This window comes from Polaromonas sp. YR568 (assembly GCF_943371715.1).
GTDB lineage: Bacteria > Pseudomonadota > Gammaproteobacteria > Burkholderiales > Burkholderiaceae_C > Polaromonas.
In genome coordinates this window covers 1-86,701 of record NZ_CALRVW010000018.1, presented here as the reverse complement: position 1 = coordinate 86,701, position 86,701 = coordinate 1, and the positions used below count along the sequence as shown (strand labels likewise).

76 protein-coding genes, 1 tRNA gene, 1 pseudogene and 1 riboswitch are annotated in these 86,701 nt (G+C 64.1%); of the genes and pseudogenes, 31 read left to right on the top strand and 47 right to left on the bottom strand.

All coding sequences use genetic code 11. From position 1 onward, the window contains the following. The 4 genes and pseudogenes from eno to AAG813_RS13885 all read right to left on the bottom strand — a co-directional run. A pseudogene (gene eno / locus AAG813_RS13900) lies at positions 1–328 on the bottom strand (phosphopyruvate hydratase); the annotation flags it as partial. A gap of 42 nt (positions 329–370) precedes the next feature. After that, the gene (locus AAG813_RS13895; protein WP_341916135.1) at positions 371–661 is read right to left on the bottom strand and encodes a DUF1330 domain-containing protein; all 291 of its coding nucleotides are present in this window, start codon (positions 659–661) and stop codon (positions 371–373) included. Positions 662–663: 2 nt separating this feature from the next. Further along, on the bottom strand, positions 664–1,521 hold the full coding sequence (gene kdsA / locus AAG813_RS13890) for a 3-deoxy-8-phosphooctulonate synthase (RefSeq protein WP_341916134.1): 858 nt from the start codon (positions 1,519–1,521) through the stop codon (positions 664–666). Then, positions 1,518–3,185 carry a CTP synthase gene (locus AAG813_RS13885; protein WP_341916133.1) on the bottom strand — a complete coding sequence of 556 codons (1,668 nt, stop codon included), beginning with the start codon at positions 3,183–3,185 and terminating at the stop codon, positions 1,518–1,520. Before AAG813_RS13885 ends, kdsA begins: the two co-directional genes overlap by 4 nt. A gap of 116 nt (positions 3,186–3,301) precedes the next feature. Between AAG813_RS13885 and coaBC the strand changes: the two genes are divergently transcribed. From coaBC to AAG813_RS13865, 4 genes are all read left to right on the top strand, one after another. Continuing rightward, positions 3,302–4,558 (top strand): bifunctional phosphopantothenoylcysteine decarboxylase/phosphopantothenate--cysteine ligase CoaBC, encoded by a 1,257-nt coding sequence (gene coaBC, locus AAG813_RS13880; protein ID WP_341916132.1) that lies wholly within the window; start codon positions 3,302–3,304, stop codon positions 4,556–4,558. 6 nt (positions 4,559–4,564) lie between these two features. Further along, a complete protein-coding gene (locus AAG813_RS13875) occupies positions 4,565–4,984 on the top strand; it encodes a hypothetical protein (protein ID WP_341916131.1) in 420 nt (139 codons plus the stop codon). 1 nt (position 4,985) lies between these two features. Beyond that, positions 4,986–5,435, top strand: a complete 450-nt coding sequence (gene dut, locus AAG813_RS13870; RefSeq protein ID WP_341916130.1) for a dUTP diphosphatase — start codon at positions 4,986–4,988, stop codon at positions 5,433–5,435. A 187-nt stretch (positions 5,436–5,622) separates the two neighbouring features. Beyond that, on the top strand, positions 5,623–6,135 hold the full coding sequence (locus tag AAG813_RS13865) for a glycine zipper 2TM domain-containing protein (RefSeq protein WP_341916129.1): 513 nt from the start codon (positions 5,623–5,625) through the stop codon (positions 6,133–6,135). A gap of 67 nt (positions 6,136–6,202) precedes the next feature. On the opposite strand, the gene AAG813_RS13860 is transcribed toward AAG813_RS13865, so the two are convergent. Next, the gene (locus tag AAG813_RS13860; protein WP_341916128.1) at positions 6,203–6,727 is read right to left on the bottom strand and encodes a peptidylprolyl isomerase; all 525 of its coding nucleotides are present in this window, start codon (positions 6,725–6,727) and stop codon (positions 6,203–6,205) included. 14 nt (positions 6,728–6,741) lie between these two features. Here AAG813_RS13860 and AAG813_RS13855 point away from each other — a divergent pair, with 14 nt between their 5' ends. The 3 genes from AAG813_RS13855 to AAG813_RS13845 all read left to right on the top strand — a co-directional run bounded on the left by AAG813_RS13855 (position 6,742) and on the right by AAG813_RS13845 (position 8,945). Further along, positions 6,742–7,920 (top strand): cupin domain-containing protein, encoded by a 1,179-nt coding sequence (locus tag AAG813_RS13855; protein ID WP_341916127.1) that lies wholly within the window; start codon positions 6,742–6,744, stop codon positions 7,918–7,920. A 44-nt stretch (positions 7,921–7,964) separates the two neighbouring features. Continuing rightward, positions 7,965–8,483: a hypothetical protein gene (locus AAG813_RS13850; RefSeq protein WP_341916126.1), complete on the top strand. Its 519-nt coding sequence runs from the start codon at positions 7,965–7,967 to the stop codon at positions 8,481–8,483. Positions 8,484–8,714: 231 nt separating this feature from the next. Beyond that, positions 8,715–8,945, top strand: coding sequence for a hypothetical protein (locus AAG813_RS13845; RefSeq protein ID WP_341916125.1), 231 nt, complete (start codon positions 8,715–8,717; stop codon positions 8,943–8,945). 81 nt (positions 8,946–9,026) lie between these two features. Here AAG813_RS13845 and AAG813_RS13840 read toward each other — a convergent pair whose 3' ends face one another. The 5 genes from AAG813_RS13840 to AAG813_RS13820 all read right to left on the bottom strand — a co-directional run bounded on the left by AAG813_RS13840 (position 9,027) and on the right by AAG813_RS13820 (position 13,330). Beyond that, positions 9,027–9,797 carry an MBL fold metallo-hydrolase gene (locus AAG813_RS13840; RefSeq protein WP_341916124.1) on the bottom strand — a complete coding sequence of 257 codons (771 nt, stop codon included), beginning with the start codon at positions 9,795–9,797 and terminating at the stop codon, positions 9,027–9,029. Between the two features lie 22 nt (positions 9,798–9,819). Beyond that, on the bottom strand, positions 9,820–10,851 hold the full coding sequence (gene bamC, locus AAG813_RS13835; protein WP_341916141.1) for an outer membrane protein assembly factor BamC: 1,032 nt from the start codon (positions 10,849–10,851) through the stop codon (positions 9,820–9,822). Positions 10,852–10,991: 140 nt separating this feature from the next. Next, complete coding sequence (gene dapA / locus AAG813_RS13830; RefSeq protein WP_341916123.1) at positions 10,992–11,873, bottom strand: 4-hydroxy-tetrahydrodipicolinate synthase; 882 nt, start codon at positions 11,871–11,873, stop codon at positions 10,992–10,994. Between the two features lie 75 nt (positions 11,874–11,948). Beyond that, a complete protein-coding gene (locus tag AAG813_RS13825; RefSeq protein WP_341916122.1) occupies positions 11,949–12,521 on the bottom strand; it encodes a class I SAM-dependent methyltransferase in 573 nt (190 codons plus the stop codon). Continuing rightward, complete coding sequence (locus tag AAG813_RS13820; RefSeq protein ID WP_341916121.1) at positions 12,518–13,330, bottom strand: SDR family oxidoreductase; 813 nt, start codon at positions 13,328–13,330, stop codon at positions 12,518–12,520. The genes AAG813_RS13825 and AAG813_RS13820 overlap by 4 nt, the downstream gene beginning before the upstream one ends. Positions 13,331–13,493: 163 nt before the next feature. Between AAG813_RS13820 and fusA the strand changes: the two genes are divergently transcribed. Further along, complete coding sequence (gene fusA / locus AAG813_RS13815; protein WP_341916120.1) at positions 13,494–15,554, top strand: elongation factor G; 2,061 nt, start codon at positions 13,494–13,496, stop codon at positions 15,552–15,554. Between the two features lie 126 nt (positions 15,555–15,680). On the opposite strand, the gene AAG813_RS13810 is transcribed toward fusA, so the two are convergent. Continuing rightward, on the bottom strand, positions 15,681–16,910 hold the full coding sequence (locus AAG813_RS13810; RefSeq protein ID WP_341916119.1) for an MFS transporter: 1,230 nt from the start codon (positions 16,908–16,910) through the stop codon (positions 15,681–15,683). Positions 16,911–17,060: 150 nt separating this feature from the next. On the opposite strand from AAG813_RS13810, the gene AAG813_RS13805 reads away from it, so the two are divergent. The 3 genes from AAG813_RS13805 to parC all read left to right on the top strand — a co-directional run bounded on the left by AAG813_RS13805 (position 17,061) and on the right by parC (position 22,451). Continuing rightward, positions 17,061–19,031, top strand: a complete 1,971-nt coding sequence (locus AAG813_RS13805) for a DNA topoisomerase IV subunit B (protein WP_341916118.1) — start codon at positions 17,061–17,063, stop codon at positions 19,029–19,031. Positions 19,032–19,065: 34 nt separating this feature from the next. Next, entirely contained in the window at positions 19,066–19,965 is a 900-nt protein-coding gene (locus AAG813_RS13800; RefSeq protein ID WP_341916117.1) for a lytic transglycosylase domain-containing protein, read from the top strand. Positions 19,966–20,093: 128 nt separating this feature from the next. Continuing rightward, positions 20,094–22,451: a DNA topoisomerase IV subunit A gene (gene parC, locus AAG813_RS13795; protein ID WP_341916116.1), complete on the top strand. Its 2,358-nt coding sequence runs from the start codon at positions 20,094–20,096 to the stop codon at positions 22,449–22,451. Between the two features lie 657 nt (positions 22,452–23,108). Here parC and egtD read toward each other — a convergent pair. Next, entirely contained in the window at positions 23,109–24,125 is a 1,017-nt protein-coding gene (egtD, locus tag AAG813_RS13790) for an L-histidine N(alpha)-methyltransferase (RefSeq protein WP_341916115.1), read from the bottom strand. A 177-nt stretch (positions 24,126–24,302) separates the two neighbouring features. Here egtD and AAG813_RS13785 point away from each other — a divergent pair, with 177 nt between their 5' ends. Beyond that, a complete protein-coding gene (locus tag AAG813_RS13785; RefSeq protein ID WP_341916114.1) occupies positions 24,303–24,854 on the top strand; it encodes a TlpA disulfide reductase family protein in 552 nt (183 codons plus the stop codon). 6 nt (positions 24,855–24,860) lie between these two features. Here the strand turns inward: AAG813_RS13785 and AAG813_RS13780 are convergent, their stop codons facing one another. Then, positions 24,861–26,006 carry a hypothetical protein gene (locus tag AAG813_RS13780; protein WP_341916113.1) on the bottom strand — a complete coding sequence of 382 codons (1,146 nt, stop codon included), beginning with the start codon at positions 26,004–26,006 and terminating at the stop codon, positions 24,861–24,863. A gap of 240 nt (positions 26,007–26,246) precedes the next feature. Between AAG813_RS13780 and AAG813_RS13775 the strand changes: the two genes are divergently transcribed. Further along, positions 26,247–27,350 (top strand): transglutaminase domain-containing protein, encoded by a 1,104-nt coding sequence (locus tag AAG813_RS13775; protein WP_341916112.1) that lies wholly within the window; start codon positions 26,247–26,249, stop codon positions 27,348–27,350. Positions 27,351–27,482: 132 nt separating this feature from the next. Here the strand turns inward: AAG813_RS13775 and AAG813_RS13770 are convergent, their stop codons facing one another. From AAG813_RS13770 to AAG813_RS13750, 5 genes are all read right to left on the bottom strand, one after another. Continuing rightward, positions 27,483–28,358, bottom strand: a complete 876-nt coding sequence (locus AAG813_RS13770; protein WP_341916140.1) for an RluA family pseudouridine synthase — start codon at positions 28,356–28,358, stop codon at positions 27,483–27,485. 29 nt (positions 28,359–28,387) lie between these two features. After that, complete coding sequence (gene trmB, locus AAG813_RS13765) at positions 28,388–29,140, bottom strand: tRNA (guanosine(46)-N7)-methyltransferase TrmB (RefSeq protein WP_341916111.1); 753 nt, start codon at positions 29,138–29,140, stop codon at positions 28,388–28,390. Next, positions 29,137–30,093, bottom strand: coding sequence for a tRNA glutamyl-Q(34) synthetase GluQRS (gene gluQRS / locus AAG813_RS13760; protein ID WP_341916110.1), 957 nt, complete (start codon positions 30,091–30,093; stop codon positions 29,137–29,139). The genes trmB and gluQRS overlap by 4 nt, the downstream gene beginning before the upstream one ends. Before the next feature lie 11 nt (positions 30,094–30,104). After that, the gene (locus AAG813_RS13755; RefSeq protein ID WP_341916109.1) at positions 30,105–31,181 is read right to left on the bottom strand and encodes an FAD-dependent oxidoreductase; all 1,077 of its coding nucleotides are present in this window, start codon (positions 31,179–31,181) and stop codon (positions 30,105–30,107) included. 166 nt (positions 31,182–31,347) lie between these two features. Beyond that, positions 31,348–32,292, bottom strand: coding sequence for a LysR family transcriptional regulator (locus AAG813_RS13750; RefSeq protein WP_341916108.1), 945 nt, complete (start codon positions 32,290–32,292; stop codon positions 31,348–31,350). Positions 32,293–32,418: 126 nt separating this feature from the next. On the opposite strand from AAG813_RS13750, the gene AAG813_RS13745 reads away from it, so the two are divergent. From AAG813_RS13745 to AAG813_RS13730, 4 genes are all read left to right on the top strand, one after another. Beyond that, positions 32,419–33,120 (top strand): pirin family protein, encoded by a 702-nt coding sequence (locus AAG813_RS13745; RefSeq protein WP_341916107.1) that lies wholly within the window; start codon positions 32,419–32,421, stop codon positions 33,118–33,120. A gap of 85 nt (positions 33,121–33,205) precedes the next feature. Continuing rightward, a complete protein-coding gene (locus tag AAG813_RS13740; RefSeq protein WP_341916106.1) occupies positions 33,206–33,616 on the top strand; it encodes a DoxX family protein in 411 nt (136 codons plus the stop codon). Between the two features lie 108 nt (positions 33,617–33,724). Further along, on the top strand, positions 33,725–34,279 hold the full coding sequence (locus AAG813_RS13735; RefSeq protein WP_293595742.1) for a flavodoxin family protein: 555 nt from the start codon (positions 33,725–33,727) through the stop codon (positions 34,277–34,279). Positions 34,280–34,326: 47 nt separating this feature from the next. Further along, on the top strand, positions 34,327–35,211 hold the full coding sequence (locus AAG813_RS13730; RefSeq protein ID WP_341916105.1) for a pirin family protein: 885 nt from the start codon (positions 34,327–34,329) through the stop codon (positions 35,209–35,211). A 3-nt stretch (positions 35,212–35,214) separates the two neighbouring features. Here the strand turns inward: AAG813_RS13730 and egtB are convergent, their stop codons facing one another. Next, positions 35,215–36,549 (bottom strand): ergothioneine biosynthesis protein EgtB, encoded by a 1,335-nt coding sequence (gene egtB, locus AAG813_RS13725; protein ID WP_341916104.1) that lies wholly within the window; start codon positions 36,547–36,549, stop codon positions 35,215–35,217. A gap of 72 nt (positions 36,550–36,621) precedes the next feature. Beyond that, on the bottom strand, positions 36,622–37,404 hold the full coding sequence (locus AAG813_RS13720; protein ID WP_341916139.1) for a sulfurtransferase: 783 nt from the start codon (positions 37,402–37,404) through the stop codon (positions 36,622–36,624). Positions 37,405–37,465: 61 nt separating this feature from the next. Here AAG813_RS13720 and dnaE point away from each other — a divergent pair, with 61 nt between their 5' ends. Then, positions 37,466–40,972, top strand: a complete 3,507-nt coding sequence (gene dnaE / locus AAG813_RS13715; RefSeq protein WP_341916103.1) for a DNA polymerase III subunit alpha — start codon at positions 37,466–37,468, stop codon at positions 40,970–40,972. A 71-nt stretch (positions 40,973–41,043) separates the two neighbouring features. Here the strand turns inward: dnaE and tolA are convergent, their stop codons facing one another. The 19 genes from tolA to AAG813_RS13620 form a co-directional block, all read right to left on the bottom strand. Beyond that, on the bottom strand, positions 41,044–41,964 hold the full coding sequence (gene tolA / locus AAG813_RS13710) for a cell envelope integrity protein TolA (RefSeq protein WP_341916102.1): 921 nt from the start codon (positions 41,962–41,964) through the stop codon (positions 41,044–41,046). Positions 41,965–41,985: 21 nt separating this feature from the next. Beyond that, positions 41,986–42,417 carry a biopolymer transporter ExbD gene (locus AAG813_RS13705; protein WP_341916101.1) on the bottom strand — a complete coding sequence of 144 codons (432 nt, stop codon included), beginning with the start codon at positions 42,415–42,417 and terminating at the stop codon, positions 41,986–41,988. Positions 42,418–42,556: 139 nt separating this feature from the next. Beyond that, on the bottom strand, positions 42,557–43,249 hold the full coding sequence (gene tolQ, locus AAG813_RS13700) for a protein TolQ (protein ID WP_341916100.1): 693 nt from the start codon (positions 43,247–43,249) through the stop codon (positions 42,557–42,559). Then, positions 43,246–43,671, bottom strand: a complete 426-nt coding sequence (gene ybgC, locus AAG813_RS13695; protein ID WP_341916099.1) for a tol-pal system-associated acyl-CoA thioesterase — start codon at positions 43,669–43,671, stop codon at positions 43,246–43,248. The genes tolQ and ybgC overlap by 4 nt, the downstream gene beginning before the upstream one ends. Beyond that, on the bottom strand, positions 43,664–44,860 hold the full coding sequence (locus AAG813_RS13690) for a pyridoxal phosphate-dependent aminotransferase (protein WP_341916138.1): 1,197 nt from the start codon (positions 44,858–44,860) through the stop codon (positions 43,664–43,666). The genes ybgC and AAG813_RS13690 overlap by 8 nt, the downstream gene beginning before the upstream one ends. A gap of 17 nt (positions 44,861–44,877) precedes the next feature. Next, positions 44,878–45,396: a transcription antitermination factor NusB gene (gene nusB, locus AAG813_RS13685; protein ID WP_341916098.1), complete on the bottom strand. Its 519-nt coding sequence runs from the start codon at positions 45,394–45,396 to the stop codon at positions 44,878–44,880. A gap of 34 nt (positions 45,397–45,430) precedes the next feature. Beyond that, on the bottom strand, positions 45,431–45,895 hold the full coding sequence (gene ribH, locus AAG813_RS13680) for a 6,7-dimethyl-8-ribityllumazine synthase (RefSeq protein WP_341916097.1): 465 nt from the start codon (positions 45,893–45,895) through the stop codon (positions 45,431–45,433). 2 nt (positions 45,896–45,897) lie between these two features. After that, entirely contained in the window at positions 45,898–47,010 is a 1,113-nt protein-coding gene (gene ribBA / locus AAG813_RS13675) for a bifunctional 3,4-dihydroxy-2-butanone-4-phosphate synthase/GTP cyclohydrolase II (RefSeq protein WP_341916096.1), read from the bottom strand. Positions 47,011–47,013: 3 nt separating this feature from the next. After that, the gene (locus AAG813_RS13670; protein ID WP_341916095.1) at positions 47,014–47,649 is read right to left on the bottom strand and encodes a riboflavin synthase; all 636 of its coding nucleotides are present in this window, start codon (positions 47,647–47,649) and stop codon (positions 47,014–47,016) included. A 55-nt stretch (positions 47,650–47,704) separates the two neighbouring features. Beyond that, on the bottom strand, positions 47,705–48,796 hold the full coding sequence (gene ribD, locus AAG813_RS13665) for a bifunctional diaminohydroxyphosphoribosylaminopyrimidine deaminase/5-amino-6-(5-phosphoribosylamino)uracil reductase RibD (RefSeq protein ID WP_341916137.1): 1,092 nt from the start codon (positions 48,794–48,796) through the stop codon (positions 47,705–47,707). Positions 48,797–48,833: 37 nt separating this feature from the next. After that, complete coding sequence (locus AAG813_RS13660) at positions 48,834–49,403, bottom strand: GspH/FimT family pseudopilin (protein ID WP_341916094.1); 570 nt, start codon at positions 49,401–49,403, stop codon at positions 48,834–48,836. 9 nt (positions 49,404–49,412) lie between these two features. Then, positions 49,413–49,892 (bottom strand): type IV pilin protein, encoded by a 480-nt coding sequence (locus tag AAG813_RS13655; protein WP_341916093.1) that lies wholly within the window; start codon positions 49,890–49,892, stop codon positions 49,413–49,415. A gap of 14 nt (positions 49,893–49,906) precedes the next feature. Continuing rightward, on the bottom strand, positions 49,907–53,995 hold the full coding sequence (locus tag AAG813_RS13650) for a PilC/PilY family type IV pilus protein (protein WP_341916092.1): 4,089 nt from the start codon (positions 53,993–53,995) through the stop codon (positions 49,907–49,909). A gap of 5 nt (positions 53,996–54,000) precedes the next feature. Then, the gene (locus tag AAG813_RS13645) at positions 54,001–54,642 is read right to left on the bottom strand and encodes a PilX N-terminal domain-containing pilus assembly protein (RefSeq protein WP_341916091.1); all 642 of its coding nucleotides are present in this window, start codon (positions 54,640–54,642) and stop codon (positions 54,001–54,003) included. Then, positions 54,639–55,667: a PilW family protein gene (locus AAG813_RS13640; RefSeq protein WP_341916090.1), complete on the bottom strand. Its 1,029-nt coding sequence runs from the start codon at positions 55,665–55,667 to the stop codon at positions 54,639–54,641. The genes AAG813_RS13645 and AAG813_RS13640 overlap by 4 nt, the downstream gene beginning before the upstream one ends. After that, on the bottom strand, positions 55,664–56,284 hold the full coding sequence (gene pilV, locus AAG813_RS13635) for a type IV pilus modification protein PilV (RefSeq protein WP_341916089.1): 621 nt from the start codon (positions 56,282–56,284) through the stop codon (positions 55,664–55,666). The genes AAG813_RS13640 and pilV overlap by 4 nt, the downstream gene beginning before the upstream one ends. 133 nt (positions 56,285–56,417) lie before the next feature. Beyond that, positions 56,418–56,867, bottom strand: a complete 450-nt coding sequence (gene nrdR, locus AAG813_RS13630; protein WP_096697796.1) for a transcriptional regulator NrdR — start codon at positions 56,865–56,867, stop codon at positions 56,418–56,420. A gap of 100 nt (positions 56,868–56,967) precedes the next feature. Beyond that, positions 56,968–58,212, bottom strand: coding sequence for a serine hydroxymethyltransferase (glyA, locus tag AAG813_RS13625; protein WP_341916088.1), 1,245 nt, complete (start codon positions 58,210–58,212; stop codon positions 56,968–56,970). A 44-nt stretch (positions 58,213–58,256) separates the two neighbouring features. Next, positions 58,257–58,388, bottom strand: a riboswitch (ZMP/ZTP riboswitch). A 63-nt stretch (positions 58,389–58,451) separates the two neighbouring features. After that, a complete protein-coding gene (locus AAG813_RS13620) occupies positions 58,452–59,294 on the bottom strand; it encodes a transglycosylase SLT domain-containing protein (RefSeq protein WP_341916136.1) in 843 nt (280 codons plus the stop codon). Between the two features lie 915 nt (positions 59,295–60,209). Between AAG813_RS13620 and AAG813_RS13615 the strand changes: the two genes are divergently transcribed. Further along, entirely contained in the window at positions 60,210–64,094 is a 3,885-nt protein-coding gene (locus tag AAG813_RS13615) for a DUF748 domain-containing protein (protein WP_341916087.1), read from the top strand. 209 nt (positions 64,095–64,303) lie between these two features. Beyond that, positions 64,304–67,120, top strand: coding sequence for a DUF349 domain-containing protein (locus AAG813_RS13610; protein ID WP_341916086.1), 2,817 nt, complete (start codon positions 64,304–64,306; stop codon positions 67,118–67,120). Between the two features lie 94 nt (positions 67,121–67,214). Here the strand turns inward: AAG813_RS13610 and AAG813_RS13605 are convergent, their stop codons facing one another. The 6 genes from AAG813_RS13605 to AAG813_RS13580 all read right to left on the bottom strand — a co-directional run bounded on the left by AAG813_RS13605 (position 67,215) and on the right by AAG813_RS13580 (position 72,397). After that, positions 67,215–67,997 carry a M90 family metallopeptidase gene (locus AAG813_RS13605; protein ID WP_341916085.1) on the bottom strand — a complete coding sequence of 261 codons (783 nt, stop codon included), beginning with the start codon at positions 67,995–67,997 and terminating at the stop codon, positions 67,215–67,217. A gap of 4 nt (positions 67,998–68,001) precedes the next feature. Then, positions 68,002–68,793, bottom strand: coding sequence for a UDP-2,3-diacylglucosamine diphosphatase (locus AAG813_RS13600; protein WP_341916084.1), 792 nt, complete (start codon positions 68,791–68,793; stop codon positions 68,002–68,004). Positions 68,794–68,828: 35 nt separating this feature from the next. After that, positions 68,829–69,338 (bottom strand): peptidylprolyl isomerase, encoded by a 510-nt coding sequence (locus tag AAG813_RS13595; RefSeq protein ID WP_341916083.1) that lies wholly within the window; start codon positions 69,336–69,338, stop codon positions 68,829–68,831. Between the two features lie 6 nt (positions 69,339–69,344). Continuing rightward, positions 69,345–69,953: a peptidylprolyl isomerase gene (locus AAG813_RS13590; RefSeq protein ID WP_341916082.1), complete on the bottom strand. Its 609-nt coding sequence runs from the start codon at positions 69,951–69,953 to the stop codon at positions 69,345–69,347. Further along, the gene (locus AAG813_RS13585) at positions 69,950–71,236 is read right to left on the bottom strand and encodes a L,D-transpeptidase family protein (protein WP_341916081.1); all 1,287 of its coding nucleotides are present in this window, start codon (positions 71,234–71,236) and stop codon (positions 69,950–69,952) included. Before AAG813_RS13585 ends, AAG813_RS13590 begins: the two co-directional genes overlap by 4 nt. Before the next feature lie 69 nt (positions 71,237–71,305). Continuing rightward, positions 71,306–72,397, bottom strand: coding sequence for a tetratricopeptide repeat protein (locus AAG813_RS13580; RefSeq protein ID WP_341916080.1), 1,092 nt, complete (start codon positions 72,395–72,397; stop codon positions 71,306–71,308). Between the two features lie 244 nt (positions 72,398–72,641). On the opposite strand from AAG813_RS13580, the gene cysS reads away from it, so the two are divergent. The 11 genes from cysS to AAG813_RS13525 all read left to right on the top strand — a co-directional run bounded on the left by cysS (position 72,642) and on the right by AAG813_RS13525 (position 84,845). After that, positions 72,642–74,018 (top strand): cysteine--tRNA ligase, encoded by a 1,377-nt coding sequence (gene cysS, locus AAG813_RS13575; protein ID WP_341916079.1) that lies wholly within the window; start codon positions 72,642–72,644, stop codon positions 74,016–74,018. Positions 74,019–74,073: 55 nt separating this feature from the next. Further along, complete coding sequence (locus AAG813_RS13570; protein WP_341916078.1) at positions 74,074–74,772, top strand: DNA-3-methyladenine glycosylase 2 family protein; 699 nt, start codon at positions 74,074–74,076, stop codon at positions 74,770–74,772. A 23-nt stretch (positions 74,773–74,795) separates the two neighbouring features. Next, on the top strand, positions 74,796–75,773 hold the full coding sequence (locus AAG813_RS13565) for an acetyl-CoA carboxylase carboxyltransferase subunit alpha (protein WP_096669818.1): 978 nt from the start codon (positions 74,796–74,798) through the stop codon (positions 75,771–75,773). A gap of 32 nt (positions 75,774–75,805) precedes the next feature. Beyond that, complete coding sequence (gene tilS / locus AAG813_RS13560; protein ID WP_341916077.1) at positions 75,806–76,765, top strand: tRNA lysidine(34) synthetase TilS; 960 nt, start codon at positions 75,806–75,808, stop codon at positions 76,763–76,765. A gap of 115 nt (positions 76,766–76,880) precedes the next feature. Continuing rightward, positions 76,881–78,155: an aspartate kinase gene (locus AAG813_RS13555; RefSeq protein ID WP_341916076.1), complete on the top strand. Its 1,275-nt coding sequence runs from the start codon at positions 76,881–76,883 to the stop codon at positions 78,153–78,155. A gap of 52 nt (positions 78,156–78,207) precedes the next feature. Next, positions 78,208–78,300 (top strand) — tRNA-Ser (locus AAG813_RS13550). Positions 78,301–78,437: 137 nt separating this feature from the next. Further along, the gene (locus AAG813_RS13545; protein ID WP_341916075.1) at positions 78,438–78,761 is read left to right on the top strand and encodes an I78 family peptidase inhibitor; all 324 of its coding nucleotides are present in this window, start codon (positions 78,438–78,440) and stop codon (positions 78,759–78,761) included. A gap of 82 nt (positions 78,762–78,843) precedes the next feature. Then, positions 78,844–79,752, top strand: coding sequence for a MurR/RpiR family transcriptional regulator (locus tag AAG813_RS13540; RefSeq protein ID WP_341916074.1), 909 nt, complete (start codon positions 78,844–78,846; stop codon positions 79,750–79,752). Between the two features lie 5 nt (positions 79,753–79,757). Beyond that, a complete protein-coding gene (locus tag AAG813_RS13535; protein ID WP_341916073.1) occupies positions 79,758–81,098 on the top strand; it encodes an aspartate aminotransferase family protein in 1,341 nt (446 codons plus the stop codon). Between the two features lie 31 nt (positions 81,099–81,129). Further along, positions 81,130–82,116 carry a TAXI family TRAP transporter solute-binding subunit gene (locus AAG813_RS13530; protein WP_341916072.1) on the top strand — a complete coding sequence of 329 codons (987 nt, stop codon included), beginning with the start codon at positions 81,130–81,132 and terminating at the stop codon, positions 82,114–82,116. A gap of 125 nt (positions 82,117–82,241) precedes the next feature. Next, the gene (locus AAG813_RS13525) at positions 82,242–84,845 is read left to right on the top strand and encodes a TRAP transporter permease (protein ID WP_341916071.1); all 2,604 of its coding nucleotides are present in this window, start codon (positions 82,242–82,244) and stop codon (positions 84,843–84,845) included. Between the two features lie 59 nt (positions 84,846–84,904). Here AAG813_RS13525 and AAG813_RS13520 read toward each other — a convergent pair whose 3' ends face one another. Both AAG813_RS13520 and AAG813_RS13515 read right to left on the bottom strand, forming a co-directional pair. Next, positions 84,905–85,312: a S4 domain-containing protein gene (locus tag AAG813_RS13520; RefSeq protein WP_341916070.1), complete on the bottom strand. Its 408-nt coding sequence runs from the start codon at positions 85,310–85,312 to the stop codon at positions 84,905–84,907. A gap of 48 nt (positions 85,313–85,360) precedes the next feature. Further along, positions 85,361–86,701, bottom strand: a 1,341-nt coding sequence (locus AAG813_RS13515) for a sensor histidine kinase N-terminal domain-containing protein (RefSeq protein WP_341916069.1), incomplete at its 5' end; no start/stop codon positions are given.

Sequence of the window (86,701 nt, the reverse complement as noted above, 5' to 3'; positions counted from 1 at the left end):
CGTTGGCGCCCAGGCGCGCCTTGTTGTCGGTGCCGTCCAGGTCGATCAGCGTGCGGTCCAGGAAGGCCTGCTCGCTGGCGTCCAGGCCCAGCACGGCTTCGGAGATTTCGGTGTTGATGTACTCGACCGCCTTGAGCACCCCCTTGCCGAGGTAACGCGAGGCATCGCCGTCGCGCAGCTCGATGGCTTCGCGCGAACCGGTGGACGCACCCGAAGGCACGGCGGCGCGGCCCATGACGCCGGATTCGAGCAGCACGTCGCATTCAACGGTGGGGTTGCCCCGGCTGTCCAGGATTTCGCGGCCGACGATATCAACAATTGCACTCATGGAGGTCTTTCAAATCAAGATTAAAAACTGGCAGGCGAAGGGTCAGACACCTTCGACGATGATCATCCGCATGATGGCCGCGCCTTGCCGCGCGGCCCTGGCTTTGCCGTATTCGGGGGAGGCATCAAAGGCCTGTGCCGCTTCAAACGTCGGAAATTTCAGGATGACGAGGCGTTCGGGCGCCCAGTCGCCTTCGAGCACCTCCACCTTGCCGCCGCGCACGCAGACCTCGGCTCCATGCGCCTGCATGGCGGCGCTGGACCACTTCTTGTATTCCTCGTACTGCACCGGGTTGGTGACCGTCACGTTGGCAATGATGTAGGCACTGGTCATGATCAGACTTGGAAGTTGTTTTCGAGAAAACCGTTTTTCTTGGTCACGCGATCGAGCTCGAGCAGCGTTTCCAGCAGGGCCTTCATGTGTTTGAGGGGCACGGCGTTCGGGCCGTCACTCATGGCCTTGGACGGGTCCGGGTGGGTTTCCATGAAGATGCCCGCAATACCCACAGCGATGGCGGCGCGCGCCAGCACCGGCACCATCTCGCGCTGGCCGCCGCTGCTGGTGCCCATGCCGCCTGGCAGCTGCACCGAATGGGTGGCGTCAAACACCACGGGGGCGCCGGTCTCGCGCATGATGGCCAGGCTGCGCATGTCGCTGACCAGGTTGTTGTAGCCGAAGCTGGCGCCGCGTTCGCAGGCCATGAAGTTGTCTGCGTTCAGGCCTTTTTCGCGCGCTGCCGCACGGGCCTTGTCGATGACGTTTTTCATGTCGCCGGGCGCGAGAAACTGGCCCTTCTTGATGTTGACCGGTTTGCCCGATTGCGCCACCGCGTGGATGAAGTCGGTCTGCCGGCACAGGAAGGCCGGCGTCTGCAACACGTCCACCACGGCCGCCACGGCGGCAATCTCGGACTCCGAGTGCACGTCGGTCAGGATGGGCAGGTTCAGTTCGCGTTTGACCTTGGCCAGGATCTCCAGGCCTTTTTCCATGCCGGGGCCGCGAAAGCTGGTGCCGCTGGAGCGGTTGGCCTTGTCGTAGCTGGACTTGAAGATGAAGGGAATGCCCAGTGACGCGGTGATTTCCTTGAGGGTTCCTGCCGTGTCCATCTGAAGTTGCTCGGACTCGACGACACAGGGGCCGGCGATCAGGAAAAACGGCTGATCGAGGCCGATCTCGAAACCACAGAGTTTCATGCCACGACTTTCAGTGTTTTTCCGGCCGCCTGGTGGTCCAGTGCGGCTTTCACATAGGCGTTGAACAGCGGGTGGCCGCCCCAGGGGGTGGACTTGAATTCAGGGTGGAACTGCACGCCGATGAACCAGGGATGCACGTTTTGCGGCAGCTCGACAATTTCGGTCAGGTGTTCGCGCTGGGTCAGCGCCGAGATCACCAGGCCGGCTTCACGCAGCCTGTCGAGGTAGTGCACGTTGGCTTCGTAGCGGTGGCGGTGGCGCTCGGTGACCACGTCGCCGTAGATCTTGTGGGCCAGCGTGTCTTTGGCAACGTCCGAGCTTTGCGCGCCCAGGCGCATGGTGCCGCCGAGGTCGGACTGCTCGTTGCGCGTCTTGATGGTGCCGTCTTCGTCTTTCCACTCGGTGATCAGCGCGATGACCGGGTGCGGTGTGCCTGGCGCGAACTCGGTGCTGTTGGCGTCCTTCAGGCCCGCCACATGGCGTGCAAACTCGATGGTGGCGACCTGCATGCCCAGGCAGATGCCGAGGTAGGGCACCTTGTTTTCGCGCGCAAAACGCGCCGCGCAGATCTTGCCCTCCACGCCGCGTACGCCGAAGCCGCCGGGCACCAGGATGCCGTCGAACTTGGCCAGGCGCGAGACATTGTCCGGCGTCAGGGTTTCCGAATCGACATACTCGATGACCACCTTGGCATGGTTCTTCATGCCGGCGTGACGAATCGCTTCGTTGAGTGACTTGTAGCTGTCCGACAGGTCCACGTACTTGCCGACCATGGCAATGTGCACTTCATTGGCCGGATGCGCCGTTTCGTAAACCAGTTCGTCCCAGCGCTTGAGGTTGGCCGGTGGCGTGTTCAGGCGCAGCTTGTCGCAGATCAGCCCGTCCAGGCCCTGCTCGTGCAGCATGCGCGGCACCTTGTAAATCGTGTCCACGTCCCACATGGAAATCACGCCCCACTCGGGCACGTTGGAAAACAGCGAGATCTTTTCACGCTCTTCGCTGGGGATGGGGCGGTCGGCGCGGCACAGCAGCACATCGGCCTGGATACCGATTTCGCGCAGCTGTTTGGCGGTGTGCTGGGTCGGCTTGGTCTTGAGCTCGCCCGCGGCAGCGATCCAGGGCACATAGCTGAGGTGCACAAAGGCCGTGTTGTTGGCGCCCAGGCGCAGGCTCATCTGGCGCACCGCCTCGAGGAAGGGCAGCGACTCGATGTCGCCCACCGTGCCGCCGATTTCGACAATCGCAACATCGACCGCCTGCGGCGTGTCGTAACCGGCGCCGCGCTTGATGAATTCCTGGATTTCGTTGGTGACGTGCGGGATGACCTGCACGGTCTTGCCGAGGTAGTCGCCGCGGCGTTCCTTTTCCAGCACGCTTTTGTAGATCTGGCCGGTCGTGAAATTGTTGGCCTTGCGCATGCGCGTTTCGACAAAACGCTCGTAGTGGCCTAGGTCCAGGTCGGTTTCCGCGCCGTCGTCGGTGACAAACACCTCACCGTGCTGGAACGGCGACATCGTGCCGGGATCGACGTTGAGGTAGGGGTCCAGCTTGATCAAAGTGACTTTGAGGCCTCGCGATTCAAGGATCGCTGCTAAGGAGGCTGAGGCGATTCCCTTGCCCAGGGAAGACACCACACCGCCGGTGACGAAGACAAATTTGGTCATGTCAGGTACGAACCGCAAGTTCGCTTAGGTGGTAAACGGGGATTATACGGGTGAGTCCGCGTCCGCTCCGGTTCGCGCCGTCAAGGGCTCGGACAAACTGGGATACATTGCGGGGCATGACGAAGCAAGCAAATGAAGAAGTCCCCGGCGCAGGCGGCGATCTGGCCGGCCGGCACATCGTACTGGGCCTGTCGGGAGGCATTGCCTGCTACAAGGCGGCGGAGTTGTGCCGCGCGCTGATCAAGCAGGGCGCCACCGTGCAGGTGGTCATGACCGAAGCCGCCGAGCAGTTCATCACGGCGGTGACGCTGCAGGCGCTCAGCGGCCGGCCGGTCTACACCAGCCAGTGGGACAGCCGTGAGGCCAACAACATGGCGCACATCAACCTGAGCCGCGAGGCCGACGCCATCCTGATCACGCCCTGCAGCGCCGACTTCATGGCCAAGCTGCTGCATGGCCGGGCCGACGACCTGCTCAGCCTGATGTGCCTGGCCCGGCCCATTGCCACGGTGCCGCTGCTGATCGCGCCGGCCATGAACCGTGAAATGTGGGCCCACCCCGCGACCCAGCGCAACATGGCGCAGCTCTCGGCCGACGGCGCGACCATCCTCGGCGTGGGCAGCGGTTTCCAGGCCTGCGGCGAAACCGGCGACGGGCGCATGCTGGAGCCGCCCGAGTTGCTCGAAGACATCATTGCCTTTTTCACGCCCAAGGTGCTGGCCGGCCAGCATGTGCTGGTGACGGCAGGCCCGACCTACGAGGCCATCGATCCGGTGCGCGGCATCACCAACCTGTCGAGCGGCAAGATGGGTTTTGCCGTGGCGCGCGCCGCGCGCGAGGCCGGCGCGCAGGTCACGCTGGTGGCCGGGCCGGTCAGCTTGAGCACGCCGCGCGGCGTCACGCGCATCGACGTCAGGTCAGCACAAAACATGCTTGAAGCCGTTATGCAGCAAGCACCAGCAGCTACTGTTTTCATAGCGACTGCGGCGGTGGCCGACTGGCGGCCGGAGAGCAGCGCGGAGCGCAAGATCAAGAAGGACGGCTCGGGCCAGGCGCCGCAGCTGGCCTTCACCGAGAACGCCGACATCCTGGCGACGCTGGCGCAATCGCCGCGAGCGCAGTCAGGGGCGCTGTTCTGCGTCGGTTTTGCCGCTGAGAGCCACGACCTCGCGGACAACGCGCAGGCCAAGCGCCAGCGCAAGGGCGTGCCGCTGCTGGTCGGCAACATCGGTCCGGCCACCTTCGGCCGGGACGACAACGCCCTGCTGCTGGTCGACGCCCAGGGCAGCCGCGAGCTGGCGCGTGCCTCCAAGCTGTCGCTGGCGCGGCAACTGGTGGCGGAGATCGCCAGCCGGATCAAGCAGGCAAGGTGAGTGCAAGTGCAACAGCCTTCCGACACCCCGCCCGACGGTGACTTTGCCCGGTATGTGGAAAAACTGAGTGCCGCCGCGGCGGCGGCTGTCCTTGCCCGGCAGGCGAAGGCTGACGCGCAGCCCGGCACGGGCCTGATGCCAGGGGCCGCCACGCCGGCGCGCCAGGAAGCCGCCGGGGACGCTGCATCGGGTCGGCCCGCCGGACCGTCCTTGTGGACAGTGGGCAAGTGGGTGCTGTTCGCCTGGATTGCGCTGCAACTGTTTTCGATCCTGGTTCCGCGCGCTGGCATGTTCGCGGTGGCCATGCCGCTCGCTTTTGCGGCTTGGGCCATTTACCGCTTTAAAAAATACTCGCCGGAACTGCTCAAGGCGCGCCTGCGTGCGCTGGCTGAACAGGCCGCCAAAGAATTCAAACAAGGCAAGTGACATGAAAATTGACGTGAAGATCATCGACGGGCGCCTGCGCGGCAACCTGCCCGCCTATGCCACGCCCGGTAGCGCGGGGCTGGACCTGCGCGCCTGCCTGGACGCGCCGCTGACCCTGCAGCCCAATGCCTGGCAATTGGTGCCCACCGGGCTGGCGATCCATCTGCACAACCCCGGTTACGCGGCCATGATCCTGCCGCGTTCGGGGCTGGGGCACAAACACGGCATCGTGCTGGGCAACCTGGTCGGGCTGATCGACAGCGACTACCAGGGCCAGCTCATGGTCAGCGCCTGGAACCGCAGCGAGGTGGCCTTCACGATAGAACCCATGGAGCGCATCGCCCAGCTGGTGATCGTGCCCGTGGTGCAGGCCGAGTTCAACGTGGTCGATGATTTCGCGGCAGCCAGCGAGCGCGGCGAAGGCGGCTACGGTTCAACCGGCAAGGCCTGAGCAGAGGCGCAGCGTCAGGCTTTTCCTACACCTGCCGGCAGTGGGCTCCCACGCCTGGACAGCCTGGGACCCCACCCCCTCATCGACGCGGCGTGGGTGTAATCAATGCAGCAGAGTCCTCGGGCAACTTCTTCTTCAACGGCGTTGAGGCGGTGGACTCTCTGAATTTCACACACAGGAGATTTCCATGCGTCAAGCTTCCCGTTTTCTTTCCGTCGTTTCCTCCGTGGTTGTGGTTGCCGGGCTTGCCGCCTGCGCTGCGCCCATGAGCCAGCCAGCACCGACTTCCAACTACCCGACTTCCACCTATCCTGCATCGACTTACCCTGCGCAGAACCCGCAGGGCAATTACATCGAATACGGTCGTGTCAGCAACGTGGAAGTCCTGCGTACGCAACAACCGGCCACGACTTCGGGTCTGGGTGCCGTGATTGGCGGCGTCGCCGGTGCAGCTGTGGGCAGCCAGATCGGTGGCGGTAGCGGACGTACGGCAGCCACCGTGCTGGGCGCTGTGGGTGGTGCTGTCGCCGGCAATGCCGTCGAGAAAAACCGCAATACCCAACCGGTCAATGAAACCTACCGCGTTTCTGTCCAGCTGGACAACGGTGGTACACGTGCTTATGACGTGCCTTCTTACGGCGAGTTGCGCATCGGCGACCGCGTGAAGATCGAGAACAACCAGCTGTACCGCATGCGTTAAGTTACTGCGGCACCAGCTGAAACCGGCCTGCTCGTAAGAGCAGGCCGGCTTTTTTTTGTTGGCGGTTTCAGTGAAGTGTGTTGTTGCCGGGCGCCTGCGATTCGAGCTTGAAAAAGCCGGTGCCCATGGAGCCCTGGCCGATTTCCGCCTCGGTGGCCTCGCGCACCGACTCGACCTTCAGGCTCAGGCGGATCGCGATGCCGGCCAGCGGGTGGTTGCCATCAAGCACCACATGCTCGGGATAAATTTCGGTCACCGTGTAGATGTGGTCGGTCGGCGTGTCGGGGTTGACGCCGACGGGCAGGGCGGCGCCGTCAAAGGTCAGCCCTTCCTCGAGTTCGGCGGGAAACAGCTTGCGGGCTTCCAGGAAAACCAGGTTTTCGTCGTAGTCGCCGAAGGCGTTTTCCGGCTCCAGATGCAGCTCGATCGTCGCGCCCGCCTCATGGCCCTGCAGGCTTTCCTCGATCTTGGCGAGCAGGTCATCGCCGCCCAGCAGAAACTCCACCGGCTCGTCGAGTTCGTCCAGTGTTTCGCCCAGGGTGTCTTTCAGCGTCCATGTCAGGGCAACAACGCATTGCGGGGTGATTTTCATCGGACAATTGTCCCATGGATGTCAATCAACCCCTTGCCCTTCTCGCTGGTCTGACCCCGGCCCAATTCATGCGCCGCCATTGGCAGAAAAAGCCCTTGCTGGTGCGCCAGGCCATACCCGGTTTCCAGCCCTTGCTGAGTCGGCGCGAGCTGTTCGAGCTCGCGGCGCAGAAACAGGTGGAGTCGCGCCTGGTGGTGCAGCAGCCCACCGGCTGGCGCATGAAACCCGGCCCGTTCGGGCCGCGCAGCCTGCCAGCCCTGAGCCGGCCGCAGTGGACCCTGCTGTTGCAGGGGGTGGACCTGCATGACCGCCGGGCCCATGAGCTGCTGCAACAGTTCCGTTTTGTGCCCGATGCCCGGCTCGATGACCTGATGATTTCATTTGCCACGCCGGGTGGCGGCGTGGGCCCGCACTTTGACAGTTACGACGTTTTCCTGCTCCAGGCCAGCGGCCGCCGGCGCTGGAAGATAGGCCGGCAGAAAGACCTGACGCTGCAGGAAGGTGTGCCACTGAAGATCCTGCAGAACTTCGAGCCCGAGCAGGAGTTTGTGCTGGAGGCCGGTGACATGCTGTACCTGCCGCCGCGTTATGCCCACGACGGGCTGGCCGAAGCCTGTTCGGGCGACGAAGGCAAGGTGCAGGACTGCATGACGTATTCGATCGGCTTTCGCGCACCCAGGCGCGCCGAACTGGCGAGTGAACTGCTGCAGCGTCTGGCGGATTTTGCGGGTGAGGAGGAGGACGATGGTGCCCTCAGCCAGGGCCTGTACCGCGATCCATCGCAGGCTGCAACACCAACGCCCGCGGCCCTGCCTGAAGGCCTGCTCGCGTTTGCGCAAAAGGCGGTGCATGAGGCCTTGAAAGACCCGCTGGCGCTGGCCTGTGCGCTCGGTGAATGCCTGACGGAACCCAAAGCCTCGGTCTGGTTTGACGACCCGTCGACACGCTGGGACCCGCGCTGTGCCGAGGGCCTCTGCCTGGACCCGCGCACGCGCATGATGTACGACGAGCAGCATGTGTTCATCAATGGAGAAAGCTACCGCGCCAGAGGGGCGGACGCGACCCTGATGCGGCGCCTGGCCGACCAGCGCCGGCTCGTTGCGGCCGACCTTCGCCGCGCGGGGCCTGCGGCGCTGGACTTGCTGGCAGACTGGCATGCGGCCGGCTGGCTGGCCCATCCGGAAGGTTGCTGAACCACGCGCCGCGCCTGTTGTTTCATGCCTTCAAGGAGCCGATGATGAACGATCCCCATCCGTCCGCCGCGCCTTCTTCGGCCGTATTGCTGCAGGGGCGCTTCGAGGGGCGCGCGGCGTTTACCGATCTGGTCCGGCAGGCCTTCGCAGCAGCCGCCGCGCAGGGCTGGCGTGAAATCATTCTTTGCGACGCCACGTTCGAAGACTGGCCGCTGGGCGAGCGCAGTGTGGCGCAATCCCTCAACGACTGGTCAAAATCGGGCCGCACGCTGACCATGCTGGCCCGGAGCTATGACGAGGTGACGCGCCGGCATGCGCGGTTTGTGACCTGGCGCCGCACCTGGGCTCACATTGTTGAATGTCGCGGCAGTGGTGCCGTGGCGGCGAGCGACCTGCCCAGCGCCTTCTGGAGCCCGGGCTGGGTGTTCGAGCGATTGGATCTGGTGCGCAGCACCGGTGTGGCGGGCTCTGAAGCCGCACGGCGCGTGGCGCTGAGGGAAAGGCTGACGGAAAAGCTGTTGCGCAGCACGCCGGCCTTCCCGGCGACCACACTGGGGATTTGACGCCGTGGGGCGATGCCGGAGGAGCTTGGCTGGCGCAGGGGGTGGTTTTGCCCTGGGCTCTCGTCTTTTTTGTAAATCGAGGGTTTTTACGGCGGTGAAAACCCGCATATACTTCGTCCCAGGGCAGTTGGAGCTCGTGTGACTCGCCCCCGTTGAAGAACTCGAATCGTCAGGTTTGGGTTTTTTTTTGACGGATTTATAAGTTGTTTCTCATTCATCAAGGATCTCAATATGAACAAGTCCCTCGTTTTGGCCGCCATCGTCGCTGCGGTTGCTCTGGCTGCCTGCGGTAAAAAAGAAGAAGCGGCTGCACCTGCGCCCGTCGTTGTGACGCCAGCACCTGCACCTGCTGCTGCACCCGCACCCGCTGACGCAGCTTCTGCGCCAGCAACCGGCGCACCTGCACAGTCGTCCGCGCCCGTGCCTGCTGAAGCCCAGACGCCTGCCAGCGCCGCGAAGTAATTCCTTCCGCTTGCCTGAAAGCCGCCTCCGGGCGGCTTTTTTTCGTTGGGAACCAGACACGGCGCGGTCTGGGGGTTTGCCCTACAGCCTCAGCCAGGGGGTGCCGGAACCGGCGTCGGCAATCACCAGCTCGGCGCTGCTGCCGAGGGCCTCGGTCATCGCTTGATGCGCCAGCTCAGGCCGGTTGTTCTGCTGGCTCAAGTGTGCCGCCACCAGCTGCCTGAGACCACCATGCGCGACCGAGCGGGCAATCTCGCCCGCGGCAGCATTGGACAGGTGGCCATACATGCCGCCTACACGCCGCTTGAGAAAAGGTGGGTAAGTGGACTGGGCCAGCAGCTCGATGTCATGGTTGCACTCGAGCAGCAGGGCATCGCAATGTGCGAGGTGGGCCAGCAGGTGGGCGGTCGCGTGACCGAGGTCGGTCAGCAGCCCCAGTTTGGACGCCCCGTCCGTGCAGGTGAGTTGCAGGGGCTCACGCGCGTCGTGCGGAACCGTGAATGGCATGAGCTGCAGTTCGCCGAGGTCAATCGCCTCCCCATCGCGTGCGGTGCGGAGCAGCCCGTCGAAGTCGGGCAGGCCGATGCCTTCCTGGGTGCCGCGGCTCATCCAGACCGGGACCCGGTGGCGCCGCGCGAACTGGCGCGCGCAACCAATGTGGTCGCTGTGTTCGTGGGTGATGAAGATGGCGTCGATGTCGCCGTCGGCGAGGCCGGCCTGAGCCAGCCGAACCGACAGTTGCCGGATCCCCAGGCCGCAATCGACCAGCAGGCGCCTGGGCCGCAGCCCGGTCGCCTCCACCAGCGTGGCATTGCCGGTGCTGCCGCTGCCCAGGCTTTTGAACCTCAGCACCGGCCAGACTCCACGCGGCGCCTTATTTCAGGTCGTCGGCAATGACCTGCACGATGCGCTGGGCATTGGCCGACGCTTCGGGGTTGCCCTGGGCGTTGAGAACGGACACGGTGGTCGCTTCGCCCTGGCTGCGTACGGCGATTCGGTATTTGAGGGGGGCCGGGCCTGCCGACGAGCTGCTGAAGAGCTTGCTGAAGAAGCCGGCTTCCTTCTTGTCGCCGGTAGGCTCGACATAGCGCACGAAATAAGTGCCTTGGGCTCGGTCACGGTCTTCAACGGTGAAACCGGTGCGGTCCAGGGCCAGGCCGACCCGGCGCCAGGCGCGCTCAAATCCCTCGTCCATCTGAACCACGGGCATGTTGTTGACATTGGCGACACGCGCGCTCTGCCGCGCCGGGCCGGTGGCGACCAGCGCCTTGGCCTGCTCCTGGCTCACACCGAGCTTGACCATCAGGCGGCGCAGGAATTCTGCTTCCAGTTCCGGATCAGCCGGGCGTGGCTGCCACACCGTGCCATCGCTTTTCTGCGGTGTCTTGACCGTGCCCGTCAGCACCTCCACCATCCCCCGATGGCTGATGTAGATTTCGGTGCCGCCGGTCGGTGTGCGCTCCAGGCGGGTGCGGAACTTGTCGCGTTCGCCGGTGGAATACAGGCTGTCGAGCAGCTTGCCCAGGGTGGCGCGGATGAAGTCCTGGGGCAGCTTGGCGCGGTTTTCCGCGTAGTCGGTTTCCATGATGCCCAGGTTTTCCTGCTCGGTGGCGATCAGGAAGCCGTTTTCCTGCCAGAACTCGCGCACCGGACCCCACAGCTTGTCGGCCGGGCGGTTCACCACCAGCCAGCGCTGTGTGCCCGCGCGCTCGATGCGCACGTCGCCGACCGTCAAGGCCGCCGTCGGCACGGACTGGGTGGTCTGGCCGACCTGGAAGCCGCTGGCCGTCACGGAACTGCCGGGCACAACGTAACGGGTATCGCGCGACAGCTGCGTCAGGTCGGGAGGAACCTCGAGCGAAGGCGCTTTGCCTGCGCTTTTGTAATCGACCTTGTCGCCCTGCATCGACTCGCTCAATGAAGAGCAACCCGAGAGAAGCAGCGCGGCGACGAGCGCCAGCAGCGGGGCCGCGGCAAGCCGTGGTGCAGATACAGATCCGGAAGCGCTGGGCGTGTGCAATGTCATCACTGGGGGTTCCTTAAAAATCAGAGCAGGCCGCAAACGCGCAGGGCGTTTTCGACCGTGGCCTCGTTGGCCGTTTCAAGCGGGGTCATGGGCAGGCGCAGGGTGCCGCCGCACAGGCCCATGCGGGCCATGGCCCATTTGACAGGGATCGGGTTGGCTTCCACGAACAGATGTTTGTGCAGCGGCAGCAGCTGGAGCTGGATCTTCATCGCGCTGCGCGCATCGCCGGCGATGGCTGCCATGCAGAGTTCATGCATCAGGCGCGGCGCCACATTGGCCGTCACACTGATGTTGCCCTGGCCGCCGCACAGCATCAGCGCCACGGCGGTCGGATCGTCGCCGGAATAGACGGCAAAGCCGGCCGGCACTTCCTTGATGAGCCACTGCGCGCGTTCGATGTTGCCGGTCGCTTCCTTGATGCCCACGATGCCGGGTACCTGCGCCAGGCGCAGCACGGTGGCGTGCAGCATGTCGGCCACGGTGCGGCCGGGGACGTTGTACAGCACCATCGGCAGATCCACCGCTTCGGCTATCGCGGTGAAGTGCCGGTACTGGCCTTCCTGCGTCGGCTTGTTGTAGTAGGGCACGACCTGCAACTGGCAGTCGGCACCGACGGTTTTGGCAAAACGTGCCAGCTCGATGGCTTCGGCGGTGGAGTTGGCGCCGCAGCCGGCCATGACCGGCACCCGGCCCTTGGCTTGCTCCACCGAGACGCGGATGATCTCGCAGTGTTCTTCAACGCTGACGGTGGGCGACTCGCCGGTGGTGCCGACCACGCCGATGCAGTCGGTGCCTTCGGCGATATGCCAGTCCACCAGCTTGCGCAGGGTCGGGTAGTCAACGCTGCCGTCTTCATGCAGGGGGGTCGCCAGTGCAACGATGCTGCCGGTAATGGTTTTCATGTCTTTGTGTCAGGGGTGGAGCGCTGGCCGGGGCCAATGCTGCGGTAAAGCCAATTCAGCATTCTACCCAGTGCGCTAGGCTAGCAGATAGCGTGGGACCGTCCCCGGCGACGCCAGTTCCCGCACGGCTGCAATCCGCTGTGTAAAGCGGTCGGGGGCTTGCTGGAAGCCGTCTTCAAACGCGACCACCCGCAGGCCACGGCAGACCTCCAGCAGCTCGCCGGTGCGCAGCAGGAAATCGGGCCGCCAGGGTTTGCCCACGGTTTCGTTGCCCTGGGCAAAGGTTTCATAAATCAGCACGCCGCCCGGTGCCAGGCTGGCCAGCAGCGTGGGCAGCAGGGGCCGCCACAGGTAATTGGTGACGACGACGGCGTCGAACTGGCGGCCCGCAAAAGGCCAGGGACCGTTTTCAATGTCGGCCACCACGGCTTCGCAGGTTTCTGCGGGGATTGCTATCGATTCGATAGCTTCCTGCGACCGATCCACAAGCGTCAGGGGGTGATTTTGCTGGTGAAACCAGTAAGCATGCCGGCCATGGCCGCAGGCGACATCGAGCACGCGGCCCTGGGCCGGCACCAGGTGGGACCAGCGCCGGACCCAGGCTGACTGGACGAGGCTGGCATGGGCAGGTGTCGTATCGGTTTTCAATGCGGCTTGACCTCATCCTTGAGGGCGGCCAGTGCCATGGATTCGACGGCTCCAGGCGCCAGCAGCTTGAGCCAGCGCCCGAGTTTGCCTTTGGGCGTCATCACGACCTCGCGCGCGCGTTGGTCCATGCCGTCGAGAATCAGCCGGGCACAGGTCTCGACGCTCATGGCATCGTCTTCCTTGAGGCCGCTGGCGCCGGCGGGTGCGCCCGCGGCGTTGAAGCCCCGGTAGCGGATCTGTGTGGCCACCACGCCGGGGTAAGCGGTGGTGACGCTGACACCGGCCGTTTTCAGCTCGGCGCGCAGGGCTTCAAAAAAGCCGGTCATGGCAAATTTGCTGGCGCTGTAGGCGGTGCGCCCCGGCACACCCACCAGCCCGGCCAGGCTGGACACTGCCACCAGGCTGCCGCGACTTTGTTTCAGGTGGGGCAGGGCGGCGTGCGTACACCAGACGCTGCCCCAGAGGTTGATGCGCATCAGGTCTTCGTACCAGCCCAGGTCGTCGGTTTTCACATCTTCAAACAGGGCCTGCGCCGACATGCCGGCGTTGTTGATCAGGGCGTCGATCTGCCCGAAGGCCTCGACGGCGGTGCTGATCAGCGCTCGGCACTGGGCCGGCTCGGAGACATCGGTGCGGACCACCAGCGCCGCGGCCCCGCCGGCCCGGCACTGGGTGGCGACGGCATGGAGCGCTTCTTCATTGCGCGCGGCCAGCACCAGCGCCACCGCCGCGCCATGGCGCTGCGCCAGCTGGCGCGCCATTTCCGCGCCTATGCCGTCGGACGCCCCGGTGATGACGATGGTTTTCATGGCCTGCTGTCCCCTGCGTGTGTGGAGGCGAAAGACTACCACCGTTTGACGTTTGCACCGGCCTCTTGCCCCGGTGCGGTCTATCCCTTACGCTGTCATCTGCTTCAGGCGTCAGGCCAACCCATCGGGCGCAGGCGCCACGCCCGGCACTCAGGAGCGCGCCATGTCCTCTTCCACGCATCCGGTTCCTTCGGCCGTTCCCGCCCTGCGCACGCTGGCGCTGGTGGGCGCAGCGGCCAGCGGCAAAACCACTCTGGTCGAGGCCCTGCTGCACCAGGCGGGCGCCATCGGCGCCCCGGGCAGCCTGGAGCGCGGCACGACGGTCAGCGACTTCGATCCGCTGGAGCGCCGCGCCCAGCATTCGCTGCATTCGGCGCTGGTCCATCTGCAGCACCTGGACACACGCATTCACATCATCGACACGCCCGGCGCGCCGGATTTTCTCGGGCAATCGCTGCCGGCGCTGGAGGCGGTGGAAACCGCCGCCCTGGTCGTCAGTGCCGCCAGCGGGCTGGAGCTCATGAGCGGCCGCATGATGGACTGGGCCGCCGGCCGCGGCTTGTGCCGCATGGTGATCATCAACAAGGTCGACGCGCTGGGCACTGACCTTCCCGGGCTGCTGGCCGCCATCCAGGACGCCTTCGGCAAGGAATGCCTGCCCCTGAACCTGCCCGCTGGCGGCGGCACCCGGGTGGTGGACTGTTTTTTCAATCCGGCCGGGGAGTCCGATTTTTCCAGCGTGGCGCTGGCCCACCGCGCGCTGGTCGAGCAGGTGGTCGAGGTCGATCCGGCCTTGGTCGAGCGTTACCTGGACGAAGGCGACGTTGATCCCCGGGAGCTGCACGCGCCGCTGGAGCAGGCCCTGCGCGAGGGGCATTTGATTCCCGTGTGTTTTGTGTCGGCACGCAACGGTGCCGGTGTGGCCGAACTGCTGGACGTGATGGTCAAACTGTTGCCGAATCCGGCCGAGGGCAACCCGCCGAAGTTCCTGCGCGGCGAGGGTGCCAGCGCCGTCCCGGTGCGGGCCGTGCCCGATCCGGCCAGACATGTGCTGGCGCATGTTTTCAAGGTCAGTGTGGACCCCTATGTCGGCAAGATGGGTATCTTCCGGGTGCACCAGGGCACGGTGACCCCGGGCAGCCAGCTCTACATCGGCGACGGCAGGCGCCCCTTCAAGGTCGGCCACCTGTTCCGGCTGCAGGGCAAGGACCACATGGAAATTACCAGCGCCGGGCCGGGTGAGCTGTGCGCCGTGGCCAAGGTCGACGAGATCCATTTTGACGCCGTGCTGCACGATGCGGCGGAGGATGAACACATTCACCTGCAGCCGCTGGACTTTCCGGTGCCGGTGCACGGGCTGGCCATCGAGCCCCGACGCCGCGGCGACGAGCAGCGCATGTGGGACCTGGTGCAGCGGCTGGTGGATGAAGATCCCTGCCTGCGGCTGGAACATGTGGCGCAGACCAATGAAACCGTGGTGTACGGCCTCGGCGAGCTGCACCTGCGCACGCTGATCGAACGGCTGACCGAGGTCTACAAATGTGAGGTGAACACGCGGCCGCCGCGTATTGCCTACCGCGAAACGGTCACCGCGCCGGCCGCCGGCCACCACCGCCACAAAAAGCAAAGCGGCGGCGCCGGCCAGTTCGGCGAGGTGTTCCTGCGCATCGAGCCGCTGGCGCGCGGCGCCGGCATCGAGTTTGTCGACCAGGTCAAGGGCGGCACGATTCCCGGCCAGTACATGCCGGCGGTGGAAAAAGGCGTGCGTCAGGCGCTCGACGGCGGGGTGGTCGCGGGCTTTCCGGTCAGCGATGTGCGGGTGGTGGTGTACGACGGCAAGCACCACAGCGTGGACAGCAAGGACATTGCCTTTGCGACGGCCGGCCGCAAGGCGGTGATCGAGGCGGTGCGCGCCGCGACGCCGGTGGTGCTCGAACCCGTTGTGAATGTCGAGATCACGGCGCCCGAGGCCGTCATGGGCGACATCACAGGCGACCTGTCGGCGCGCCGAGGGCAGGTCAGCGGCACGCGCGGACTGCAAGCCGGTACGCTGGCCGTGCTGGGCCAGGTGCCGCTGTCCGAACTGGCTGCCTACCAGTCGCGGCTCAACGCGCTGACCGGCGGGCAGGGGGCTTACACGCTGGCCTTCAGCCATTACGAGGTGGTGCCGCCGGCGGTACAGCAGCAACTGGCCGGGCAGTACCGGGTACGCGACGAGGAGTAAGGCTCCTAGAAGCAGGCCCAGAGCTGGTCGGCCAGCGTCAGCAAAAAGTCGGGCCGCAAATACAGCGCAAACACGCCCAGCGTGGCCGCGATGGCCAGTACATACAAGGCGAGCTTGCGTGCCATGTCAGGCACCTTGGGGCACGCGGCCCGCCGCAGGACGGTGGATGGCCGCTTCGCGCACCGGCAGGTTGATCAGTGCCGCAAACACGCCCAGCGCAATCGTGATGTACCAGACGATGTCGTAACTGCCGGTGCGGTCGTAGAGCACGCCGCCCAGCCAGACCCCCATGAAGGAGCCGATCTGGTGACTGAAAAACACAAAGCCGCTGAGCATGGACAGATGCTGGATGCCGAAAATCTGCGCCACGACGGCGTTGGTGGGCGGCACGGTGGACAGCCACAGCAGGCCCATCAGGCTGGCAAAGATGTAGACGCTCGCCGGGCTCAGCGGCGCGGCGAGGAACACGGCAATCACGACGGCCCGCGCGAGATAGATAAAGGCCAGGATGTTCTTTTTGGCCAGCCGCTGGCCGAGGGCGCCCGCCGCATAGGTGCCGAACACATTGAACAGGCCGATCAGTGCCAGCGCATAACTGGCCACCTGCGGCGACAGCCCTTTGTCCTTGAGGTAGCTGGGCATGTGCACGCCGATGAACACCACCTGGAAGCCGCAGACGAAGTAGCCGGCCATCAGCAGCTGGAAGCTCGGGTACTTGAAGGCTTCCCTGAGCGCCTGCAGGATGGTCTGTTCACGCGGCGGCGCCTGGCCGGGGCCGAAGCGGGTTTCGCGCAGGCCAAAGGCCAGCGGGGCGATCAGCAGCACCGCGGCGCCCAGCACCAGCAGCGCCTCTTTCCAGCCCAGGCCGCTGATCAGGAAACCTTCGACCGGCACCATCAGGAACTGCCCGAAAGAGCCTGCCGCCGCCGCCACACCCATGGCCCAAGAGCGTTTGTCGGCCGAAATGTTGCGGCCGATCACGCCATAAATCACGGCATAGGTGGTGCCTGCCTGCGCCGCGCCTATGAGCACGCCGGCCGTCAGCGTGAACAGCAGGCCGGTTGGCGATAGCGCCATGCCGACCAGTCCCAGCGCATACAGCACGGCGCCGCCCGCAATGACGCGAAACGCGCCAAAACGGTCGGCCAGCATGCCGGCAAAAATGCCGAACACGCCCCAGGACAGGTTTTGCACCGCCAGGGCAAAGGCAAAGGTTTCACGGGTCCAGCCCTGGGCCTGGGTGATCGGCTGCAGCCACAGGCCGAAGCCGTGACGTATGCCCATGGACAGGGTGACGATGGCGGCGCCGCAGATGAGCACCTGGGCCATGGAGAGATTTCGGCTTGGGGATTGCATCCGGAGAATGTACCCAATGGCGCTGCATTCTGCTTTTGAAAGTTTTGGGGGTCATTGATGAGCGCCATGGCATGGGTTTCGGAGTGCGCTGGATGAAAGGCTGTATATTCATCCAGTCTTAAAATCATCCGGGACTACAATCCACCCCCCATGGCGACCAAACTACCCAACGACTACTCCGAAGGCTCGATCCGCGTGCTCAAGGGCCTGGAGCCCGTCAAGCAGCGGCCCGGCATGTACACGCGCACCGACAATCCGCTGCACATCATCCAGGAAGTGCTGGACAACTCGGCCGACGAGGCGCTGGCTGGCCATGGCAAGAAGATCAAGGTCACGCTGCACACCGACGGCTCCATCAGCGTCGAGGATGACGGCCGCGGCATTCCCTACGGCCTGCATCCGGAGGAAAAGGCGCCGGTGATCGAGTTGGTCTTCACCCGCCTGCATGCCGGCGGCAAGTTCGACAAGGGCAAGGGCGGGGCCTACAGTTTTTCCGGCGGCCTGCACGGCGTCGGCGTCAGCGTGACCAACGCGCTGTCCAAACGGCTGGAGGCGACCTCCTACCGTGACGGCATGGTGGCCAGGCTGGTGTTCGAGGCGGGCGATGTCACCGAGCCGCTGGAGCTGCGCAAGGCGGCCGAGGGCGACCGCAAGTCCGGCACCACCGTGCGTGCCTGGCCGGACGCCAAATATTTCGAGGCCTCGGCCCTGCCCATGGCCGAGCTGACCCATCTGCTGCGCAGCAAGGCCGTGCTGATGCCTGGCGTCACCGTGACGCTGGTGGTGGAGAAGACCAAAGAGGTGCAGACATGGGTCTATAAGGGCGGCCTGCGCGACTACCTGATGCAGACCCTGAACGCCGATCCGGTGATTCCGCTGTTCGAGGGCGAGGGTTTTGCCGATGCGGCGCACGACAGTTTTGCCGAGGGCGAGGGCGCCCAGTGGTGCCTGGCCTTCACCGAGGACGGCCAGCCGGTGCGCGAGAGTTATGTCAACCTGATCCCGACCAGCGCCGGCGGAACGCATGAAAGCGGCCTGCGCGATGGCGTGTTCCAGGCCGTCAAGAGTTTCATCGAGCTGCATTCGCTGCTGCCCAAAGGCGTCAAGCTGTTGCCCGAAGACGTGTTTGCCCGCGCCAGCTATGTGCTTTCGGCCAAGGTGCTGGACCCGCAGTTCCAGGGCCAGATCAAGGAGCGGCTCAATTCGCGCGATGCGGTGCGCCTGGTCTCGAGTTTTGTGCGGCCGACGCTGGAACTCTGGCTGAACCAGCATGTGGACTACGGCAAAAAACTGGCCGAACTGGCGATCAAGGCCGCGCAAACCCGCCAGAAGGCCGGCCAAAAGGTGGAAAAACGCAAGGGCTCGGGCGTGGCCGTGCTGCCGGGCAAGCTGACCGACTGTGAAAGCAAGGACCTGGCGCACAACGAAGTGTTTCTGGTTGAGGGCGACTCCGCCGGTGGCAGCGCCAAGATGGGGCGCGACAAGGAAAGCCAGGCCATCCTGCCGCTGCGCGGCAAGGTGCTCAACACCTGGGAGGTCGAGCGCGACCGGCTGTTTGCCAACACCGAGATCCACGACATCGCGGTAGCCATTGGTGTGGACCCGCACGGCCCCAACGATTCCCCTGACCTCAGCGGCCTGCGTTACGGCAAGATCTGCATCCTCAGTGATGCGGATGTGGACGGCTCGCACATCCAGGTGCTGCTGCTGACCTTGTTTTTCCGGCATTTCCCCCAACTTATTGCAACTGGGCATATCTTTGTCGCGCGACCACCGCTCTTCAGGGTGGACGCCCCGGCCCGCGGAAAGAAGCCTGCATCGAAGGCGTACGCGCTTGATGAAGGCGAGTTGACGGCCATTCTCGACAAATTGCGCAAGGAAGGCGTGCGTGAAGGGGCTTGGGCGATCAGCCGCTTCAAGGGCCTGGGCGAAATGAATGCGGAACAATTGTGGGAAACCACACTCAATCCTGATACGCGCCGGCTGTTGCCGGTGCAACTCGGCAATATCGACTTTGCCCAGACCGAGAGTCTGGTGACGAAATTGATGGGCAAGGGCGAAGCCGCCGCGCGGCGCGAACTGATGGAACTGCACGGCGATGCCGTGGAGATCGACATTTAAAGGACACCATGCGCCAACTGCAGATTTGCAAGGCATGAGTTATTTCATGCATCAAAAATGGCTCCAGCCCTTGTGGGCAGTGCGCAGGCAGCTATCATTTTTGATAGCCGCTGCAGCCCTGCTGCTGGCCAGCGCGCCGGCCCGTGCCGACGTCTGGGGCTATGTGGACGACCAGGGGGTGGCGCATTTTTCGTCCGAGCGGCTCGACGAGCGTTACCAGCTGTTTTTCCGCGGCGGCGAGAGTTTTGACACCAGCCGTGGCGGGCGCGCTTCGGCGGGCGCCTACGGCGGCGGCATGCCCGGTGCCCCGCCCAAGCTGCTGGCCTTTTTCGACGTTTCACCCAACTACAAGGCGGTCAAACATCTGCTGCGCGAGGCCTCGGTGGCCCAGGACATCGACTACGAGCTGCTGCAGGCGCTGATTGCCACCGAGTCGGGCTTCAACACCCACGCGGTGTCGCCCAAGGGCGCGGTGGGCCTGATGCAGCTGATGCCACCCACGGCCCAGCGATACGGCGTGCGTGGCGACAAAAATTCCCCGATCGAGAAAAAACTGACCGACCCGAGAACCAACATCGGGGCCGGCTCGCGTTACCTGCGTTACCTGATCGACCTGTTCCCCGGCCAGCTCGAGCTGGCAGTAGCCGCCTACAACGCCGGCGAAGGCGCGGTCCAGCGTTACGGCAACAAGATCCCCAACTATCCCGAGACCAAAAATTACGTCAAGACCGTGATGCAGCTCTACCGCCACCTCAAGCCGCCGAGCAGCATCAGTGAATCACGGCGCTCGGGCCGCGTCAGGATGGAAATGATGGGCGGCAGCAAGATTTCTTCCAGCCCGTCCGCTGGCGGCGCCACCGGGCGCGGCAACCAATTGCCGACCCTGGTCGTGCAAAGCCCGGTCGCACCGGAATTCCGGGTCGAGCGCGACTAGTGTCCTGATCTGGCGTCCTGACGTGGAACTGCAGTTCCGCGTGAGGCCATAATCGCCTGCGATGGCCAGCCGGCCCTCTGGTACGGCCACCTCTTTTGACCTCTATCCCTTTTTCAGTTTGAAACCCGATGGACGATCTTTTTACGCCTGCCCCGCCTTCCCCGCCCGACGTCCCTGACCAGGAATCGCTGGCCGCCTATGCCCAGCGCGCCTACCTCGAATACGCGCTCAGCGTGGTCAAGGGCCGGGCCTTGCCCGATGTCTGCGATGGCCAGAAGCCGGTGCAGCGGCGCATCATGTACGCCATGGCGCGCATGGGGCTGGGCTTTTCCGGCGCCGGCGGCGCCAAGCCGGTCAAAAGTGCGCGTGTGGTCGGTGACGTGCTGGGCAAATACCATCCGCACGGCGACCAGGCGGCCTACGACGCGATGGTGCGCATGGCGCAGGACTTCAGCCAGCGTTACCCGCTGATCGACGGCCAGGGCAATTTCGGCAGCCGTGACGGCGACGGCGCCGCGGCGATGCGCTACACCGAGGCGCGGCTGGCAAAAATCACCACCCTGCTGCTCGACGAGCTCGACGAAGGCACGGTCGACTTCGTGCCGAATTACGATGGTTCTTTTGAGGAGCCGAAGCAGCTGCCGGCGCGTTTGCCCTTCACGCTGCTCAACGGCGCCAGCGGCATCGCCGTCGGCCTGGCCACCGAGATCCCCAGCCACAACCTGCGCGAAGTGGCTGACGCCTGCATCGCGCTGATCAAGACCCCCAAGCTCGGCGACGACGAACTGTACACGCTGATCGCCGGGCCCGACTACCCGGGCGGCGGCCAGATCATCTCGACGGCGGCCGACATTGCGGCGGCCTACAGCACCGGCCGCGGCTCGCTCAAGGTGCGCGCGCGCTGGAAGATCGAAGACCTGGCGCGCGGCCAGTGGCAGCTGGTGGTGCAGGAGCTGCCGCCCGGCGTCAGCACGCAGCGTGTGCTGGAAGAAATCGAAGAGATCACCAACCCGAAAATCAAGGCCGGCAAGAAGGCGTTGAGCCTGGACCAGGTCCAGCTCAAGCAGACCGTGCTGGCTGTACTCGATGTGGTGCGCGACGAGTCGAGCAAGGACGCGGCGGTGCGCCTGGTGTTCGAACCCAAGACCAGTCGCATCGAGCAGTCCGAACTGATCACCACCTTGCTGGCGCACACCAGCCTGGAAAGCTCGGCCAGCATCAACCTGACCATGATCGGGCTGGACGGACGGCCAACGCAGAAGACGCTGCGGCAGATGCTGCAGGAGTGGATCGCCTTTCGCCAGACCACGATAGAGCGGCGTTCGCAGCACCGCCTGAACAAGGTGCTGGACCGCATCCACATCCTCGAGGGCCGGCAGCTGGTGCTGCTCAACATCGATGAAGTCATCGCCATCATCCGCCAGTCCGATGAGCCCAAGGCGGCGCTGATTGCGCGTTTCAAGCTCAGCGACCGGCAAGCCGAAGACATTCTTGAAATCCGCCTGCGCCAGCTGGCCAGGCTGGAGGCCATCAAGATCGAACAGGAGCTCAAGGGCCTGCGCGAAGAGCAGGGCAAACTCGAGGAAATCCTCGGCAGCCCGGCCGCCTTGCGGCGCCTGATGATCAAGGAAATCGAGGCGGACGCCAAGCAGTTTGCCGACCCGCGCCGCACCCTGATCCAGGCCGAGAAAAAAGCCGTGCTCGAAGTCAAGGTCCTCGACGAGCCGGTGACCGTGGTGGTCAGCGCCAAGGGCTGGGTGCGTGCGCGCAGCGGCCACGGCCACGATGCCGCCAGCTTCGCCTTCAAGTCGGGTGACGGCCTGTACGGCACCTTTGAATGCCGCACCGTCGATACCCTGCTGGTGTTCGGCACGGCCACCAAGGGCACGGGTCGGGTGTATTCGATTCCGGTGGCCATGTTGCCCGGCGCACGCGGCGACGGGCAGCCGGTGACCACGCTGATCGAGCTCGAAACCGGCACGCAGCCGGCGCATTATTTCGCCGGGCCGGCCAGTGCCAGCTTGCTGCTCAGCAGCAGTGGCGGCTACGGCTTCCTGGCCACGGTCGAGAACATGACCTCGCGCCTCAAGGCCGGCAAGGCCTTCATCAGCTGCGCTGAAGGCGAGACCATCTGCAAGCCCTCGCCGGTGGCAGGCTGCGGCGGCGGTGCACCTCTGAGCCCGGCGACGCACGTGGCCTGCGCCTCCACCGGTGGGCGCATCCTGACTTTCGAGATCAGCGAGCTCAAGACCCAGGCCGCCGGCGGCCGCGGCCTGATGCTGATTGACCTGGATGCCAAGGACACGCTGGCCGGCGCGGCGGCGTACACCCGCAGCGTGAAGATCGAGGGCATAGGTCGTGGCGGCAAGGAGCGCGAGGAAACGCTGGAGATCCGCAGCCTGAACAATGCGCGGGCCGCACGCGGCCGCAAGGGCAAGGCGGCGGACCTGGGCTTCAAGCCGACGGGGATCACCCGGGTTGAATGACGGGGCTGAAAAGCTATTGTTTTGATAGCTACTTGCGCCCGGGGATATTGGGCTGATGGGCTATTTTCTATGGACTCACGCGGGCCAGGACAAGGCGGCTGAGGCTCTTTGATCTCGCTTGGTGGTTTGCCAACAAGCCGGGGGTTGCCCGGCGGCAAGTAACTTTCTTTTGCTTCGCCAAAAGAAAGTCACCAAAGAAAAGGCGACCCGATGGTCTGGGTCCCTTCGCTTCGCTACGGGCAGCCTGCGGTGCTCGGTAAAAGCGGGGTCTGGCTAAACTCGCTTCGCTCAAACAACGCCAGCCCTGATCCGCTTTTGCCTGCGCTCCTCGGCCCAGCCCGACGGGTGGGGGAAACGAATGCGGGTTCGGGTACGGGGAGACATGACGCGCACAGCGCGTCATGTCGGAGAACGTGGCCCTCATGTTTGCACGCGATCGCAGCTCACGGGGCCAAATGAAGTCCCCCTCCATCGCCCAGCGGGGCGAGGGAGGGGCTAGGGGTGGGAGTGGGGAGTCAGTCCTACTGTCCAAAGCGAACCACCGGCGCAGCGTGATGCCTGCGATATGGACCAGAAAAGTACCTTGCCCACCACAGAGAAACCCGGATTGCAGGCAACCAAGGGAGGCCGAATCAAACAGCAGCGGGTTTTAGCGTCTTACACCGACGCCCAGAACACCGCAAACCAGTCCTTCGGATCCGTCCACGGTTGGATCCGCGAAAACCCCGCCTGCCGCAGCAGCGCCGACATGCTGTCCAGCGTGTATTTGTAAGAACTTTCGGTGTGGATGCGTTCACCCATCCCGAAACGTCGCTCACCTTCCGGCCAGTGCACGGTCAGTTCGCAGCGTGCCTCCAGGTGCATCTCGATGCGCGACTGCGCTTCGTTGAACAGGGCGATGTGGCGCCATTGATGCGGGTCGAAGTCGGCGCCCAGCAGCGTGTTGACGTGGCGCAGCAGGTTTTTGTTGAAGGCGGCGGTAACGCCCAGCGCGTCGTCGTAGGCCGCTTCCAGCGTGGCCTTGTCCTTGACCAGGTCGATGCCGAGCAGCAGGCCGCGTGCAGCGCCCTGTGCCGGGTCGGCGATGCGCTGCAAAAACGCCAGCGCCTGCTCCGGCGAAAAATTTCCGATGCTGGAGCCGGGGTAGAAAAACACGCGGTCCTGGCGCTGCACTTGCGGCGGCAGGACCAGCGCGGTCGAAAAATCCATGCCCACGCCCACAATGGCCAGCTCCGGATAGGTGTTCTGCACCTGTTCTGCCGCATCGCGCAGAAAGTCCACCGAAATGTCGACCGGCACATACTGCACCGGCTGCAGGTGCGGGATCAGCCGCATGGCTTTGGCGCAGCTGCCGGCTCCCAGGTCGATCAGGCAGGGGCGGCTGATGCCGGCGCCGGCCAGCGCCGTTGCCATGTGTCCGTGGGCTGCCTCGAAAATGCCGGCCTCGGTGCGCGTCGGGTAATACTCGTCGAGTTGGGTGATGGCTTCAAAAAGTTGCGAGCCCAGGGCATCGTAGAAGTATTTGGGCGACACACTCGCGGCAGCCGCGTTCAGTCCGTCGGCCAGTTCACGCGCAGCACCGGGCTGGTCAGAGCCGGACGCGTTGTAGCGGTCGATGAACTGCGGGGACGCAGGCGCAAGGGCGAGCCCGGGGTGGGGAAGAGGGAAGTTCAAAATCGGTTTTCAGCGTGTGCTGGTGGGGGTTCAGGCAATTTACTGCAGGGCACGGCCTGCCTTTGTAGGACTGTTTCGCTTTGCTGGCAAGGGGGTGCCTGCCGGTGGATTGTCTGCCCATGCCAGATGCCCTGCGTGTCGCTGCGTTAATCCCGCCCTGCTAAGCTGGGTGTGACCATGTCCTCATTCTTTTATCCGATGGCGTCCAGGCGTCTTTTTTTGCAGGGCGCCGCCTGCGCAGCCGGTGCTTCGCTGCTGGGCCGTGATGCTCTTGCCGCGGGCGAAGCCACTTACGCTGTGTCGCCCTGGCAGGGCCCTGTTCCGTCCCTGCAGGCGGTCGACACCCAGGGCAAGACCTGGCGCCTGTCGGACCTCCGGGGCCGTGCGGTGCTGCTCAATTTCTGGGCCAGCTGGTGCGAGCCCTGCCGCGCGGAAATGCCGACCCTGCAGCAGATCGCCGACCTCTACGGCCCCGACAAGCTGCTGGTGCTGGCCATCAATTTCAAGGAACACCCGACACGTGCCATGCAATTTGCGGCCAGCACCGGGCTGAGCCTGCCCGTGCTGCTCGATCCGCAGGGACAGACGGCACGCGCCTGGGGCGTCAAGGTTTTCCCGACCACGGTGCTGGTGGACCGACAGGGCCGGCCGCATCAGCGTGTGCAGGGCGAGGTTGACTGGACCGGCACCGCCGCGACCGGGTGGGTCGAGGCCCTGCTCAAAAACTGAGCAGCCTCATTCCAGGGGCAGGACGATGTCCGTGGTGCCCGGGCAGACCCAGCGCGCAAATTCCCGTGTGGTGTCCAGGCAGCCGCCGTCGCGGTACACGCCGCGCGGTTCGCGGTAACGCTGCATGAGGGTCAGGATGCGTTCAAGCTCGGATTCGTCCTGCTGTGCCGCGGCCACCAGCGTTTCGACCTTGCTTTCATCGATGCGTTCGTCACCTGCTGCGTCCTGGTACAGCGCGTTGCGCCACTGGTAGATTTCCAGGCATTTGTCGGCCAGCGTGTAAGGCTTGTCGCGTTTCCAGAAGTTGCTGAACAGGCCACCGCCGAGGTAGATCACCCAGGAGCCTTCATAACCCGAAGCCTCGGCCGAGGCTTCGTCGGGATTGCGGAACCAGGTTCGGTCGCCCGGCACAAAATAATGCGGGGGCAGGGGCGCCTCCATCGATCCCTGTTCGCGCAGAAAAACATCGTGAAACGGGCCCGACATGATGGGTCGGGCGGCCCAGAGTGTCTGCAATTGCGCATACAGGGCGGGGTTGCAATGCGCCAGTTCCTCGGCAATGCCCAGCAGCATCACGTATTCGGTGGCGCGATAGCAGGAGAAGGAATACAGCGTGCCGGACACCTCGGGCTGGGTCGCCTTGGCCAGGGCGGCGATCAGCGACGCGCCGGGCCGGATGACAAAGCCGATGTCTTTCCTGTAGGTCCAGCAGTCCTCCGGCCGTTCCGCCTGACTGGTGTGAAAGGACAGGCTGGTCTTGCGGGCCGCCCGCGCGATGTTGTGGCGAATGCGGACGGCGGACACCAGTTCATCCACACTGGGGAATTCAAAGGCCACCGGCCCCATCAGCATGGCGGCCACGATCTCGCGCGTCAGGTCGGCCGGTTCGTCGTCGGTTTCCAGTTGCAGCCTGTGCGCCAGCGCGAGTGTGTCGTAGCCGGGGGCCCAGGCCTGGCCCTGTTCCGCACTCAGGCTGATCCGGATGAAGTGGCCGGTGTCATCGTTGCCCTCCGTGCTGCACACGCAGTGCGCCAGGTCCTGCGCGTCCAGCCGCGTCAGCACCGCCTGCAGTGTCGCCGCCAGCGCCTGGCCCGCGGTCCCGCGCAGCAGGATGCCTTGCGGCCCCGCTGCTTGTTTGCCCGATTTGCCCATGCCATCGTCTCCGGCTTTTATGTGTCGTTATCGTGTGAGCCTGCAACCGCGGTGGCGCGCGGGACGCCAGGAGGTCGCCTGAGAAATATAACCGAGCCGTTCCCAGCTTCGTGACCGGCAGCACGAAAGCCGCGATAATTGCACCTCGGCGCAGGCTTTCTGCTTTCCGCCGCATGGACATCCCGGTGCACCTTCTCATGCCCGGTCACGTCTGCCCACCCACCTTCCGGAGTTCTTTTGATGACCACCGTACGCCGTACCTTCCTGAAAAATTCCGCTGCAGCCGCCATGGCGGCCGCGTTGCCTGCGCTCAGTTTCGCCCAGGCAGCGCCGCGCCGCCTCTTCGCGCCCCAGAGCGGCGCCTGGCGCACCTTTGATGTGACCACCCGCGTCGATCTCGTCAAGCCCCAGGGCGTCGCCAAGGTCTGGCTGCCGATTCCTTCGGTCAACAGCGACTACCAGCGGTCGCAGGGCAACAGCTTTTCGAGCAATGGCAAAACCGACCTGACCGACGACGGCGTGGACGGCGCCAAAATGTTGTACGCCGAATTTGATGCAGGCCAGGCGCAGCCTTTTGTCGAGCTGACGAGCCGCGTGCAGACCCAGGGCCGCGCGGTCGACTGGGCGCACAAGACCGCGGTGCGCGAGGATGCCGACACGCTGCGCTACTTCACGCGCCCGACGAAGTTCCTGCCCACGGACGGGATCGTGCGTGCGACCGCGCAAAAAGCCATCGCCGGTGCCAAGACCGACGTCGAAAAAACGAAGAAGCTCTACGACTGGATCGTGGCCAACACCTACCGTGACCCCAAGGTGCGCGGCTGCGGCGAAGGCGACATCAAGACCATGCTGGAAACCGGCAACCTGGGCGGCAAGTGCGCCGACCTGAACGCGCTGTTTGTCGGCCTGTGCCGCTCGGTCGGCATTCCGGCGCGCGACGTGTACGGTATCCGCCTCGTGCCCTCCAGCTTTGGCTACAAGGAGCTCAGCGGCAACCCCGCCAGCCTCAAGGGCGCGCAGCACTGCCGTTCTGAAGTGTTCCTCAAGGGTTATGGCTGGGTGGCGATGGACCCGGCCGACGTGGCCAAGGTCATGCGCCTGGAAACGGCCGACTGGATCAAGAACACCACCGACCCGGTGGTGGCGCCGGTCAACAAGGCGCTGTTCGGCGGCTGGGAAGGCAACTGGATGGCCTACAACACTGCCCACGACATTGCTTTGCCGAATTCGAAACTCGAGAAGCTGGGCTTTTTCATGTACCCGGTGGCAGAAGACGCGGGTGGTCGTCTCGACTCCTACGCGCCGGATGACTTCAAGTACCAGATCACGGCAAAAGAGATTTAAGCCCCCACGCTTGCTCACTGCGTGTAGCCGCTGCCCCCCGAGGGGGCGCTGCGCCTGCGGCCCTGCAGAGCCGGTTCCGCGGCCCCGGCTTGACTGGAAGGGGCCTGGCAGCGGGTGCTCAACGCGCCGTGCTCAGGGGAGATCCAGTCGCCGCTTGCTGCTGAACTGCCGGCGCTCGCCCGTGAACGGATCATCAAAGGCGATGTTTTTGGCCAGCAGCTGCAGCGGGTAGCGGTAGTCGTCTTCCGGGGTGGGATCCAGCGGCGGGTACACGCGATCGTTGACGATGGGCAGGCCCAGCGCATACATGTGCACGCGCAGTTGGTGTTTCTTGCCGGTGACCGGGCTCAGGCCGTAACGTGCCAGCGGCCCGCTGACTTCGAGCAACTCGATGCGGGTTTCGCTGTTGGCGACGCCGGCCACTTCGGCCTGGCGGAAAAAGGGCTGGCCTTCCACGATGCGGCTGGCACAGACGCGCGGAAATGTCAGCTCCGGGCGCCATGGTGCGATCGCCTCATACCCTTTGCTGACCTCGCGTTGGCGGAACAGGTCCTGGTAAGCCGCGCGCTCCTGCGCTTGCACTGAAAACAGCACCAGCCCGGCGGTTTCGCGGTCAATCCGGTGGATGGGGCTGAGTTCCTCGATGCCCAGCCGGTTTTTCAGGCGCACCAGGAGGGTCTCCTGCAGGTAGTGACCCGAGGGGGTGACCGGCAAGAAATGCGGCTTGTCGACCACGACCAGGTGCTCGTCCTGAAACAGCAGTTCTTCGTCGAAGGGAATGCGGGTCTCCGCCGGCAGAGTGCGGTAGTAGTACAGCCGCATGTGCCCGCGGTAGGCTCGCGCCGGCGTGACGGCCTCGCCAAACTCATCGAAAATTTCACCGGCGGTCATGCGTTCCAGCCACATCGCACGCGGAACGTCAGGAAAACGCTGGACCAGAAAGTCGGTGAGGGTCGGCCAGTGGCCGGCAGGCAGGCTGACACAGCTCGGGCCGACACCGTTTCGCATCGGCAGGCCGCCGAGCGCGGGCTTGTCTTTCACGCGCGCTCGAAGACCACGTCCCAGACACCATGCCCGAGCTTGATGCCGCGGTTTTCGAACTTGGTGAGCGGCCGGTAGTCGGGTTTGGTGGCATAACCGTCGGCACTGTCCGCCGTGTTTTTCAGCAAGGGCTCTGCCTGGAGCACCTCCAGAATCTGCTCGGCATAGGGCTGCCAATCGGTGGCGCAGTGCAGGTAGCCGCCGGGCTTGAGGCGGGCCGCCAGTTTGGCCACCAGTGGCGCCTGGATCAAGCGGCGCTTGTTGTGTTTTTTCTTGTGCCAGGGATCGGGGAAAAAGATGTGCACGCCGTCCAGGCTGCCAGGGGGCAACATGTGGTCCAGCACCTGCACCGCGTCGTGTTGCAGGATGCGGATGTTTTCCAGGCCCTGCTCGCCAATGCGTTTGAGCAAGGCGCCGACACCGGGCGTGTGCACTTCACAGCAGAGGAAGTTTTTCTCCGGCAGCAAGGCTGCAATCTGTGCCGTGGCTTCGCCCATGCCGAAACCGATTTCCAGGATGGTGGGCGCGACGCGTCCGAACGCGGCTTCGACGTCCAGCGGCGCTGCCGAATAGGGTAAAAGAAACTTCGGCCCCGCGTCTGCAAAAGCCCTGGCCTGGCCGGCCGTGGTGCGGCCGGTGCGCAGGACAAAACTGCGGATGGTGCGCAGACGCGCGGGGTCGGGTGACGCGCCTTCCGGCGGGTTGGACGGAGGGTTTGATGGCGGGTTGGTGGGGGGGGATTCAATCACCGCCCAATTTTAGTCGCCCGGCTCCAGAAGGCCACGGCTTGCTGTAGCCAGTCAGCGGGCGTGCGGGCAGACAAGCCTGCGGGAAGACCCAGTACCTGCCCGGCTTCATCCAGCGCCTGCAGTGGCTGGGTGGTGTCCAGTGCGCTGGCGCCGTTCTGTTTGGAGAGCTTTTCGCCGTTGGCCCCGAGCACCAGCGGCGTGTGCAGATAACGCGGCAAGGGCAGGCCCAGCGCGCGTTGCAGCAGGATTTGGCGCGCCGTGTTGTCGGCCAGGTCTTCCCCGCGGACGATGTCGGTGATGCCCTGCGCGCCATCGTCCACCACCACGGCGAGCTGGTAGGCCCACAGGCCGTCGGCGCGCTTGAGCACAAAGTCGCCGACCTCCTGCGCGACGTTCTGTTGCTGTGCGCCGAGCCGGCGGTCCTGCCAGTGGACAATCTGGTCTGCTACGGAATCAGGAGCTGCTTGCGCCCGTGCAATAAGGGCTGTAGTCCGATTTGGCTTCATGTTTTCGGTGAGGAAGCGCCACGCCCGCGCGGGACGACCCTGCAGGCCGTGACGGCAGGTGCCGGGGTACACCAGTTCGCCGTGGCGTGGCCGCGGCTTGCCGCGGGCCTCGAGGGCCCGTGCAATGTCCTGCCGGGTGCAGGCGCAGGGGTAGGCGAGGTGGGCGGCGATCAACTGGTCCAGTGCGGCCTGGTAGTGGCTGCCGCGCTGCGACTGGTACAGCGGCGGCGCATCCGGTTGCAGCCCGCAGGCGGCCAGTTGTTGCAGGATCAGCGTGTCGGCGCCGGGCACGCAGCGCGGCGTGTCGATGTCTTCGATACGCACCAGCCACTGGCCGTCATGCGCCCGCGCATCCAGCCAGCTCGCCAGCGCGGCGACGAGGGACCCGGCGTGTAGCGGACCCGTGGGCGAGGGCGCAAAGCGGCCTCTGTAGGCCCGCGGCTCCACGCCCGTGCCCGTCAGGCGATGGCTAACGCCATTTCCAGGCCGGAGACAAACGCGTCTTCCGCCCGGTGGCCGACGCACCAGTCGCCGCAGCTGCCGATACGCGATTTCGCATCCCACAGGTGGGTCTGGCCCAGCGGTTCGGTGGTTTGCGCATAACGCCAGCGGTGCACCTCGGCATGTGGCGGCTCTGCGCGTATGCCGGTGACCTCGGTGAAGGCCCTGAGCAGCTTGGCCTTGATGCGCTCGTCGTCGTCTTCCAGGTGCCGCGTGGACCACTCCGGGCTGGCCTGCACGGTCCAGCGTTCGATCGCGCTGCGCCCCGGCTTGGATGATTCGCGCGCCAGCCAGGCAATGCGGTGGTGGGTGCTGCGCGCCGCATTCCACTGCGGCCCCAGGTGCGGCAACGTCGGCTGCTGCCCTTGCGGAAAAGCCAGCATCAGGGTCCAGCAGGGGGCGATGGCGACGCCGGCGAGGGCCGGCATCAGGGCCTTGCCTTGCTGGGAACTGAGCAGCAGGGCATGCGCTTGCGGCGCGGGCACGGCCAGCACCACGGCGTCGAAGCCGGAATACACCTGGCTGCTGGCGCCCGGTCCTTCGGTCTGCAGCTGCCAGCGCTCGGGGTGCAGCTTGTCGCGTTCCACGCGGATGACCTGGGTTTCCAGCGTCAGCGAGCCGTCCGCAGCCAGGGGCTGGGCCCACTGCTTGAGCAGCGCGTTCATGCCCGGTGTCGCCACCCAGTGGGCTTCCCGGGGCGGCGGTGCAGACGCCACGACGCGGCCGGCCTCGTCGAGGATGCGCACGGTGTTGGCGCTCCAGGGCCGCACCACGCCGGGACTGGTGGCCAGCGCCTTTTCGAAGCGCGCATCACGCACGGTGAAGTACTGCGTGCCGTGGTCAAAACCGCCAAATTCCGTGTTGCGCGTGGCCATGCGCCCGCCCGGGCCACGGCTTTTTTCGAACACCGTCACGCGGTGGCCGGCCTGCACCAGTGTGCGGGCGCAGGCGATGCCGGCCATGCCCGCGCCGACCACGGCGATATGGCGTGGCAAGGGCGCGGCAGAGGGAGCTGAACGGGAGGTTTTGGTCATGTCTTTGTACTTTTTATGGCGGGGTGAAAGGGGCGGTTGGCCTGCAGGACCCGGTGGCAGGCTTTCCCGGATTCTGGCAGCACAGCGCAAACATCAAAGGAAATCATGGTCACACTCTACACGCTGGCGCGGCCAGCCGACCGGACATTTGCCGCGGGTCAGGGTTTTACACAGCATGGTCGCGCTCCAGCAGGGCCTTTCGCGTCGCAGGGCTGTCCAGCTGCTTGAGCCACCACTGCAGCGCGCGGCCCTCACTCCCGCTGGTCACGCGGCGCCAGGCATAACTGACGGGGATGTGGCGTTCTGCCCGCTGTACGCGTTTTTCCACCAGCCTGCCGGTGGTGATGTGGGGCCGCGCGAGGTATTCGGGCAGAAAACCGCCGCCCAGGCCGCGCAGCTGCGCATCGAGTTTTTCCTGCATGCCCGGCACGGTGAAGATGTCCTGGCCGCCGAGCAGCCCGACCGAGACGCCGCTTCCGCGCTGCACCGAGTCGGCGACTGCCACCGCCCGGTGCGGCATCAGCATGGCATCGGTGATGGGCTCGGGGGCCTGCGCCAGCGGATGGTGCGGCGCGACGGCGTAGATGAAATGGATGCTGCCCAGCGGCTTGCTCTGCACCGACTTGTGGATGCCGGGCTCAATGGCCACACCGATGGCCAGATCGGCCTGGCCGGAGGTGAGGGCTTCCAGCGTGCCGGACAGGGCTTCTTCGCGCAGCCGCAGTCGGGTGGGCGGGTTCAGTGCAAAAAAGGCTTCGCACAACTCCATCACGGTGGTGCGCGAGATCACGCTGTCCACCGCCAGGGTCAGCTGGGGTTCCCAGCCGGTGGCTACCCGTTTGACACGGTTGGCTACCGCGTCGAGTTCGGCCAGCAGACGCGTGCCTTCGCGCAGCAGCTCCTTGCCGGCCTCGGTCAGTCTGGCCTGCCGGGAGGAGCGGTCGAACAGCAGCACGTCCAGCGCATCTTCCACCTGGCGGATGCGGTAGGTCAGCGCGCTGGGCACCACGCCGAGCTCGCGTGCCGCCGCCGCCATGCTGCCGGTGCGGTGCACGGTGCCGATCAGGCCGATGGTTTCGGGGGTCAGCGCATCGCGCACGCGGTTGTTCATTGAAGGGCTATGGGTTCAAATAATTTGAATGATGCCATCAAATAACTGCAATGGCCAGTGCAGCGCCGGCCCCTACATTGGAGGCATTGCAAACTCGTTGCACACGCACCCTGAAAGGAGCTCCCCATGATGACCCCCCGACTTTCCAGCGAACGCGGCTACGCCGACCACGGCTGGCTCAAGTCTTTTCATTCGTTTTCGTTTGCCGGTTATTACGACCCGGCCCACATGGGTTTTGGCAACCTGCGCGTCATCAATGAAGACCGCATTGCCGCCGGGCGCGGTTTCGGCACACACGGCCACCGGGACATGGAAATCATCAGTTATGTCCTCAGCGGCGAACTGGCGCACAAGGACAGCATGGGCAACGTCAAGGGCATTCCGCCTGGCGACGTGCAGCGCATGAGTGCGGGCACCGGTGTGCAGCACAGCGAATTCAACCATGCCGAAGGCCAGACAACGCATTTCCTGCAGATCTGGATCGAGCCCAATGTCACCGGCATCCCGCCCAGCTACGAGCAGAAAAGTTTTCCCGACAGCGACAAGCGCGGCGCGCTGCGGCTGGTGGCATCGCCCGACGGTGCGCTGGGCTCCGTGACGATTCATGCAGACGCCCGCGTCTATGCGGGCCTGTTCGATGGCGACGAGACGGTCGACATGGCGCTGAACCCGCAACGCAAGACCTATGTGCACCTGGTGCGCGGGGAACTCCGGGCCAATGGCCAGCCTCTGAAGGCGGGCGACGCGCTCATGCTGGAGGCAGAAAGCCGGCTGCTGCTTGCCGATGGCAAAAACGCCGAGGTGCTGGTTTTCGATCTGGCAGCCTGAACGCCGAAGTGGCCCGGGACTTGCACTGCCGGGCGCTTCGATTCCCATTTTTTTCTTTCATCACTCTTAACAAAAAGGACTCACCATGCTCAACTCACTGCAAAACCCGCTTTCCCTCCTTGGCCGCGTACTGATCGCCCTGCTGTTTGTTCCGGCTGGCTTCAGCAAGATTGGCGGTTTTGCCGGCACCGCCGGCTACATCGCCTCCAAGGGTGTTCCCCTTCCGGAAGTGGCTGCAGCGATCGCCATCGCGGTTGAGCTGGGTCTGGGCTTGCTGCTGCTGATCGGCTTCCAGACCCGCTGGGCGGCACTCGGCATTGCCGTGTTCACCGCGGTCATCACCTTCATCTTCCACGCCTTCTGGTCCATGCCTGCCGAGCAGGTCATGATGCAGCAACAGGCCTTCTTCAAGAACATCGCCGTGGTTGGTGGCCTGCTGACCATCGCCGCCTGGGGAGCCGGTGCCTGGAGCGTGGACGGCAAGCTCAAGGACTGATCGCGGCACACCACGACCTGCCCGCAGGCCGGCTCGAGGGCCGGCCTGCCTGTTTCCTCTTTCTTCTTCTTCTTCTTCTTTCGTCACTGAATTCAAGGACAACAAACCATGACCAACGTCGTCGTTGTTTACCACTCTGGTTACGGGCACACCCAGCGCATGGCGCAGGCGGTGGCTGAAGGCGCCGGCGCCGATCTGCTCGCCATCGATGCCGATGGCAACCTTCCCGAAGGTGGCTGGGAGCAGCTCAAGGCGGCCGATGCCATCATTTTCGGTTCGCCCACCTACATGGGCAACGTGAGTTGGCAGTTCAAGAAGTTTGCCGACGCGTCCTCCAAACCCTGGTTCAGCCAGGAGTGGAAGGACAAGCTGGCCGCCGGCTTCACCAACAGCGCGGGCATGAACGGCGACAAGCAGGGCACGCTCACCACGCTGTTCACGCTCGCGATGCAGCACGGCATGGTCTGGGTCAGCCAGGGCCTGATGCCGTCGAACAGCAAGGCAGCCCAGCGCGACGACATCAACTACCTGGTGTCCTACAGCGGCGCGATCGCACAGTCGCCTTCCGACGCCGGCGCCAGCGAGATGGCCGCGGGGGATCTGGCGACGGCCCGGCTGTTCGGCCAACGCGTGGCCGATGTGGCCGCAAAATTTCACGCCTGACCTCTACCCGACCCCATTTCAAGAAACCGCCCTCTGGAGTCACCGCCATGCCTGTTGACCTGACATTGACCGGACACGACAAGGACCTGGGGGGCGGCTTTCGCGTGCGCCGTCTGCTGCCGGCCGGGCAGCGGCAGGCGGTCGGACCTTTCCTGTTTTTTGACCATTTCGGCCCGGTCACGGTGGCCCCGGGAGACTCGCACGACGTGCGGCCGCATCCGCACATCGGCCTGGCGACGGTGACCTACCTTTTCGACGGGGCCATCATGCACCGCGACAGCCTGGGCTTCAGCCAGCGCATCGAGCCCGGGGCCATCAACTGGATGACGGCTGGCCGCGGCATCGTGCATTCCGAGCGTGCGCCGCAGGAGCTCAAGGCCAGCACCTACGTCAACCACGGCATCCAGCTGTGGGCGGCCCTGCCGCGTGAGCACGAAGAGGCAGCGCCGGATTTCGTGCATACGCCTGCGTCGTCCATTCCGTCGCTGGTGCTGGGCGGCGCGCAGGTGCGCGTGTTGATCGGTGAGGCGTTTGGGCAGCGTTCACCGGTCAGGACGTTCTCGACAACGGTCTATCTGGATGTGCAGCTCGCGGCCGGTGCGGTGTTCGAACTGCCGCCGCTGGCCGAGGAGCTGGCGCTGTACGCCGTGGATGGTCCGGTGGTGGTGGACGGCGAACCGGTGGCAGCGCACACGCTGGTCGTGCTGGCGCCGGGGGCTGCGGCATCGATCACGGCCGGCGACCCCGTGCGGCTGATGGTGATAGGCGGCGACGCGCTCGGTGGCCACCGCTTCATGTGGTGGAACTTCGTGTCCAGCCGCAAGGAGCGGATTGTGCAGGCCTCGCGTGACTGGGAGGCTCAGACCATGGGCCAGGTGCCTGGCGACGCGGAACTGATTGCGCTGCCCGAGCGCCGCTTTACCTCAGAGTGAGTTTCATGCGGCGGCGCCGTCGCGTGCCAGACGCAACCCGCTGAACTGCCACTGCGCGTCCGGTGGAAAAAAGTTGCGGTAGCTCGCGCGTACGTGGCTTTGCGGTGTCGCGCAGGAGCCGCCGCGCAGCACAAACTGGTTGCACATGAATTTGCCGTTGTATTCGCCAACCAGGCCCTCCCACGGCTTGTAGCCGGGATAGGGGTTGTAGTTGGACTGTGTCCACTCCCAGACATCGCCAAACATCTGCGCCGGATGGCCTGTACGGCGCTGCTGCAGCGGGATCGGGTGGTAGGCGCCGCCTTCGACAAAGTTGCCTTCGGCCCGCTGGCCGGCCGGGGCCGACACACTGCGCGCTGCCAGCTCCCACTCAAATTCCGTTGGCAGGCGCGCACCGGCCCAGCGTGCATAGGCGTCGGCCTCGAAATAACTGAGGTGGCAGACGGGCGTGTGCGGGTCCACCTGCACCAGACCCTGCAAGGTGAAGTTGCAATACGGGCCGTTTGGCGTGTCTGGCATCTCCCAGTACATCGGCATCGTCGCCCCGCGGCCCTGCACCCAGTCCCAGCCCATGGCCAGCCACAACTCGGGCCGCCGGTAGCCGCCGTCCGCCATGAAAGCCATCATCTCGCCGTTGGTGACCAGCCGGTGGCCGATGTCAAACGGCGCCACATAGACCTTGTGCCGCGGCGTCTCGTTGTCAAAGGCAAAGTCGCCGTCCATGGCAGGGTCGAAGCCATGCTCCAGCAGTCCACCCCCAAAGCCCATCCAGCGCAGCGGCTGCGGGCTGATGCCCGCCAGCGGCCAGTGCCCGGCATAGGCTGGCCGCGCCGGGTTGAAGGACAGCGCGTGTTTGATGTCGGTCAGCAGCAGTTCCTGGTGCTGCTGTTCATGGTGCAGGCCCAGGGTCAGCAGTTGCACCAGTTCGTCTGCGGCAGGACCGGCCGGGGTTTGCCGCAGGATGGTCTGCACGCGCTCGTCCACCTCGGCCCGGTAGGCCAGCACCTGCTGCAGGGTCGGGCGGCTGATCAGGCCGCGTTGCGGCCGCGGGTACTTGTCGCCCACGCCGTTGTAATAGCTGTTGAACAGCACCCTGAAGCTGGCATCGAAAGGCCGGAAGTCCTTTTCAAAACGCTCGAGGACAAAGGTTTCGAAAAACCAGGTCAAGTGGGCCAGGTGCCACTTGGCGGGGCTGGCGTCGGGCATGGACTGCAACTGGCAGTCCTCGGCGCTCAGGGGCTTGACGAGCCGTTCGGTCTGGCTGCGGACCTGTTCAAAGCGCAGCAACAGCCCGGAGATCCCTGCGGCGGTGCGTCGGGCAGCGGTGGGTGTGGGCATGGCGGTTTCAGTGCGAGGTGGATGGGCGCTTCACGGGCCTGGAAAAGTGGAACAGTCTCCAGGAAAGCCGGTTCAGCTTCCCACACCTTCGGCAAGCGGCTTGTCAGACGATGCCCCGACATTGACGCGGGGCTGGAGGGCCGGGTCCAGCGCGCGCCGCTCATCAAAGACAAAACAGGCGCCGTCAAAATGCGCGTGGCCGTTTTCCTCGAAATATTTCAGGATGCCGCCGTCGAGCTGGAAGACATGGCTGACGCCCGCCTCGCGCATGAAGATGGCGGCTTTTTCGCAGCGTATCCCGCCGGTACAGAAGCTGACCACGGTTTTGCCTTCGAGCTCGGCGCGGTGCGCCAGCAGGACTTGCGGAAATTCGGTGAACTTGTCGATGCGCCAGTCGATGGCACCCCGGAATGTGCCGACATCCACCTCGAAGGCATTGCGGGTATCCAGGGTCACGACGGGGCGCCCCTCATCATCATGGCCGGCATCCAGCCAGCGTTTTAGCGTCGCCGCATCCACCGCCGGGGCGCGGCCGGCCGCAGGCTGGATGGCCGGGTGGTTCATGCGGATGATTTCGGGCTTGACCCGGACCAGCAGTTTGCGAAAAGGCTGGGCATGGGACCAGCTTTCCTTGACCTCCAGGTCATGGAAACGGGCATCGCGCCGCAACCATGCCAAAAAATCATGAATGTCGGCGCGCGGGCTGGCCAGGAACAGGTTGATGCCTTCTTCCGCCAGCAGCACCGTGCCTTTGATGGCGCGGCTCTGCAGGGCTTCCAACACGTTGCCCTGCAGCCCGGACAGGTCTTCCAGGGTCACAAACTTGTAGGCGGCAATGTTCAGGATGCGCATGATCGGGTCATTGTAGGCAGCGGGGACGGCGGCCGTGCGCGGACCCGACCCCTAAAATGAAGCCATGTTTGTCCATTTACGTATTCACACCGAGTTTTCAGTCGTCGATGGCACCAACCGCATCGACGAAATCGTGGCCGCCGCAGCGGCCGACCGCCAGCCTGCGCTGGCCATCACCGACCTGGGCAACCTGTTCGGCACGGTCAAGTTCTACAAGCAAACACGCGGCGCCGGGGTCAAGCCGCTGATCGGTGCGGACGTGTGGGTGCAGGTGCCGGGCAAGGAAGCGGGTGCGGCGCCGGCGCGGCTGCTGCTGCTGGTGCAGAACCGCCAGGGCTACCTGAATCTTTCCGAGCTCATCACCCGCGCCTGGACCCGCGGCGTGGTGCGCGACCAGGCCATCATCAGCCTGGAGTGGTTGCAGGAACTCGGCGAAGGCTTGATTGCCCTGTCCGGTGCGCAGGGCGGCGCGGTCGGGCAGGCGCTGGTGCAGGGAGACGGACCGCGCGCGCTCGAATGTGCGCTGCATTTTGCGGGCCTGTTCCCGCACCGTTTTTACCTCGAGCTGCAGCGCGCGCAACGCGCCGACGACGAGCAGCATGTGGCTGCGGCGGTGCAACTGGCCGCCCGGCTCAAGCTGCCGGTAGTGGCGACCCATCCGGTGCAGTTTCTGGGTTATGAGGATTACGAAGCTCACGAAGCGCGTGTCTGTATTGCCGAAGGCGAGATCCTCGGCAATGCGCGGCGCGTGCGCAAGTTCACGCGCGAGCAGTATTTCAAGTCCTCGGCGCAGATGGCCGAGCTGTTTGCCGACCTGCCATCGGCGCTGGCCAACACGCTGGAAATCGCCAAACGCTGCAACCTCAAGCTCGACCTCGGCAAGCCCATGCTGCCCGAGTACCCGACGCCCGAAGTCGACGGCGTGCGCATGTCGCCCGACGAGTACTTCCGCTACGCGTCGTTTCAGGGGCTGGAAGAGCGGCTCGCGCATCTGTACCCGAATGAAGCGGTGCGCAACGAGAAGCGGCCGCAATACGTGGAGCGGCTGGAGTTCGAGATCAACACCATCCTGAAGATGGGGTTCCCGGGTTACTTCCTGATCGTGGGCGATTTCATCAACTGGGCCAAGAACAACGGCTGCCCAGTCGGGCCGGGACGCGGCTCCGGTGCCGGCTCCCTTGTCGCGTATTCGCTGAAGATCACCGACCTGGACCCGCTGCAGTACAACCTGCTGTTCGAGCGTTTCCTGAACCCCGAGCGGGTGTCCATGCCCGACTTCGACATCGACTTCTGCCAGACCAACCGCGACCGCGTGATCGACTATGTGAAGGACAAGTACGGCCACGCGGCGGTCAGCCAGATCGTGACCTTTGGCACCATGGCCGCGCGCGCGGCGATTCGCGACGTCGGCCGCGTGCTCGATTTTTCCTACGGTTTTTGCGACGGCATTTCAAAACTGATTCCGAACAAGCCCGGCCAGGCGGTCACCCTGCAGCTCGTGCCTGCTGATCGCAAGAAAAACGACAAGATGGTGTACGCCCTGGAGGCTGAACCGGTGCTGGCCGAACGCGAAGCCAAGGAAGAAGACGTGCGCACCCTGCTCGAACTCGCGCGCAAGCTCGAGGGCCTGACGCGCAACGTCGGCATGCATGCCGGCGGCGTGCTGATCGCACCGGGCAAACTCACCGACTTTTGCCCGCTCTACCTGCAGCCCGGCAGCACCTCCGCCGTGAGCCAGTTCGACAAGAACGACGTCGAGGCGATCGGCCTGGTCAAGTTCGACTTTCTGGGCCTGGCCACCTTGACCATCCTGGAGCTGGCGCGCGAGTTCATCGTGCAGCGGCATCCGGCGCAGAAGGACTTCAAGTTCGAGAACCTGCCGCTCGACGACCAGCGTGTCTACGCGCTGTTTGCCGAGGGCAAGACCGAGGCGGTGTTCCAGTTTGAAAGTATCGGCATGCAGCGCATGCTCAAGGACGCGCGCCCGAACCGGCTCGAAGACCTGATCGCGATGAATGCGCTGTACAGGCCGGGTCCGATGGACCTGATCCCGACTTACATCGCGCGCAAGCAGGGCAAGGAAACGCCCGAGTATCCTGACCCGCGCGTCAAGCCCATCCTGGAAGAGACCTACGGCATCATGGTCTACCAGGAGCAGGTGATGCAGACCGCGCAGATCCTGGGTGGCTACTCGCTGGGTGGCGCCGACATGCTGCGCCGCGCGATGGGCAAGAAGGACGAAAAGGAGATGGCCGCGCAGCGGGAAATTTTCCGCAAGGGTGCCGGCATCAACGGCCTGTCCCAGGAGAAGGCTGACGAGGTTTTCGACTTGATGGAGAAGTTCGCGGGATACGGCTTCAACAAGTCGCACTCGGCCGCCTACGCCTTGTTGGCCTACCACACCGCCTGGCTCAAGCGCCATTACACCGCTGAATTTTTCTGCGCCAACATGACGGTGGAGATGGGCGACACCGACAAGCTGAGGATTCTTTTTGGCGACGCGCAGAAGATGGGCATCAGCTTCGAGTCGCCCGACGTCAACCGCGGCCACTACCGCTTTGAGCCGATCACGGACAAAAGCATCCGTTACGGCCTGGGGGCCGTCAAGGGCACCGGCCAGCAGGCGATTGCCGCCATCGTCGCGGCGCGCGAGGCCGGCGGGCCCTTCACCTCGCTGTACGACTTCTGCCTGCGCGTCGACAAGTCAAAGATGAACAAGCGCACGGTCGAAGCGCTGATCAAGGCCGGCGCCTTTGACAACCTGCAGCTCAACCGCGCCTCGCTGCTGGCCTCGGTGGACCGCGCCTTCGAATTCGCCGCCCAGGCCGAGGCGAACGTCAACCAGGGCGGACTCTTCGACATGGACTCCCACGCTGCCAGCACGCAGGAACCGCCGCTGGTGGAGGCCGTGCCTTTTGGCGTGAAAGCGCGGCTGGTGCAGGAAAAAACCGCCATCGGTTTTTACCTGTCCGGGCATTTGTTCGACGAGGTCGAGACCGAGGTGCGGCAGTTCGTCAAACGCAAGATCGACGACCTGATCGACTCGCGCGACCAGACGCTGCTGGCGGCCATTGTCAGCGACCTGCGCGTCATCAACGGCAACCGCGGCAAGCTGATCATCTTCAAGCTCGACGACAAGACCGACACGCTGGAAGCTTCGGTGGACGAGGCCACCTTCAACGCAAACCGCAACCTGCTGAAAGACGACGAGCTGGTGATCGTGCAGGGCACGCTGCAGCCGGCGTCGGAGCGCTTCGGGCGCCGCTTCAAGGTGACGCAGGTGTGGAGCCTGGAATCGGCGCGCTGCCGCTTCGGCAAGTACCTGCGCGTGGCGGTCAATGGCACGGCGCCGGACGTGCAGCGCATCGTGCGGGACTTTCCGCCGCGCAAGGAAATGTCGGAGCAGGGGGAGGTCAGCCGCGGCCTGCCGGTGCGCCTGAGCCTCAAGCGCGACAGCGTGGTGGCCGAACTGCAGCTTGGTGACGCCGCGAAGTTTTTCCCAACCGATGCGGCGCTGGCAAGCTGGATGGCGCAGGCCGACCAGGGGCTGGCTAGAATAGTTTATGAGTAAATAAGGGCTTCGGCCCTTGTCCTGATTGCGCAAGAAGCTATCTTATTGATAGCGTTCGAAGTGAGCAGCACTCAATCCTTGGGCCGGAATTCCAGAATCATCGGCGTCGGGACCCGGCCGTCCACATCACGCGGCATGGTTTCGGTGCGGATGATGGCCTTGATCACCGCGTCGTCCCAGGCCTTGTTGCCGCTGGACTTGATCAGGCGCTGGCTGATGATGCTGCCGTCCAGCGCGGTGCGCACCTCGACCTCCGCCGTCGGGTTGCCGGCAATGTCGTCGGTGAACACGATGTTGGGTTTGACCTTGGCACGCACCTTGCCGCCGTAGCTGGCTGACGGGCCGCTGGCTTTTTGCGCCGACCCCTTGGCGTCAGCGCTCCCGCTGGCGCCGGCCAGGCCCATGGCCCGCTTGATGTTGTCCTGGCGCTGCTTTTCCGCAGCGGCATCGGCCAGCTTTTTCTTCTCCGCCTCTTTGGCGTCCTTCGCGTCCTGTTTTTTGTCCTCGGCTTTTTTCGCTTCGAGTTTCTTCGCTTCCTCGACCTTGCGCTTGGCCAGGTCTTCCTTCAGCTTCTGCTCTTTTTCCTTTTTGGCCTGAAGCTCTTTCAGCCGGTCCTGCTCGGCCTTGGCTTTGGCCAGCTCGGCTTCCTTCTTCTTGAGTTCGAGCTTGCGTTTTTTCTCACGCTCCAGCGCGATGTCCACGTCCGGTGCGGGGGGCGGCGGTGGCGCCTTGACCACGGGCTCGGGTGGGGGCGGAGGAGGGGGTGGCGGCGGTGGCGGCGGGGCTTCCACCAGTTTGGGTGCGGCTTCCTGGGGCACGCTGGACCAGAGCTCGGCTTCGAACGAGATATCCGGGTTGCTGTGCTTCCAGTTCACGCCCCAAGTCAGGGCCGCGATCAACAGCAGGTGAACCAGCACCGCCAGGACTAAGGATCGCAACGCACCGGGCTCGCGGTGCGGGGCAAACTCGGGGCGATCGGCGGCGATGGGCATGAAAAATTCAGCGCAGCGGGGTCAGTTGCCGGTCTGCACCGAGAGGCCGACGCGGGCCACACCGGCCTTTTGCAGCGCGTCCATGACCTTGACCACGGTTTCGTACTTGATGGATTTGTCGGCGCTGATCACCACCGGCGTGACCTGCTCATTGGCCGGCACTGCCGGCTGCAGGCGCTTGACGGCGGCGCCGACCTCGCCGAGCTTGACCGGTGTGGTGTTGCCCGCCGACTTGATCTGGATGACTTCCTCCTTGCTGATCTCGATCTGGATCGGCTTGGGCGGCTGGCCCGGCGCCTTGCCGACCTTGGGCAGCGCAATCATGCTGGGTGTGATCAGCGGCGCCGTCACCATGAAGATGATGAGCAGCACCAGCATCACGTCGATGAAGGGCACCATGTTGATTTCGCTGATGGTGCGGCGGCCCCGGCCGCGGGATGAAACTGCTGGCATATGTTTCTCCTAAGCCGGCCACTGTGCCGTACTCTCTTCGTCAGCAGGGGCCGCGGAACCGGCTTTGCCGGGCCGCAGGCGCAGCGCCCCCTCGGGGGGCAGCGTATTACACGAAGTGAAAAGCGTGGGGGTCCACATCTTAGTGACCCGAAGGTGAGGTTGCACCCAGGTTGCGCTGCAGGATGTTGGAGAACTCCTCGATGAAGGTCTCCAGCTTGTTGGCCACGCGGTCGATGTCGTGGGCAAAACGGTTGTAGGCCACCACCGCGGGGATGGCGGCAAACAGGCCGATGGCCGTGGCCACCAGCGCTTCGGCAATGCCGGGCGCCACACTGGACAGCGTGACCTGCTCCAGCGCGGCCAGGCCGGTGAAGGCGTGCATGATGCCCCAGACCGTGCCGAACAGGCCGACGTAGGGCGAGACCGAACCGACCGTGGCCAGAAAGGACAGGTTGGATTCCACCGCATCCATTTCGCGCTGGTAGCTGGCACGCATGGCGCGGCGGGCGCCGTCGAGCAGGGTGCCGGGGTCTTCCATGCGGCGCTCGCGCAGCTTCTGGAACTCACGCATGCCGCTGGCGAAAATGCGCTCCATCGGGCCGCTGTGTTTGGCGTTCTGGTTGGCGGCGGCAAACAGGTCGTTCAGGCTGGTGCCGGACCAGAATTCGCGGTCGAACTCGTCGTTGAGCGACTGCACGCGCTTGAGTGAAACGATCTTGCGGAAGATGGCGGCCCAGCTCGCGATCGACACGCCGATCAGCAGTGCCACCACGCCCTGGACCACCCAGCTGGCGTTGAGAATGAGGCTGACAATGGATAAATCCTGGTTCATGTTTTGGCTTCCAGACGATCAAGGATGGTGGCGGGAATTCTGGCGGGCTTCAGGCTGGCCGCATCGACCCAGCCGATGCGTATCGTGCCCTCGCATAGCAATACTGACGAACGCTCCGATTTTAATAGCGTACTCTGCCCGATTATCAAGGACGCCCGGCCCTTTTCGATCAGGCGGGCGGTAACAATCAGTTCATCGTCGAGACGCGCGGGCCGATGGTAGCGAACGCTGGTTTCCGTCACCACGAACATGCCGCCGGTGCTCTCGCGCAGGCTGTGTTGCTCGATGCCCAGTGATCTGAGCCATTCGGTGCGGGAGCGTTCAAAAAATTTCAGGTAGTTGGCGTAGAACACGATGCCGCCAGCATCCGTGTCTTCCCAATAGACCCGCAAGGGCCACTCGAAAGAGCTGGCCTCAGCCAAGGACGGTCTCCAGCCGGGCGACGGCCTCTTTGAGCTGGGCCATGGAGTTGGCCGTGGAGAAGCGGACGTACTGCTCCGGCGCCATGGTGCCGAAGTCACGCCCGGGGGTCACCGCCAGGTGGGCACGTTTCATCAGCTCAAACGCAAAGTCCCAGCTGCCGCTAACGCCCAGCCGTGCCGCGGCGTCCGTGCAGTCGGCATAGGCGTAAAACGCGCCGTCCGGCATCACCGGCACCGTCAAGCCGAGGCGGTTGAGTTCGGGAATGAAGTAGTCGCGCCTGGCCTTGAACTCGGCGCGGCGCCGTTCGTATTCGGCCAGGCTGTCGGGTTCAAAACAGGCCAGGGCGGCGTGCTGGGCCACGGTGCTGGGGCAGATGAACAGGTTCTGCGCAATGCGCTCGATCACCGGTGCCAGCACCTCGGGCACGACCAGCCAGCCCAGGCGCCAGCCTGTCATGTTGAAGTACTTGCTGAAGCTGTTGATGCTGATGATGCTCTCGCCGAGGCCGCCTTCCATCGCCAGCGCGGTCTGACCGAAATGCGCCTCGTAACTCAGCCCCAGGTAGATCTCGTCAATCAGCGTGATGCCGCCGCGACTGTGCACAAATTCGTGGATGCGCCGCAGCTCTTCAGGCGCAATCGATGTGCCGGTCGGGTTGGACGGCGAAGCCAGCAGCACGCCGCGTGTCTTGTCGGTCCAGGCGGCCTGCACTTTCGCGCTGCTGAGCTGGAAGCGCTCTTCAGCGGTGGTGGGCAGCAGCACCGCGTTGCCGTCCGCAGCGCTGACAAAGTGCCGGTTGCAGGGGTAACTCGGGTCCGGCATCAGGATCTCGTCGCCCGCTTCGATCAGGGCCAGGCAGGCCAGCTGCAATGCCGCCGAGGCGCCGGCCGTGATGATGATGCGGCCGGGCGCAACGTCGGCCTGGAAACGCGTGGCATACCAGTCGCTGATGCGTTCGCGCAGCGGTTGCAGGCCGGTGGCCTGGGTGTACTGGGTGTTGCCGTCCCGGATGACGCGGGCCGCGGCCTGCTGGACCAGCGGCGGTGCGGTGAAGTCCGGCTCGCCAATGTTCAGGAAAATCATGGGCTCAGCCGTATGGGCAAGCTGCTGGGCCATGGTTGCCGCGGCCTTGGCCACTTCCATCACATAAAAGGGTTCGATGCGCTGGGCGCGCCGGGCTATCCTGATGTCGCTCACCGCGCGCCTCAGGCTTTTTTGTCGGCGGCGACTTCAGCGGCGCGAAAGGCCGGTGCCAGTTTGTGCAGCACGCCGTTGACGTATTTGTGGCCGTCGGTGCCGCCAAAAGCCTTGGCCAGCTCGATGCATTCGTTGATGATCACGCGGTAAGGCACGTCCAGGCAATGCTTGAACTCGTAGGTGCCAATCCACAGCACCGCATGTTCGACCGGCGATATTTCCGCCATCTTGCGGTCCAGCAAAGGCGTCACGCTGTCGTCCAGCGACGCCGCTTCGTCAATGCAGCCGTGCAGCAGCGCGTCGTAATGCGCTGCATCGGCCTTGTGAAAACCCACCAGGTCGCGGGTGAAGGCGTCAATGGACGACGCCTCGTTGCGCCCGACCAGATGCTGGTACAGCGCCTGCAGGGCAAACTCGCGTGCCCGGGTGCGCGCTGACTTGTCGGCGGCTTTTTTGACACCCGTGTCGGTCAGGCCGTTGCGGGTCTGCGGCGGGCGCTTGGGTTTGAGGGGTGTCTTTTCAGTCATGGCGCACTTGTTGGGGGAGGGGAGGACCGGGGTATCAGTCAAGTTCGTTCAGCAGGTTGGCCATTTCCACCGCCACGCGTGCCGCATCACGGCCTTTGTCGGTCTGGCGGGCTTCGGCCTGGGCGATGTTTTCGACGGTCAGGATGGCGTTGGCGATCGGCAACTGGTAGTCCAGGGCCAGCCGGCTGACCGAGGCGCCGCTTTCGTTGGCGACCAGTTCGAAATGGTAGGTTTCACCGCGGATGATGCAGCCCAGCGCCACCAGCGCGTCGTACTGGTCGCGTTCGGCCATGGCCTGCAGGGCCGAGGGAATCTCGAGCGCGCCCGGCACCTTGACGTGGTGGATGTTTTTTTCCTCGACACCGAGCGCCAGCAATTCCTGCCAGCAGGCCTTGGCCAGCGCATTGGTGATGCTTTCGTTAAAACGCGCCTGGACGATGCCAATCGAGAGCTTTTTGCCGTCCAGCTTGTCGGCCGTACCTTTTTCTGCACCAAACACGGTTATTCCTTTTTGTTGGCAATGTAGCCGGTGATCTCTAGGCCGTAGCCCGTCATGCTGGGCATGCGGCGCGGGTTGCCCATCAGGTTCATCTTGTGCACGCCGCACTCACGCAGGATTTGCGCGCCCACGCCGTAGGTGCGCAGGTCCATGCGGCCGCGCTCGGGGGCCTGGCTGGCGCGGGCCGTGCCTTCGAATTGTTCAAGCAGTTGCGCCGCACTTTCGCCGCAATTGAGCAGGACGGCCACGCCTTTGCCCTCTTTGGCAATGTAGGTCAGGCTCTGGTCCAGGCTCCAGGAGTGCATGGAGCGGCCGGTTTCCAGCGCGTCGAGCACCGACAGCGGCTCGTGAACCCGCGCCGCCACGGTGTCTTCGGGTGACCACTGTCCCTTGACCAGCGCCAGATGCAGGCCCTGGCTGGTCTTGTCCTTGAAGGCGTGGGCGGTGAACTCGCCAAAAGCGGTATTCAGTGTCCTTGAGCCGATTTTTTCAATCAGCGAATCGTGGCGGCTGCGGTGTTCGATCAGGTCGGCGATGGTGCCGATTTTCAGGCCGTGTTCGGCGGCAAAGACCTGCAGGTCGGGCAGCCGGGCCATGGTGCCGTCGTCTTTCATGATCTCGCAGATGACGGCAGCCGGCGAGCAGCCCGCCATGCCGGCCAGGTCACAGCCGGCTTCGGTATGGCCGGCGCGCATCAGTACGCCGCCATCGACGGCTTGCAGCGGGAAGATGTGACCCGGTTGCACCAGGTCGCTGACCTGGGCGTTTTTGGCGACGGCGGCCTGCACCGTGCGGGCCCGGTCAGCCGCGGAGATGCCCGTGGTCACGCCCTCGGCAGCCTCGATCGACACCGTGAAGGCGGTACTGTATTTGCCGCCGTTGCGGGTGGCCATGGGCGGCAATTGCAGCATCTCGCAGCGCTCGCGCGTCAATGTCAGGCAGATCAGGCCGCGGCCGTAACGCGCCATGAAGTTGATGGCTTCCGGGGTCACGTGGTCGGCGGCGAGCACCAGGTCGCCTTCGTTTTCGCGGTCTTCTTCGTCGACCAGGATGACCATGCGGCCGGCCCGCATGTCGGCCACGATGTCTTCAACAGGGGAGATGGCAGTGGTCATGGTTCAGTTTTTCTTTCCGTCCTGGAGCATGCGCTCAACGTAGCGCGCAATCAGGTCAATTTCCAGGTTCACCTGCGATTGTGGTCGCAGATGGCCCAGGGCTGTGTTTTGAACCGTGTGGGAAATCAGGTTGATGCTGATTTCGCAGCCGGTCTGGCCGCCGTCCAGGTCGGTGACGCGGTTGACGGTCAGGCTGACGCCATTGACCGTGATGGAGCCTTTGTAGGCCAGGTATTTGGCCAGTTCGCGCGGCGCACGGATGCGCAACTCCCAGCTTTCACCCACCTGGGCGAAATGCGTGACGGTGCCGATGCCATCGACATGGCCGGCGACGATGTGGCCGCCCAGCCGGTCATTGGCGCGCAGCGCTTTTTCAAGGTTGATGGGACCGGGTTCGATCAAGCCGCTGGTTTTGGCCAGCGATTCGGCCGATATTTCAATCAGGAACTGGTTGTTGGGGAGGTCAAGCGCCGTCACGGTCATGCAGGCGCCGTTCAGTGCGATGCTGTCGCCCAGGCCCACGTCGTCGAGATAGCCCGATGGCGCTTCGATGGTGAGTCGCTTGCCATGGTCCAAAGAGCTGCCCAGGCTATGGATGGCGACGATGCGCCCCACGCCGGTGATGATTCCGGTAAACATGGCGCTATTTTCGCAGAGATTGCGGGCGGCCATGGGCCGGGCCGATAAAGCAGGGCTAAAAGAGGTCGCGTCCCTTGACCCTGGCCACGATACGCAGATCGGGACCCAGCCGGTCGGTGGAGCGAAACTCAAGGTCCAGCGCCTGCGAAAGCTCGCTGATCGGCCCGAAACTGGCCATGCCGCTACCCTGGCCTATCAGCTTGGGGGCCAGGTAGACCAGAAACTCATCGACCAGACCTTCACGGATCAGCGACCCGTTGAGCTTGTGCCCGGCCTCGACGTGGACTTCGTTGACCTCGCGCTGAGCCAGGTCGCGCAGCATAGCTGCCAGATCCACCTTGCCGCCGTGGCCCGGCAGATAGACGACGGTAGCACCGCGCGCTTCCAGGGCTGATTTTTTTACATCATTTTGCTCGGCAGCGTAGATGTAGAGAGCGCGGCCAGCTATGAAAAGATGAGCATCCAGTGGCGTCTCCAGCCGGCTGTCCACCACCACCAGATGCGGCTGGCGCGGCGTGTCAACCAGCCGCACGTCGAGGCGCGGGTTGTCTTCCAGCACGGTGCCTATGCCGGTGAGCACGGCGCAGGAACGTGCGCGCCACGCATGGCCGTCGGTTCGCGCGGCGTCGGACGTGATCCACTGACTTTTGCCGTTGTCCAGCGCCGTCTTGCCGTCAAGCGAGGCCGCCACCTTCATCCGCACCCAGGGCGTCTTGCGAACCATGCGGCTGAAAAATCCGATGTTCAGTTCGCGCGACTCCTCCGCGCCCGGGCCGACTTCAACTTCAATGCCCGCGGCCCGCAAGCGCGCAAAGCCCTGGCCGGACACCAGGGGATTGGGGTCGGCGATCGATGCGACCACCTTTTTGATGCCGGCGGCGATCAGCGCGTCGCAACAGGGGCCTGTGCGGCCATGGTGGGAACAGGGTTCGAGGGTGACGTAGGCGGTGGCGCCCTGAAGTGAACGGCCGTGTGCTTCTGCGTCCCGCATGGCGACGATTTCGGCGTGGGGACCGCCGGTTTGTTGGGTGTGGCCTGCGCCCAATACCTTGCCACAGCCGTCGGTGATGACGCAGCCCACGCGCGGGTTGGGGCTGCAAAGGCGCAACGCCATTCCAGCAGATTCAAGGGCGCCTTGCATGAGCACCTGTGGTTGTTCAGTCACAAGGTCGTATTGCGGTGAACTACGAACAGCCGGTCGTCCCGGTCTTGCAGGATCGCACCCGGCCGGCTGGATCAACGATGATGGAACTGGAGCGCGGCGAGGTGTTCGCCATCACCATCGTTCCCCCGCCGAAGGCGCCACTCTTCAGGCGCGGGTACCCACTTCCGTTGAACAGCAAATAACCGCTTGTAAAACTACTGGCCCCCGGCGTGGTGACGGTGACATCGGCGCTCAGCGCCTCATGGCGAAGTACCACTTCATCGACCCCTTCGTTATAGACCTGATTCCAGTTTGAGTCTGCAAAAACCATCCAGCCGGAGCTCCAGTTTGTTCCGGTAGCGGGAATAAGATAGGTGTTGAGCCCCTGCTTCATTGCATTGGCTCTTGCGGTATTGGCTGCCAAAATGAAATTGCTAACGGCGTCCGAGAGTTGTGCATTTCGCTGAAACTGGACGAAACTCGGCACCGCGACCATCATCAGGGTTGTTCCCAGTGCAACCGTCACCATCAACTCGATCAGAGTAAAGCCTGCGTGGCGGTGGAACAAAAGGGAGCTCAGACGGTGTCCGGGACGGTTGTTTCGAGACATGGCGTGGCCTTATTTCCAGCAGCGTTCGGTGTTTGTGCCGGTGCAAGTCCGACGGCCTTGTGTGTCTATGGCCATCGAAGTCACTTGAGGGTCAGAAAAAACGCCTGCTTGCGGTACCGCAAAAACCTCGATGCAGTCACGCTTGGTGGGGGTTACCGTGCCTACGGCCTGGCAGACCCTTGCGCCAAGCAAGTGGCTGCTTTTTGCCTGGGTGCCATCAGAAGATGAATAGGCCTTGAACGGCAGGGCGCCGGGCGTGCCTGCTGCAAAGGTTTCATAGGTGTTCATCTGGGTCAGATAGCGTTCCTCCTGCTGTAGTAGGTTCATCAGCGCAGTCCGTGCTTCGGCTCGCTTGCCTTTGCGTACGGAGTCTGTATAGGCTGGGTAGGCCACAGCCGCCAGAATTCCGACAATTGCGACGGTGATCATCAGTTCAATCAGTGTGAAACCCGAGTGGGCGTTCCGTTTGATAGGCAGACGTTTTGGCATGATCATTTCCAATGTTAGTTATTCTTGTTTTCACGGTAGTTGTTGATCTGGCGCCAGCTGAGACGTCCGACCTGTTCGCCATAGGAGAGACCTCCTCCACCGGTAGCCGCAACCTTCAGTCCTTTAGACCCCTGCGTGATGATGGCAATTCGCCGGGTGGCGGTTCGCTGGCCGGCCGTGTCACTGTTGGTCAAGGCAGTGCTGCCGATTTCCAGGACCAGGGGCGCGGCCAATATGCCCACCTGGGACAGTTCGGACGTACCGTTGCCCGTGAGTGCATTCACCGCATAAAACCGTCCACCTCCTTCTCCACACGAGCCTTCGGTCGGGAACAGCGAACCGAAAAAGAGCTGTCCAAATTCGGCAGTGATATCGCTGATCTGTCGTTCACCAATGCTCTTGTTGAAATCGAGGTACCAGCCCATTCTGAGGGCGGAGGTTCCGGTTGAAGGAGGCATGCCGTACACAAAGCCGGGAACCGTCACAGTACCGCTGATCGTGGATACCGTTCCCTGCTGCAATTGTGACCTTCCGCTGATAGCCTGGCCATTGTCGAGAAGCGTGTAAAACGTATTCGTCACACCCGATGGCACGGTGGTGTCCGGTGTTTCCAGATATTTTCCCGTTCCAAAGGAGACCAGCTTGCTATCAAAAAAAGCATTGCTGATCACTGGTTCACCGGTAATCGGCTGCAGCCCGTTTGCACTGTCTTTGGCAACAAAAAATGTGTTGCTGGTCCCTACCTTGTGGTTCAGTTTTGTCAGATTGGTGGTCGCATTGGTTGTCAGGCTGTTGATACCTTTCAGCGTGAAGTCCAGCTTCCAGACATTACCTTGCATGTCGCCTGTGTAGAGGCTGTCCACCGCACCAGTTCCGAAGTTTTTGACCGTGGTCAGACCCACCAGACCTTTTGCAATAGCGGTACTTGTCTGCGGCAACTCTATGCGCCAAAAATTCGTGCCCTCGGTCCAGGCCACCCCTGAATTGCTGGCAGGCTTGTTCGACAGATCGAGAATGAAGATGGATGGATTGCCTGTGGAATGCGCATAGCCGTCGGCGGTGTAGTTGTTGACGCCGCTGGCGACAACGGCATACCACTTGTAGACCGGGGTGATACCTGTATCAGTCGTGCGCAATTTCACGATCTGGGGCGTACCGACTACATTGCCCATCGAGGGGTGATCGCGGTCCGTGAACTCCCAAAGAACATCGTCTTTGGTGAAGGTTTCGGGATCGGTGACGTCAAGGGCAAAAACGCCCTGTCCGCCAGCACCCACACCCGACACCAGCACGCTGCGCCACGCGCTGTCCACATACGCCTCACCGATTGCGGGGGTGGCGTCGTTGATGCTGACGTGGTTGTAGTCCTGGTCGGGCAACAGGTTCAACTTGCCTGCGACGAACCCGGGAATATAGGCAAAAGCTTCCCTGCCGTTCGTGTCATAAAACGCGTGCAGCATGCCGTCGTTCGCGTTCGCGAAAATGACAGGCTTGCGGTTCTTGTTGTCATTGAAGAATGTGTTGTACGCGGTTCCTGCCACGCCACCAGATGGCTTGCCCATATAGACCAAGCCGCTGTTGACGATGTCCCCCAGAACGATGTCGCGCGGTCGGAAGGGGGCCGTTGGCGTCGTGGGCTTGATCTCCTTGCGCCGGTCCCCACGCAGGTAGTTCAGCCGGTCTTCGCCCATGGCCGCATCAATAACTACCGTGGTCGTGTAGGGCATGGTGCTGAACGACGTCTTGTGAGCCGTGTTCAGGTCAGCCCATCTAAACGGCGTCGGGGCAGCGGTTGCCTGTAGGCCAATCGGGGCACCAATGACAATGTTCCTGCCTGCGCCATGGTCGATCAGCGTAGCCGCGGTCATCACCTGGCCGGCCTCCCAGGTTGAGGTACTGCCAATGACCAGTGAGGTACCAGCAGTGTCCAGGGACAGCGGATACTTGAGCAAGCGGCCGCTCCAGTAATTGGCAACCGGGTTGAAACGAGCCTGAAAGACGGCTGCGGCCTGACCCACTGTCAGGCGCTGCGTTGAAATGGCGCCGCCAGCGATACTTCCGGTTTCTTCTACAACCCGCGCAAAAATCTCGGAAAGAGAGTCAAGAAATTTGGCGGCGTCACTGACCAGGAAATAGTTTTTCGCATCGCCGTCGGTGGCCTGCCACAACACATTGGTTCCCCCCTTATAGGGGTTGCCGGTGTTCCCGGTGGCGCTGTCGTCAAAGCCGCCATATTTGGCGGCAAGATACAACTGCTGGGTTCGACGGAAACTCACGGTATTGCTATCGCGCCCTTCATTGACGTCGATCGAGTAGGTCTTGATACGGCCTTTAGGAAGATCGCTGCGAAAGCTCTGGGTATTGGCCCAGTAGGCCAGACCGGCCATGTGGTAGGAACCTCCTGTGGAACCCGTGTTCATTGTGGCTGCATTCGCCAGGGCGGTATACAGCGTGTTGCCTGGAAGGTTGCCCGCAATCTGGGTTTGGTTCTGGCTATCGGTGTAAGTGAGTACGCCTGTGGTGGTGGTGAGTTTGCTCTCGAAGCTGCCGACCACGCTGGTCCAGAACGGAACATCAAGCGCAGGGTTGGTTTCCGCGCTTCGCGCAAAATCATTATTGCTTATGACAGTATTGCCGGGGACCGAGCGGTCACTGTGCGTGAAAACGTCAGCAATCGTCAAAATGCTGTTTCGCAGGCATCCGTTGCCTGTACCCGAGGTATCGGTAAAGCCTGCGAAGGGATCCGTCCAGGTGGCATAGGCGGGAAAATTGTCTTTCAAGGCTTTGTCGGTCGATGCTGTTCCCGTAAAACCCGAAACGGCCTGGCTGGTGGGTTGCTTGCCCTGAAGGTAACGGATGGCTTCATAAAAGAGCTCACTTACAGGATCAAGTTCTTTATAGTCCCCGATGGTGTCCGGGTTCAGCGTGCCAAACTTGTTGATGTACATGATGGCTCCGCTTTTGGGATAGCCTTGGGCACCATACGTGGCGTCTCCGCTCTGCGGGTTGTCAATGAAGACCCCCGTGTTGGCATTCCATTCGGCGCTGGCATTCGCCGCGGATTCGAGGTTGAAATTCATGTCATATTTTTTGGGGCCCAGGTATTTCAGCGGTGCGCGCAGCACGCCACCGTAGCGCGAGCGGCTGTTGTCCTGAAGGTAGCCAAAAACCCCAATTCGGATGTTTTCCGCATTCATCTGGAACTGACCGACTGGCTTGTATTTTCCGTTCGGGTACCGGAAGCACAGGCCTTTCCATTGTTTTGTTTCCGGGTCGTAGGTCATGAGCCGGTTGGTTGCGCTGTTCGGGTCGCACACCAGCATGTTGAGTTCATAAAATTTTTGGCTGCTGGTCGATCCAATCAACTGGTCACTGCCGGCATTGGAGACATTGAAGGGCTTGTCGCAGGCGCTGCTGGCGTTCGTGTCACGCGACTTGGCAAAATAGACGCGGTTACGGCAGTTGTAAATCCATAGTTTGCCGCCGTCGCTGATCTTGTTGTAAAGCGCCGTTTCCACCAAGGTTGCGGCTTGGGCCTTTGTGATGGACTTCTCGGTGAAGTAGGTGCCGTGTCTGTAAAACGAGTCGGGTAGCCAGGCGCGCTGCAGAACGGTCTTGGCGTTTCCGCTTGACTCATCCACGATCCTGTTGCCGCCGGTGAGACCATAGCGCAGAATGTCGATGGCCGAGGACGTTGCCCAATTCATGAAGTTTCCGCTGAAGGCGCCGCCGCTGCCGCTGCATTCGCCGGCTGCGGTGAGGGGACCATTCCAGTCGAAATTGTTCTGCCCAGGTGCGTGTGTGTAGCAAGCCTTGGGGTCGAAGTAACCGACGTACTCCTTGGTTTTGTCAAACTCGTCCCGGTAGGTTTGCCCGACCGTCGGAAATTCCACGGAGAGTGCCAATGTGAGGTTCCCTTTAGTCTTCGCGCCGTTCATGTAGAGCGGTTCAGCGGGCAGGACAACTTCCGGGGGTAATGTGACAGTCTGGCTGATCACAACGCCCACTGTGACGGCTGACAGGGCCGCCAGAAAAGCAAGCCTGAAGCTCCAGGTTTTCAGCGGTTTGCCAGATGAGCTTGAAAGGAGAGTTCGGAAGTTCATGGCGTTTACTCTTTTCTGAAAATCATTTGCAGGACAGCCTGCGTTTCCTTGCGCGGCCCAAAACCCATGGCCGTGACGCGATACAGCGCCTTGGGACTTCCGCTACTGCCGCTGCTGCTTCCTGGCGTGGCATCGGGAATGATTTCGACGATGTACCGTGGCGCCATTTCCGGGCGAATGCCGCTGCTGCCGGTCGACAGGGTTCGCCCGGTAAACTCGCCGAACTTTGCTGTTTTGGCCGCATTGGTTTCATCGGTGAAATCAACCAGGTACCAGACTGGCTTTGTGCCCGTGGCAGCAGGCAGGCACAGACCTCGCGTTGTACCGGTGCCGCATCCTTCAGAGAAAGACACCGTGTCGGCCATTCGCCCTGAAAAAAGGGCTTCCCGCTGGTTTGTCGAGGTATTGGGTCCGCGAATGTCGAACTCTGCATCAAGCAGCGCCGCCTCAGCGGCCTGGAAGGCGATTTGCTGGTCCCGGTCAAACCGGGTCGAACGCTCGGCAAGCAATACCATCTGGCTGGCGCCAATGCCCAGGGCCATGACCACGGCAAGAAGGATCAGTGTGGTGATCAGCGAAAAGCCACGTTGCTTTGTTGCCGCGCGTGATAGAGCGTTACCGGTCAATGCTGGAAGATGGTGTTTCATCGGAGCCTGAGGTCGTTGCGCAAATGAACAGTAAAGGTGCTTTGCAGCCGTAGCCGTCCATCTGCGGCAACCGCCAGGCTGGAGCCCGTGTCGCTGGTGCTGGCATACATGCTTCCCAAGGGAGCAAAGGTGGCCGTCGTGGACTGCTGGGCAGAGCCTGCGGCTCCCCGCAGGACAAGGCCGATGCGTACAGCCCGAACCCGGCGCCAGTTTTCACGCGTGCCTGCGGCGTTACCGGCCACGGTCAATTCATCCGCGCGCAGCCATCGTTCGGCGACGGTGTCCTGTGCTGCGGAGGCGCTGGGCGCCACATTGGGGGATACCCCGTCGGTACCATAAAGGACCTGGAAAGATTCCACGCCCTCAATCAAGGGGGTGGAAGCGACCCAGGCGCCCGAGGAAAAGTTGTAATAAGAGCAGGAGAGTGAAGGTTCGCCGCTGGTGTCGCGCGTCACATGAAAAACACTGGCAGCACGATCATTGAGGTCTCCCGTGGACAAACCTGCTTCGCCTTCTCCCCTGCAGTTGATCATCGTGTCATCGGCATCGGATGCATTGGTTGGAGAACTCACCCCTTGGTAGCGAATCACCAGCACATCGCTTCCGTTTTTGCATGACGTATCGTTCACCGAGCAGGCCCCGGGCCTGTTGCCGTTCACAATTTTGGTGCTTTCGCTGAGAATCAGGTCATCAGGTGTGGCGTAAACGGCATTGTTCCATCCATAGAGGTCCGGTTCCGGGTCAATGCCCAAAAGTGTGGCTGTTGAACGGAGTGCCAGGTTGGCCGCGCCCAGGTCTTGATAGCCCGCCTGGATAATGACCCTCCCCAGCAAGTCGGTGGCAAAACGCTCCCGGTCGCGCAGTTGTGTCGTCGTGTCTACCGCCCGGTAGCCTTGCTGCCCCAGCAAAAGCGCGGTGGCTGCAATGACAACCACTACGAGCCCCAAGCCCAAGGCAACGAGCAACTCGATCAGTGTCAAACCACGTTGACGACGGACGGTACGGGATAAACGATGACGCATCATTCGGAGCTTCCTGCTGTGAGCGGGATGACGACAACCGGCACGCCCGTGCTATCGGCAAATTCAAGCGTTCCGGCCGTGTTGCTGCGGGTCCAACTCACTTTCAGCACGGTAACGTCGCCGCCGCCGGCGCAGGCCCATCGGGGCTTTCCGGCACTGTCAAAAGGGTCACTGTCAAAACAAACCTTGACTCGGGGCGTAGGAAGGGCATTGAGGACTCGCCCCTTCCAGTCGGCCACGTCCCAGGATGCGGCATCCTTGGGAGTTGGACAGCCAGCGGTGAAGCAGTTGACCGACGGAGTGGCAATGGTGCTGGTTCCGGTCAGGGTGCTGTCAAAAAGATAGGGATTGTCTGTCGCTGTGGTTTTGATCGCAATGGTATGGTTGCCTCGCATTTTTTCGGCCAGTTCCCGCCCTAAGGTAGCGGCTGCGGCCTGATTGCGGGTTTCCTTGTTGGCTTGCATCGCTGCGGCCTGCATGCCGACGGCTCCCAGCATGCCGATACTGAGAATAATGATGGCGATCAGAACCTCAAGGATGGAGAAGCCCGACTGCCCCCGGTTGGAAGTGGGAGGGTGAGGGGACGTTGAATCAGGGATGCTGGCGCAGGGTGTGTCCATGCATTGAGTTTAAAAACTCGGCGCGGGAACATCAATCCGGGAGGGAACCGCGTGTCATGTCCAAGTAACCGGCTGTCTGGCTCTGGACGGTCTCTATCTGCTGGCAGCAGGCTGCCGGTTCGCTTTTCCTCTTTTACCGCCTGACCTCATCCACCAGCGTCTTGAACTCGTCAATATCCTCAAAGCTGCGGTAGACGCTGGCAAAACGCACGTAGGCGACCTTGTCGAGCTTTTTGAGCTCGCGCATGACCAGCTCGCCGAGGCGGGCCGACGGTACCTCGCGCAGGCCGAGGTTGAGAAGTTTTTCCTCTATGCGCTCGATGGCTGAGTCCACCTGCTCGGTGCTGACCGGGCGCTTGCGCAGCGCGAGGTTCATGGAGTCGAGGATCTTGCTGCGCTTGTATTCGATGCGGCGGCCGTCCTTTTTGACGATGGCCGGAAAGTTGACGTCGGGCCGCTCGTAGGTGGTGAAGCGTTTTTCACACGCGCCGCACTGGCGGCGGCGGCGTATGAAGTCTGCGTCTTCCGACACCCGCGTTTCCACGACCTGGGTTTCAAGGTGGCCGCAGAAAGGGCATTTCATCCGGCTTCGCCTGGATTTGTAAGCATTATTGGCCTCCAGCCTGCACGGGGCATGCGCAAGCAGCTATCAAAAGCGTAGCGTTTGCACATGCGCCGGCCCATCAACGGTACACCGGAAACCGGCTCGTCAGCGCATTGACCTTGGCGCGCACCGCTTCAATGTTGGCGGCATCGCGCGGGTTGTCGAGCACGTCGGCGATCAGGTTGGCTGTCAAACGCGCTTCCTCGTCCTTGAAGCCGCGCGTCGTCATGGCCGGGGTGCCGATGCGCACGCCGCTGGTGACCATCGGTTTTTCCGGGTCGTTGGGAATCGCGTTCTTGTTGATCGTCATGTGGGCGGCGCCCAGCACGGCTTCGGCTTCCTTGCCGGTGATGCCCTTGGCGCGCAGGTCCACCAGCATGACGTGGCTTTCGGTGCGGCCGCTGACAATGCGCAGGCCGCGTTGCGTCAGGGTCTCCGCGATGATCTGGGCGTTCTTCAGCACCTGCTGTTGATAGGCCTTGAACTCGGGGGCCAGCGCTTCCTTGAAAGCCACGGCCTTGGCTGCGATCACATGCATCAGCGGTCCGCCCTGCAGGCCGGGGAAGATGGCGCTGTTGATGGCTTTTTCGTGTTCTGCCTTCATCAGGATGATGCCGCCGCGCGGCCCGCGCAGGCTCTTGTGCGTGGTGGATGTCACCACATCGGCGTGCGGCACCGGGTTGGGGTACACGCCCGCGGCCACCAGGCCGGCGTAGTGCGCGATGTCCACCATGAAGATCGCGCCGACCGCCTTCGCGACTTTGGCAAAACGCTCGAAGTCGATGCGCAGGCTGTAGGCCGAGGCGCCCGCGATGATCAGCTTGGGTTTGGACTCGTGGGCCTTGCGCTCCATCGCGTCGTAGTCGATCTCTTCCTTGTCATTGAGACCGTAGGAAACGACGTTGAACCACTTGCCGCTCATGTTCAGAGCCATGCCGTGCGTGAGGTGGCCGCCTTCGGCCAGGCTCATGCCCATGATGGTGTCGCCGGGCTTGAGAAAGGCGAGGAAGACGGCTTCGTTGGCCGAGGCACCGCAATGCGGCTGCACGTTGGCCGCTTCGGCACCGAAAATTTTCTTGATGCGGTCGATGGCCAGTTGTTCGGCCACGTCCACATGCTCGCAGCCACCGTAGTAGCGGCGGCCGGGGTAGCCTTCGGCGTATTTGTTGGTCAGTTGCGAACCCTGCGCGGCCATGACGGCGGGCGAGGCGTAGTTTTCGCTGGCGATCAGCTCGATGTGGTGTTCCTGGCGCGCGTTTTCAGCAACGATGGCGGCCCACAGTTCGGGGTCGGTTTGTTCCACAAGAATGGTGCGGTCGTACATGGCAGTCCTTCAAGACGTGGTCCCTGTCATTGGATGAATGAAACAAGGGCTGCCCAGGCGAACGGCTGAACGCTGTGGTCATCGCTTGAGCCCAGCGGTGCGCTTCCCAGTGGTATCCCACGTCAGCAACCGCCCTGAAAAACAGGGGCTGCCTATCGCCAGTCGCGCACACCCCTAGTGTAACGGACCCGGCGCCTGGCTGGCCATCGGCCTGTGAAAGGCCGGGCCGCGCTCAGGACTCAGGAGCTGGCAAGGCTGGCGACTTTGTCGCCGGACTTGTCGCTGGGCAGGTCGTCAGCGTCTGTTTTCGCTGGCAGGGATGCTGGAATCGCCAGCGGCGGGCGTACGGACGGCATGTAAGCCGGCGCACGGCCACTGGCAACCGCCAGCAGGCGCGCATGTTCGGCCATCACCTTGCCGGCATACCCGCCATCGCTTTCCAGATTGGCTGCGCCCACATAGAACTTCAGGCCGGCTTCCACCGAACCGGCCCGGGCGATGCATTCCTGCAGCACCTTGACACCTACTCGCAGGTTGGTGACCGGGTCGAAGGCGGCGAGTTTTCCGCCGAAGTTCTCGTACTTGGCGTGGTGGATGTTGGTCATGACCTGCATCAGGCCCTGGGCGCCGACCGGGCTTTGCGCAAACGGGTTGAAGCCCGATTCGATCGCCATGATGGCGAGGATCAGCGTCGGATCGAGTTTGGCTTTCTGGCCGATCTCGAAGGCTTCGGCGACCAGCACACTCAGGGGCTCGGGCGCCACGCCGTACTTGCGGCTGAGCCAGAAGGCCACCGCCGCCTGTTGCCGGGGCAGGTCCTTGGGGTTGGCGGCGGTGGCCCGGTCAATCGCGTCAGGTTCGGTGAAGCCAATCGCGGCTTCCTGGCGCTCCTGCAGCCAGCTCATCAGCCGGGATTCGCCGGCCTGACGCAGGTCGGGCCGGGCGGTCAACGTGATGACGGCAAACACGACGGCCAGGCCAACAAGTGCGAAGCTGTTGTGGGTGATTTCAAAAAACCCCTGGGCAATGTCGTCGGCAATATTTGCCAGACTGTTGCCCACGTTCTTCTGAAGCGTCCGCATCACCGATGCGGGGGTGGATTGTCCTAGCGCTGTCATAGCACTCCTTTCTATGCACATCGACTTGTGGAGCCGTGCGCTTTGATTGGGTCGCCATCAAACCAAGGCCTTGCCTTGGGGGTGTTGACCCCTTGTCTGACTTTGCCGGGTTCGGCAGCGGATTCGGGTTGTCCCTAGTTTTGGGTGGGACGGCGGATTCTAAAAGCGCGCTTAATAACTTGTCAAGAATATCAAATAAGTTTGATATTGCTATAAATGCATTAAAAGCCGAATTAGGGTGTCAAGACCCCCTGTTTCTCCCAATTGAGCGATTTTTGGGGTTTCTCTCCAAATCGTGACGCTGACCCCTTTCCTGAACAAAAAAGGCTGTATGTTTTGACAGTAAGTCCTTTTAACTCAAGTGTTTGCGGCGTTTTCAAGAGAAAGTGCCGGAACATTCGAGCAGGACGGTTTTTGGGGGTGATGCGGCGAATGCCTCATGGCCATGTAGGACAAGGACGCAAAGATGTAACGCCGAAGAAAATGGCAATCGCGGGCTGATTTTTGATTACAAATTTCGACTTGCGCCGACAGCGCCCGAGGTTTAACCTGCAGTTGCTTGAGTACCTCAAGCATCAGCCGGGTAACCAACCCCGGTCAAACTGAGAGCAATCACTTGCCCTCATCGCACTGGAGACGATCTTCTCTTCTTTGCGAAGCCCGACGGCATGAGCATCACGCTCGCCGTCAACCCCGGTCGGCCTCGCTGCCCGGGGTTTTTAATTGGTGCCGGGGCTTTATGGTCAAACCAGCCCCATCAGCCATTGACCTTTTTCCCTGCACGTTCAAGACTCAAGGCCTATGCCCGGCCATGAACTGAAACGCAATCCCTCCCGACTCTCCAGTCTTTTCCAATCTCTCGCCGGCAAAGCAGGGGGCATGTTGCGTTCACCTCGCTGGCATCGCCGCGCGGCCTGGGCCCTGGTTGGCCTGTTGCTGTTCTGGGCGCTGGCTTATGCCCTGGTGCCTCTGGTGCTGAAGTCGCAGCTTGAAAAGGTGGTGTCTGAAAAGCTGGGCCGGCAGTTCACGGTGGGCGCAGTGGACTTCCGTCCCTGGTCGCTGGAGCTGACCCTCCGCGACCTGGCCATCGCCAAAGCCGCCAACCCGCCGGCGCCTGCCGCGGGGCCGGCAAGCAGCCGGCTTTCCCCTGGCGCGCCCCAGCTGAAAATTGCACGCCTCTATATAGATGCAGAAATGCAGTCGCTGCTCCGCCTGGCACCAGTCGCCGACGCCATCGAGCTCGATGGCCTGATGCTGTCCCTCGCCCATCTGGGCCAGGGCCGTTATGACATTGACGACATCCTTGCGCGGCTGAAACCGCCGCCCGATGAACCGGTCAGCCGTCCGCTGCGCTTTGCCCTCTACAACCTCGTGCTCAGCGACGGCCAGCTTGACTTTGCGGACCTCCCGGCAGGCAGGACCCATGCGGTGCGCGACCTGCGCCTGTCGGTCCCTTTCCTGAGCAACCTGCGCTCCCAGCGCGAGGTCAAAACCTCGCCGCACCTGGCCTTCAAACTCAATGGCAGCCATTTCGACACCGCTGCCGTCGGCACACCGTTTGCCCAGACCCACAAGACCGACGCCACGCTGGCGCTGCGCGGGCTGGACCTGCGTCCTTACCTGGCCTACTGGCCGGAAGGCCTGCCTTTCAGGTTGGACAGCGCGGTGCTCCACGCCGATATCAAGCTGTCGTTCGAGCAGACACCGGCAACCGTCATGCGTTTGTCGGGCACGGCGACGGCGGAACAGGTGCGCCTGCGCGAGACCCAAGCCGGCCACCGGGAACTGCTGGCGTTTGACCGACTGGAGGTCGGCCTCGACGACATCCGGCCGCTGGAGCGCAGTGTCAAACTGTCTTCGGTGACCCTGACCGCGCCCACACTCAACGTGAGCCGCGACCGGGCAGGGCGTCTGAATCTGCTGCCGCCGGGCGATGAACTTGCTATCAAAAGCGAAGCTGTCAGCGCCCGTGCGGAAAGGGCTACAGGCCAAAATGATGCCAAAGAGGCGGCGAAACCGGCGAGCGGGCCGGCAAGCGCCGCTTCTGCACCCGTGCCTGCGGCCAAGGCTACGGCCCCGTGGCGTGTCCAGGTGGGCCGGGTGGCTGTGCGCCAGGGCCAACTCAACTGGCTGGACAACACCCTCCCCACGCCCGCGCAGATCGCGCTGGCAGGCTTGACGCTGGATGCGTCGGCCATCGCCTTTCCTTTTTCGGCCGACGCACCCCTGCAGTTCGAGGGGGCGGTCGGGCTGGCGGGGCCGGTGACGCCGGCCTCGCCCGCGGGCCGCAGGGCGGCAGCGGCGGCACGCCCGGCCCCGGTGTCCACCCCGGCTGCGCCGGCGCTTCTGCGTTTCAGCGGCAATGCGAGTGACCAGGCGGCCCGGCTCACGGCCAGCGTCGCGGCCTGGCCCCTCGACATGGCCGCCAGATATGTGGGCCAGTTCCTGCTGCCGGCCCTCCATGGCCAGCTTGACGCGCAACTGGGCTTGAATTGGCAGGCGGCCAGCGCCGGCAAGGCGCAGGTCCTGCAAGTGTCCGCGCCGCAGATGACGGTCACAGACGTCCAACTGGCCCAGGGCAAGACCTCGCTGGTGTCCGTCAAGCAGGTGGCGCTCCTGCAGGCCGATATCGACCTCACGGCACAAACCTTCAAGGCCGCCGGCATGAAGCTGATCCAGCCCACAGCCCTGGTGGAACGCGGCCGCGACAAGCGCTGGATGTACGAACGCTGGCGGGTGGCGCAGGCCAAGGCGCCTACCCACCCGCCACGGCCGATGACCGAGGGAGCTGCCGCGCCGGCCTGGGTCGTCGCCATCAACGAGGTACAGCTCGAAGGCGGCGCCATGTCGTTTGCCGACAAGGCGGGCGCCAAGCCGGTGAATTTTGAAGTGAGCGCTGCCCATGCGCGACTGGGCTCGCTGGTGCTGGACGACCGCGTGGCCGCCAAAGCCATGCCCTTGAGCGCTTCCCTGCGTCTGGCCAGCGGGCGGTTTGAGCCGGGCAAGCTGGCGTTTGACGGCAGCATCGGCCTGACGCCGGTGCAGGCCCAAGGCCGGCTGGTGCTGGACCGGCTGCCGCTGCAGGCCTTTGAGCCCTATCTGGCCGACGCACTCAACATCGAGCTGCTGCGTGCCGAGGCCAGCTTCAAGGGCCGTGTGGCATACCGGCAGACGGCGGGTGGCCCGGTGGCGCAACTCAATGGCGATCTGGCGCTGGAAGAGTTTCGTGCCAACACGCTGGCGCCCAGCGAAGAGTTGCTGGCCTGGAAGGCGCTCAAGCTGCGCGGCCTGCAGGTCGCACTGGATCCGGCCCGGGCCACCAAGGTCGATGTCAGGGAAACCGTGCTGACGGATTTTTTCGCCCGGGTGATCGTCACGCCGGAAGGGCGGATCAATCTGCAGGACCTGACCAAAACTTCTGCCGCTTCGATTCAGAATGCTCCTGAAACCATAGCTGGAAGAGCAGGTGGTACAAGGGCTGGCGGCACAAAACAGGATCAGTCCTTTGCCGCCACCGCCATGGCGGCTCCAGCGCCGGCTGCGCCAGGTCCGGCGCCTGTGGTCCATATCGGGCCGATGCAACTGGTCAATGGCAAGGTGCTGTTTTCCGACCGCTTCGTCAAACCCAACTACACGGCCAACCTGAGCGAGCTCAACGGCACGCTCAGTGCGTTTTCTTCCGTGCTGCCCGGCGCGGTGGCCGGCGCAGCGCCTGCCATGGCGGACCTGGCGCTGCGCGGCAAGGCCGAGGGCACCGCTTCGCTGGAAATCCTGGGCAAGCTCAACCCGCTGGCCAAGCCGCTGGCGCTGGACATCACGGGCAAGGTGCGTGACCTGGAGTTGCCGCCGCTTTCGCCCTACGCCGTCAAGTATTCGGGTTACGGCATCAACCGCGGCAAGCTCAGTGTCGACGTGAACTACGTGGTGCTGCCCGACGGCCGGCTCACCGCCAGCAACAAGCTGGTGCTCAACCAGCTCAGTTTCGGCGACAGGGTCGAAGGCGCGACGGCCAGCCTGCCGGTCAAGCTGGCCGTCGCGCTGCTGGCGGACCGCAACGGCGTGATCGACATTGATCTGCCCATCAGCGGCTCGCTCAATGATCCGCAGTTCAGCCTGGGGCCGGTCATCGTCAAGGTCATCCTCAACCTGATCGCCAAGGCCATCACCGCGCCGTTCAGCCTGCTCGCCAGCGCATTCGGCGGCAGTGCCGACGAGCTCGGCGTGGTCGGGTTTGCATCGGGCAGTGCGGTGCTGGCGCCCGAGGGCCAAGCCGGCCTGGACAAGGTGGGCAAGGCACTGACCGACCGGCCGGCGCTGCAGCTGACGGTGGTCGGCACCAGCAGTCTGGAGGCCGAACGTGACGGCTGGCGGCGTGCACGGCTCGACGCGATGCTGCGCGCGGAAAAGCGCCGCACCCTCGTGTGGGAAGGGGGCCGCACAGACGAGGTGGCAAGTATCAGCCCGGCGGAATACCCGGCGCTGCTCAAGCAGATCTACCAGCGCGCCGACATGGCCAAACCACGCAACCTGGTGGGCCTGGCCAAGGACCTGCCTGTTGCCGAGATGGAAAAACTGCTGATGGCCGGCATGGTGGTGGACGACAACGCCATGCGCGAGCTGGCCGTGCAGCGTGCCGTGGCGGTCAGGGACTACCTCGCTGCCGGGGGTGTTTCGCCCGGCAGGCTCTTTCTGGGCGCGCCCAAAAACGCGCCTGCGGACGCCAAATGGACACCGCGCGCCGAACTTAATTTGGCGATGCCGTAAAAACAGCGAAAATAGCCGCATTGCTTTATTTCTGAAGCTTGGGTCGGGGTCGCGGATATCTGTCCTGCGGCTCCTCTTTTTTACGCCGGTCCCGCCCTTTGCCTGCTGATGCCGGCAGGCTGTAGAGCCTCAGGGGCAGACCTGCAATGTCCTGATCCCTGAAGATCCCCGCTTCGCCGGTCCTATTTATCCATATGCTGCGTTTCCCCATGTCCAAATCTGCCAAGCCCGAAACACCCGCCGTGAAAACGCCTTCCACCAAGAGCGCCGACAGCCATCCGCTCGATGGCCTGACGGGCGGGGCTTTCTCCGCGCCCACGTCAGGTGAACGCACCACGCGCATTCGCGAGTGGCTCGCCACCGGACCGACGGCCGAGCAGATGGCCGAGGTCTACAAGGACTTGGCCAACCGCGACAAGGGCGCGGCCAAGCCGCTCAAGGAAAAGCTCGACGAAGCCAAGCGCCTGAAAAGCCAGGAGACCGTGGCCGCCGAGTGGGCTGAAAAAGGCCATGCCCTGCTGGCCCTGAAAAAGCTCAACATGGCCGACGCGCTGGCCTGGCAGCGTGATGCCGCCAAGGCCGGTGCGCCGCTGTCGCGCGAGCCGCTGGCCAGTCTGAAAGCCCAGCTCGCCGAACGCGTCAAGACGATTGAAGACCTGCAGCACCGCGCCCAGGTGCAGCGCGAGGCCGCCGTGCTGATTGCCCAGCGCATCGAAGTGCTGTCGACCAAGCCCTGGCGCGACGCGCAAGGCGTCTGGGAAGCCCTGCGCGCCGACGTGACGCATTGGCAGGCCCAGGCCGACGAACTCGCGCAGGACGCCAACTGGCCCAGCGTGGACGCCAAGTTCCCGCCGCTGCTCGACGCCTCGCGCGGCCAGCTGCTGGCAGTGTGGGAAGCCTTTCAGGGCGCGTTGTCGCTGGCCGTCGCGGCCGCCGAAGACGCCGCCGCACCGTTGCCGGCGGTGCCGGTCTGGGCTGACGAATTGCGCAGCGCCCGCGGCACGCCGCGTGGTGGCGACGCCGCTTCCGGCGAGCAGCCCGCGCGCGCACCCAAGGCCAAGATCGATCCCGCCGTGCTCAAGGACATGCGTGAAAAATCAGCCGCCATCGTGCAGGCCGCGCTCGCCAAGCTGGAGCATGAAGTCACCGAAGGCCATGGCAAATCCACGCCCAAGGTCGCGGCCGAGCTGCGCCAGGCGCTGAAGGAAAACATCCGCAACATCGACAGCGCACTCGAAGCCGCGGCCCATGCCGCACTCACGGCGGCCGGCGAACTCGAAGGCTGGCAGCGCTGGCGTGCCGACCAGATCCGCGAGGAGCTGGTGGCCAAGGCCGAAGCCCTGGTAGCCAAGCCCCTGGGTGGGCGCAAGCAGCAGGAGGCGCTGCGCGCCATGCGCGAACTCTGGAAAACCAGCGACCAGGGCGGCATCCCCAACCACGCGCTGTGGAAACGGTTTGACGACGCCTGCAACGAAGCCCACAAAGTGGTCGAGGTCTGGCTCGAGAAGGTCAAGGAGCAAAGCGAAGCGGTGAAGGCCGAGCGCCGCGCGCTGATCGACGAGGTGTTGGCCTGGGCCGAGGCCAACAAGGGCAACACCGACTGGAAGTACCAGATCCGCAGCCTCAACGGTTTTGTCGAGAAATGGACGGCCGCCGGCCACCTGGGCGAAAAAGCCTTTGCCGAGATCCAGCCGTTGTGGAAGGCCGCGATGGATGCCGCCGATGCACCGCTGAAAGCCGCTCGCGCCGAGAGCCTGGCGCACCGCAAGGCCATGATCGAGGAAGCGCAGGTGCTGGGCGCCGAGCCGCAGCTGCGCATCGACGCCGTCAAGGCCTTGCAGCAGCGCTGGCAACACGAAGCGCAGGCGGTGCCGATCGAGCGCAAGCAGGAACAAAAACTCTGGGACGCTTTCCGCAAGCCGATCGACGACGCCTTCCAGCGCAAGACCGCCGAGCGTGAAAAAGCCGCGTCGGCTCTGGGCGAGCATGACCGCCTGGTGCTCGAGTTGTCCAAAGCCCTCGATGCCGCCAATGCCACCGGCGATGTGCAAAAGATTCGCACCGCGATGGCCGATCTGGAAGCCGGTTTGCGCGGCCAGTTCAAGCCGGCGGCACCGGTTGCCGCGGCAGCGCCTGCACCTGCAGTGGCCGAAGCACCTCAGAAGTCGGAGTCCGATCAGGCGTCAGCGCCCGAGGCGTCTGCGCCGGTTGCTCCTGAAACAATAGCGCAAGAAGAGACCCCAGCCCCTGCTGAGGCTGAAGCTGAAGCTGAAGCCGCGGTCGAGCCCGCTGCGGAAGCAGAAGAAGCTGCACCGGCACCGGCCGCGCCGCCGCCCAAACCCGCCAAACCGGTGGTGGCCATGCGCGGTGATGACCGCCCCGGTATGCGCAAGGCCGAAGCTGCGCCCGCAGGCCGCGGCGGCAAGTTTGGTGACCGCAAGGACGCGCGGCCCGGTGGCGGCAAGCCCGACGGCCGTGGCAACCGGCCCGCCGACAACAAGTTCGAACCCTACCGCCCCGAGCGCGAAAGCCGTTTCGGCGACAGGCCGGCGTATGAAGAGCGCGGCCCGCGCCTCGGTGACGCGGCCTTCCGCGCCCAGCGCGAAGCGTTTGAACATGCACAGCAGGCCTTGCGCAAGCTGTCCGAACAGGCACACGGCGAGGTGTTGACCCACCTGCTGACGGCCTGGGAAAAACGCGACCCCGCATTGCTGCCGGATGCCCAGGCCCTGGGCAAGCTGGTGACGCCGGCCACTCGCAGCGCGTGGATGAAGGCCCTGTCGTCGGCGCCCAAAGGGGATGCTGCCGAAACCCTGCTGCGCCTGGAAATCGCCGCCGAGCTGCCGACCCCGGCCGAACACATCAGCGCGCGGCGCATGCTGCAACTGGTGCTGCTGACCAAACGCAACGAGCCGGCGCCGGCGCAGACCTGGAGCGAGGACACGGCCAAGGTGCTGGCCGCGCCGTATGACGCGGCGCATGTGCGGCGTCTGCAGAATGTGCTGAAGGCGCTGATCAAGCGCTGAGAGGTCCCGGTCCTGGTATCGCCCGAGGCCACCTCGGGCGCGTCGCCAGGGAAGGCAAGTCAGCTATCAATTGGATAGCTGATTGCGCCCGTCCCTAAAGGGCTACAGGCCGATTGACCTTGAAGAACTGGTCAAACAGCGCGGTCAGTTCCGCGAAGTCCTGCGTGAAGCGCTCGCGGTTCACGAAGTAGGCCTCGCAGCTCACCGCAAAAAATTCCGCCGGCGCCGTGGCGCCATAGGCGTCCAGCCAGGGCGGCTCGCCGCCGAAACGTTCGGCCATGGTGACCTGTTCGCGAAAGGCGTCGTAGGCCGTCTGCATCACGTCACGCCAGGCCTTGTGCGCGGCGCGCGAGGGCAGGGGCGGGCAGCCGTCGGCGGCGCCGTCCTTCATGTCGATCTTGTGAACGAACTCGTGGATCACGACGTTGTAGCCGTGGCCGGCCAGCGCGCCGGCCGAGGCCACGTCCTGCCAGCTCAGCGTGACCGGGCCGCGCTCCATGGCTTCTCCGGACAGCACCTCGCTGTAACGATGCACGACGCCGCTGGCGTCCTGCCTTTCGCGCCGCGCGATCATCTGCCCGGGGTGCACCACGATGCCGACGAAGTCGCTGTACCAGCCCAGGCCCAGGTGCAGCACCGGCAGGCAGGCCTGCGCGGCAATCGCCACCGCCATCTCGTCGGTGACCACCAGGCCGTGCGCACCGGTGAATTCCTTGTGCGCCAGAAACTCGCCGACCAGGCGGCGCAACTGCTGCAGCTCGGCCGCCGGCCGCTCGGCCAGAAAATGATGGGCGGCCAGCGTGGCCTGCCACAGGGCGTCGGGAATGGTGTCGGCGTGTGGCGTGCGTCCGAACCGCTGGCGCAACCAGTTCAGCATGAGCCTACAGCAGCGGGATGCGGCGCAGGCCGGTCGCCGTCAGGCGCAGCACTTCCGCGCGTGGCACGGTGGCGGCGGCGTCCCAGTCGCTGAGCACCACGCGTGAGTAGCCGTGCCCGAGGTCGTGCACCGCCGGCCGGTGGGTGTGACCGTGGATCAGGATCTGCGCATTGGCGGCTTCGAGTTGTTCGCGGGCCGCGCTGCCATCCACATCGGCATACGAGGCGCCGGACTGTTTGCGCGCCTCGCTTTGCTCGCGCAGGCCGCGCGCGATGGCCTGCCGCTCGGCCAGCGGCCTGGCCAGAAAGCTGCGCTGCCAGGCCGGGCTGCGCACCTCGCGGCGAAATTGCAGGTAGTCCACATCGCCCAGGCAGAGCGCGTCGCCGTGCGAGAGCAGCCAGCGCTGGTGGTTGAAGCCCAGCACGGTCGGGTCGGCCAGCAAGGTGGTGTGGCACAGCGTCATCAGGCGCGGACCGACCAGGAAGTCGCGGTTGCCGTGCATGAAAAACAGCGCCAGCCGGCCGGCCGTCTGGCCGAGCAGGCGGGCGCAGCGGTCTTCGAAACTGTCCTGCGCGCCTGCGGCCACATCGACAGCGTCGTCACCGACCCAGACTTCAAACAGGTCGCCCAGGATGAACACCGCGTCGGCGGGCGTGCTTTCCATGTAGTCGCGCCAGGCAGCAAACGTGGCGGCATCGGCCGCCTGCAGATGCAGGTCGGAAATGAAATCGACCGTGCCCCAGGATGGCGGCGCCTGAAGCTCCGCAATCCGGGGAACGGTCGACGGGATTTTCACGGGCTGAACCTGAACGCGCTCAGTCCAGACGGAAATCAGGCCAGCGCCACGGCTTTTTCGATCACCACGTCGGTTTGCGGCACGTCGTCGTGAAAGCCCTTGCGGCCGGTCTTGACGGCGGCGATCTTGTCGACCACATCGGTGCCGCCCACCACCTTGCCAAACACCGCATAGCCCCAGCCCGACGCGGTGGGCGCGGTGTGGTTCAGGAAGGCGTTGTCGGACACGTTGATGAAAAACTGCGAGCTGGCCGAGTGCGGCGCATTGGTGCGCGCCATGGCCACGGTGTAGTGGTCGTTTTTCAGGCCGTTGTTGGCTTCGTTCTCGATCTCGCCGTCGGTGGGCTTTTGTTTCATGCCGACTTCAAAACCGCCGCCCTGGACCATGAAGCCCGGAATCACGCGGTGGAACACCGTGTTGTTGTAGTGGCCCTTGTTGACGTAGTTGAGGAAGTTGGCCACCGATTTCGGTGCCTTGTCCTGGTCGAGTTCAAGGGTGATGACGCCGTAGCCGGCAATGTGGAGTTCGACTTGTGGATTGCTCATGAGGATTTATTTGACCAGGGTTGCAGAGTTGATGAGGATGGGTGTCCGGGGCACGTCACTCGGGAAGGGGCCGCCCGGGCCGGTGGGCGTGGCCTTGATCTTGCCGACCACGTCCATGCCGCTGACCACCTTGCCGAACACCGTGTAGCCCGGGGACTGGGCGCTCGGGTTCAGGAAGTCGTTGTCCCTGACATTGATGAAAAACTGCGATGAGGCCGAGTCCGGGTCGTTGGTGCGCGCCATGGCCAACGTGCCGACCACGTTTTTATCGCCGCCTTTGGCCAGTGCTTCGCGCCCCTCGTGCACCACCGGTGGCCGTGTCGGCTTTTGCGCATAGCTGGCATCGAAGCCGCCGCCCTGGACCATGAAGTTGTCGATCACGCGGTGAAACACCGTGCCGTCGTAGTGCTTGTCGCGGACGTACTGAAGAAAATTGGCGACCGTTTTCGGCGCCTTGTCGGGATAGACCTCGACGACGAAATCGCCGGCGCTGGTCGCAAACCTGACCCTGGGTGCGCCGGCCGCACCTTGCGCCCAGGCCTGCCCGGCCAGCAGCGCCAGCGTTGCGATCGCCAGACAGGCGCGCCGGCCGATGGCCTTGTTGCTGAAAGTCATCCAATCACTCCTTCAAAAAATATTTTCCATTGCTTGCCCTGGCGCATCCAGTACTGGCGCCGGACTGGGCCGGTGCGCGAGCCGCTGAGCACCTCGCCAAAGGTTACCACCATGGTATCGGTGCTGTCGGTCCAGCGCAGGTAGGACAGGTCCTTGAGTTGCACCGAGCGACCGCGCTGTTTGCCGGCTTCGGTACGCAGCTGGGCCGTCCAGTCGTCGCGGGTCTTGCCGTAACTGCTGAAGTCGCTGCTGTACAGGCTGGTGAGGGTGGCCAGGTCGCCGACCGATTTGGCCTGGTGCCAGCTGTTCAGTGCCTCTTCAAACGACTTGCTGTCGGCCTTGATGCTGTGTGGGGCCACCCACTGCAGGCTTTGCGCAATCACCACCGGGGTGGTGCGCACTTCCACGGTACGGATGATGCGCTCCAGATCCGGATTGGCCAGCACCACGCAGCCGTCGCTGGCCAGGGGAGCGCGCGAAAACTGTGCCGGCGGCGTGCCGTGCAGCCAGATGCCGCTGCCGGTCTTGCCGCGCTTGAGGTCCAGCGCATTGGGGTAGTTGATGGGCAGGGCGCCCGAGCCGTAAAAGTCTTTCAGCGACTTCGGGTCCAGGTTGCTGGTGACGAAATAAATCCCCAGCGGGGTCCGCGAATCACCCTCGACGGATTTTTCGATGCCGGATTTCCCCACCGAGATGTAGTAGTCGCTCACCAGCTTGAGACCGGTGGCGGTGTTTTCAAACAGGTAGAGCCGGGCCCGCGAGGCGTCCACCGCGATCGCATGTTTGTTGCGCGGCGACAGCGCCAGAAACTGCGAGGGAATGGTGCCCGGCGCCGGCCGCTCGCGCAGCGCCTTCAGCCGCATCAGGGATTCCTGGCGCAACTCGGCCAGCGTGCTGGCCCCGGCTTTGGCAGCGCCCTCAGACACATCCCCCATCGCGCGCAGCGGGCGCGAGCGGGCGGCCAGCAGGTCGCCATAAACCAGCTGGGCCAGCTGGAAGTTGGGGTGGTCATGGACCAGACGCTCGGCCTTGACCAGCGCCTCGCGCCCCTTGGCCTGGCCGGCCAGTTTGTAGATCTCGATCAGGCGGGCTTCGGCTTCGCCGTCCTTGACCGCCGGCCGCACGGCTGCGCGGGAGGGCGCTGCACTGCGTTTGTCGGCCGCTGTGCCGCCGGATGAAGCGGTGGCTGCGGGGGGCTTGCGCTTGTCCACGCTCTGGGCCAGGGCGGAGCCGCACATCACCGACAGTGCCGTGACGAGGAGGGTGGCGGATGCCCGTTGCATGGGTGAGGGGTCAGGGGCCGTGAAAAATGTCAGACAAGTGCCAAGGGGGGCGCACGCAGGTCCCTGCCATCAGCCGCCGGTGGATTCCCTGACGATGAGCCAGCGTTCGCCGGCCCTGGTCATGTCCAGCGTCTTGCGGCTGGAGATGTTGAGCGCATCGGCGCTGTAGTCCTGCCTGAATTTGGCGGTGGCCTTGCTGCCCTTGACGTCGACCGCCAGGTTGTTGATCTTCACGCTGATTTTGGACTTGCCGACGATGCGGCTGCGCCGCTCTTCTTCCCAGGCCTTGCGCGACTGGTTGCCCGGGGTGTCGAAGTCCTTGGCGTAGGCGGCCAGGTAAGCGGTCATGTCCTTGCCGGACCAGGCGCTGGCCCAGGCCCTGACGGCGCTTTCAACTTCCTTTTCGGCGGCGCTGACCGGTGTGGCAGCGGCCGGCGCGGGCGACGACACCGGGGCGGCGGGTGCCGCAGGGGCGGGTGCTACGGGCGCGGCGGGTGTCACCGGAGCAGGCGCAGGGGCTGCAGGTACTGCGGGGGCTACGGCCGCAGGTTTGGCCGGCGCGGCCGGTGTCTGGGCCGTCACGGCGGGTGCGGTGGGTGTCGTCGCAGCCGGCTTCTGGGCCTTGGACTCCGGCGTGAACAGGGTGCGGATAAGTGCCAGCTTGGGGGGCACGGCACTGTTGCCGCCGTCGAGCTGCAACGCCTTGCTGTAGGCCTGGCTGGCCAGCTTGGCATACACGTCGCCGAGGTTTTCATGCGCGGTGGCGTAGCTCGGGTTGGTGCGTATGGCCATTTCGAGGGCGGCCCTGGCCTTGTCGAACTGGTTCTGGCCGGCATACAGCACGGCCAGGTTGTTGTAGGGCTCGGGCAGCTCCGGGTAGTCCTGCGTGATCTTGGTGAAGGTGGTGATCGCGTCAGCCGGTTTGCCGGCTTCGGTCTGGATCACGCCCTTGATGAAACGCATCTGCGGGTCGCGCGGCTTGGTCGCCAGGTACTTGTCGGCCCTGGCCATGGCTTCGCCCAGCTGCCCGGCGCGCACGAGGGTGTTGACTTCGGTGTACTCGTCGGCATGTGCGGGCGGCACACACAGGGCCGCGACCAGAGCCAGCAAGCGCAGGGCAGTCGGCAGCGCCTGGTTTGAAAAATTAGCTGACTTGGACATATTTCCTCTGGAACGCATGTGGAGTGGCTGGTATCAGGCAGAAACTGAAGAAGCCGGCTGTGCAGCGTGCTGCATGGGCTCTTCCTGGCTGGCTATACTGGACGATTGTATCTGAGGGGTATAGTTTAAGCTCCCTCTTCCGGAGCCGCTTTCCCCCTTGCCGATGCACCTGATGACCCGCCCCCGCTCCCGCGCCCCCTTCCGGTTCCGGCGATTCCAGCCAGACTGAACACCCAGACTTTTCATGAGCCTTCGCATTTACAACACGTTGACGCGTGCCGTAGAGGATTTTTCGCCCCTGGTTCCCGGCCAGGTGCGCATGTATGTGTGCGGCATGACGATTTACGACCTGTGCCACATCGGCCATGCACGCATGATGATGGCCTTCGACGTGATCCAGCGCTGGCTCAAGGTCAGTGGCTACCAGGTCACCTATGTGCGCAACATCACCGACATCGACGACAAGATCATCAAGCGCGCGGTCGAGCGCGGCATCACCATCCGGGCGCTGACCGACGAGATGATCACCGCCATGCACCAGGACATCGGCGCGCTTGGTATCGAGCCGCCCACGCTGGAGCCACGCGCTACCGAATACGTGCCGCAGATGCTGGGCATGATCGCGACGCTGGAGCAAAAAGGCCTGGCCTACCGCTCGGACAACGGCGACGTGAACTACGCGGTGCGCAAGTTCGAAGGCTACGGCAAGCTGTCCGGCAAGTCGCTCGACGAGCTGCGCGCCGGTGAGCGTGTCGCCGTGCTGGACGGCAAGGAAGACCCGCTCGATTTTGTGCTGTGGAAAGCAGCCAAACCGACCGAACCCGCCGATGCCCAGTGGGACAGCCGTTACGGCAAGGGCCGGCCGGGCTGGCACATCGAATGTTCAGCCATGAGCTGCCAGACCCTGGGCGAGACCTTCGACATCCACGGCGGCGGCGCCGACCTGCAGTTTCCGCACCACGAAAACGAGATTGCCCAGAGCGAAGGCGCCAACGGCAAGCCGCTGGCCCGTTTCTGGGTGCACAACGGTTTTGTGCGGGTGGACAACGAGAAGATGTCCAAAAGCCTGGGCAACTTCTTCACCATCCGCGAGGTGCTGGCGCAGTACGACCCGGAAACCGTGCGCTTTTTCATCGTGCGTGCACACTACCGCAGCGCGCTCAACTACAGCGATGCGCACCTGGACGATGCGCGCAATGCGCTCAAGCGCCTGTACACCGCGCTGCACCTGGTGCAGCCGGCCGCGGTGGAGATCGACTGGTCGCAGCCCTTTGCCGCCCGTTTCAAGGCGGCCATGGACGACGATTTCGGCACGCCCGAGGCGATGGCCGTGCTGTTCGACCTGGCCGGCGAGGTCAACAAGACCCGGTCGCCCGAGCTGGCGGGGCTGCTCAAGGCCCTGGGCGCTTGCCTGGGCCTGCTGCAAAACGACCCGGCCGCCTTCCTGCAGGCCGGCGCCGGCCTGGACGAGGCCGCCATCCAGAGTCTGATCGCGCAGCGCGCCGCCGCCAAGGCTGGCAAGAACTTTGCTGAAGCCGACCGCATCCGCCAGGACCTGCTGGCACGCGGCATTGTGCTGAAAGATACAGCGGCCGGAACGACCTGGGAGGTCGGTTCGTGACGAAGATTTCAACTGAAGAAGGCCTTCAGCCCTTGACGGACGGGCGCAAGCAGCTATGAAAAAGATAGTAAAAAGCGGCCCGGCCAGCACCGAACTGGCCGATGTCGCCGAGCCGGTTGCGACCATCGTGCCGGGCTACTGGGCCGAGGCCTGCAAACACCTGGTCAAGAAAGACCGGGTCATGAAACGCCTGATTCCGCAATTCGGCGACGCCTGCCTGCAGTCGCGCGGGGACGCCTTCAGCACGCTGGCACGCAGCATCGTGGGCCAACAGATTTCCGTGAAGGCGGCGCAGACGGTCTGGCACCGTTTCGATGCGTTGCCGAAAAAAATGACGCCCGGCAACGTGCTCAAGCTCAAGGTGGACGACATGCGCGCCGCCGGCCTGAGCGCGCGCAAGGTCGAGTACCTGGTGGACCTGGCGATCCACTTCGACGCCGGCACGGTGCACGTCAAGGACTGGGCGGCGATGGACGACGAGGCCATCATTGCCGAACTGGTGGCGATTCGCGGCATTGGACGCTGGACCGCCGAGATGTTCCTGATTTTTTACCTGACACGACCCAACGTGTTGCCGCTTGATGATGTGGGGCTGATCAACGGCATCAGCCAGAACTATTTCTCCGGCGAATCGGTCAGCCGCAGCGATGCGCGCGAAGTCGCCGCCGCCTGGGCGCCGTTTTGCAGCGTCGCAACTTGGTATATTTGGCGCTCGCTGGACCCCTTGCCGGTCCTGGGTGCCGAGAAACCCTAATCCAGAAGCCTGAGGAGCAGACCATGGCCAAAAAGACATTTCTCGATTTCGAGCAGCCGATTGCGGAGCTCGAAGGAAAAATAGAAGAGCTGCGCTACGTGCAGACCGAGTCGGCGGTCGACATCTCCGAAGAGATCGACCAGCTCGCCAAAAAGAGCCAGCAGCTCACCAAGGACATCTACAGCGACCTGACGCCGTGGCAGATCACCAAGATCGCGCGCCACCCCGAGCGGCCCTACACGCTGGACTATGTCAACGAACTGTTCACCGATTTTGTCGAGCTGCACGGCGACCGGCATTTTTCCGACGACCTGAGCATCGTGGGCGGCCTGGCGCGCTTCAACGGCACGGCCTGCATGGTGCTGGGCCACCAGAAGGGCCGCGACACCAAGGAGCGCGGCCTGCGCAACTTCGGCATGAGCAAGCCCGAGGGTTACCGCAAGGCGCTGCGCCTGATGAAAACCGCCGAGAAGTTCAAGCTGCCGGTGTTCACCTTTGTCGACACCCCGGGCGCCTACCCCGGCATCGACGCCGAAGAGCGCGGCCAGTCCGAAGCCATCGGCCGCAACATTTTCGAAATGGCACAGCTCGAGGTGCCCATCATCACCACCATCATCGGTGAAGGCGGCTCCGGCGGCGCGCTGGCGATCTCCGTGGCCGACCAGGTCGTGATGCTGCAGTACTCCATCTACTCGGTGATCAGCCCGGAAGGCTGCGCCTCCATCCTCTGGAAAACCTCGGAAAAAGCCGAGGAAGCCGCCGAAGCCCTGGGCATCACCGCGCACCGCCTGAAGGCGCTCGGCGTGATCGACAAGATCGTCAATGAGCCGGTCGGCGGCGCGCACCGCGACCACAAACAGATGGCGGCCTTCCTCAAGCGCGCGCTCAACGACGCCTTCCGCCAGGTCAGCGACCTCAAGGTCAAGGAACTGCTGGACCGCCGCTACGAGCGCCTGCAAAGTTATGGCCGCTACACCGACACCAAGGCCGACGCGAAATAAGCGCCCGCCGGCCAACCCATAGCCGGCATGTCATGAGTACCACCGTCGACGACGCGCTGCGCGTCTTTTCACCCCAGCTGCCGCTGGCCGTGGCCTACAGCGGCGGCGCCGACTCCACGGCCCTGCTGCTCGCCTGCGCCGACAAGTGGCAGGGGCAGGTGAGGGCGGTGCATGTGCACCACGGCCTGCAGGCCGCGGCCGACGGATTTGCGAGCCACTGCGAAGCCGTGTGCGCGCAGCTGCACGTGCCTTTGAGGGTCGTGCGTGTCATGGCCAGGCATGCGCCCGGCGACAGTCCGGAAGACGCTGCCCGCAAGGCGCGTTACGAAGCATTTCGGGCCCTGGCGCATGAGGCGTGGGCGCAACCAGCTATCAAAAGCATAGCGCTTGCGCAGCATGCCGATGATCAGGTCGAGACCCTCCTGCTGGCGCTGAGCCGCGGTGCCGGGCTGCCCGGCCTGAGCGCCATGCCCGCCCACTGGCAGCGCGACGGTCTGGACTACCACCGCCCCTTGCTGCAGGTCCCGGCGCCCGAGATCCGTGCCTGGCTCGCGCGGCGCGGCGCGGCCTTCATCGAGGACCCGAGCAACACCGACGAACGTTTCACACGCAACCGCATCCGTGCGCGCCTGCTGCCGGCGCTGGCGCAGGCCTTTCCGCAGTTCCGCGAGACCTTTGCGCGCAGTGCCCGGCATGCGGCGCAGGCGCAGGCCGTGCTGCTGGAGGTGGCGCGCGAAGACCTGCAACTGCTGGGCAGCCCCCCCGAGATCAAGGCCCTGCAGCTCCTGTCCGGCCCGCGCCAGGCCAACGCGCTGCGCCACTGGCTGCTGGACGCCCACCAGGCCACACCGAGCACGGCGCAGCTCGACCAGTTGCTGGCGCAGGTCGCGGCCTGCACCACGCGTGGCCACCGGATTCACCTGAAGGTGGCCAATGGCCACGTGACACGGGCGGGTGCGCATTTGCACTATGCCGCCGGGCCGGCCGCCTGAGGTCGCTGGCTATAATCAAAGGCTTTGCTGGCCTGCGGTCAGGGCGCTTTCTGACAGCGCTTTCCGCCAAAAAGCAAAAAAGACCGCATCCCCAACTCCTGATTGACACCCTGCAATGGCTTTGATCGTTCATAAATACGGCGGCACCTCGATGGGCTCGACCGAGCGCATCCGCAATGTCGCCAAACGCGTGGCCAAGTGGGCCAGAGCCGGCCACCAGATGGTGGTGGTGCCCAGTGCCATGAGCGGCGAAACCAACCGCCTGCTGGGCCTGGCCAAGGAACTCGCGCCTGCCAAGGCCAGCGACGCCTACCACCGCGAACTCGACGCCCTGGCCGCCACCGGCGAGCAGGCCTCCAGTGCGCTGCTGGCGATCGCGCTGCAGGCAGAGGGCATGGACGCCGTCAGTTACGCCGGCTGGCAGATGCCCATCCGCACCAACAGCGCCTACACCAAGGCCCGCATCGAGTCGATCGACGACAAGCGGGTGCGCGCCGACCTGGACGCCGGCAAGGTGGTCATCATCACCGGCTTTCAGGGCATGGACGAGCTGGGCAACATCACCACGTTGGGCCGTGGCGGCTCCGACACCTCGGCCGTGGCCGTGGCGGCCGCCATGAAAGCGCATGAGTGCCTGATCTACACCGACGTGGACGGCGTGTACACCACCGACCCGCGTGTTGTTCCGGAAGCCCGCCGCCTGCAGACCGTGAGTTTTGAAGAGATGCTCGAGATGGCATCGATGGGCTCCAAGGTGCTGCAGATCCGCTCGGTCGAGTTTGCGGGCAAGTACAAGGTGCCCCTGCGCGTGCTCTCGAGCTTCACGCCCTGGGACATCGACATCGACGAAGAGGCCAAGTCCGGCACCCTGATCAGTTTTGAGGAAGACGAAAAAATGGAACAAGCCATCGTATCGGGCATCGCGTTCAACCGCGACGAAGCCAAAATCTCCATCCTCGGCGTGCCAGACACCCCGGGCATTGCCTACCAGATCCTTGGCGCCGTGGCCGACGCCAACATCGAAGTCGATGTGATCATCCAGAACATCAGCAAGGACGGCAAGACCGATTTCAGCTTCACCGTGCACCGCAACGACTACGCGCGCGCCATCGACCTGCTCAAGGCCGAGGTGCTGCCCAAGCTGGGCGCGCAGGAGATCACCGGCGACGCCAAGATCTGCAAGGTCAGCATCGTCGGCATTGGCATGCGCAGCCATGTCGGCATTGCCAGCAAGATGTTCCGCTGCCTGAGCGAGGAAGGCATCAACATCCAGATGATTTCCACCAGCGAAATCAAGACCTCGGTGGTGATCGACGAGAAGTACATGGAGCTCGCCGTGCGTGCCTTGCACAAGGCTTTTGACCTGGACCAGCCCGCCGCCAGCCCCTGATCGCTGGACAGCGGCCCAAGTCGTGAGATAATCCGGGCTCAGACAGAATTCAGGAAACGTGACCGAGTGGCCGAAGGTGCTCCCCTGCTAAGGGAGTATGGGGTGTAGAGCCTCATCGAGGGTTCGAATCCCTCCGTTTCCGCCAGACAAAAAGCCACCGCAAGGTGGCTTTTTTTTGTCCTGGCTCAGATGGCGCCGCACGCCGTGTCGCAACCAGTCGTAAAAAAGCAGGCGTCGCCGGGGTGCAGACGTTATGGTGGCGTTTTACTTTTCGGAGACCTCATGTTCTTGAAGACCCCCCTGATCAGCGCGACGCTGGCCTGTCTTGCCGTTCTTGCCGGCTGTGCCGCGCCCGTTGCACCCTCGACGGGCACAAGCCCCATGCCGCCACCTTCCCCGGGGACGGCCTGCAATGCGCAGGGCGCGCAGTTCGCCGTCGGCAAGGCGCCGGGGGCGAGTGTGGTCGAGGAAGCGCGTCAGCGTTCGGGCTCTTACATGGCGCGGGTGTTGCGTCCCAACCAGGCCGTCACCATGGAGTTCAACGCCCAGAGGCTCAACCTCGAGCTTGACGCTGCCGGCGTGATTCGGCGGGTGCGCTGCGGCTGAGGACCGCCGGGCGCGGTCCGCGCCTGTTTTGTTGTATGAACCACTTGTGCTATATTTTTCGAAATACTGATACAAATGTTTCATGTCGACTTCCTCACTGTTTGCCAACCTCCCGCTTGACGGCCTGAGTCCGGAGCTGCTCCGTGCGGCGCGCTGGCTCGAGGCGCATCCGCGCGAGGTGGCGCTGCATTCCATGCGTGAATGTGCGCGCCGGGCCGGGGTCGCGCCGGCGACCCTGAGCCGGCTGTCGCAGGCCCTGGGTTTCCAGGGCTTTGAGGCGATCAAGCATCTCTGCCAGGAGTCTTTTTCCGCGCAGGCCGGTTACGCCGGGCGGGCCGAAGTGCTGCAGGCCAGCGCGCGGCATGACAAGGACTGGCTGGCGCTGCTCAATGAAACGCAACACGCCAACACCGCGTCCGTCAGCGGGCTGAACCAGACGGCGCAGCTGGAGGCCGCGGCTGACGCCATGCTCAAGGCGCGGCGCGTTTATTTTCTGGGCCTGCGCGCCAGCCATGGCCTGGCGCTGCACCTGCATTACACCTATGGCTTGCTGGCGTCCAACGGCGTGCTGGTGCAGGGCCTGGGCGGCACGCTGACCGACCAGATCGGCGACATCGGCCCGGGGGACCTGCTGGTGGTGACTTCTGCCGCCGCCTACACGCGCCAGACGGTGGAGGCCGTGGTGAAGGCGCGGGCACAGGGCGCCGACGTGCTGGCCCTGACGGACAGCGCCCTGTCGCCGATCGCCCGGTCAGCCACCCACACGCTGCTGTTCCGTACCGACAGCCCCTCGTATTTCCATTCCATGGTCGGTGCCCTGGCATTGACCGAAGCGCTGGCCGCCGCCGTGGCGGTGCGCGGCGGCCGCAAGGTGCTGGCCCACCTGCAAACCCGGCAGGATCGCCTGGACAGCGAGGGCGCGTACTGGGACGAACGCGCCGACAAGGCCGCCACCGGCCGGCCCATGACTTCTTCTTCATCAAGGAAATAAGCACCATGCCTGCAGCCGCCACCCATGTCTTTCATCGCCAGCTGCAGCACACGCCGCCGGTGGCTGTCAGCGGCCGGGGGGTGTACCTGACCGATGCCGATGGCAAGTCGTATATCGATGCCTCGGGCGGCGCGGCGGTGTCCTGCCTGGGTCATGGCCATCCCGATGTGCTGGCCGCCATGCACGCGCAGATCGACAAGCTGGCGTATGCCCACACCAGCTTTTTCACCACCGAAGTGGCCGAAACCCTGGCCGCCCAGCTGATCCGGACGGCACCGCCGGGCATGAGCCACGTGTATTTCGTCAGCGGCGGCTCGGAGGCGATGGAGGCCACGCTGAAGATGGCGCGCCAGTATTTCGTCGAGATCGGCCAGCCGCAGCGCACGCATTTCATCGCGCGCAGGCAGAGTTACCACGGCAACACCCTGGGCGCGCTGGCCATAGGCGGCAACCAGTGGCGGCGCGAACCGTTCGCGCCCATCCTGATGCCGGCCACCCATGTGTCGCCCTGTTATCCCTACCGCGAACAACAGGCCGGCGAAACGCCGGAGCATTATGGCCAGCGCCTGGCCCAGGAACTCGAGCACGCCATCCTGGAAAAAGGCGCAGACCGCGTGATCGCCTTCATTGCCGAAACCGTGGGTGGTGCGACCGCCGGCGTGCTGACGCCGGTGCCGGGTTATTTCAAGGCGGTGCGCGAAGTCTGCGACCGCTACGGCGTGTTGCTGATCCTCGATGAAGTGATGTGCGGCATGGGCCGCACCGGCACCCTGCATGCGTGCGAGCAGGAGGGCGTGTCGCCCGACCTGCTGGCTGTGGCCAAGGGCCTGGGCGGCGGCTACCAGCCGATCGGTGCGGTGCTGGCGCAGAAGAAAGTTGTCGATGCGATGCGGGAGGGCTCAGGCTTTTTCCAGCATGGCCACACCTACCTCGGCCACGCGATCGCCTGTGCGGCGGCGCTCGCCGTGCAGCAGGTGTTCGAGCGCGACCAGCTCATGGCCCAGGTGCGCGCACGGGGCGCCTTTTTGCAGACGCTGATGCAGGGCAGCTGGGGCGAACATCCCCATGTCGGGGACATCCGCGGCCGCGGTTTGTTCTGGGGCATCGAGCTGGTGCAGGACCGCGCGACGAAGACCCCGTTTGATCCGGCACGCAAAGTGCATGCACGCATCAAGAAGGAGGCGATGGCGCGCGGCTTGATGGTTTACCCGATGGGCGGCACCGTCGATGGTCGTTATGGTGACCATGTCCTGCTGGCGCCACCGTTCATCAGCAGCGAATCCGAACTGACGATGGTGGTGGAGCGCCTGGGTTCGGCCATGGATGCCGCCATCGCCGCGGCTTGAACAACAAGTTTTACAACCTGGAGAAACTGATATGAGCAAGAAGTTTGCGTTGAGTGCCCTGAGCACCGCGAGTGCCGCTGTGGCCATGGCTGCGGCCATGATGTCTGCGCCGGCCGTTGCCCAGCAGAAATTCGTGACCATAGGCACCGGTGGTGTCACCGGTGTGTATTACGCCGCCGGCGGCGCCATTTGCCGCCTGGTCAACAAGGACCGCGCGAAACATGGCATCCGCTGCTCGGTCGAGTCCACCGGCGGCTCGGTGTTCAACGTCAACACCATCAAGGCCGGCGAACTGGACTTCGGCTTCACGCAGTCGGACGTGCAGTACAACGCCGTCAAGGGCCTGGGCCAGTACAAGGATGGCGCCTACAGCGACCTGCGCGCCGTGTTCGCGGTGCACCCCGAGCCCTTCACCGTGGTGGCGCGCAAGGAAGCCAACATCACGAAGTTCGAGGACTTCAAGGGCAAACGCTTCAACGTCGGCAACCCCGGCTCCGGCACACGTTCATCGATGGAAGAGCTGCTCGCCGCGATGGGCTGGAAGCTTGGTGATTTCTCGCTGGCATCCGAACTCAAGGCCGACGAACACGGCCCGGCCCTGTGCGACGGCAAAATCGACGGCTTCTTCTATGGCGTGGGCCATCCTTCAGCCAATATCCAGGACCCCACCACCACCTGCGGTGCCAAGCTGGTGTCGCTGACCGGTCCGGTGGTCGACAAACTGGTGGCCGACAAACCTTATTACGCCAAAGTCACGATTCCCGGCGGCCTGTACCCGAACAACCCGCAGCCCACCGCCACTTACGGCGTGCTGGCCACGGTCGTGACCTCGGCCAAGACGTCGCCCGAGACGGTGTACCAGGTGACCAAGGCCCTGTTCGAGAACTTCGACGAGTTCAAGAAACTGCACCCGGCCCTGGCCAACCTGAACCCGCAGAACATGGTCAAGGATGGCCTGAGCGCGCCGCTGCATGAAGGTGCCGTGCGTTACTACAAGGAAAAGGGCTGGATCAAGTAATCCGGCGCAGCACGCCAGCTGCAAGCCGCGCCCGGTGCGGCTTGCCAGCCAGAAAAGGGCGGAGTGGACTTCGCCCTTTTTTTTTGAAGCTCGTGCAAGCGACTTCCTGTTCCTGAAGGATGACCATGGCAACCGATATCGAAAAGGCGCCTGAAGCGCTGCAGCAACTCGTCGCCGAGGTGGATACCGGCGGGCGCAAGCCGACGGGCGTTACCGCGGGCATCATTTTTTCCGTCGCGCTCATCTGGGCGCTGTTCCAGTACTGGTATGCCTCGCCGCTGCCGTTTGCGCTGGGCTTTGGCATCCTCAACGACACCGAAGCACGCGCCATCCACCTGGGCTTCGCGCTGTTCCTCGCGTTCCTGGCCTGGCCTGCGCTGCGCAGCTCGCCGCGGGACCACGTGCCGGTGCTGGATTGGGTGCTGGCGCTGCTGGCTGCGTTTGCGGGCGCCTACATCATGCTGTTTTATGCCCAGATCGCCACCCGTCCCGGCCAGCCGACGACGATGGATGTGGTGGTGGCCAGCGCCGGCATGGTGCTGCTGCTGGAGGCGACACGCCGTGCTGTCGGCTGGCCGATGGCGGCCCTGGCCGTGGTTTTCGTGGCCTACAGCATGCTCGGTCCCTGGCTGCCCGACGTGTTGTCCCACCGCGGCGCCTCGTTGAACCGGCTGGTCTCGCACATGTGGCTGACCACCGAGGGTGTGTACGGCATCGCGCTGGGCGTGTCGGCCGGCACCATTTTTGTGTATGTGCTGTTCGGCGCCTTGCTGGATCGCGCCGGCGGCGGCAACTACATGATGCAGGTGAGTTTTGCGGCGCTCGGCCACCTGCGCGGCGGGCCGGCCAAGGTGGCGGTGGTGTCGTCGGCCCTCAACGGCATGATCTCCGGTTCGTCGGTGTCCAACGTGGTCTCGGGCGGCATCTTCACCATTCCCCTCATGAAGAAGGCGGGTTACGGCGGCGTGAAGGCCGGCGCCATCGAAACCATGTCCTCGGTGGACGGGCAGATCATGCCGCCGGTGATGGGGGCGGCCGCCTTCCTGATGGTCGAGTATGTCGGCATCCCGTATTCGGACATCGTGCGCCATGCCTTCCTGCCGGCCATCCTGTCCTACCTCGGCCTGTTCTACATCGTGCACCTGGAAGCGCTGAAAATGGGCATGCAGCCCATCATCCGGCGTGAACCCAAGCCGCTGCGCGACCGCGTGCTGCGCAATGCCTTCGGTATCTCCGGCAGCATCATCGTGATTGGGTCCTTGTACTACCTGTTCGAAGGCATGAAAGCCATGCTGGGTGGCGCCGCACCCTATGTCATCGTGCTGGCGGTGATGGCGCTTTATGGCGTGTGCCTGCACCAGGCGGCGCGTAGCCCCGACCTGGCGCAGGACATCGACATCGACCATCCCAAGGCGCTGGCCACCTGGCCCACCGTGCGCGCGGGTCTGCACTTCCTCATTCCCATCGGCACGCTGATCTGGTGCCTGATGGTCGAGGAGATGTCGCCGGCTCTGGCGGCTTTCTGGGCCGCCACCATCCTCGTGGTGCTGATGCTGTCGCAGCGTCCGCTGATCGACTGGTTGCGCCGTACCCGCACGCCGGACGCCTGGCACGAGGGCTGGCGTTCGGTGGTCGACGGTTTTCACGACGGCTCGCGCAACATGATCGGCATCGGCGTGGCCACGGCAACCGCCGGCATCATCGTCGGCGGCATCACACTCACCGGCCTGGGCCTGCGCATGACGGAGTTCGTCGAGTTTGTGTCGCAGGGCAATGTGATCGTCATGCTGCTGTTCATCGCGTTTTCCTGCCTGGTGCTGGGCCTGGGTGTGCCGACCACCGCCAACTACGTGCTGGTGGCCACGCTGATGGCGCCGGTGGTGGTGGACCTCGGCGCGCAGTCGGGGCTGGTGATTCCGCTGATCGCGGTGCACCTGTTCGTTTTCTATTACGGCATCATGGGGGACATCACGCCCCCGGTGGGGCTGGCCACTTTCGCGGCGGCCGCCATCTCGGGAGAAGACGCGATAGAGACCGGCATCCAGGGCGCCATCTATGCGCTGCGCACGGTGATCCTGCCCTTCATCTGGATCTTCAATCCGCAGTTGCTGCTGATCGATGTCGGCGGGGCGTTCTCCTTCTTCTGCATCGTGTCGGCCAGCATTCTGGCCACCTTGCTGTTTGCCGCCGTCACCATGCACTGGTTCCGCATCAGGAACCGCTGGTGGGAAACCGCGGCGCTGCTGGTGGCGGTGATCCTGCTGTTCCGCCCGGACTTTTTCATGGACCAGCTTGCGCCCGAGTACCGCGACGCCAAGCCAACCGAGGTGTTCGAGATCGCGCGCAATGTGGACAGCGGGGGCCGCGTCGTGATGGTCACGCGCGGCACCACGCTGGAAGGCCGCGAGATCGTCAAGACGGTGGCGGTCCAGCTTGGCGACAAGGGCCCGGAAGGGCGCAAGCGCCTGGCCGACGCCGGCCTGCAACTGGTGCCGCTGGGTGACACGCTGCAGATCGGCCAGGCCAAGTTCGGTTCACGCGCCGCCAAGGCCGGGGTGGAGCAGGGCTGGGACGTGACCGCCATCAAGGTGCCGACCGACCGGCCCACGGCGCACTGGTTCTACTTGCCCGCGTTGTTGCTGGCCCTGCTGGTCTGGTGGTCCCAGGGCAGGCGCATACGTCGTGGCAGCGATCCGTTGCCGCCAGCTGCCGCAGCCTCTTCTTTATAAAAAAATAGGCTTTCAGCCCTTGTAGGGTGGACGCAACCAGCTACCAAAAAAGGAGCGTTTCAGGAGTCGATCGAGGCGCTCCAACGGTCGCCCCAGGCCTTGTCCTGGGCCTTGTCCAGCGAGCGCCGGTCGCGTTTGGTGGGGCGGCCGTGCTCCAGGCTGCCGGCCGGCTCATGGTTCAGCCGGCGTTGCTCGGCCGCCGCTTCCCGCAGCTGGATGCTTTCCGGCGTTTCTTCGTAGAGCTGGTGCGCCACCGGCGCCGGCCCGCGCTGCTGGCTCAGGCCCCGGACCAGCACGGTGCGGGTGACCGGACCCTGTCGCATCGCCACCGTGTCGCCGGCTTTCACTTCCCGTGCAGGCTTGGCGTCCTGGCCGTTGACCTGCACGCGGCTTTTGCCGATTTCGTCGCTCGCCAGCGAGCGGGTCTTGTAGAAACGCGCGGCCCACAACCACTTGTCAAGACGCATGGGTAACCCCGCGTGCGCCGCCATGCCAGAGAAGAGGAAACCGGTGGTTCATTGACTGTTATTGTGTACCAGCGGCAGGCGCACGGTGGCGTCCAGCCCGGCAATACGCCCATGGTCTTCGCGGTTTTCCAGCGTGATGCTGCCGCCCAGCGCCTGGGTGATCTCGCGGCAGATCGCCAGGCCCAGGCCCGAGCCGTGGCGCACATTGCCGGCCGAAAACGGCTGGTACAGGCGTGTTGCCAGTTCGCCCGAAATGCCGGGGCCGCTGTCGCTGACGGTCAGGGCCAAGTACTGGCTGTCGGTGACGAGCCGCACCGACAGCGAGCCGCCGCGCTGGCTGTGCTTGATCGCGTTGTGCAGCAGGTTGCGGCAGAGTTCGCCCAGCATCCATTCGTGGGCATTGACGCTGGCCGCGCTGGTTTCGATGTCGAAGTCCAGGTCCTTCTCGGCGATCAGCGGCGCCAGGTCCAGCGCGACGGCACGCACGATGGCGTCCATGTCCACCGGCCCCAGGTCCGCCTGCTGACGCAACTGCTCGACCTTGGCCAGCGCCAGCATCTGGTTGGCCAACAGTGTGGCGCGGTCTACGGTCTGATTGATTTCGGCCAGCGCCGCCTGGGCGTCCATGTCGCCGTGCAGCGCCGATTGCACCTGCACCTTCAATACCGCCAGCGGGGTGCGTAGCTGGTGCGCGGCGTCGCGCACAAAACGTTTCTGGTTGTCCAGCAGGTGTTGCAGCCGGCCCATGACTTCGTTGGTGGCGTCGACCAGCGGCAGCAGTTCGCGCGGTGCATCCGGCGCCGCGATCGCTGTCAGGTCGCCCTCGGGCCGCGCCTGCAGTTCGGCGCTGAGGCGGCGCACCGGACGCGTGGCGCGCTGCACCACCACCACGGCCACCAGGGCGATCACGGCCAGCAGCAGCGCCTGGCGCCACAGGGTGTCGAAAAGGATTTTTCGCGCCAGCGTGGTGCGCAGCTCCAGCGTTTCTGCCACCTGGATGACGGCCATTCCGCGCCCGTTCGGGCTGGCCACCGGCTGCAGCAAAACGGCGACACGCACCGCGTCGCCCGCATACACATCGTCGTAAAAATCAACCAGCGCGGCGTAGGGCGGTTTGGCCGGAATGCGGCCGCGCCAGAAAGGCAGCTGGGCATAACCCGAGACCATTTCGCCGTTGAGGCTGGACACCCGGTAAAAAAGCCGGCTCTGGTTGTCGGCCTCGAAGGCTTCGAGCGCCGCATACGGCACGGTTACGCGCAGCTCCGACTGCCCGTCGTAGCCGCTCACGTCCAGCTGCTCACCGATCGATTTGGCTGAAGCGAGCAGCGTGCGGTCATAGGCGGTGTTGACCGCGCCCAGCGCCTGGCTGTACAGGCTGGCCGTGTTGAG

Coding starts and splice junctions, on each gene's coding strand:
- AAG813_RS13895 (WP_341916135.1), bottom strand. CDS start 661: ATGACCAGTGCCTACATCATTGCCAACGTGACGGTCACCAACCCGGTG.
- kdsA (WP_341916134.1), bottom strand. CDS start 1,521: ATGAAACTCTGTGGTTTCGAGATCGGCCTCGATCAGCCGTTTTTCCTG.
- AAG813_RS13885 (WP_341916133.1), bottom strand. CDS start 3,185: ATGACCAAATTTGTCTTCGTCACCGGCGGTGTGGTGTCTTCCCTGGGC.
- coaBC (WP_341916132.1), top strand. CDS start 3,302: ATGACGAAGCAAGCAAATGAAGAAGTCCCCGGCGCAGGCGGCGATCTG.
- dut (WP_341916130.1), top strand. CDS start 4,986: ATGAAAATTGACGTGAAGATCATCGACGGGCGCCTGCGCGGCAACCTG.
- AAG813_RS13865 (WP_341916129.1), top strand. CDS start 5,623: ATGCGTCAAGCTTCCCGTTTTCTTTCCGTCGTTTCCTCCGTGGTTGTG.
- AAG813_RS13860 (WP_341916128.1), bottom strand. CDS start 6,727: ATGAAAATCACCCCGCAATGCGTTGTTGCCCTGACATGGACGCTGAAA.
- AAG813_RS13855 (WP_341916127.1), top strand. CDS start 6,742: ATGGATGTCAATCAACCCCTTGCCCTTCTCGCTGGTCTGACCCCGGCC.
- AAG813_RS13850 (WP_341916126.1), top strand. CDS start 7,965: ATGAACGATCCCCATCCGTCCGCCGCGCCTTCTTCGGCCGTATTGCTG.
- AAG813_RS13845 (WP_341916125.1), top strand. CDS start 8,715: ATGAACAAGTCCCTCGTTTTGGCCGCCATCGTCGCTGCGGTTGCTCTG.
- bamC (WP_341916141.1), bottom strand. CDS start 10,851: ATGCAGGGCGACAAGGTCGATTACAAAAGCGCAGGCAAAGCGCCTTCG.
- dapA (WP_341916123.1), bottom strand. CDS start 11,873: ATGAAAACCATTACCGGCAGCATCGTTGCACTGGCGACCCCCCTGCAT.
- AAG813_RS13820 (WP_341916121.1), bottom strand. CDS start 13,330: ATGAAAACCATCGTCATCACCGGGGCGTCCGACGGCATAGGCGCGGAA.
- fusA (WP_341916120.1), top strand. CDS start 13,494: ATGTCCTCTTCCACGCATCCGGTTCCTTCGGCCGTTCCCGCCCTGCGC.
- AAG813_RS13810 (WP_341916119.1), bottom strand. CDS start 16,910: ATGCAATCCCCAAGCCGAAATCTCTCCATGGCCCAGGTGCTCATCTGC.
- AAG813_RS13805 (WP_341916118.1), top strand. CDS start 17,061: ATGGCGACCAAACTACCCAACGACTACTCCGAAGGCTCGATCCGCGTG.
- AAG813_RS13800 (WP_341916117.1), top strand. CDS start 19,066: ATGAGTTATTTCATGCATCAAAAATGGCTCCAGCCCTTGTGGGCAGTG.
- parC (WP_341916116.1), top strand. CDS start 20,094: ATGGACGATCTTTTTACGCCTGCCCCGCCTTCCCCGCCCGACGTCCCT.
- AAG813_RS13785 (WP_341916114.1), top strand. CDS start 24,303: ATGTCCTCATTCTTTTATCCGATGGCGTCCAGGCGTCTTTTTTTGCAG.
- AAG813_RS13780 (WP_341916113.1), bottom strand. CDS start 26,006: ATGGGCAAATCGGGCAAACAAGCAGCGGGGCCGCAAGGCATCCTGCTG.
- AAG813_RS13775 (WP_341916112.1), top strand. CDS start 26,247: ATGACCACCGTACGCCGTACCTTCCTGAAAAATTCCGCTGCAGCCGCC.
- AAG813_RS13770 (WP_341916140.1), bottom strand. CDS start 28,358: ATGCGAAACGGTGTCGGCCCGAGCTGTGTCAGCCTGCCTGCCGGCCAC.
- AAG813_RS13755 (WP_341916109.1), bottom strand. CDS start 31,181: ATGACCAAAACCTCCCGTTCAGCTCCCTCTGCCGCGCCCTTGCCACGC.
- AAG813_RS13750 (WP_341916108.1), bottom strand. CDS start 32,292: ATGAACAACCGCGTGCGCGATGCGCTGACCCCCGAAACCATCGGCCTG.
- AAG813_RS13745 (WP_341916107.1), top strand. CDS start 32,419: ATGATGACCCCCCGACTTTCCAGCGAACGCGGCTACGCCGACCACGGC.
- AAG813_RS13740 (WP_341916106.1), top strand. CDS start 33,206: ATGCTCAACTCACTGCAAAACCCGCTTTCCCTCCTTGGCCGCGTACTG.
- AAG813_RS13735 (WP_293595742.1), top strand. CDS start 33,725: ATGACCAACGTCGTCGTTGTTTACCACTCTGGTTACGGGCACACCCAG.
- AAG813_RS13730 (WP_341916105.1), top strand. CDS start 34,327: ATGCCTGTTGACCTGACATTGACCGGACACGACAAGGACCTGGGGGGC.
- egtB (WP_341916104.1), bottom strand. CDS start 36,549: ATGCCCACACCCACCGCTGCCCGACGCACCGCCGCAGGGATCTCCGGG.
- dnaE (WP_341916103.1), top strand. CDS start 37,466: ATGTTTGTCCATTTACGTATTCACACCGAGTTTTCAGTCGTCGATGGC.
- tolA (WP_341916102.1), bottom strand. CDS start 41,964: ATGCCCATCGCCGCCGATCGCCCCGAGTTTGCCCCGCACCGCGAGCCC.
- AAG813_RS13705 (WP_341916101.1), bottom strand. CDS start 42,417: ATGCCAGCAGTTTCATCCCGCGGCCGGGGCCGCCGCACCATCAGCGAA.
- tolQ (WP_341916100.1), bottom strand. CDS start 43,249: ATGAACCAGGATTTATCCATTGTCAGCCTCATTCTCAACGCCAGCTGG.
- nusB (WP_341916098.1), bottom strand. CDS start 45,396: ATGACTGAAAAGACACCCCTCAAACCCAAGCGCCCGCCGCAGACCCGC.
- ribBA (WP_341916096.1), bottom strand. CDS start 47,010: ATGACCACTGCCATCTCCCCTGTTGAAGACATCGTGGCCGACATGCGG.
- AAG813_RS13670 (WP_341916095.1), bottom strand. CDS start 47,649: ATGTTTACCGGAATCATCACCGGCGTGGGGCGCATCGTCGCCATCCAT.
- AAG813_RS13660 (WP_341916094.1), bottom strand. CDS start 49,403: ATGTCTCGAAACAACCGTCCCGGACACCGTCTGAGCTCCCTTTTGTTC.
- AAG813_RS13655 (WP_341916093.1), bottom strand. CDS start 49,892: ATGCCAAAACGTCTGCCTATCAAACGGAACGCCCACTCGGGTTTCACA.
- AAG813_RS13650 (WP_341916092.1), bottom strand. CDS start 53,995: ATGAACTTCCGAACTCTCCTTTCAAGCTCATCTGGCAAACCGCTGAAA.
- AAG813_RS13645 (WP_341916091.1), bottom strand. CDS start 54,642: ATGAAACACCATCTTCCAGCATTGACCGGTAACGCTCTATCACGCGCG.
- AAG813_RS13640 (WP_341916090.1), bottom strand. CDS start 55,667: ATGATGCGTCATCGTTTATCCCGTACCGTCCGTCGTCAACGTGGTTTG.
- pilV (WP_341916089.1), bottom strand. CDS start 56,284: ATGGACACACCCTGCGCCAGCATCCCTGATTCAACGTCCCCTCACCCT.
- nrdR (WP_096697796.1), bottom strand. CDS start 56,867: ATGAAATGCCCTTTCTGCGGCCACCTTGAAACCCAGGTCGTGGAAACG.
- glyA (WP_341916088.1), bottom strand. CDS start 58,212: ATGTACGACCGCACCATTCTTGTGGAACAAACCGACCCCGAACTGTGG.
- AAG813_RS13620 (WP_341916136.1), bottom strand. CDS start 59,294: ATGCGGACGCTTCAGAAGAACGTGGGCAACAGTCTGGCAAATATTGCC.
- AAG813_RS13615 (WP_341916087.1), top strand. CDS start 60,210: ATGTTGCGTTCACCTCGCTGGCATCGCCGCGCGGCCTGGGCCCTGGTT.
- AAG813_RS13610 (WP_341916086.1), top strand. CDS start 64,304: ATGTCCAAATCTGCCAAGCCCGAAACACCCGCCGTGAAAACGCCTTCC.
- AAG813_RS13605 (WP_341916085.1), bottom strand. CDS start 67,997: ATGCTGAACTGGTTGCGCCAGCGGTTCGGACGCACGCCACACGCCGAC.
- AAG813_RS13595 (WP_341916083.1), bottom strand. CDS start 69,338: ATGAGCAATCCACAAGTCGAACTCCACATTGCCGGCTACGGCGTCATC.
- AAG813_RS13590 (WP_341916082.1), bottom strand. CDS start 69,953: ATGACTTTCAGCAACAAGGCCATCGGCCGGCGCGCCTGTCTGGCGATC.
- AAG813_RS13585 (WP_341916081.1), bottom strand. CDS start 71,236: ATGCAACGGGCATCCGCCACCCTCCTCGTCACGGCACTGTCGGTGATG.
- AAG813_RS13580 (WP_341916080.1), bottom strand. CDS start 72,397: ATGTCCAAGTCAGCTAATTTTTCAAACCAGGCGCTGCCGACTGCCCTG.
- cysS (WP_341916079.1), top strand. CDS start 72,642: ATGAGCCTTCGCATTTACAACACGTTGACGCGTGCCGTAGAGGATTTT.
- AAG813_RS13570 (WP_341916078.1), top strand. CDS start 74,074: ATGAAAAAGATAGTAAAAAGCGGCCCGGCCAGCACCGAACTGGCCGAT.
- AAG813_RS13565 (WP_096669818.1), top strand. CDS start 74,796: ATGGCCAAAAAGACATTTCTCGATTTCGAGCAGCCGATTGCGGAGCTC.
- tilS (WP_341916077.1), top strand. CDS start 75,806: ATGAGTACCACCGTCGACGACGCGCTGCGCGTCTTTTCACCCCAGCTG.
- AAG813_RS13555 (WP_341916076.1), top strand. CDS start 76,881: ATGGCTTTGATCGTTCATAAATACGGCGGCACCTCGATGGGCTCGACC.
- AAG813_RS13545 (WP_341916075.1), top strand. CDS start 78,438: ATGTTCTTGAAGACCCCCCTGATCAGCGCGACGCTGGCCTGTCTTGCC.
- AAG813_RS13540 (WP_341916074.1), top strand. CDS start 78,844: ATGTCGACTTCCTCACTGTTTGCCAACCTCCCGCTTGACGGCCTGAGT.
- AAG813_RS13535 (WP_341916073.1), top strand. CDS start 79,758: ATGCCTGCAGCCGCCACCCATGTCTTTCATCGCCAGCTGCAGCACACG.
- AAG813_RS13530 (WP_341916072.1), top strand. CDS start 81,130: ATGAGCAAGAAGTTTGCGTTGAGTGCCCTGAGCACCGCGAGTGCCGCT.
- AAG813_RS13525 (WP_341916071.1), top strand. CDS start 82,242: ATGGCAACCGATATCGAAAAGGCGCCTGAAGCGCTGCAGCAACTCGTC.
- AAG813_RS13520 (WP_341916070.1), bottom strand. CDS start 85,312: ATGCGTCTTGACAAGTGGTTGTGGGCCGCGCGTTTCTACAAGACCCGC.